At 73.0% G+C, this 115031-nt stretch carries 103 protein-coding genes (2 of these 103 cut by a window edge); 55 read left to right on the top strand and 48 right to left on the bottom strand.

Going from position 1 to position 115031, the window contains the following annotated elements:
- The 6 genes from HGA03_RS11395 to ctaE form a co-directional block, all read right to left on the bottom strand.
- Positions 1–525, bottom strand: partial view of an NUDIX hydrolase gene (locus HGA03_RS11395; RefSeq protein ID WP_239073669.1) — the 5' portion only. It extends 90 nt beyond the left edge of the window; 525 of the gene's 615 nt are visible here — the first part of the coding sequence; it begins with the start codon at positions 523–525; its stop codon lies off the left edge, out of view.
- Between the two features lie 72 nt (positions 526–597).
- The gene (locus tag HGA03_RS11400; RefSeq protein WP_168630400.1) at positions 598–1227 is read right to left on the bottom strand and encodes a superoxide dismutase; all 630 of its coding nucleotides are present in this window, start codon (positions 1225–1227) and stop codon (positions 598–600) included.
- Positions 1228–1424: 197 nt separating this feature from the next.
- The gene (gene qcrB, locus HGA03_RS11405) at positions 1425–3119 is read right to left on the bottom strand and encodes a cytochrome bc1 complex cytochrome b subunit (protein WP_168630401.1); all 1695 of its coding nucleotides are present in this window, start codon (positions 3117–3119) and stop codon (positions 1425–1427) included.
- Positions 3116–4129: a cytochrome bc1 complex Rieske iron-sulfur subunit gene (gene qcrA / locus HGA03_RS11410; RefSeq protein WP_168630402.1), complete on the bottom strand. Its 1014-nt coding sequence runs from the start codon at positions 4127–4129 to the stop codon at positions 3116–3118. The genes qcrB and qcrA overlap by 4 nt, the downstream gene beginning before the upstream one ends.
- On the bottom strand, positions 4126–4911 hold the full coding sequence (qcrC, locus tag HGA03_RS11415; RefSeq protein ID WP_168630403.1) for a cytochrome bc1 complex diheme cytochrome c subunit: 786 nt from the start codon (positions 4909–4911) through the stop codon (positions 4126–4128). The genes qcrA and qcrC overlap by 4 nt, the downstream gene beginning before the upstream one ends.
- A 53-nt stretch (positions 4912–4964) precedes the next feature.
- Positions 4965–5603, bottom strand: a complete 639-nt coding sequence (ctaE, locus tag HGA03_RS11420; RefSeq protein WP_168630404.1) for an aa3-type cytochrome oxidase subunit III — start codon at positions 5601–5603, stop codon at positions 4965–4967.
- Between the two features lie 216 nt (positions 5604–5819).
- Between ctaE and HGA03_RS11425 the strand changes: the two genes are divergently transcribed.
- The gene (locus tag HGA03_RS11425; RefSeq protein ID WP_168630405.1) at positions 5820–6245 is read left to right on the top strand and encodes a response regulator; all 426 of its coding nucleotides are present in this window, start codon (positions 5820–5822) and stop codon (positions 6243–6245) included.
- Positions 6242–7276, top strand: coding sequence for an anthranilate phosphoribosyltransferase (gene trpD, locus HGA03_RS11430; protein ID WP_168630406.1), 1035 nt, complete (start codon positions 6242–6244; stop codon positions 7274–7276). The genes HGA03_RS11425 and trpD overlap by 4 nt, the downstream gene beginning before the upstream one ends.
- Positions 7277–7288: 12 nt before the next feature.
- On the opposite strand, the gene HGA03_RS11435 is transcribed toward trpD, so the two are convergent.
- The 3 genes from HGA03_RS11435 to HGA03_RS11445 all read right to left on the bottom strand — a co-directional run bounded on the left by HGA03_RS11435 (position 7289) and on the right by HGA03_RS11445 (position 11317).
- Positions 7289–7570: an Lrp/AsnC family transcriptional regulator gene (locus HGA03_RS11435; protein WP_168630407.1), complete on the bottom strand. Its 282-nt coding sequence runs from the start codon at positions 7568–7570 to the stop codon at positions 7289–7291.
- A gap of 7 nt (positions 7571–7577) precedes the next feature.
- Positions 7578–9365 carry a DEDD exonuclease domain-containing protein gene (locus HGA03_RS11440; RefSeq protein ID WP_168630408.1) on the bottom strand — a complete coding sequence of 596 codons (1788 nt, stop codon included), beginning with the start codon at positions 9363–9365 and terminating at the stop codon, positions 7578–7580.
- A gap of 143 nt (positions 9366–9508) precedes the next feature.
- On the bottom strand, positions 9509–11317 hold the full coding sequence (locus tag HGA03_RS11445; protein WP_168630409.1) for an AMP-dependent synthetase/ligase: 1809 nt from the start codon (positions 11315–11317) through the stop codon (positions 9509–9511).
- A gap of 240 nt (positions 11318–11557) precedes the next feature.
- Here HGA03_RS11445 and HGA03_RS11450 point away from each other — a divergent pair, with 240 nt between their 5' ends.
- On the top strand, positions 11558–12502 hold the full coding sequence (locus tag HGA03_RS11450) for an ROK family glucokinase (protein WP_168630410.1): 945 nt from the start codon (positions 11558–11560) through the stop codon (positions 12500–12502).
- A gap of 4 nt (positions 12503–12506) precedes the next feature.
- Here the strand turns inward: HGA03_RS11450 and HGA03_RS11455 are convergent, their stop codons facing one another.
- Positions 12507–13364 carry a MerR family transcriptional regulator gene (locus HGA03_RS11455; protein WP_168630411.1) on the bottom strand — a complete coding sequence of 286 codons (858 nt, stop codon included), beginning with the start codon at positions 13362–13364 and terminating at the stop codon, positions 12507–12509.
- Positions 13365–13367: 3 nt separating this feature from the next.
- The gene (locus HGA03_RS11460) at positions 13368–13940 is read right to left on the bottom strand and encodes a hypothetical protein (RefSeq protein ID WP_168630412.1); all 573 of its coding nucleotides are present in this window, start codon (positions 13938–13940) and stop codon (positions 13368–13370) included.
- Between the two features lie 77 nt (positions 13941–14017).
- Here HGA03_RS11460 and HGA03_RS11465 point away from each other — a divergent pair, with 77 nt between their 5' ends.
- The 3 genes from HGA03_RS11465 to HGA03_RS11475 all read left to right on the top strand — a co-directional run bounded on the left by HGA03_RS11465 (position 14018) and on the right by HGA03_RS11475 (position 17477).
- Positions 14018–14788, top strand: a complete 771-nt coding sequence (locus HGA03_RS11465) for a lysophospholipid acyltransferase family protein (RefSeq protein WP_168630413.1) — start codon at positions 14018–14020, stop codon at positions 14786–14788.
- Between the two features lie 119 nt (positions 14789–14907).
- The gene (locus tag HGA03_RS11470; protein ID WP_168630414.1) at positions 14908–16128 is read left to right on the top strand and encodes a pyrophosphate--fructose-6-phosphate 1-phosphotransferase; all 1221 of its coding nucleotides are present in this window, start codon (positions 14908–14910) and stop codon (positions 16126–16128) included.
- Positions 16125–17477: a class II 3-deoxy-7-phosphoheptulonate synthase gene (locus HGA03_RS11475; protein ID WP_168630415.1), complete on the top strand. Its 1353-nt coding sequence runs from the start codon at positions 16125–16127 to the stop codon at positions 17475–17477. The genes HGA03_RS11470 and HGA03_RS11475 overlap by 4 nt, the downstream gene beginning before the upstream one ends.
- Before the next feature lie 51 nt (positions 17478–17528).
- On the opposite strand, the gene HGA03_RS11480 is transcribed toward HGA03_RS11475, so the two are convergent.
- The 3 genes from HGA03_RS11480 to HGA03_RS11490 all read right to left on the bottom strand — a co-directional run bounded on the left by HGA03_RS11480 (position 17529) and on the right by HGA03_RS11490 (position 20676).
- Positions 17529–17777: a PTS sugar transporter subunit IIB gene (locus HGA03_RS11480; RefSeq protein ID WP_168630416.1), complete on the bottom strand. Its 249-nt coding sequence runs from the start codon at positions 17775–17777 to the stop codon at positions 17529–17531.
- Positions 17774–18613 (bottom strand): PRD domain-containing protein, encoded by an 840-nt coding sequence (locus HGA03_RS19615; RefSeq protein ID WP_168630417.1) that lies wholly within the window; start codon positions 18611–18613, stop codon positions 17774–17776. The genes HGA03_RS11480 and HGA03_RS19615 overlap by 4 nt, the downstream gene beginning before the upstream one ends.
- 131 nt (positions 18614–18744) lie before the next feature.
- The gene (locus tag HGA03_RS11490) at positions 18745–20676 is read right to left on the bottom strand and encodes a beta-glucoside-specific PTS transporter subunit IIABC (protein WP_168630418.1); all 1932 of its coding nucleotides are present in this window, start codon (positions 20674–20676) and stop codon (positions 18745–18747) included.
- 498 nt (positions 20677–21174) lie between these two features.
- On the opposite strand from HGA03_RS11490, the gene HGA03_RS11495 reads away from it, so the two are divergent.
- The 3 genes from HGA03_RS11495 to HGA03_RS11505 are packed head-to-tail and all read left to right on the top strand — an operon-like array spanning position 21175 to position 24607.
- Complete coding sequence (locus HGA03_RS11495) at positions 21175–21450, top strand: HPr family phosphocarrier protein (protein WP_168630419.1); 276 nt, start codon at positions 21175–21177, stop codon at positions 21448–21450.
- 5 nt (positions 21451–21455) lie between these two features.
- On the top strand, positions 21456–23129 hold the full coding sequence (gene ptsP, locus HGA03_RS11500; RefSeq protein ID WP_168630420.1) for a phosphoenolpyruvate--protein phosphotransferase: 1674 nt from the start codon (positions 21456–21458) through the stop codon (positions 23127–23129).
- Positions 23130–23185: 56 nt separating this feature from the next.
- Positions 23186–24607 carry a glycoside hydrolase family 1 protein gene (locus HGA03_RS11505; RefSeq protein WP_203767581.1) on the top strand — a complete coding sequence of 474 codons (1422 nt, stop codon included), beginning with the start codon at positions 23186–23188 and terminating at the stop codon, positions 24605–24607.
- A 68-nt stretch (positions 24608–24675) separates the two neighbouring features.
- On the opposite strand, the gene pknB is transcribed toward HGA03_RS11505, so the two are convergent.
- Together pknB and HGA03_RS11515 are read right to left on the bottom strand one after the other, a co-directional pair.
- Positions 24676–26655 (bottom strand): Stk1 family PASTA domain-containing Ser/Thr kinase, encoded by a 1980-nt coding sequence (gene pknB / locus HGA03_RS11510; RefSeq protein ID WP_168630422.1) that lies wholly within the window; start codon positions 26653–26655, stop codon positions 24676–24678.
- A gap of 48 nt (positions 26656–26703) precedes the next feature.
- The gene (locus HGA03_RS11515; protein WP_168630423.1) at positions 26704–27903 is read right to left on the bottom strand and encodes a lytic transglycosylase; all 1200 of its coding nucleotides are present in this window, start codon (positions 27901–27903) and stop codon (positions 26704–26706) included.
- Between the two features lie 141 nt (positions 27904–28044).
- Between HGA03_RS11515 and HGA03_RS11520 the strand changes: the two genes are divergently transcribed.
- The gene (locus tag HGA03_RS11520; protein WP_168630424.1) at positions 28045–28488 is read left to right on the top strand and encodes an Rv2175c family DNA-binding protein; all 444 of its coding nucleotides are present in this window, start codon (positions 28045–28047) and stop codon (positions 28486–28488) included.
- Between the two features lie 3 nt (positions 28489–28491).
- On the opposite strand, the gene HGA03_RS11525 is transcribed toward HGA03_RS11520, so the two are convergent.
- Complete coding sequence (locus tag HGA03_RS11525) at positions 28492–29610, bottom strand: polyprenyl synthetase family protein (RefSeq protein ID WP_168630425.1); 1119 nt, start codon at positions 29608–29610, stop codon at positions 28492–28494.
- 56 nt (positions 29611–29666) lie between these two features.
- Positions 29667–30161, bottom strand: coding sequence for a hypothetical protein (locus HGA03_RS11530; protein WP_168630426.1), 495 nt, complete (start codon positions 30159–30161; stop codon positions 29667–29669).
- A gap of 152 nt (positions 30162–30313) precedes the next feature.
- On the opposite strand from HGA03_RS11530, the gene HGA03_RS19620 reads away from it, so the two are divergent.
- From HGA03_RS19620 to HGA03_RS11545, 3 genes are all read left to right on the top strand, one after another.
- Positions 30314–31597: a DUF4192 family protein gene (locus HGA03_RS19620; RefSeq protein ID WP_168630427.1), complete on the top strand. Its 1284-nt coding sequence runs from the start codon at positions 30314–30316 to the stop codon at positions 31595–31597.
- Positions 31598–31713: 116 nt separating this feature from the next.
- Complete coding sequence (locus HGA03_RS11540) at positions 31714–32112, top strand: universal stress protein (RefSeq protein WP_168630428.1); 399 nt, start codon at positions 31714–31716, stop codon at positions 32110–32112.
- 224 nt (positions 32113–32336) lie between these two features.
- The gene (locus tag HGA03_RS11545) at positions 32337–33911 is read left to right on the top strand and encodes an RNA polymerase sigma factor (RefSeq protein ID WP_168630429.1); all 1575 of its coding nucleotides are present in this window, start codon (positions 32337–32339) and stop codon (positions 33909–33911) included.
- Positions 33912–33974: 63 nt separating this feature from the next.
- Here HGA03_RS11545 and HGA03_RS11550 read toward each other — a convergent pair whose 3' ends face one another.
- A complete protein-coding gene (locus HGA03_RS11550) occupies positions 33975–34724 on the bottom strand; it encodes an SDR family NAD(P)-dependent oxidoreductase (protein WP_168630430.1) in 750 nt (249 codons plus the stop codon).
- 205 nt (positions 34725–34929) lie between these two features.
- Entirely contained in the window at positions 34930–35157 is a 228-nt protein-coding gene (locus HGA03_RS11555) for a DUF7455 domain-containing protein (RefSeq protein ID WP_239073470.1), read from the bottom strand.
- Positions 35158–35296: 139 nt separating this feature from the next.
- On the opposite strand from HGA03_RS11555, the gene HGA03_RS11560 reads away from it, so the two are divergent.
- Genes HGA03_RS11560 through HGA03_RS11570 form a run of 3 tightly spaced genes read left to right on the top strand, consistent with a single transcriptional unit; the run spans position 35297 to position 39017 of the window.
- Complete coding sequence (locus HGA03_RS11560; RefSeq protein WP_168630431.1) at positions 35297–37435, top strand: DNA gyrase/topoisomerase IV subunit B; 2139 nt, start codon at positions 35297–35299, stop codon at positions 37433–37435.
- Between the two features lie 46 nt (positions 37436–37481).
- Positions 37482–38495: a GNAT family N-acetyltransferase gene (locus tag HGA03_RS11565; RefSeq protein ID WP_168630432.1), complete on the top strand. Its 1014-nt coding sequence runs from the start codon at positions 37482–37484 to the stop codon at positions 38493–38495.
- A gap of 45 nt (positions 38496–38540) precedes the next feature.
- Positions 38541–39017, top strand: coding sequence for a MarR family winged helix-turn-helix transcriptional regulator (locus tag HGA03_RS11570; protein WP_168630433.1), 477 nt, complete (start codon positions 38541–38543; stop codon positions 39015–39017).
- A 110-nt stretch (positions 39018–39127) separates the two neighbouring features.
- On the opposite strand, the gene HGA03_RS11575 is transcribed toward HGA03_RS11570, so the two are convergent.
- Together HGA03_RS11575 and HGA03_RS11580 are read right to left on the bottom strand one after the other, a co-directional pair.
- A complete protein-coding gene (locus HGA03_RS11575) occupies positions 39128–39526 on the bottom strand; it encodes a PIN domain-containing protein (RefSeq protein WP_168630434.1) in 399 nt (132 codons plus the stop codon).
- Between the two features lie 2 nt (positions 39527–39528).
- On the bottom strand, positions 39529–42012 hold the full coding sequence (locus HGA03_RS11580) for a DNA gyrase/topoisomerase IV subunit A (RefSeq protein WP_168630435.1): 2484 nt from the start codon (positions 42010–42012) through the stop codon (positions 39529–39531).
- A gap of 127 nt (positions 42013–42139) precedes the next feature.
- On the opposite strand from HGA03_RS11580, the gene HGA03_RS11585 reads away from it, so the two are divergent.
- Genes HGA03_RS11585 through HGA03_RS11600 form a run of 4 tightly spaced genes read left to right on the top strand, consistent with a single transcriptional unit; the run spans position 42140 to position 47376 of the window.
- On the top strand, positions 42140–44920 hold the full coding sequence (locus HGA03_RS11585; protein ID WP_168630436.1) for a bifunctional acetate--CoA ligase family protein/GNAT family N-acetyltransferase: 2781 nt from the start codon (positions 42140–42142) through the stop codon (positions 44918–44920).
- Between the two features lie 41 nt (positions 44921–44961).
- Positions 44962–45534, top strand: a complete 573-nt coding sequence (locus HGA03_RS11590; protein ID WP_168630437.1) for a DUF5998 family protein — start codon at positions 44962–44964, stop codon at positions 45532–45534.
- Positions 45531–46709: an alkaline phosphatase family protein gene (locus tag HGA03_RS11595; RefSeq protein ID WP_168630438.1), complete on the top strand. Its 1179-nt coding sequence runs from the start codon at positions 45531–45533 to the stop codon at positions 46707–46709. The genes HGA03_RS11590 and HGA03_RS11595 overlap by 4 nt, the downstream gene beginning before the upstream one ends.
- Position 46710: 1 nt before the next feature.
- Positions 46711–47376 (top strand): thymidine kinase, encoded by a 666-nt coding sequence (locus tag HGA03_RS11600; protein ID WP_168630439.1) that lies wholly within the window; start codon positions 46711–46713, stop codon positions 47374–47376.
- A 3-nt stretch (positions 47377–47379) separates the two neighbouring features.
- On the opposite strand, the gene sepH is transcribed toward HGA03_RS11600, so the two are convergent.
- Positions 47380–48453, bottom strand: a complete 1074-nt coding sequence (sepH, locus tag HGA03_RS11605; RefSeq protein ID WP_168630440.1) for a septation protein SepH — start codon at positions 48451–48453, stop codon at positions 47380–47382.
- A 104-nt stretch (positions 48454–48557) separates the two neighbouring features.
- Here sepH and HGA03_RS11610 point away from each other — a divergent pair, with 104 nt between their 5' ends.
- The 3 genes from HGA03_RS11610 (at position 48558) to HGA03_RS11620 (ending at position 50678) form a co-directional block, all read left to right on the top strand.
- Positions 48558–49382: a trimeric intracellular cation channel family protein gene (locus HGA03_RS11610; protein WP_239073463.1), complete on the top strand. Its 825-nt coding sequence runs from the start codon at positions 48558–48560 to the stop codon at positions 49380–49382.
- The gene (locus tag HGA03_RS11615; protein ID WP_168630441.1) at positions 49379–50224 is read left to right on the top strand and encodes an inositol monophosphatase family protein; all 846 of its coding nucleotides are present in this window, start codon (positions 49379–49381) and stop codon (positions 50222–50224) included. The genes HGA03_RS11610 and HGA03_RS11615 overlap by 4 nt, the downstream gene beginning before the upstream one ends.
- Positions 50225–50378: 154 nt before the next feature.
- Entirely contained in the window at positions 50379–50678 is a 300-nt protein-coding gene (locus HGA03_RS11620; RefSeq protein WP_168630442.1) for a DUF4193 domain-containing protein, read from the top strand.
- A gap of 10 nt (positions 50679–50688) precedes the next feature.
- Here HGA03_RS11620 and HGA03_RS11625 read toward each other — a convergent pair whose 3' ends face one another.
- Positions 50689–51192 (bottom strand): DUF3093 domain-containing protein, encoded by a 504-nt coding sequence (locus HGA03_RS11625; protein WP_168630443.1) that lies wholly within the window; start codon positions 51190–51192, stop codon positions 50689–50691.
- Between the two features lie 24 nt (positions 51193–51216).
- Between HGA03_RS11625 and dut the strand changes: the two genes are divergently transcribed.
- The 4 genes from dut (at position 51217) to HGA03_RS11645 (ending at position 53639) form a co-directional block, all read left to right on the top strand.
- Positions 51217–51699 carry a dUTP diphosphatase gene (dut, locus tag HGA03_RS11630; RefSeq protein ID WP_203767109.1) on the top strand — a complete coding sequence of 161 codons (483 nt, stop codon included), beginning with the start codon at positions 51217–51219 and terminating at the stop codon, positions 51697–51699.
- A gap of 100 nt (positions 51700–51799) precedes the next feature.
- Positions 51800–52576, top strand: a complete 777-nt coding sequence (locus HGA03_RS11635; RefSeq protein ID WP_168630444.1) for a DUF3710 domain-containing protein — start codon at positions 51800–51802, stop codon at positions 52574–52576.
- Complete coding sequence (locus HGA03_RS11640; RefSeq protein ID WP_168630445.1) at positions 52576–52944, top strand: OB-fold nucleic acid binding domain-containing protein; 369 nt, start codon at positions 52576–52578, stop codon at positions 52942–52944. The genes HGA03_RS11635 and HGA03_RS11640 overlap by 1 nt, the downstream gene beginning before the upstream one ends.
- The gene (locus HGA03_RS11645) at positions 52941–53639 is read left to right on the top strand and encodes a DUF3159 domain-containing protein (RefSeq protein ID WP_239073462.1); all 699 of its coding nucleotides are present in this window, start codon (positions 52941–52943) and stop codon (positions 53637–53639) included. Before HGA03_RS11640 ends, HGA03_RS11645 begins: the two co-directional genes overlap by 4 nt.
- Here the strand turns inward: HGA03_RS11645 and HGA03_RS11650 are convergent.
- From HGA03_RS11650 to HGA03_RS11665, 4 genes are all read right to left on the bottom strand, one after another.
- Positions 53569–54246 (bottom strand): potassium channel family protein, encoded by a 678-nt coding sequence (locus tag HGA03_RS11650; protein WP_168630446.1) that lies wholly within the window; start codon positions 54244–54246, stop codon positions 53569–53571. The genes HGA03_RS11645 and HGA03_RS11650 overlap by 71 nt on opposite strands.
- A complete protein-coding gene (locus HGA03_RS11655; RefSeq protein WP_203767142.1) occupies positions 54243–54893 on the bottom strand; it encodes a potassium channel family protein in 651 nt (216 codons plus the stop codon). The genes HGA03_RS11650 and HGA03_RS11655 overlap by 4 nt, the downstream gene beginning before the upstream one ends.
- A gap of 61 nt (positions 54894–54954) precedes the next feature.
- The gene (locus tag HGA03_RS11660; RefSeq protein ID WP_168630448.1) at positions 54955–56847 is read right to left on the bottom strand and encodes an FtsX-like permease family protein; all 1893 of its coding nucleotides are present in this window, start codon (positions 56845–56847) and stop codon (positions 54955–54957) included.
- Positions 56844–57608, bottom strand: coding sequence for an ABC transporter ATP-binding protein (locus HGA03_RS11665; RefSeq protein WP_168630449.1), 765 nt, complete (start codon positions 57606–57608; stop codon positions 56844–56846). The genes HGA03_RS11660 and HGA03_RS11665 overlap by 4 nt, the downstream gene beginning before the upstream one ends.
- A gap of 124 nt (positions 57609–57732) precedes the next feature.
- Between HGA03_RS11665 and HGA03_RS11670 the strand changes: the two genes are divergently transcribed.
- The 6 genes from HGA03_RS11670 to HGA03_RS11695 all read left to right on the top strand — a co-directional run bounded on the left by HGA03_RS11670 (position 57733) and on the right by HGA03_RS11695 (position 66280).
- Complete coding sequence (locus HGA03_RS11670) at positions 57733–59079, top strand: sensor histidine kinase (protein WP_168630450.1); 1347 nt, start codon at positions 57733–57735, stop codon at positions 59077–59079.
- A complete protein-coding gene (locus HGA03_RS11675) occupies positions 59072–59737 on the top strand; it encodes a LuxR C-terminal-related transcriptional regulator (RefSeq protein ID WP_168630451.1) in 666 nt (221 codons plus the stop codon). Before HGA03_RS11670 ends, HGA03_RS11675 begins: the two co-directional genes overlap by 8 nt.
- 49 nt (positions 59738–59786) lie before the next feature.
- A complete protein-coding gene (locus HGA03_RS11680; protein ID WP_168630452.1) occupies positions 59787–61790 on the top strand; it encodes an APC family permease in 2004 nt (667 codons plus the stop codon).
- On the top strand, positions 61759–63030 hold the full coding sequence (locus HGA03_RS11685; protein WP_168630453.1) for a class I SAM-dependent RNA methyltransferase: 1272 nt from the start codon (positions 61759–61761) through the stop codon (positions 63028–63030). Before HGA03_RS11680 ends, HGA03_RS11685 begins: the two co-directional genes overlap by 32 nt.
- A gap of 69 nt (positions 63031–63099) precedes the next feature.
- Positions 63100–63276: a translation initiation factor 2 gene (locus HGA03_RS11690; protein ID WP_168630454.1), complete on the top strand. Its 177-nt coding sequence runs from the start codon at positions 63100–63102 to the stop codon at positions 63274–63276.
- Between the two features lie 187 nt (positions 63277–63463).
- Complete coding sequence (locus HGA03_RS11695; RefSeq protein WP_168630455.1) at positions 63464–66280, top strand: aconitate hydratase; 2817 nt, start codon at positions 63464–63466, stop codon at positions 66278–66280.
- Between the two features lie 49 nt (positions 66281–66329).
- Here HGA03_RS11695 and HGA03_RS11700 read toward each other — a convergent pair whose 3' ends face one another.
- The gene (locus tag HGA03_RS11700) at positions 66330–67250 is read right to left on the bottom strand and encodes a saccharopine dehydrogenase family protein (RefSeq protein WP_239073461.1); all 921 of its coding nucleotides are present in this window, start codon (positions 67248–67250) and stop codon (positions 66330–66332) included.
- 72 nt (positions 67251–67322) lie between these two features.
- Between HGA03_RS11700 and HGA03_RS11705 the strand changes: the two genes are divergently transcribed.
- The 3 genes from HGA03_RS11705 (at position 67323) to HGA03_RS11715 (ending at position 70411) form a co-directional block, all read left to right on the top strand.
- Positions 67323–67904, top strand: coding sequence for a TetR/AcrR family transcriptional regulator (locus HGA03_RS11705; RefSeq protein WP_168630456.1), 582 nt, complete (start codon positions 67323–67325; stop codon positions 67902–67904).
- A 243-nt stretch (positions 67905–68147) separates the two neighbouring features.
- Complete coding sequence (locus HGA03_RS11710; RefSeq protein ID WP_168630457.1) at positions 68148–69857, top strand: hypothetical protein; 1710 nt, start codon at positions 68148–68150, stop codon at positions 69855–69857.
- Positions 69854–70411 (top strand): hypothetical protein, encoded by a 558-nt coding sequence (locus HGA03_RS11715; protein WP_168630458.1) that lies wholly within the window; start codon positions 69854–69856, stop codon positions 70409–70411. The genes HGA03_RS11710 and HGA03_RS11715 overlap by 4 nt, the downstream gene beginning before the upstream one ends.
- A 62-nt stretch (positions 70412–70473) precedes the next feature.
- On the opposite strand, the gene HGA03_RS11720 is transcribed toward HGA03_RS11715, so the two are convergent.
- The 9 genes from HGA03_RS11720 to HGA03_RS11760 form a co-directional block, all read right to left on the bottom strand.
- Positions 70474–71358, bottom strand: coding sequence for an aminoglycoside phosphotransferase family protein (locus tag HGA03_RS11720; protein ID WP_168630459.1), 885 nt, complete (start codon positions 71356–71358; stop codon positions 70474–70476).
- 41 nt (positions 71359–71399) lie between these two features.
- On the bottom strand, positions 71400–72125 hold the full coding sequence (locus HGA03_RS11725; RefSeq protein ID WP_168630460.1) for an NUDIX hydrolase: 726 nt from the start codon (positions 72123–72125) through the stop codon (positions 71400–71402).
- Between the two features lie 210 nt (positions 72126–72335).
- On the bottom strand, positions 72336–73781 hold the full coding sequence (locus tag HGA03_RS11730) for an MATE family efflux transporter (protein WP_168630461.1): 1446 nt from the start codon (positions 73779–73781) through the stop codon (positions 72336–72338).
- 126 nt (positions 73782–73907) lie between these two features.
- Positions 73908–74606, bottom strand: coding sequence for a type 1 glutamine amidotransferase (locus HGA03_RS11735; protein ID WP_239073460.1), 699 nt, complete (start codon positions 74604–74606; stop codon positions 73908–73910).
- A gap of 5 nt (positions 74607–74611) precedes the next feature.
- Entirely contained in the window at positions 74612–76066 is a 1455-nt protein-coding gene (locus HGA03_RS11740; protein ID WP_168630462.1) for a GuaB1 family IMP dehydrogenase-related protein, read from the bottom strand.
- A gap of 32 nt (positions 76067–76098) precedes the next feature.
- Complete coding sequence (locus HGA03_RS11745) at positions 76099–76965, bottom strand: carbohydrate ABC transporter permease (protein ID WP_168630463.1); 867 nt, start codon at positions 76963–76965, stop codon at positions 76099–76101.
- A complete protein-coding gene (locus HGA03_RS11750; protein WP_168630464.1) occupies positions 76962–78062 on the bottom strand; it encodes a carbohydrate ABC transporter permease in 1101 nt (366 codons plus the stop codon). Before HGA03_RS11750 ends, HGA03_RS11745 begins: the two co-directional genes overlap by 4 nt.
- Positions 78062–79318, bottom strand: a complete 1257-nt coding sequence (locus HGA03_RS11755) for a sugar ABC transporter substrate-binding protein (protein ID WP_168630465.1) — start codon at positions 79316–79318, stop codon at positions 78062–78064. The genes HGA03_RS11750 and HGA03_RS11755 overlap by 1 nt, the downstream gene beginning before the upstream one ends.
- A 69-nt stretch (positions 79319–79387) precedes the next feature.
- Positions 79388–80413: a LacI family DNA-binding transcriptional regulator gene (locus tag HGA03_RS11760; protein WP_168630466.1), complete on the bottom strand. Its 1026-nt coding sequence runs from the start codon at positions 80411–80413 to the stop codon at positions 79388–79390.
- Between the two features lie 147 nt (positions 80414–80560).
- Here HGA03_RS11760 and HGA03_RS11765 point away from each other — a divergent pair, with 147 nt between their 5' ends.
- From HGA03_RS11765 to pflA, 4 genes are all read left to right on the top strand, one after another.
- Positions 80561–82606, top strand: a complete 2046-nt coding sequence (locus HGA03_RS11765; RefSeq protein ID WP_168630467.1) for a glycogen debranching N-terminal domain-containing protein — start codon at positions 80561–80563, stop codon at positions 82604–82606.
- Between the two features lie 26 nt (positions 82607–82632).
- Entirely contained in the window at positions 82633–84330 is a 1698-nt protein-coding gene (locus tag HGA03_RS11770) for a 1-deoxy-D-xylulose-5-phosphate synthase (protein ID WP_168630468.1), read from the top strand.
- A gap of 236 nt (positions 84331–84566) precedes the next feature.
- Positions 84567–86834, top strand: a complete 2268-nt coding sequence (gene pflB, locus HGA03_RS11775; RefSeq protein ID WP_168630469.1) for a formate C-acetyltransferase — start codon at positions 84567–84569, stop codon at positions 86832–86834.
- 107 nt (positions 86835–86941) lie between these two features.
- Complete coding sequence (gene pflA / locus HGA03_RS11780; protein WP_168630470.1) at positions 86942–87826, top strand: pyruvate formate-lyase-activating protein; 885 nt, start codon at positions 86942–86944, stop codon at positions 87824–87826.
- 55 nt (positions 87827–87881) lie between these two features.
- Here pflA and HGA03_RS11785 read toward each other — a convergent pair whose 3' ends face one another.
- The 5 genes from HGA03_RS11785 to HGA03_RS11805 form a co-directional block, all read right to left on the bottom strand.
- On the bottom strand, positions 87882–90014 hold the full coding sequence (locus HGA03_RS11785) for a 3-hydroxyacyl-CoA dehydrogenase NAD-binding domain-containing protein (protein WP_168630471.1): 2133 nt from the start codon (positions 90012–90014) through the stop codon (positions 87882–87884).
- A gap of 78 nt (positions 90015–90092) precedes the next feature.
- On the bottom strand, positions 90093–91370 hold the full coding sequence (locus HGA03_RS11790; protein WP_168630472.1) for an HRDC domain-containing protein: 1278 nt from the start codon (positions 91368–91370) through the stop codon (positions 90093–90095).
- Positions 91371–91424: 54 nt separating this feature from the next.
- Positions 91425–91955, bottom strand: coding sequence for a response regulator transcription factor (locus tag HGA03_RS11795; protein ID WP_275407569.1), 531 nt, complete (start codon positions 91953–91955; stop codon positions 91425–91427).
- Between the two features lie 91 nt (positions 91956–92046).
- A complete protein-coding gene (locus HGA03_RS11800) occupies positions 92047–92436 on the bottom strand; it encodes a hypothetical protein (protein WP_168630473.1) in 390 nt (129 codons plus the stop codon).
- A complete protein-coding gene (locus HGA03_RS11805; RefSeq protein WP_168630474.1) occupies positions 92405–92818 on the bottom strand; it encodes a hypothetical protein in 414 nt (137 codons plus the stop codon). Before HGA03_RS11805 ends, HGA03_RS11800 begins: the two co-directional genes overlap by 32 nt.
- A 190-nt stretch (positions 92819–93008) precedes the next feature.
- On the opposite strand from HGA03_RS11805, the gene HGA03_RS11810 reads away from it, so the two are divergent.
- Positions 93009–93407 (top strand): four-helix bundle copper-binding protein, encoded by a 399-nt coding sequence (locus HGA03_RS11810; protein WP_239073459.1) that lies wholly within the window; start codon positions 93009–93011, stop codon positions 93405–93407.
- A gap of 172 nt (positions 93408–93579) precedes the next feature.
- Here HGA03_RS11810 and HGA03_RS11815 read toward each other — a convergent pair whose 3' ends face one another.
- Positions 93580–94161: a DUF3000 domain-containing protein gene (locus HGA03_RS11815; RefSeq protein ID WP_168630475.1), complete on the bottom strand. Its 582-nt coding sequence runs from the start codon at positions 94159–94161 to the stop codon at positions 93580–93582.
- A gap of 126 nt (positions 94162–94287) precedes the next feature.
- Between HGA03_RS11815 and gndA the strand changes: the two genes are divergently transcribed.
- The 13 genes from gndA (at position 94288) to HGA03_RS11880 (ending at position 108777) form a co-directional block, all read left to right on the top strand.
- On the top strand, positions 94288–95721 hold the full coding sequence (gndA, locus tag HGA03_RS11820) for an NADP-dependent phosphogluconate dehydrogenase (RefSeq protein WP_168630476.1): 1434 nt from the start codon (positions 94288–94290) through the stop codon (positions 95719–95721).
- The gene (locus HGA03_RS11825; protein ID WP_239073458.1) at positions 95718–96968 is read left to right on the top strand and encodes a carboxylate--amine ligase; all 1251 of its coding nucleotides are present in this window, start codon (positions 95718–95720) and stop codon (positions 96966–96968) included. The genes gndA and HGA03_RS11825 overlap by 4 nt, the downstream gene beginning before the upstream one ends.
- A 252-nt stretch (positions 96969–97220) precedes the next feature.
- Positions 97221–98531: an MFS transporter gene (locus HGA03_RS11830; protein WP_168630478.1), complete on the top strand. Its 1311-nt coding sequence runs from the start codon at positions 97221–97223 to the stop codon at positions 98529–98531.
- Entirely contained in the window at positions 98531–99469 is a 939-nt protein-coding gene (locus tag HGA03_RS11835; RefSeq protein ID WP_168630479.1) for an alpha/beta hydrolase fold domain-containing protein, read from the top strand. Before HGA03_RS11830 ends, HGA03_RS11835 begins: the two co-directional genes overlap by 1 nt.
- Positions 99469–100602, top strand: coding sequence for a crotonobetainyl-CoA dehydrogenase (caiA, locus tag HGA03_RS11840; RefSeq protein ID WP_168630480.1), 1134 nt, complete (start codon positions 99469–99471; stop codon positions 100600–100602). The genes HGA03_RS11835 and caiA overlap by 1 nt, the downstream gene beginning before the upstream one ends.
- Complete coding sequence (gene caiB, locus HGA03_RS11845) at positions 100602–101807, top strand: L-carnitine CoA-transferase (protein ID WP_168630481.1); 1206 nt, start codon at positions 100602–100604, stop codon at positions 101805–101807. The genes caiA and caiB overlap by 1 nt, the downstream gene beginning before the upstream one ends.
- Complete coding sequence (locus tag HGA03_RS11850; protein ID WP_168630482.1) at positions 101804–103282, top strand: AMP-binding protein; 1479 nt, start codon at positions 101804–101806, stop codon at positions 103280–103282. Before caiB ends, HGA03_RS11850 begins: the two co-directional genes overlap by 4 nt.
- A gap of 22 nt (positions 103283–103304) precedes the next feature.
- Positions 103305–104159, top strand: a complete 855-nt coding sequence (locus tag HGA03_RS11855; protein ID WP_168630483.1) for a MaoC/PaaZ C-terminal domain-containing protein — start codon at positions 103305–103307, stop codon at positions 104157–104159.
- Positions 104156–105520, top strand: a complete 1365-nt coding sequence (locus tag HGA03_RS11860; protein ID WP_203767106.1) for an MFS transporter — start codon at positions 104156–104158, stop codon at positions 105518–105520. The genes HGA03_RS11855 and HGA03_RS11860 overlap by 4 nt, the downstream gene beginning before the upstream one ends.
- Positions 105517–106287 carry an electron transfer flavoprotein subunit beta/FixA family protein gene (locus tag HGA03_RS11865; protein ID WP_168630484.1) on the top strand — a complete coding sequence of 257 codons (771 nt, stop codon included), beginning with the start codon at positions 105517–105519 and terminating at the stop codon, positions 106285–106287. The genes HGA03_RS11860 and HGA03_RS11865 overlap by 4 nt, the downstream gene beginning before the upstream one ends.
- Positions 106288–106301: 14 nt before the next feature.
- Positions 106302–107198, top strand: coding sequence for an electron transfer flavoprotein subunit alpha/FixB family protein (locus tag HGA03_RS11870; RefSeq protein WP_168630485.1), 897 nt, complete (start codon positions 106302–106304; stop codon positions 107196–107198).
- A complete protein-coding gene (locus tag HGA03_RS11875) occupies positions 107195–108493 on the top strand; it encodes an FAD-dependent oxidoreductase (protein ID WP_168630486.1) in 1299 nt (432 codons plus the stop codon). Before HGA03_RS11870 ends, HGA03_RS11875 begins: the two co-directional genes overlap by 4 nt.
- Positions 108490–108777 (top strand): ferredoxin family protein, encoded by a 288-nt coding sequence (locus HGA03_RS11880; RefSeq protein ID WP_168630487.1) that lies wholly within the window; start codon positions 108490–108492, stop codon positions 108775–108777. Before HGA03_RS11875 ends, HGA03_RS11880 begins: the two co-directional genes overlap by 4 nt.
- A gap of 59 nt (positions 108778–108836) precedes the next feature.
- On the opposite strand, the gene HGA03_RS18975 is transcribed toward HGA03_RS11880, so the two are convergent.
- From HGA03_RS18975 to HGA03_RS11895, 3 genes are all read right to left on the bottom strand, one after another.
- Positions 108837–111185, bottom strand: coding sequence for a helix-turn-helix transcriptional regulator (locus HGA03_RS18975; RefSeq protein ID WP_168630488.1), 2349 nt, complete (start codon positions 111183–111185; stop codon positions 108837–108839).
- 77 nt (positions 111186–111262) lie between these two features.
- Positions 111263–111748: a hypothetical protein gene (locus HGA03_RS11890; protein WP_168630489.1), complete on the bottom strand. Its 486-nt coding sequence runs from the start codon at positions 111746–111748 to the stop codon at positions 111263–111265.
- Complete coding sequence (locus HGA03_RS11895) at positions 111745–112548, bottom strand: dihydrofolate reductase family protein (protein ID WP_168630490.1); 804 nt, start codon at positions 112546–112548, stop codon at positions 111745–111747. The genes HGA03_RS11890 and HGA03_RS11895 overlap by 4 nt, the downstream gene beginning before the upstream one ends.
- Positions 112549–112660: 112 nt before the next feature.
- On the opposite strand from HGA03_RS11895, the gene zapE reads away from it, so the two are divergent.
- Entirely contained in the window at positions 112661–113695 is a 1035-nt protein-coding gene (gene zapE, locus HGA03_RS11900; RefSeq protein ID WP_239073457.1) for a cell division protein ZapE, read from the top strand.
- Positions 113696–114351: 656 nt separating this feature from the next.
- Here the strand turns inward: zapE and treZ are convergent.
- Positions 114352–115031, bottom strand: the 3' portion of a protein-coding gene (gene treZ, locus HGA03_RS11905) for a malto-oligosyltrehalose trehalohydrolase (protein ID WP_168630492.1). It continues 1153 nt past the right edge of the window; 680 of the gene's 1833 nt are visible here — the last part of the coding sequence; its start codon lies off the right edge, out of view; its stop codon occupies positions 114352–114354.

Consider the following 115031-nt stretch of genomic DNA (forward strand, 5'->3'; position numbering starts at 1 on the left):
CGTCGCTGCCCAGAGCGTGAAGTGGGCCAGCGGGACGGGCCAGGGGTAGCCGGCGTCCGGGTCGGGGACCACGTTGCGGACGAAGCCGATCGGGCCGGTGAGCGCACCCGGCTCGCCGAGGATGTCCCGGGCGAGTGCACGGGCGGCGCCGTGGCCGTCGGGGTCGTCCGGGGCCACCGCCCGGGTGGGGAGGTCGAGCCGGCCGTCCTCGCGGGGCGCGCAGAACACCGCATCGTCGCGGCGCAGCGCCAGGCGGACCAGTCCGGTCGGCCTCGGGGCAGCGCTGGAGGCCCAGATCTCGGCGCGCGAACCGGGTGGCAGCCAGGGCGGGTCGTCCCGGGCGTCGATCAGGCGTGGCCCGTCGGCGTCTTGGCGATGATCGCCGGGCACGCCCTCGCGCTGGGCGGCCAGCTCGGCCACCGTGACGGCACGGGTGGGCTGCAACGCGTCGATGAGCTCGCCCAGGGCCCCGCCGGCACCTCCGCCGCGCGGCCGCCCCCAGAACCAGCTGCGCCACCGTGTCATGGGATCAGCCTGACACGGCGCGGGCCGGGCACCCGGGAGGGGTGCCCGGCCCGCGGCCGAGGGGTCATGCGGTCAGAGCGACGGCACGATCAGGCCGGCGGTCTGGCTGCGGGCGCGGTCGAAGCGCGCACCCGCGTCCGCCCAGTTCACGATGTTCCACCAGGCCTTGACGTAGTCGGCCTTCACGTTGACGTAGTCCAGGTAGAAGGCGTGCTCCCACATGTCCAGCATCACGATCGGGACCAGGCCGAGGGCGAGGTTGCCCTGCTGGTCGTACAGCTGCACGATGACCAGCTTCTGGCCGATGGAGTCCCAGGCCAGGATCGACCAGCCGGAGCCCATGATCGTGGTGGCGGTGGCGGTGAAGTGCGCCTGGAACTTGTCGAAGGAGCCGAAGTGCTCGTCGATGGCCGCGGCCAGCTCGCCGGTGGGCTTGTCGCCGCCGTCCGGGGACAGGTTCTCCCAGAACACCGAGTGGTTCACGTGACCGCCGAGGTTGAACGCCAGGGCCTTCTCCAGCCCGGCCACGGCGGCGAAGTCACCGGACTCGCGGGCGGCCGCCAGCTTCTCCAGCGCGGTGTTCGCGCCGGCGACGTAGGTGGCGTGGTGCTTGTCGTGGTGCAGCTCCATGATGCGGCCGGAGATGTGCGGCTCCAGCGCCGCGTAGTCGTAGGGCAGGTCCGGCAGGGTGTACTCAGCCATCAGTACCTCTCGGTGCATCGGGGTGGGCCCCAATCGGGGATCCCATCTGTCGTATCACGACCGCCGGTCGCCCGCCGGTCGAACGGGGGAACGAGCGACGCCCGGTCGGTCCCGGCGGCTGACCGGGGCCGACACGGGCGTCGTGTCGTTCGCGCCCACTGGGTCCAACGTCCCGGGTGGGCGAATGATTCCGCACGTCAGGGGCGGGTGGACACCTCGTCACCGTCCGATGCGGCACCGACCTGGGCCGGCTCGTCCGCCGCCGGGAGCGCGTCGTGCGCCCCGTGCGACTGGGCGGCCACCAGCTCGGCCGGGGTGACCGGCTCGACCCGGTCCTCGTAGAACAGCCGGGACAGCCGCTGGCGCAGCCGGTCCTTGCGGTACCCGGGGCGGCGGACGCCACGGGAGTCCTCGGCGGGCTCGATCTCGATCGGGCGCCGGGGCTCCTGCTGCACGCGCAGCCACCGCTCGTGCGGGTCGAGCGGCTTGTGCACCTCGATGTACTCGCCGGAGGCGAACCGGACGATCCGGCCGGTCTCGTGGCCGTGCAGCACCAACTCGCGGTCCTTGCGCTGCAGCGCAAGGCAGATCCGCTTGGTGATCCAGAACGCGAACGCCGGTGCGACGAAGATCAGCACCCGGAAGGTCCAGGTGATGTCGTTGATCGACAGGTGGAAGTGCGTCGCGATCAGGTCGTTGGACCCGGCCAGGATCAGGATGAAGAACGCGGTCAGCAGCGAGACGCCGAAGGCGGTGCGGAACGGCGCGTTGCGCGGGCGGTCCAGCACGTGGTGCTCGCGGGTGTCGCCGGTGGCCAGCGCCTCGATGAACGGCCAGAGCGCCAGCGCGGTGAACAGCAGCCCGGGCACCACCACGGCGGGGATCAGGATGTTCAGCGACAGGGTGTACTGCCCGATCACGAACTCGGTCTGGCCCGGCATCAGGCGCAGGCCGCCCTCCAGGAACAGCATGTACCAGTCCGGTTGGGCACCCGCGGACACGATCGACGGGTCGAAGGGCCCGTAGTTCCACACCGGGTTGATCGTCATCGTGCCGGCGAGCAGCGCGATCACGGCGAACACCACGAAGAAGAACCCGCCGGCCTTGGCCACGTACACCGGGAACAGCGGGTAGCCGACCACGTTCTTGTCCGACCGGCCCGACCCCGGGTACTGGGTGTGCTTGTGCAGCACCACGAACAGCAGGTGCAGCCCGATCATCGCCAGGATCAGGCCCGGGATCAGCAGGATGTGCAGCGTGAACAGCCGGGGGATCAGGTCGGTGCCCGGGAACTCGCCGCCGAACAGGAAGAACGAGATGTACGAGCCCAGGATCGGGATCGAGCGGGCCACGCCGTCGGCGATCCGCAGGCCGTTGCCGGACAGCACGTCGTCGGGCAGCGAGTAGCCGGAGAAGCCGGCCAGCAGGCCCAGGATCATCAGCGTGAAGCCGACCACCCAGTTGATCTCACGCGGCTTGCGGAACGCACCGGTGAAGAACACCCGCATCATGTGCGTGACGATCGACGCCATGAAGATCAGCGCGGCCCAGTGGTGGATCTGCCGCATCAGCAGACCACCGCGGACCTCGAAGGACAGCCGCAGCGTGGAGGCGAAGGCCTCCGACATCTGGACGCCCTGCATTGCCTCCCACGGGCCCTCGTAGTGGACCTCGTTCATGCTCGGGACGAAGAACATCGTCAGGAACGTGCCCGAGATCAGCAGCACCACGAAGGAGTACAGCGCGATCTCGCCGAGCAGGAAGGACCAGTGGTCCGGGAAGATCTTGCGGGCGAACTCCTTGACCGCGCCGCCGATGCCGGTGCGCTGGTCGAGGTAGTCCGCCGCCTTGCCCGCCGTGGTGGACGGCGCGGTCGATGCAGAGGCGCTCATGTCAGCCGCTCCCAGAAGCTCGGGCCGATCGGTTCGTTGAAGCCGTCCTGCGCGACGAGGTAGCCCTCGTCGTCGACGGTGATCGGCAGCTGCGGCAGCGGTCGCTTGGCGGGCCCGAAGACCACCTTGGCGCTGTCGGCCGCGTCGAAGGTCGACTGGTGGCACGGGCAGAGGATGTGGTGCGTCTGCTGCTCGTACAGGGCGACCGGGCAGCCGACGTGGGTGCAGATCTTGGAGAACGCGACGATGCCGTCGTAGCTCCAGCCGTCACCCTGCTCCGAGCGGATGTCCCGGGGGTCCATCCGGATCATCAGCACGACGGCCTTGGCCTTCTCGTTCAGCGGGTCCTCGGTCTCCTCGATGCCCTCGGGCATGACGTGGAAGACCGAGCCGATGGTGACGTCGGCGGCCTTGATCGCCCGGCCGGTGGGGTCGAGCACCAGCCGGGTTCCGCGCTTCCACATCGTGTGCTTGGAGCGCGAGACGTCCCAGTCGCCACCGATGTTTCCCACCAGCGGCACGGCGATGGCCAGCGGGAACAGCGCGAGCGAGGACACCATGGCGCCCTTGAGCACGCCGCGGCGGCCGATCGCCGAGTCCTTGATGCCCTCGTTCAGCTTGGCGACGGCCACCTCGCGGGTGGCGTCGTCGGAGCGGATCGGGTGCCGGTCCTCGGCGACCTCGCGGTCGTTCATCAGCGACTTGGCCCAGTGCACGGCGGCCAGGCCGATGCCGGCCAGCGCGACGAACAGCGCCAGGCCGAGCAGCAGGTTGGACAGCCGGATGCCGGCGACCGTGCCGTCCGGCGGGACCAGCGCGTAGGCGACCAGGAAGCCGATGGTGCCCAGGATCGACAGCGTGAACAGGACGACGACCTGGCGCTCGGCCCGCTTGTTGGCCTTCGGGTCGGTGTCACCGAGGCGCTCGTGGTGCTCGTGCAGCCCCGGGTCCTCGAACCGGTCGGGGACCTGGTCGCCCGCGGGCGTCAGATCCGTGTGGTGGGTGCTCACGACGACTTCGCTCCGATCCAGACTGCGGCGGCGATCAGCAGGCCCATCCCGGCGACCCAGGCCCACAGGCCCTCGGACACCGGGCCGAGCGAGCCGAGGCTCAGGCCACCGGCCGAGCCCTCGCGCTGCTGCTCGAGGTAGGCGATCACGTCGCGCTTCTCGTCCGGGGTGATGTTGGCGTCGTTGAACACCGGCATCGACTGCGGGCCGGTCAGCATGGCCTCGTAGATGTGCTCCGGGGAGGTCTCCATCAGCGACGGGGCGTACTTGCCCTGGGACAGCGCACCGCCGGCGCCGACCGCGTTGTGGCACATCGCGCAGTTGGTGCGGAAGATCGCGCCACCGTTGGCGGCATCACCCTTGGTGTAGTCGACCTGGTCGGGCGTGGGGATCGCCGGGCCGGCACCCAGGGACGCGACGTAGGCCGCGAGCTGCGAGATCTGCTCGGCGTCGAACTGCGGCGGGGCGGACGGGATCTGCGCGCCGTTCATCTTGGCGGGCATCCGGCCGGTGCCGACCTGGAAGTCGACCGCCGCGGCGCCGACCCCGATCAGCGACGGACCGCTGGCGGTGCCGTCGGCGGAGGCGCCGTGGCAGGTGGCGCAGTTGGCCTGGAACAGCTTCTCCCCGGCGTCGATGTCGCTCTGGCTGGTCGTCGCGGACGCCGCATCGGCGCTGGACGGGACAGCGATCGCGTACACCGCACCGGTGAGCAGCAGCGCCAGCAGGAGCAGCACGACCGGCGCGATGCGGTGGTGCCTGCGGGCGGCGAGTGCCTTCACGGTTGGTCCTTGGATCTCGGTAGGGCGGGGGGCTCAGGGGTAGTCGGCGCTGACTACTGGATGAGGTAGATGGTCGCGAACAGGGCGACCCAGACGATGTCGACGAAGTGCCAGTAGTACGACACGACGATCGCGGTGGTCGCCTCGTGGTGACCGAAGCGCTTGGCCGAGAACGAGCGGCCGAGCAGGAACAGGAAGGCGATCAGGCCACCGATCACGTGCAGGCCGTGGAAGCCGGTGGTCAGGAAGAACACCGAGCCGTACGGGCTGGAGGAGATGGTCAGGCCCTCGTGCACCAGCTCGGCGTACTCGAAGATCTGACCGCCGATGAACACCGATCCCATGATGTAGGTCAGTGTCATCCACTCGTTCATGCCCCAGCCCTTGAGGTTCCACAGGCTGCCGGAGCGGCGGGGCTGGAAGCGCTCGGCGGCCCAGACACCCATCTGGCAGGTGACCGAGCTGAGCAGCAGCACCGTCGTGTTCGCCACGGCGAACGGGATGTTGAGCAGGGGGGTCTGCGCCTCCCACTCCTCGGGGACCGTGGAGCGGAGCGTGAAGTACATCGCGAACAGGCCGGCGAAGAACATCAGCTCCGACGCCAGCCACACGATGGTCCCCACCGACACGGGGTTGGGTCGGTTGACGCTCACATGGGGAGCGGACTGAGGCGCGGCCGTTGCGGTTGTCACGGGGGCCAGTATGCCGAAAATCGTCGGCGGATGGGCCACAAGTCCCAGGCGGAGGCGGAGTTTTCTGTCACATCGTCAGTTCCTGCGGCGTGTCGCGGGGCTGATCGGAGCGTCGCGCCGGGTGTCCGGGGCGCCGCCCGGGGTCCCGGGACCCTCGACGTGCCAAGATGCGTGGTGCGCATCTCCTTCGCCGTGTTTTCTGAGTGAGGATCCATCATGGCTGCTTCGCACCCGACCGACGCCGCGACCACCGCTGGTCCGCGGATCCTGCTGTACAGCGACGACCTGGACACCCGTGCCCAGGTGCGGCTCGGGGTCGGCAAGCGGCTGGGGCGCGGTGCGCCGGACATCCGATGGACCGAGACCGCCACCCCGGCGGCCGCGCTGACCGAGGCCGAGGCCGGCGGCTACGACCTGTTCATCTTCGACGGGGAGGCCGCCAAGGTCGGTGGCATGTCCCTGGCCCGCCAGGTCAAGGACGAGATCTACGGCTGCCCGCCGGTGCTGGTGCTGACCGGTCGGCCGCAGGACGCCTGGCTGGCCGCCTGGTCGGATGCCGACGCCGTGGTCTCCCAGCCGCTCGACCCGATCGAGCTGCAGAGCACCGTCGCCGGGCTGCTGGCCCGCACCCCGGCACGATGAACTGGTCCGACCTCCTCACCACCCTGATCGGTGGCGGCGACCTCAGCGCGGAGCAGACCGCCTGGGCGATGGACCAGATCATGTCCGGCGAGGCCTCGCCGGTCCGGGTGGCCGGCTTCCTGGTCGCGCTGCGGGCCAAGGGGGAGACGGTCGAGGAGCTGACCGCGCTGGCGGACACCATGCTGGCGCACGCGGTGCGGTTCACCGTGCCCGGCCGGTCGGTGGACATCGTCGGCACCGGCGGCGACCGGGCGCACACGGTGAACGTGTCCACGATGGCCTCGCTGGTGATCGCCGGCACCGGGGTCCGGGTGGTCAAGCACGGCAACCGGGCGGCGTCCTCGTCCTCCGGGTCGGCCGATGTCCTGGAGGCGCTCGGACTGCGGCTGGACCACACCCCGGAGCGGGTGGCCGCGATCGTGGAGCAGGCCGGGATCACGTTCTGCTTCGCCGGGACCTTCCACTCCTCGATGCGGCATGCCGGGGTGGCCCGGCGCGAACTGGGGGTGGCGACCGCATTCAACTTCCTCGGGCCGCTGACCAACCCGGCGCAGCCCGCGGCGGCGGCGATCGGCTGCGCGGACCCGCGGATGGCCGGCCTGATGGCCGGGGTGCTGGCGAGCCGGGGCACCGACGCGCTGGTGTTCCGCAACGACGACGGGCTGGACGAGCTGTCGCCGACCTCGACCGCGCGGATCTGGCTGGTGGCCGGGGGAGCGGTGACCGAGCACGCGCTGGACCCGGTCGCCGAACTCGGCCTGACCCCGGTCACGATCGCCGACCTGCGCGGTGCCGATGCCGAGTTCAACGCCGGGGTGGCCCGCCGGATCCTGGCCGGCGACCCGCACCCGGCGCGGGAGACCGTGCTGCTGAACGCGGCGGCGGCACTGGCCGCGGAGGGGTCGCTGCCCGGCACCGGCACCGGCACGCTGACCGACCGGCTGCGGGCAGGCCTCGGTCACGCCCGGCAGTCGGTGGACTCCGGGGCCGCCCACGAGGTGCTGGAGCGCTGGCGGGCGGCCTCGGCCTGAGTCCGGCGGGGGTCAGTCCTCGATGCCGAGGGCGAAGGCCGACTCCAGGTCGTGCTGGGAGTAGGTCCGGAAGGCGATGTACGTCTGGGTTCGGCGCACGCCCTCGACCTTGCTGAGCCGGTCGGCGATCACGTCGGCCAGCTCCTCGTGCTCGCGGACCCGGACCATGGCGATCAGGTCGACCCCGCCGGTGACCGAGTAGACCTCGCTCACCCCCGGCTGGTCGGCGATGGTCTGGGCCACCTCGGGGATGCGGGACGGGTCGGTGTCAATCAGCACGATGGCGGTGAGCATGGCGCCATCATGCCGCGCCGGACAGGCCGCTGCCGGGGACCGCGGCGTTCCGGGTGTCGGCGATAGGTTCGGGGCGGGCCGGGATCGGGGCGAGTGCGGCGATCGCGGCCACCGGGTCGGCCCAGGCGGCGGCCGACCGCACCGGCGCGGACCACGGCTCGGACAACGACACCAGCCGCACCCCGGGTGAACCCAGCCAGCCGAGGATGATCTCCGCCTCCTCCGGGTGCCCGGCCGGTGCCGGGGCGATCGGGGCGGGCACGTGTTCGGCGGTGGCGCGCAGCGATTCGATCGCCGGCGTGGGGTCGGTGCGGGGCGGCACCATCGCGGTGGCGGCCAACCGGCCGTGCCGGACCAGCACCAGCTCCCAGCCACCGTCGTCGGTCCGGCGGGCGGCGCACAGTTCGGCCGTCCGGGCCAGCGGGGCGAGCCGTTGCGCCCGGCCCGCGCCGCGCAGGAAGGCCGACAGCCGGTCCCGGACCCCGGCAGCCTCCTCGTAGCGCTCCCGGGCGACCAGGGCGGCGATCCGCTGGGCGTGCTCGGTCACCACCGGTGCCGGGTCGCCGGTCATCGCCGACCGGACCGCCTCGACCTCGGCGGCGTAACCCTCGGCGGCCTCCGGGCGGGTGCAGGGCGCCGAGCAGCGGCCGATCTCCGCCAGGTGGCAGGCGGTCGCCCCGGCCCGGGGCAGCGCGGGCAGCTTCCCGGCACAACGACGCAGCGCGAAGGTGTCCTGCAGGGCCTCCGCCGCGGACTGGGCCGCCGCGCGGGAGGCGAACGGCCCCAGGTGGGTGGCGCCCTCGACCACCTCGCGCACCACCGACAGCCGGGGGAAGGGCTCGACGGTCAGCCGCACCCACGGCATCCGCTCCGGGCTGCGCGAGCGGCGGTTGTAGCGCGGGTTGTGCTCGGCGATCAGCCGCAGCTCCCGGACCTGTGCCTCCAACCGGGTGGCGCAGACCACCGGGGTGACCGCCTCGGCGATCCGGACCATCTCCCGCATCCGGCCGCGCTTCTCCGCGGCGGTGAAGTAGCTGCGCACCCGCTTGCGCAGGCTGGTGGAGGTGCCGACGTAGAGCACCTCGTCCTTCGGGCCGCGGAACAGGTACACCCCGGGGGCGTCCGGCAGTCCGTCGGCCAGGGTGCGCTTGCGGCGGACCGCGGCCGGCACCGGGTCGGCGGCGGTGGCCAGGTCCTCCAGGTGGGTGATCCCCAGTGGCCCGAGCCGGCCGAGCAGGGCGTGCAGCACGTCCACGGTGGCCCGGGCGTCGGCCAGGGCGCGGTGCTCCGGGGTGGTGGTGGCGTGGAACAGCGCGGCCAGGGTGGACAGCTTGTGGTTCGGCGCCTCGTCCCGGGTGACCACCCGGCGGGCCAGCTTGACCGTGTCCACCACCGGGAAGCCGGGCCAGGCGTGGCCGGTGCTCGCCGCGGCGGCCTTGAGGAAGCCCACGTCGAAGGGTGCGTTGTGTGCGACCAGCACCGAGCCGCGGGCGAACTCCAGGAAGGTGGGCAGCACCTCCTCGATCTTCGGTGCGCCGATCACCATGGCGGTGGTGATGCCGGTCAGCACCTGGATCTGGGCCGGCACCGGGCCACCGGGATCGACCAGGGTCTGGAACTCGCCCAGCACCTGCCCGCCGCGCACCTTCACCGCGCCGAACTCGGTGATCGCCGCCCCGGCGGACAGCCCGCCGGTGGTCTCCAGGTCGACCACCACGAAGGTCACCTGGTGCAGCGGGGTCCCGATGTCCTCCAGGGTCACCTGGACCGGTCGCGGGCTGGGGTCGTGCGGCATGCGGCGACGGTAACGGCGGGGTCCGACACCTCCATGCCGGACCCCGCCGAGTCGGTGCCGCGCCCGGCCCCGTCCTCGGGCCTGACGCGGGTGCGCCGGGCCTCGGTGAGGGCTAGGGCGAGGGCGTGGGCAGAGCGCGGGGATCAGTGCGCGGGGGGTGTCCCGGCGTAGAGGGCTTCGACGTCGGTGGCGAAGTCCTTGAGCACGTGAGTGCGGCGGACCGACAGCTTCGGGGTGAGGTAGCCGTCCTGGATGGTCAGATCGCGCTCCAGGATCCGGTACGTGCGGATCGACTCCGCCCGGGAGACCGCCCGGTTGGCCCGCTCGACCGCCTTGTCCAGCGACTCGATCACCTGCGGGTCGGTCCGGGCCTCCGCCACGGTCAGCGCCGCACGGCCCTGGGCGGCGCACCAGCCGGGCAGGCCCTCGGCGTCCAGGGTGACCAGCGCCGCGATGAACGGCCGCCCGTCGCCGACCACCACCACCTGCGAGACCAGGGGATGGGCGCGCAGCCGGTCCTCCAGCACCGCCGGGGCGACGTTCTTGCCGCCCGCGGTCACGATGATCTCCTTCTTCCGGCCGGTGATCCGCAGGTAGCCGTCCTGGTCCAGCGACCCCAGGTCACCGGTGCGGAACCAGCCGTCGGACAGCGACTCGGCGGTCGCGGTGGGGTTGCGGTGGTAGCGGCGGAACACCTGCGGGCCGCGGATCTCCACCTCCCCGTCGGCGGCGATCCGGACCGAGGTGCCGGGCAGCGGCGGGCCGACGGTGCCGATCCGGGTGGCGTCCGGCAGGTTCACCACGGCCGGTGCGGTGGTCTCGGTCAGGCCGTAGCCCTCCAGGATCCGGACACCGATGCCGCGGAAGAAGTGGCCCAGGCGTTCGCCGAGCGGTGCCCCGCCGGAGATCGCCCACTCGATCCGGCCGCCCATCGCCTCGCGCAGCTTGTGGAAGACGAGCCGGTCGGCCACCGCGTGCTGCAGCCGCAGGCCCAGCGACGGCCGGCCCTCGTCCAGCGCGCGGGAGTAGGCGATCGCGGTCCGGGCCGCCCACTGGAAGATCCGCAGCTTGCCGCCCGCCGCGGCCTTCTGCTCGGCGGAGTTGTACACCTTCTCGAACACCCGCGGCACGGACAGGATGAAGGTCGGCTTGAAGGTGGCCAGATCCGCCAGCAGCGTCTTGGTGTCCGGGGTGTGCCCGAGCACCGCGCCGGCCGGCATGCACAACACCTCGACGAACCGGGCGAACACATGCGCCAGCGGCATGAACAGCAGCGTCCGGGCGCCCGGGGTGGAGACCACCACCTTCAGCCCCTCCACCGCGTTGCGGGTCAGCACCGAGAAGTTGCCGTGGGTCAGCTCCACGCCCTTCGGCCGGCCGGTGGTGCCGGAGGTGTAGATGATCGTCGCCAGGTCGTCCCGGCCGGCGTACCGGCGCCGGGCGGCCAGCTCGGCGGCGTCCACCCGATCGGCATCCGCCGCCAGCGCGTCGACGGCGCCGTCGTCCAGCACCAGCACCTCGCGCAGGTGCGGCGCCTCCGGCCGGACCTCCTCGACCAGCGCGGCGTGCTCGGCGGTCTCGACCACCAGCAGCGTCACGTCGGCGTCGGTCAGGATCCAGTGCACCTGCTCGGCCGAGGACGTCTCGTAGACCGGCACCGGCACCGCGCCGGCGGTCCACAGTGCCCAGTCCAGCAGGGTCCATTCGTAGCGGGTGCGGGACATGATCCCGACCCGGTCGCCGGGGGCCACGCCGCGGGCGATGAAGCCGCGGGCGACCCGGGCGACCTGGTCGGCGAAGCTCCGGGCGCTGACCGTGGTCCAGTCCCCGCCGGCGCCGCGGCGTTCGATCAGGGGACCGTCACCGGTGGCGGCGACCCGGGTGTCGAGCAGGTCGAGCAGGTTCTCCTCCGGTGCCGCATCGAGCAGCAGCGGGGTGCTGAATTCCTCCATGGGTTCTCACTCCGTTGTCAGAAGCCGAGGGGTGCGACGCAGCATATGGGACTTTGGTCCTGATTGCTGACATGTCGCCGGAGTGGTTCAACGGCCGGGCCGGTGGGAGCGTGTGCAGAGTCCCGGCTCGGGCACGCTAGCGTGGTCCCTGCGCACGCGCGGAGCCGCCGACCGGCCTCCGCGAGGTCCACCGGAGGGCCGGGCGTGCGAACGAGTCTCCAGGCGCGGAAGCGGGGAAGTATGCACGCCATCGGTGTGGACATCGGCGGGACCAAGATCGCCGCCGGTGTGGTGGACGAGGACGGCCGGATCATCGCGAAGGTCCGCCGCGACACCGACCCCCGGGACTCGGACAGCGTCGACCACGGGGTGATCGAGGCCTGCCGCGAGTTGATCGCCTCCTACGAGGTGGGCGCGATCGGGCTGGCCGCCCCCGGCTTCATCGGCGCCGACCAGGCCACCGTCCGTTTCACCCCGAACCTGCCCTGGCGCGACCACGCGCTGCGCGACATCGTGGCCGCCGAGCTCGGCTCCGAGATCGCGATCGTGGTGGAGAACGACGCCAATGCCGCCGGTTGGGCGGAGTTCCGGTTCGGCGCCGGGCGCGACGTGGACGACATGCTCATGCTGACCATCGGCACCGGCCTCGGCGGCGCGGTGGTGGTCGGCGGGAACCTGGTGCGCGGTGCCTTCGGCGGGGCGGCCGAGGTCGGCCACATGCGGGTGGTTCCCGGCGGGCACTACTGCGGCTGCGGGCACGAGGGCTGCTGGGAGCAGTACGCCTCCGGCTCGGCGCTGGTCCGGGACGCGCAGGCCGCGCTGATCACCGAGCCGGCCCGCGGCACCCGGCTGCTGGAGCTGGCCGGTGGTGACGTGGAGGAGCTGACCGGGCCGCAGGTGACCCGGGCAGCGCAGGAGGGCGACCCGCTGGCCGTGGAACTGCTGGCCGAGCTCGGCCGGTGGATCGGCGAGGGTTCGGCCTCGGTCGGTGCCCTGCTGGACCCGGCGGTGGTGGTGATCGGCGGTGGCGTGAGCGCGGCCGGCGACCTGCTGCTGGACCCGGCGCGCCGTGGCTACCTGGAGCAGCTGTTCGCCCGGGGGCACCGCCCGGAGGCCCAGTTCGCGCTGGCGGCGATGGGCAACGACGCGGGCATTGTCGGCGCGGCCGACCTGGCCCGGCTCTGATCGCTCACGACGGCCCGGATCCCGCGCGGATCCGGGCCGTCGTCGTGTCCGGGGACGGGTCCGGCACCGTGAAGCACACCTCGGTCACCCAGTTCTCGGGGTCGGGGTCCTGGGCCGGGCCGACCCGGTAGACGGTGAACATCGGCCCGGCGTCCAGCCCGCGCTCGCCGAGGTACGCGCCGATCGCGGAGGTCACCTCGCCCATCCGGTCGAACGGGCCGTGCAGGGTGGCGGTGACCACCCGGCGCGCCGGCACCCGCTCGCAGCGGACCGGTGCGGTCACCGGGACCGGCCCCGGCACCTCGGCCCACACCTCGACGTCCGGGTCCTCGGCGGTGAACTGCTCGTCGTGGAAGGTGGCGCCGCACCGGGCCTCGGGCCGCAGGTGCGGGGCGGCCAGCGGCATCAGGTGCTCCCACAGCAGGCCCTCGTCGGCATGGCGGGCGATCACCCGGCGCAGGGCCAGCACGGTCATCGCGGGCAGGACGGCCTCGGTGACCACGGGTGCCTGCGCCTCGATCCGCAACCGGTCCAGCGCCGCCAGCCGGTGCTCCAGCGCATCCCGCTCGGCCAGCAGGCGCTGCCGTTGCCGGGCCACCAGCGTGGACACGCTCGCCGGGTCGTCCCGGACCGCCAGCACTGCGGCGATGTCCTCGATGCCGAAGCCGGCGTCGCGCAGGGCGGTCACCTGCCGGGCCTCGGCCAGCTGCCCGGGCCGGTAGAACCGGTAGCCGGTGGCGTCGTCCACCTCGGCCGGGACCAGCAGGCCACGGGCGGCGTAGTGCCGCAGCATCCGCACGCTGATGAAGCTCAGCCGGGAGAACAGCCCGATCCGGAGCAGGCCGGGGCGCTCGGTGCCCACCGGTCAGACCACGGCGCCGTCATCGTCGTCGTCGCCCTCGCCGTCCGGGCCGCCGCGCCGGTGCGGCATCCGCCAGAACAGCACCGCCAATCCGGCCAGGAACACGATCCCGGAGGCCTGCATCACCGTCGCCGGGGCGTCCTTCCAGGCGATCACGACCACCAGCCAGAACAGCGGCATCCCGGCGACCGCCAGCCAGGCCACGGTCAGCAGCGGGTCGCCGCCGAACACCGGGGGTGCGGGCGGCGGGACGAAGTGCTCGGCCCGGTCGACCTCCTGCTCGGCCCGTTCGATCTGCGAGGTGGCGTCCCAGCCGCGCGGATCGGCGCCCCCGGGATCGGCGCCCGGACCCTCGTCGCGGGCCGGCCGGACCACCCGCCGGTCGGAGACCCACGGCGCGACGGGGTAGGTTACGGCGGGACCGGGTGCGGCGTCGTCGTCCCCGGTCGTGGTTCCGGACGCGGCGGTGTCCCGCAGGTCGGCGACGATCGCGGCCCACTGCTCGTCCGTGACCGATGCGTCGGAGCGGCCCTCGTCATCACGGGGGGCGTCGTCGGCGGAACGGTCGGGTGCCATGGACCCACTCTAGGTGGGGCCTTCCACCCGGTGTCCCGCAGTCCAGGTGGAGAGGTATCAGGTTGTTCTACTGGTTGATGAAGCGGGTGCTCATCGGCCCGCTGCTGCACCTGCTGTTCCGGCCCTGGGTGCGCGGAGCGGAGAACGTGCCCAGCAGCGGCGGCGCGATCCTGGCCAGCAATCACCTGGCGGTGGTCGACTCGTTCTTCCTGCCGCTGGTGCTGGACCGGGAGATCGTCTTCATCGGCAAGAACGAGTACTTCACCGGCCGCGGGCTCAAGGGCCGGCTGACCGCGGGCTTCATGCGCGGGGTCGGCACCATCCCGGTGGACCGCTCCGGCGGCAAGGCCTCCGAGGCCGCGCTGCGCACCGGCCTGAAGCGGCTGGAGAACGGCGACCTGTTCGGGATCTACCCCGAGGGCACCCGCAGCCCGGACGGCCGGCTGTACCGCGGCAAGACCGGGGTGGCCCGGCTGGCGCTGGAGTCCGGCGCTCCGGTGATCCCGGTGGCGATGATCGACACCGACAAGGCCCAGCCGCTCGGCCAGCGACTGCCGCACCCGCGCCGGATCGGGGTGGTGATCGGCGAGCCGCTCGACTTCAGCCGGTACAAGGGCATGGAGAACGACCGGTTCATCCTGCGCTCGGTCACCGACGAGATCATGTACGCGCTGATGAGCATCTCCGGCCAGGAGTACGTGGACATCTACGCCGCGACCCAGAAGGCCCGGATCGCCACCGGTCACCCGCAGGCGGAGACCCCCGGCGCCTCCGCCGCACCCGGTGGCCGCGAGGTGCCCGATGTCCAGGTTCCGGTCCCGCCGGAGGAGGACGCGCCCGCTCAGTAGGATGAGCGGGGTTGCGCCGTTCCCGAGGACCTCGGTCCCGGCTCCGACCCTGCCCGATGGCCTTGGGTGGCCACCGGGCACAACGCCCAGCTGTGCAGTTCCAACGAGAGGTGTGTCTCATGTCGGTTCGTCGCGTCGCGCTCCTGACCGCGGGTGGCTTCGCTCCGTGCCTGTCCTCGGCCGTCGGTGGTCTGATCGAGCGCTACACCGAGATCGCGCCGGAGATCGAGATCATCGCCTACGAGCACGGCTACTACGGGCTGCTCAAGGGCCAGAAGATCGTCGTGACCGACGAGGTCCGCAAGAAGGCCGGCCTGCTGCACCGCTTCGGCGGCTCCCCGATCGGCAACTCCCGGGTCAAGCTCACCAACCGGGCGGACTGCGTCAAGCGCGGCCTGGTGCGTGAGGGCGAGGACCCGCTGCAGGTCGCGGCCGAGCAGCTCAAGGCGGACGGCGTCGACGTCCTGCACACCATCGGTGGCGACGACACCAACACCACCGCCGCCGACCTGGCCGCCTACCTGGCCGAGAACGACTACGACCTGACCGTGGTCGGCCTGCCCAAGACCATCGACAACGACGTGGTCCCGATCCGGCAGTCGCTGGGTGCCTGGACCGCCGCCGAGGAGGCCGCCGGCTTCGCCGCGCACGTCATCGGCGAGCACCGCTCCGGCCCGCGGATGCTGATCGTGCACGAGGTGATGGGCCGGCACTGCGGCTGGCTGACCGCCGCCGCCGCCGTCGAGTACCGCAAGTGGCTGGACACCCAGGAGTGGCTGCCGGAGATCGGCCTGTCCCGTGAGCGCTGGGACATCCACGCGGTGTTCGTGCCCGAGGCCCAGATCGACATCGACGCCGAGGCCGCCCGCCTGCGCACGATCATGGACGAGCAGGGCAACGTCAACATCTTCCTGTCCGAGGGCGCCGGCATGCACGAGATCGTCGAGCAGCTGGAGGCCTCCGGCCAGGAGGTCACCCGGGACGCCTTCGGCCACGTCGCGCTGGACACCATCAACCCCGGCCAGTGGTTCGCCAAGCAGTTCGCCGAGAAGCTCGGCGCCGAGAAGGTCATGGTGCAGAAGTCCGGCTACTACTCCCGGGCCGCCGCGGCGAACGCCGAGGACCTGCGCCTGATCAAGTCCATGACCGACCTGGCCGTGGAGTGCGCCCTCAAGGGCGAGCCCGGCGTGATCGGCCACGACGAGGAGGACGGCGACCGGCTCAAGGCGATCGCCTTCCCGCGGATCGCCGGTGGCAAGCCCTTCGACATCACGCAGCCCTGGTTCGGGGCGATGCTGTCGGAGATCGGCCAGCCGCTGGTGCCCGCGAGCCACTCGTGAGCGTGGAGCCGGACCCGTCAGTCGTGACGGGTCTGGATCACTGGCGCACGCTGGACGCCGCTCAGCAGCCCGCCTGGCCGGACGCGGAGGCCCTGGAACGGGTCAGTGCGCGGCTGGCGGCGCTGCCGCCCCTGGTGTTCGCCGGGGAGGCCGACGCGCTGCGGGCCCAGCTCGCCGCCGCCGGCCGCGGTGAGGCGTTCCTGCTCCAGGGTGGGGACTGCGCGGAGACCTTCGCCGAGGCCACTGCGGACAACATCCGCGGCAAGATCATGACCATCCTGCAGATGGCCGTGGTGCTGACCTACGGCGCGAGCCTGCCGGTGATCAAGATGGGCCGGATGGCCGGGCAGTACGCCAAGCCGCGCTCATCGGACTCCGAGACCCGCGACGGTGTCACCCTCCCGGCGTTCCGGGGCGACATCATCAACGGCTTCCCGTTCACCGAGCAGGACCGGACCCCGGACCCGCAGCGGCTGCTGGAGGCGTACCACACGTCCTCCTCGACGCTGAACCTGATCCGCGCGTTCACCACCGGCGGCTTCGCGTCGCTGCTGCGGGTGCACGAGTGGAACCGGGGCTTCACCGCCAACCCGGCGTACGCCCGCTACGAGGAGATCGCGGCCGAGATCGACCGCGCGATCCGGTTCATGGCCGCCTGCGGTGCCGACTTCGACGCACTGCGGACGGTGGACTTCTACTCCTCGCACGAGGGGCTGCTGCTGGACTACGAGCGGCCGCTGACCCGGATCGACTCGCGCACCGGGCTGCCCTACGACTGCTCGGCGCACTTCCTGTGGATCGGGGAGCGCACCCGGCAGCTGTCCGGTGCGCACGTCGACTACTTCGCCCGGGTGCAGAACCCGCTGGGGGTCAAGCTCGGTCCCAGCACCACCGCCGACGAGGCGCTGGGGCTGATCGACCGGCTCAACCCGAGCGGCGAACCGGGGCGGATCACCTTCATCACCCGGATGGGAGCCGCGCGGATCCGCGACGTGCTGCCCGGCCTGGTGGAGAAGGTCACCGCCGACGGCCGTCCGGTCACCTGGGTCTGCGACCCGATGCACGGCAACACCATCACCGCGACCAACGGGTACAAGACCCGGCGGTTCACCGACGTGATGGACGAGGTCACCGGCTTCTTCGACGTGCACCACGGCCTGGGCACCGTCCCCGGCGGTCTGCACATGGAGCTGACCGGCGACGACGTGACCGAGGTGCTCGGTGGCGCGGAGGAGATCGACGACGAGGGACTGGCCCGCCGGTACGAGACCCTGGTCGACCCGCGGCTGAACCACCAGCAGTCCCTGGAGCTCGCATTCCAGGTCGCGGAGCTGCTCCGCCGGCACTGACCGACCGCAGCCGAGGGCCGGGTCGCCACGCGACCCGGCCCTCGGTCTGTGTCAGGTCAGCAGGGCGCGGACCTGCTTGCTGACCGGGATCGCGCGGGCGCCCAGCACGACCTGGAACTGCCCGCCCTGGGTCAGCACCATCGCGACCTCGTCCAGGGCGGTCAGCGCCGGGTCGTCGTGCAGGGTGTCGTCGCGCAGGACCAGCCGCAGCCGGCTCCAGCACGCGGTGACGTCGCTGACGTTCTCCGGGCCGCCGACCAGGGCGAGCACGGTCTCGGCCAACTGCCGGTCGTCCGTCATGACACCGCTCCGGTCAGCCGGGCGATGTGCAGGGTCAGGTAGAGCATCTCGTCCCCACTGATGTGCCAGCCGAAGCGTTCGGTGAGCAGGTCCCGGACCGCCTCGGCGCTGGCGTAGGCCCGGGGGTGCTGGCGGCGCACGGTGTCGGTGAGCACGTCCTGCTGGTCGGCGAGCATCACGCCCCGCTGCTGGCGTACCACCAGATACCGCAGATGGGTGATGAACCGCGCGACGTCGAGCGACTCCTCGTCCAGCGCCAGGCCGAGCTGTTCGCGCAGGATGCCGAGCACCGCGGCGAAGACCTCGGTCATCTCCATCGTGCGGCTCAGGTCGTCCGCGCCGAACTGGGCGTTGACGAAGTGCAGCGCCAGCGGCACGGCCTCCAGCGAGGGCAGCTCGACCCCGGTGCGGTCCCGGATCAGCGCCAGTGCCTCCTTGGCGAAGGCGACCTCGCGTGGGTAGAGGTGGGTGACCTCCCACTGCAGCGGGTAGGTGATGGTCAGGCCCTCGTCCGCCCGCTGCAGGGCGAAGACGATGTGGTCGGCCAGCGGGATGATCACGTGCGAGTCGATCTGGGCGCCCAGCCGCTCCCGGGCCAGGTCCACGATCTCCTGGGTGAGGTCGATCCGGTCGGCGGGGATCTCCTCCACCAGTGCGGCGATCCGTTCCGGGGTGGTCGACCCGCCGGGCACGAAGGTGCGCTCCACCACGTCAGCGCGCACGTCGTCGCCGGGTTTCGCCTGGAAGCCGAGCCCCTTGCCCATCAGCACGAACTCCTGGCCCCGGTCGTCGGTGGCCAGCAGCACGTTGTTGTTGAAGACCTTGGTGACCTGCACCTGCGCTCCGATTCACTGGACGGACGCCGGTGTCCCGGGCGGCGGGCCCGGGACACCGGCGTTCGGTGTGCGGAGTCCGGATGCTATCCGGCCCCGCTGATCGTCCTACCAGATGGCAGGACCGGAGGGAATCAGCCCACCACCGTGAGCAGCGGAGCGCCGCTGGTGGTGGCACCGGCCGGAGCGGGCACCACGTCCGCGTAGGCGTCGGCGTTGGTCACCAGCACGATCGTGGTGGTGTCCAGGCCGGCGGCCCGGACGGTGTCCAGGTCCACGGTCGCCAGCAACGTGCCGGGCAGCACCTGCGACCCCTGCTGGACGGCGGGGGTGAAGCCCTTGCCCTCCAGTCCGACCGTGTTGATGCCGATGTGCACCAGCACCTCGACGCCGTCGTCGGACAGCAGGCCGTAGGCGTGCGGCAGGACGCTGACCACGGTGCCGGACACCGGGGAGACCACCGTGCCACCGGCCGGGACGATGCCCACGCCCTTGCCCAGCGCGCCGGAGGCGAACACCTGGTCACTGACCTCGGCCAGCGGCACCACGGTGCCGTTCACCGGGGCGGTGACCTCGACGACCTGGGTCTCGGTCAGGGTCGCGGTGCCGCCACCGGTGGCGGGGGTGTACGGGGACTTGGCCGCCGGGGCCGCCGGGGTGGTCTCGGCGGTCTCCGGGATGTCCTTGAAGCCGAGCACCAGGGTCAGCACGAAGGCGATGCCGATCGCGACCAGGGTGCCGATCACCGCGGACAGGAAGCCGTGGTTCAGTGTGGCGGTGATGGTGATCGCACCGGGCATGGCGAACACGTCGGTCGCCGCCTTGCCGCCCGCGGCGATCGCACCACCGACGGCGCCACCGATGCAGGCGTAGATGAACGGCTTCTTCAGGCGCAGCGTGACACCGTAGATCGCGGGCTCGGTGATGCCGGCCAGGAAGCCGGAGATCGCGGCCGGGCCGGCCACCTGGCGCAGCGCCTTGTTGCGAGTCCGGATCATCACGGCGACCACGGCACCGACCTGGGCCAGCACGGCCGGGAACAGCGCGGCGGTCAGGTACGAGTAGCCCGGGTCCACCAGCTCCTGGGTCATGATTGGCACGAAGCCCCAGTGCACGCCGAAGATCACGAACACCTGCCAGAACGCACCGAGCAGGGCGCCGCCCAGCCACGGCACGGTGTCCCAGAGCCAGCCGATGCCGTCGGCGATCGCGGTGGACACCAGGTCGGAGACCGGGCCGATGGCCAGGAAGGTGACCGGCACGATGACCGCGAGCACGATCATCGGCATCAGGAAGTTCTTCAGCGAGTCCGGGATGATCCGGCCCAGCAGCCTCTCCAGCTTGCACTGGGCATAGACCGCCAGGATGGTCGGGATCACCGCGGACAGGTAGGAGACCATCACCACCGGGATGCCGAAGAAGTCCAGGCCCTCCGCGGCGTCGTAGGCCTGCAGGGTCAGGCCGCCGAGGTCACCGAGCCCGATGGTGGCGGTGTAGACCAGCGCACCGGCGATCGCCACGGCGGTGTAGATGTTGCCCTTGAACTTCCGGGCAGTGGTGATCGCGATGAAGATCGGCAGGAACTGGAAGCAGGCATCCGCCGCGGCGTACCAGATGTTGTACGTGCCGGAGGTGGCGAACTCGGGCGAGATCTTGGCCGCGAGGCTGAGCAGCGCCTTGAGCAGACCGGTGCCGGCCAACACCCACAGGAACGGGGTGAAGATGCTGGTGATCAGGTCGATCGCCCGGGCCATGAAGTTGCCGGAGGACGCGGCGTCACCGTCGTCCCCGCCGCCGCCGTCGCCGATATTGACGCCCAGCTCGCCGAGCGCCTCGTGCACCCGGCCGACCGTGTTGCCGATCACGACCTGGAACTGGCCGCCGGACTCCATCACGGTGATGACGCCGGGGGTCGCCTCGACGGTCTCCTTGTTGGCCTTGTCCCGGTCCCTGAGCTTGAACCGCAGCCGGGTCGCGCAGTGGACCACCGACGCGACGTTCTCCTTGCCGCCGACGCCACGAAGGACGTCCTCGGCGATGGTCTGGTACTTGCTGGCGGAAGCCACGATTCCTCCTCGAATCCGTGTCGCGATGCCCCCGGGGCTCGTTTCCGGGCAACAAAAAACCCGAGTCGTCGCAAACCGGACAGCACTCGTGCTTCACAGTTCGCTCGACTCGGGTTTTGCCTGCTGCCAGCAGTAACAATCCCAGTTCTGCGCGGTCGCCGATGGGGCGATGGGCGCATAGCTTGCCCCACGGATTCGTGACCTGTCAACGGCGCTGGTCGGCGCGTTGCGACGGGCCGCTGACCTGGGACGAAAGTCCTGGATCGGGCGGTCCCGCCGTGGCCTGCGGGTTCACGCAGTGCGCCGCGGCCGCCTTGACCTGGCCCACGCGGGCCAGGTATAACGAACGAGCCATCGCGAGGATTGTTACTGACTCGATCAGGCAAGACCTGTCGCGGCCCGCACCAGCGGTCCGTGCGGGTCTTTTTTTGTTTGCCCGGCCGGCAACCGACGCCGGCGGGTGTACCGCACGTTTGACTGCAATGGGGAGTCCGACCAGTGCCGCAGCGCAATGTCACCATCGCCTCGTCCGTGGGCCTGCACGCCCGTCCCGCCGGGATCTTCACCAAGGCGGCCACCGCCTCCGGCGCCCAGGTCACCATCGGCCGCCCGGGCGACGCGGGGGTGAACGCCGCCAGCCTGCTCATGGTGATGGGCCTGGGCCTCAAGCACGGCGAGACCGCCGAGCTGGTCGTCGAGGGTGCGGACGCCGACACCGTCCTGAACCAGCTCGCCGGCCTGCTGGCCACCGACCTCGACGCCGCGGGGGAGTGACCACCATGGCTCCGCGCACCCTCACCGGCGTCGGTGTCGGCCGGGGACTCGTCCTCGGCCCGGTGGCCGTCGCCCGGCCCGCGATCGCGCTGCCCCCGCAGGAGAGCGCCACCCCCGGCGACCTGGAGCGGGTCACCGCCGCCTTCCACGCCGTCGCCGCCGACCTGCAGGCGCGCGCCGACGCCGCCGAGGGCACCCTGGCCGAGGTGCTGGGCGCCACCGCCCAGATGGCCGAGGACCCCGCGCTGCTCGGCGACGTCGAGCAGCGGATCGGCTCCGGCACCGGCCCGGCGCATGCCGTGCACGAGGCCGTCGAGCAGGTCTGCGAGATGTTCACCGCGGTCGGCGGGTACATGGCCGAGCGGGTCACCGACCTGCGCAGCGTCAAGGACCGGGTGATCGCCCGGGTGCTGGACGCCCCCGAGCCCGGGCTGGGCGCGCTGGAGGTGCCCTCGGTCGTGGTGGCCGAGGACCTGTCCCCGGCGGACACCTCCGCGCTCGACCTGGACAAGGTGCTCGGCATCGTGACCGAGCAGGGTGGCCCCACCGGGCACACCGCGATCATCGCCGGCCAGCTCGGCCTGCCCTGCCTGGTGCGGGTCGCCGGCGTGACCGAGCTGACCGACGGCACCGTGGTCGTGGTGGACGCCGCGGCCGGCACCGTCACCGTCGACCCGGACGAGGCGCTGGCCCAGCAGGTCACCGAACGGCGTGCCGCCGCCGAGCGCCTGGCCACCGACACCGCCCCGGGTGCGACCTCCGACGGTCACCGGGTGCAGCTGCTGGCCAACATCGGCACCGCCGCGGACGCCGAGCGCGCCGCGCTGACCGCCGTCGAGGGCGTCGGGCTGTTCCGGACCGAGGTGCTGTTCCTGGAGCAGCAGACCGCCCCCACCGTCGAGGACCAGCTCGCCACCTACACCGCCGTCCTGCGGTCCTTCGCCGGGCGCAAGGTGGTCGTGCGCACCATCGACGCGGGTGCGGACAAGCCGCTGGCCTTCGCCCAGCAGTCGGTGGAGGAGAACCCGGCGCTGGGGGTGCGCGGCTACCGCCTGGTCCGCACCCTGCCGCAGCTGCTGGCCGACCAGCTGACCGCCCTCGGCCGGGCGCAGGAGGAGACCGGCGCCGAGCTGTGGGTGATGGCGCCGATGATCGCCACGCCCACCGAGGCCGCCGACTTCGCCGCCGCCGCCCGGGCCGCCGGCCTGAAGACGGTCGGGGTGATGGTCGAGGTCCCGGCGGTCGCGCTGCGCTGCGCCGACGTGCTGGCCGAGGTCGACTTCGTCTCGCTGGGCACCAACGATCTGGCGCAGTACACGATGGCCACCGACCGGCTGCGCGGCGAGCTCTCCGACCTGCTGGACATGTGGCAGCCCGCCGTGATCGACCTGGTCGCCGCCACCGCCGACGGTGGGAAGTCCGAGGGCAAGCCGGTCGGGGTGTGCGGCGAGTCCGCCTCCGACCCGCTGATGGCCCTGGTGCTCACCGGCCTGGGCGTGACCAGCCTGTCGATGTCCCCGGCCGCGGTGCCGGCGGTGCGTGCCGCCCTGCGCGGGCACACCCTGGCCCGCTGCCAGGAGATCGCCGCCGCCGCCCGTGCGGCGCGGACCGCCCCCGAGGCCCGGGCCGCCGCGCTGGCGCTCACCTCGGCCGAGGTGCGGGACCTGCTCGGCCTGTGAACCCGGCGCGGCGCCCGCCGCGCACATGAAGTCGACGACGACGAGAGGTGCAATCTGTGACGACCACGACCCCGTTCCCCCAGGGCTTCCTGTGGGGTGGCGCCACCGCCGCCAACCAGTTGGAGGGCGCCTACGACGAGGGCGGCAAGGGCCTGTCCATCCAGGACATCATGCCGCAGGGGATCTCCGGCCCGCCGAGCGCCGAGCCCACCCCGGACAACCTCAAGCTGGTGGGCATCGACCACTACCACCGGTACGCCGAGGACATCGCGCTGTTCGCCGAGATGGGCTTCAAGGTCTACCGGTTCTCGATCGCCTGGTCCCGGATCTTCCCGAACGGGGACGACGCGGAGCCGAACGAGGAGGGCCTGGCCTTCTACGACCGGCTGCTGGACGAGCTGGAGAAGCACGGCATCGAGCCGCTGGTCACCATCTCCCACTACGAGACGCCGCTGGCCCTGGCGAAGAAGTACGACGGCTGGGTGTCCCGGGACCTGATCGGGTTCTTCGAGCGCTACGTGCGGACCATCTTCACCCGCTACGGCAGCCGGGTGAAGTACTGGCTGACCTTCAACGAGATCAACTCCGTGCTGCACGCCCCGCTGATGAGCGGCGGCATCCTCACGCCCAAGGAGCAGCTGACCAAGCAGGACCTCTACCAGGCGGTGCACCACGAGCTGGTCGCCTCCGCGTCGGCCACCAAGATCGCCCGGGAGCTGATGCCCGGCGCGATGATCGGCTGCATGGTGATCGCGGTGCCGTTCTACCCGCTCACCCCGGACCCGCAGGACGCGCTGGCGGCGCAGAAGGCCGACCACGACAACCTGGCCTTCGGCGACGTGCACGTGCGCGGCGAGTACCCCGGCTACCTGCTGCGGCAGCTCCGGGAGCTCGGCGTCGAACTGCAGATCACCGACGAGGATCGGGCGCTGCTCAAGGAGCACACGGTCGACTTCGTGTCGTTCAGCTACTACATGAGCTCCACCCAGACCGCGGACGCCTCGAAGATCCCGTCGGACGGCAACCTGATCATGGGCGCGCCGAACCCGACGCTGAAGGCCTCCGAGTGGGGCTGGCAGATCGACCCGGTCGGCCTGCGGATCGTGATGAACCAGTTCTGGGAGCGGTGGGGCAAGCCGCTGTTCATCGTCGAGAACGGCCTGGGCGCCAAGGACCAGCTGGTCGAGGTGGACGGGGTCAAGACCGTGGTCGACGACTACCGGATCGCCTACCTCAACGACCACCTCTACCAGGTGGGCGAGGCGATCCAGGACGGCGTGCAGGTGCTCGGGTACACCACCTGGGGCTGCATCGACCTGGTGTCGGCCTCCACCGCCCAGCTGTCCAAGCGGTACGGGTTCATCTACGTCGACCGCAACGACGACGGCTCCGGCACGCTGGACCGCTACAAGAAGAAGTCCTTCGACTGGTACGCGGAGGTCATCCGCACCAACGGGGGCAGCCTCACCGCCGGCTGACGGCGCGGGGATGACGGCTCGGCCGGGGCTCGTGAGGGGCCCCGGCCGGGCCGTTGCGCTGTCCGGGGTCAGACGACGGTCAGGGTGATGGTCGAGCCCTTGGGCGCAGTCTGACCGGCGTCGACGCTCTGATCGACGACCTGGCCGATGAAGCCGCCCCACGACGTCTCTCGCTTCACCACGAACCCGAGGTCGGTGAGCGTCTTCTCCGCGTCGGCGAAGGACATGCGCTCGACGTTCGGCACTTCGATCAGCTCCGGCCCCTTGGACACCTGCACCGTCACCGTGTCCGTGCGGTGCGCGTCGGTGCCGGCCTCCGGGCTCTGGCTGACCACGCTGCCCGCCGGGACCGTGTCGGAGAAGACCTCCTCGGTCGCGATCTTCAGGCCGGCCGCGTTCAGCTGCTGGGTGGCGGTCTCCAGCGTCGCACCGACCACCTGGATCACCTTCACCGGGGCCGGGCCGTCGCTGATCGTCAGCAGGACGGTGGTGCCGCGCTTCAGGCTGGTGCCCGGGGCCAGGTCGGCGCCGTCGAGGCCGGTGACCTTGAGCACCAGGCCCTGTGCCACCTCGTCGGAGAACGCTTGGTCCTCGTAGTCGACGGTCAGCCCGGCCGCGGTGAGATCGGCAGCGGCGTCGGCCTGCAGGGCGCCCAGCAGGTTGTCCGGGACGCTGACCACATCCGGGCCGCGGGAGACGATCAGGGTGACCGCGCCGTCCTTGCGGACCCGCTCGCCGGAGGCCGGTTCGGAGTCGAAGACGGTGCCGGCGGCCGCGGTGTCGTCGAAGGCCTGCTCGACCTCGACGCCCAGCCCGGCGTCGTCCAGCACGCTGCGGGCCTCCTGCTCGGTGAGCGAGTCAACCTCGGGCACGGTGGTGTACGCGCCGGGACCGACGTTCTGGAACCACCAGGTCCCGCCACCGGCCAGGGCGGCGATCAGCAGCACGGCGGCGCCGAGCAGGACCCAGCGGCGGCGACGGCGGCGCGCCGGGGCGGGGGAGTCCGGCTCCTCGACGCCGAGGCCGATCGGCAGCGCGACGGTGCCGCCGCGGGAGAGCGCCTCGATCCGGGAGGTCGGCGCGTCACCGGCGGCTGCGGCGAGTTCCGCGGCGCCGGTGTCCAGGTCGCCGGTGTCCTCCGGCTCCACCGGGGCGGCGGGTGGCAGGTCCGCGCGGCGGGCCAGGGTGGCGGGGTCCAGCTCGTCCCGGGTGCGCCGGAGCAGGCTGAGCGCGGCGGCCGCGTCGCCCGGCCGGTCGTCCGGGTCCCGGGCGGTCAGGGCGGCGACCAGGGCGTCGACCTCGGTGGGCAGCCAGTCGACCAGCTCGGACGGCGCCGGGACGTCGTCGTTGACGTGCTGGAAGGCGATCTGGATCGGGGTCTCGCCGGTGAACGGCTGGCGGCCGGTCAGTGCCTCGTACAGCAGCACACCGGTGGCGTAGACGTCGGTGCGGGCGTCGCTGGCGCCGCGGGTGACCAGCTCCGGGGCCAGGTAGGCGACGGTGCCGAGCACGGTGCCGGTGCTGGCGGAGGTGACCTCGGTGACCGCCCGGGCCAGGCCGAAGTCGCCCACCTTGACCCGGCCGTCCGCGGTGAGCAGCACGTTCTCCGGCTTGATGTCGCGGTGCACCAGGCCGGCCCGGTGGGCGGCGGCCAGCGCGTCCAGCACCTGGTCGGCCAGGTCGAGCGACTCCTCGACGGTCAGCGCGCCCTCGGCGGCCAGCCGGGTGCGCAGGTTCCCGCCCGGGACGTACTCCATCGTCAGGTAGGACGTCTCGCCGTCCAGGCCCTGGTCGAAGACCGAGACCAGCCCGGGGTGGGTGAGCCGCGCGGCGGCCCGTGCCTCCCGGCGGAACCGCGCGACGAAGTCGGCACCCCCGGAGGCCTCCGCCAGGTGCGGGTGCATCACCTTGAGCGCGACCTCGCGGTCGAGCCGGCGATCCACCGCCAGGTACACGGTGGCCATGCCGCCGCGGGCGATCCGCGACATGACCTGGTACCGGCCGTCGACCAGGCGGCCGACGAGCGGATCGGTGATAGTCGTTCCCACGGGCGGAAGTCTACGGGCGAGGCCCCGTGATCCCCGGGAGGCCGGGCGTCAGAATCGCGCCATCAGGGTGTGGACGTTCGCCACATAGCGCCGGGTGTCGGAGAACATCCCGTTGCTGCGCACCGAACCGAGGCCCTGGTAGTACGCGGCGATCGCGGTGGAGGTGTCGCCGGTGGACCTCAGCAGCTGGCGCAGGATCGCCACGCCGGCCACCACGTTGTCGTCCGGGTCGAGCAGGTTGAGCTCGCGGCCGACCAGGGTGGAGGCCCAGTCGCCGGAGGTCGGGATGACCTGCATGGTGCCGATCGCGTTCGCGGGGGAGACCGAGGCGTGGTTGAAGCCGGACTCCTGGAAGGCGACCGCCTGGGCCAGCGCCGGGTCCACGCCCATCTGGCGGGCGGTGCTGGCGACCTTGGCCTGCATCTCGGTGGTGGACGGCACGCCGATCGCGAGCAGGGTGGCCTTGTTCTCGTTCGCCGAGGCGACGGTCGCCGCCGGGTAGGTGCGGCCGAGGAAGGTGTTGCCGACCAGCTGCTGGCCGCCCGAGGTCGAGGTGGTCGCCGAGGTGGTGGTCGCCGTGCCCGAGCCGCCCGGGATGGTGAGGGTCTGGCCCTCGCGGATGAACGCCTGGGCGTTCAGGCCGTTGGCGGAGACGACGGCGGCGACGGTGGTGCCGTAGCGGGCGGCGATGCCGGAGACGGTCTCGCCGCGGGCGACGGTGTGGCTGCCGCCGGTGGCCGCCGGGGCCGCGGTGGTAGTCGAGGTGGCCGCGCCGGCGCCCGGGATGGTGAGGGTCTGGCCTTCGCGGATGAACGCTTGGGCGTTCAGGCCGTTGGCGGAGACGACGGCGGCGACGGTGGTGCCGTAGCGGGCGGCGATGCCGGAGACGGTCTCGCCGCGGGCGACGGTGTGGCTGCCGCCGGTGGCTGCCGGGGCCGCGGTGGTAGTCGTGGTGGCCGTGGTGCCGGTGGGGATGGTCAGGGTCTGGCCCTCGCGGATGAACGCCTGGGCGTTCAGGCCGTTGGCGCTGCGCACGGCCGAGACCGTGGTGCCGAACTGCTTCGCGATGTGGCTGACCGTGTCGCCCTTGCGAACGGTGTACTCCTCGTTCGCCTGGGCGATCCCGGCGGAGCTGCCCACGGCGAGTGCGGCGAGGGCCAGGGTGGCGCCGGTGTTCGTCGCGAGACGACGGCCGCGCGGGCGTGCGTTGCCTGCGTCGTCGGAGAGCGCGAGTGCGGACTGCGTCATGAGTGATCCCTGGGGGCTGTGGAACGGCGGTCGACGTCTGTGGTGCTCCTGTGACAGGAGGCACGTATGAGGCGTGTGTGACTGATGTGACTCGTGTGACGGTAATGCACACCGCCGGGTGTGGGAAGTCGAGTGGGAGGAATGTCCGGATCACGCCGCCCGGTAGGCTCTCGGGCCGTGACCGCTCTGAACTCGCCGGACGACCTGGTCGACACCTGGCTCACCCTTCCCGACGTCGCCGAGGCCCTCGGGGTCGACGTCGGCCGGGTCCGCCGCCTGCTGAAGGAGAGCCGCCTGGCCGGGATCCGCCGCGGCGACCCGCCGGTGCTGAGCATCCCGGCCGGCTTCCTGGTCGCGATCGACGCCGCGAACCCCAGCGCGGACGAGCGGGACGCCGGGGGCAGCGCGACCGTGCTGGCCTCGCTGCAGGGCACCCTGACTGTGCTCGGCGACGCCGGGTTCAGCCACGGCGAGGCGATCGCCTGGCTCTACACCCCGGACGACTCGCTGCCCGGCCGGCCGATCGACCTGCTGCGCGCCGGGAACAAGACCGAGGTGCGCCGCCGGGCCCAGGCGGAGCTGTAATCCTCAGGCCTGGCGCTGCACCGCGGCGCGACCCAGCCGGGCCAGCATCTCCCGGCCCGGATCGACCAGCGGCGCCTGCGCCCAGGCCTGCTCGGCCTCGGTGACCAGCAGGTCGATCACCTGCTCCACCTCGTCCACCGCCCCCGAGGCCCGGATCGCCTCGGCCAGGTCCAGGCAGGCCGCCTCGTCCATCCCGCGGTCGCCGAGCTCGGCCCGCAGCCGCTCCATCAGCGCCAGGTCCCCGGCCCGGCCCGCCGCGGCCATCGCCCGCGCGACCAGCACGGTGCGCTTGCCCTCGCGCAGATCGTCCCCGGCCGGCTTGCCGGTGGTGGCCGGGTCGCCGAACACGCCCAGCAGGTCGTCCCGCAGCTGGAACGCCTCCCCGAGCGGCAGCCCGAAGGCGCTGGCCCGGTCGAGCGCGTCGTCGTCCGCCCCGGCCAGGGCGGCGCCCATCAGCACCGGGTGCTCCACGCTGTAGCGGGCGGACTTGGCCCGGATCACCTCCCGGGCGCGCTGCTCATCGCCGGCCGGGTCGGTGCCCCAGGGCAGCACCTGTGCCTGCAGATCCAAGTACTGGCCGACCGTGACCTCGGTGCGCATCCGGTCGAAGACCGCCCGGGTCCGGGTCGCGCGCTCCGGGTCGATGCCGGCCACCGCGGCGGAGAACTCCCGCTCGGCGGCGATCAGCGCCAGGTCGCCGAGCAGGATCGCCGCGGACTCGCCGTAGCGGCGGTCGTCGCCGGACCACGCGGCGGTGCGGTGGGTGTGCGCGAAGCTGCGGTGGGCGGCGGGCAGGCCGCGCCGGGTGTCGGAATCGTCCATCACGTCGTCGTGGAACAGTGCCGCCGCCTGGAACAGCTCCAGCGCCGCGCCGACCCGCAGTGCGGCGGTCGCACCCGGTCCGGAGCGGTCGCCGCCGTGTGCCCGCCACGACCAGTAGCAGAACGCCGCCCGCAGCCGCTTGCCCCCGGAGAGCATCCGCCGCATCGCCTCGATCAGCGGCCCGGTGCCCGCGCCGATGCCGGACAGTTCGGTCTCCAGCGCGTCGAGATGGGCGGTGAGCAGGGCGTCCACCTGGGCGCGTACGCCCTCGAGGTCGACCAGGGGGGTGGCGTCGTTCACGCTGCGAGCCTAGGGCCTGGGCGTCGGCGCCGCCCCTGGCCGGCGTGCCCGGCGGGTCAGATCCGGACGGTGCCGCCGATGGTCACGGTGCGGACGCCGTCGCGGTCCAGCACGCCCAGGGTGAGCACCTCGCTGCCGCCCCCGCGGACGAACGTCGAACTGGCGGCGAGCCCCGCACCGGGGTCGGTCGGGGTCTCGGCGAAGCCGGCGGCGGTCAGGGCCGCCCGGTAGGTGGCGACCAGCTCCTCGGTGCCGAGCACGCTGCGCAGGTTCAGGCTGACCGTGGTCAGGCCGGTCACGTCGTCGAGCTCTGCGGCGGACATCAGGATCTCGCTGCCGTCGGGCACCGGGAGCAGGTCGGCCGGGAAGCCCTCGGCCAGTCCGCCGACCGTCGACACGCTGGCGGTGGGCGAGGGCAGCAGGGACTCGGTGGGACTCGGCTCGGCCACCGCACCGCCGGAGACCGACGGGGTGGGCACGGGCTCGCTGCCGGTGCAGGCCGTCAGGGCACCGAGCAGCAGCAGGGAGAGGAGAACCGGTCCGGCGCGCACCGGCACAGGGTAGCCAGCCGTGCCGTGACGACGGGTCGGTCGTCTGTCCACAACGGTCCGGCCGGCCCGGTTGTCCACAGGTGAGCGGGTGGGGCGTGGTGGCGGGCGGCGGAATCGGGTGGGCTGGGCGCAGTCCACACAGGAGGTGCGCAGTGACCGTCGAGGCAGTCGGGACAGCGGTGTGCGAGGTGCTGGCCGGGGTGCCGGTCCGGCTGGGGTACGAACTCGCCACCGGGGACGTGGTCGCAGTCGGGGTGTGCGGCCCCGGCGACCGGGAACCCCGCCTGGTCGCCCGCACCGACCTGGACGTGCTGTGCGGGGACTCCGGGGCCGCCGTCGCCCGGTCGATCACCGCACACCTGGGCGCCCTGGGCTGTGACCGGGTACTGGCGGTGTGCGCGCTGCCCGGCGACCGGGGCGAGGTGCCCGCACTGCCGGTGCTCCGGGACGCCTGCACCGCTGCGGGGCTGTGCTGGGACGGGGTGTGGGCGCAGGGTCCGGACTGGCTGCGGCACCGGCCACGGGGCTGGCGGCTGCCCCGTTCCGTGCTGGCCGGGACCCAGGCCGCCGACCGGGCCCGGGCACTCGGGCTCGCACCGCTGGCCCGCCGGTCCGACCTCGGCGTCATCCCGGTGGCCGGCAGTGCCGACCGGCGCGCGGCGGCGGAGGGGCGGCTGCGCTGGGTCCAGCGCCGGCCGTGCCCGGACCCCTGCGACCCCGGGCCGGTGTGGGGCGAGTGGCAGCGCGCCAGCCTGCGCCGGTGGTGCGCGGCACTCGACCGGCCCGCCGAGGTCCGGCGGGCGGGGCTGGGGCGGATCGAGGCCGGGTTCGGCGACTCGGTGGTGGTGGAGGCCGGTGCGCTGGCGGTGCTCGGGGGCGGGCCGGGTGCGGGTGGTCCGGTCGGTGGGGGCCTGAGTAGGGGTGATGCCGCCGACGAGCACGAGGAAGGGGAGCGGGTGATGCTGGCTCGGCTGGGCGCGCCCTGGCTGGCGGTGCCGTTGGGCGCACCGGTCATGACGGGCGCCGGTGCGGACCCGGGTCCGGTGACCGTCGGCCTGCGGCCGTGGCTCGCGCTGCTGCTGGCCCCGGCCACGGTGGGCCCCGACCCCGAGCGGACCCGGGCGGCGATCCGGTTGCTGGTGCGGGTGCTCGGGCACGGGCGCCGCACCGGGCAGTCGGGCGCGCTGGCACTGCTCGCGCTGTTCTGCTGGTGGCAGGGCGAGGGGGTGCGCGCCGCGGTGCTGGTGGAGCGGGCGCTCGCGGACCGGCCGGTGGACCCCTTGGCGGCCCAACTGGACTGGCTGCTGTCGGCGGGGGCGCTGCCGGGCTGGGCGCGCTCGGCGGTGGCGCTGCCGAGGCCGTCGTCTCCGGCCGGGAGTGCCGGAACCGGGGAGAGGGTGGGTGGTGGCGCGCAGTCGGCGACGGCGTGGTCCTGAGCGTTCGTCCTGGCCGCGGGCTTCCGGTACGGTCGGGGCACGGTTCGGCGGTGCGGCGCGAGGGCGCCCGCCCGTATCCGGACGGGACGCAGCGGCAACTCGTGCGAGGAGCACCGATGAGCATCGTGGTCGGCTATCTGGCGACGGTCGAGGGGCGCGCCGCCCTGGACACCGCGGCTCTCGAGGCGGAGCGGCGCGGCGAACTCCTGGTGGTGGTCGTCAACGAGCGGATGGACGAGACCCCGCAGCAGCGCGAGGAGATCGAGCAGGCGCTGGAGCAGGTCCGCGCCGGGCTCGCCGAGCGTGGGATCGAGTACGAGGTCCGGGTGATCGCCGCCGGGCGGGACGTCGCCGAGGAACTGATCGGGGCCGCCGAGGACACCAGCGCCTCGCTGATCGTGATCGGGCTGCGGCGGCGCAGCCCGGTGGGCAAGCTGATCCTGGGCGCGAACGCGCAGCGGATCCTGCTGGACGCGCCGTGCCCGGTTCTGGCGGTCAAGCCCGACCTCAGCTGAGTCCCGGGAGGCCGGTGATCGCACCCCGTCGGGTCGGATTCGGGGGATTCGTCCGGATCGGGAATCCTGCGGGGCCTCCGGTCGTTGTGCACCTCGACAGATTCGCCAGATCGGCCCGGTCCTGCGTGACGCTCTAGGTAGGCGCGCTCGGGTGTGGATGTGGCCGGTACAATATCGGGGTCCCGTCTCGCCGAACCGGGTCCCTCGCTGCCGAAAGGTCATTCGTGACGTCCCAGAATTCCCCCACGCTGCCGCGCGAGTTCGAGCACCCGGCCCTGCAGGACCTGGTCCGCCGTGGTGCCACCACCGGGAGCGTCGACGCCGCCGCTCTCCGGGCCGCCTGCGAGGCCGCCCAGGTGGAGGACGCCCGCCGGCTGAAGGCCGTCGTGCGCGGGCTGGCGAACGCGGGCATCGTCGTGGCCGAGCCCACCCCGGCCGCCGCGCCGAAGAAGCGTGCCGCCGCGCCGAAGAAGGTCGCCGCCGCGACCACCACCAAGACGCGGACCTCCACCAAGGCCGTCATCGCCGAGGAGGAGGGCGAGACCTCCACGGCCGGCACCGCCAAGAAGGCCGTGAAGCCGGCCGCCAAGAAGACCACCGCCACCAAGGCCGCCGCGAAGCCGGCCAAGGGCAAGGCGGCCAAGGCGACCGCGAAGTCGGACGACGACGCCCCCGAGGACGATGAGGACATCGAGCTCGACGAGGCGGAGCTGACCGAGGAGGCCGACCTGGAGGTCACCGAGGACGTCGAGGTGACCGAGGGCGACGACGCCGCGGAGGCCAAGCCGGCCACCAAGTCCGGCTCGGAGGAGACCGAGGACACCGGTTTCGTGGTCTCGGACGCCGACGACGACGACCAGCCGGCCCAGCAGGTCGTGACCGCCGGTGCCACCGCCGACCCGGTCAAGGACTACCTGAAGCAGATCGGCAAGGTCGCGCTGCTGAACGCCGAGCAGGAGGTCGAGCTCGCCAAGCGGATCGAGGCCGGCCTGTTCGCCGAGGAGCGGCTGAGCCAGCTCGGTGACGACATCGAGCCCAAGGCCCGCCGCGAGCTGCAGTGGATCGCCCAGGACGGCCGCCGCGCCAAGAACCACCTGCTGGAGGCCAACCTCCGCCTGGTGGTCTCGCTGGCCAAGCGCTACACCGGCCGCGGGATGCTGTTCCTGGACCTGATCCAGGAGGGCAACCTCGGCCTGATCCGTGCGGTCGAGAAGTTCGACTACACCAAGGGCTACAAGTTCTCCACCTACGCCACCTGGTGGATCCGGCAGGCGATCACCCGCGCCATGGCCGACCAGGCCCGCACCATCCGGATCCCGGTGCACATGGTCGAGGTCATCAACAAGCTGGCCCGCGTCCAGCGCCAGATGCTCCAGGACCTGGGCCGCGAGCCCACCCCGGAGGAGCTGGCCAAGGAGCTGGACATGACCCCGGAGAAGGTGGTCGAGGTCCAGAAGTACGGCCGGGAGCCGATCTCGCTGCACACCCCGCTGGGTGAGGACGGCGACTCGGAGTTCGGCGACCTGATCGAGGACTCCGAGGCGGTCGTGCCGGCCGACGCGGTGAGCTTCACGCTGCTGCAGGAGCAGCTGCACCAGGTGCTGGACACCCTGTCCGAGCGGGAGGCCGGCGTGGTCTCGATGCGCTTCGGCCTGACCGACGGCCAGCCGAAGACGCTGGACGAGATCGGCAAGGTCTACGGCGTGACCCGCGAGCGGATCCGCCAGATCGAGTCCAAGACCATGTCGAAGCTGCGCCACCCCTCGCGGTCGCAGGTGCTGCGCGACTACCTGGACTGAGCACGACACGCGCACGGCCCCGTTCTCCACGCCGGAGAGCGGGGCCGTTCGTCGTCCGCGGCCTCAGACCGCCGACCAGCCGCCGTCGCACACCAGCGTGGTGCCGTTGACGTTGGAGGCATCGTCGGAGGCCAGCCAGACGATGGCGTGCGCCAGTTCGGCCGGCTCCGCGGCGCCGGTGAGGATCGCGCCCATGATCGGGCCGATCCGGGCCGCCATGTGCGCCGACTTCATCGAGCCCTCGATCGAGGTCTTCACCGGCCCGGGGGCGACCGCGTTCACCCGGATGCCCTGGGGCCCGTAGGCGAAGGCGGTCTGCTTGGTCATCCCCGCCACGGCGTGCTTGGAGGCGGTGTAGGCCAGCCCGGCGGCCGCGCCGCGCAGGGCGGCCTCGGAGGACACGTTGACGATCGCGCCGTGGCCGGCCTCGATCATCCCGGGCAGCACGGCGCGCATCAGCCGCATCACCGAGGTCACGTTCACGGCGAGCACCCGGTCCCAGGTGGCGTCGTCGATCTCCACGGCGGGCAGGAAGCCGTCCATGATCCCGGCGACGTTGCACAGCACGTCGACCCGGCCACCGGCGGCGGCGAGCAGGGCATCCGCCCCCTCCTGGGTGGCGACGTCGGCGAGCACCGGGACCAGCGCGGCACCGGGGTGGGCGGCGACCAGGTCGTCCAGGCGGTCGGGGACGATCTCACCGGCGATCACCCGGGCGCCCTCGTCGAGCAACTGCTCGACGGTGGCCCGGCCGATCCCGGCTCCGGCGGCGGTGACGACGGCGGTGCGGCCGTCGAATCGGGTGCGCGACATGATGTGCCTCCCTCGGGTGGCGGGGCCTCGTCGCCCCGGTGTCCCGACGATAGGCACGCCGACGGGGACCGACGGGAAGATCACCGGTTTGGCGGGTGCCCCGGGCACAATTGCGGGACCTAGGTCCCGGGAGCGCGGAGCTGCCCGGATACACGAACGGCCCGCCCGGGCGGTGGGCCGGGCGGGCCGTTCGGTCGTCGGGTCGTCAGCGGGCGGCGCCGGCCCCCGCGCCGTGTTCGGCGAGGAGCTTGTCCGTCTCGTCCTGCACGTGGGTCGCGATCGCCTCGTACTTGGGCGCGTGCTCACGCGCGTGGTGCGCGCAGAACAGCAGCTCGCCGACCGGGAGCAGCACGCGGACGTAGGCCTGGGCGCCGCAGCGGTCGCAACGGTCTGCCGCGGTCAGCGGGGCCGGTGCGTTCTCGGTTTCCATCATCTCCGTCACGCTGACATACAACCATCCGCGGCCGTGGTTCTTCCCGCCGGGGGCGGGTGGTTCGCCGTGGGCGTACCCGGGTTCACCCACCGGCGGGGCGGGGCCGGGATTGTCGCCTGCGGCAGTTACCCTCTGCTGCGTGTCCACCGACTCGGCCTACAACGCACGCCACCTCTCGGTCCTCGAGGGCCTGGAGGCGGTCCGCAAGCGCCCCGGCATGTACATCGGCACCACCGACAGCCGCGGCCTCATGCACTGCCTCTGGGAGATCATCGACAACTCCGTCGACGAGGCGCTGGGCGGGCACGGCGACCGGATCGAGGTGATCCTGCACGCCGACTCCTCGGTGGAGGTCCGCGACCAGGGCCGTGGCATCCCGGTGGACGTCGAGCCGCGCACCGGGCTGACCGGGGTCGAGGTGGTGCTGACCAAGCTGCACGCCGGTGGCAAGTTCGGCGGCGGCTCGTACGCGGCCTCCGGTGGTCTGCACGGTGTGGGCGCCTCGGTGGTGAACGCGCTGTCCGCCCGGCTGGACGTGGAGGTCGACCGCGGGGGCAAGACGCACCGGATGACCTTCCGCCGCGGTGAGCCCGGGGTGTTCGACGACCGCGGCGGGGTGAGCCCGGAGTCCCCCTTCGAGCCGTTCACCTCCGGCTCGGAGCTGGCGGTGGTCGGCAAGGTCGCCAAGGCCCGCACCGGCACCCGGACCCGCTACTGGGCCGACCGCAGCATCTTCCCGAGCACCGCCGTGTTCAGCTACGACGAGCTGGTCACCCGCGCCCGGCAGACCAGCTTCCTGGTGCCCGGCCTGACCATCGTGGTGCGCGACGAGCGCGGGCTGCCCGGCACCCCCGGCGCCGACGGCCCGCACGAGGAGGTGTTCCGGCACGACGGCGGCACGGTCGACTTCGCCGACTTCCTCGCCCCGGACGCGCCGGTGACCGACACCTGGCAGCTGACCGGCTCCGGCAGCTTCACCGAGACCGTCCCGGTGCTGGACAACCGCGGACACATGACCTCCCAGGAGGTGCAGCGCGAGTGCGAGGTGGACATCGCGCTGCGCTGGGGCACCGGGTACGAGACCGAGGTCCGCAGCTTCGTCAACATCATCGCCACCCCCAAGGGCGGCACCCACCTGGCCGGCTTCGAGGCCGCGCTGCTGAAGACCCTGCGCAAGCAGATCGAGCTGAACGCCCGCAAGCTGAAGATCTCGGCCAAGGACGGCGGCGACAAGATCGAGAAGGACGACGTGATGGCCGGGCTGACCGCCGTGGTCACCGTCCGGCTGGCCGAGCCGCAGTTCGAGGGCCAGACCAAGGAGGTGCTGGGCACCGGGCCGGTGCGCGGCATCGTGTCCAAGGTGGTCGACTCCGAGCTGACCGGCCTGCTGACCTCCACCAAGCGCGAGCACAAGGCGCAGGCCGCCGCGCTGCTGGAGAAGGTCGTGGGGGAGATGCGGGCCCGGGTGTCCGCCCGCAAGCAGAAGGAGATCTCCCGGCGCAAGAACGCGCTGGAGAGCTCCTCGCTGCCGGCCAAGCTGGCGGACTGCCGCAGCAGCGACGTCGAGCGCTCCGAGCTGTTCATCGTGGAGGGCGACTCCGCGCTCGGCACCGCCAAGCTGGCCCGGTCCAGCGACTTCCAGGCGCTGCTGCCGATCCGGGGCAAGATCCTCAACGTCCAGAAGGCGTCGATCGCGGACATGCTGCGCAACGCCGAGTGCGCCGCGATCATCCAGGTGATCGGCGCCGGCTCCGGGCGGACCTTCGACCTGGACGCGGCCCGGTACGGGAAGATCGTGCTGATGACCGACGCCGACGTCGATGGCGCGCACATCCGCACCCTGCTGCTCACGCTGTTCTTCCGGTACATGCGGCCGATGGTCGAGGCCGGGCGGGTCTACGCCGCCGTGCCGCCGCTGCACCGGATCGAGGTGATCGGCGCCGGGTCGAGGAAGAACGAGTACGTCTACACCTACTCCGAGGCCGAGCTCGCCAGCACGCTGAAGAAGCTGGACCGGGCGGGCAAGCGCTACAAGGAGGACATCCAGCGCTACAAGGGCCTCGGGGAGATGGACGCCGACCAGCTGTCCGAGACCACGATGGACCCGCGGTACCGCACGCTGCGCCGGGTGACCCTGCCCGCTGCGGCCGCCGCCGACGAGCAGATGCGCCGGGTGGAGGAGGTCTTCGAGCTGCTGATGGGCTCCGAGGTCGCACCGCGCAAGGACTTCATCATCGACAACGCCGCCTCGCTGGACGCCTCCAAGATCGACGCCTGAGCAAAACCGGGTGACAGCGGGCGCGCCGACCCCGCACGGTGGGGCCATGAGCTCGCTCGCCGACCGCGCCGCTGCGCCCGCCGACCTGCCCGACCCCGACCTGCCCGGGCTGGTGTTCCGGCCCTACCGGCCGGCCGATCTGGACCCGGTGGTCGCGCTGGTGGTCCGGGCGGAGCAGGCCGACGCGGCGCCGTACCGGACCTCGCCGGTCGAGTTAGCGGAGCAGATGGACGCCGGACACCTGGACCCGGTCCGGGACACCCGGGTCGGCTGGGACGGCGACGGAATGCCGCGCGCCTGGGTCTGGGCCGAAGCCCGGCCGGCGGATCAGCGGGTGGCGCGGGCGTTCCTGTTCGGCGGGGTGGATCCGGCCTGGCGCGGCCGTGGTGTCGGCCGGGCTCTCGTGGCGTGGGGCACCGGACGGGCCCGTCAGCAGTTGGCCGCGGACGGCCGGGACCTGCCGGGCCGGATCGGCATCTACCTGGATGACAACCAGGTGCAGGCCGCGCGGCTGGTCGCCGCCGCCGGCTACCGGCCGCTGCGCTACTTCCGGGACATGCGCCGCTCGCTGGCCGAGCCGCTGCCGCAGGTCCGGCTCGCCGAGGGGCTGCGGGTGGTGCCGTGGTCGGTGGAGCTGGACGAGCCGGTGCGGCTGGCGCACAACGAGGCGTTCGCCGACCACTGGGGCAGTGAGCCGCGCAGCGCCCAGGCCTGGCAGGAGCGCCGGGCGATGTTCGCCCCGCAGTGGAGCCACGTCGCGCTGGACGAGGCGACCGGGGAGGTGGCCGGGTACACCATCTCGGGGCGTTACGAGCACGACTGGCCGGTGAAGGGGTACAGCAGCGGCTACAGCGAACTGCTGGGCGTGCGCCGGGCCTGGCGGGGCCGCGGGCTGGGGGTGGCGCTGCTGACCGCGGCGATGACGTCGTTCCGGGCGGACGGGATGGAGTACGCGGAGCTGGATGTCGACTCGGAGAATCCCTCCGGCGCGCACGGGCTGTACGCCTCGCTCGGCTACCAGGTCACGCACGGGTCGACGATCTACGGCATCGAGCTCTGAGCGCGTCCGCGCGCGCGGGGGTCCACCGGCCGTACCCTGTGCCCCATGACGGCGGTGCAGGGGCGGGCGGTGGCCGACGAGGATGCCACGTGGCGGGTGTTCCTCGGAATGTCCCGGGACTGGTTCATCGTGATGGAGCGGGCGCTGGGCCAGGCGGCGGATGCCTCCGTGGCCGACCTGGAGCTGCTCGAACCGCTGCTGGACGCCGGTGAGGCCGGGCTACGGGCCAAGGACCTGGCGGCGGCCGCCGAGTGGCAGGACAGCCGGGTCTCGCACCAGCTGCGGCGGATGGAGCAGCGCGGGCTGGTCGCCCGGGCCCGGGACCGGGAGGACGCCCGCGGCACCATGGTCCGGCTGACCGAGGCCGGGGTGCGCAGCGCGCAGGTGGCGCGGGACACCCGGCGCAGGGTGGTGCGGCAGATCATCTTGGACGTGCTGTCCCCGGCGGAGCTGGCCGGGCTGGTCGGCTCGGCGGCCCGGATCCGGGCCGCGGTCGAGGACCTCGCGGGGGCGCAGGGCTGAACGCCCCTGCTTCCTCCTCGAGAGTGCACGAATGCACGCTTCCGGGGCCGGGAGGCGTGCATTCGTGCACTCTCGGCGAGACGGGGACGGGTGGGGCGCGACCTTCGCGGTCAGGGCGCGGTCAGCGCGGTCACGGGGGCGGTCGGGATGCCGGCGTGTGCGGCCCCGGACTGCAGCACCGGGTCGGCCGTGACCAGCAGGTCGGCCTGCAACCGGGCCACCGCCAGGTACTCCGCCGGCCGGGGGTCGTCCCAGCCCAGGTCGCGGGCCAGCCGCCAGGCCACCGCCCGGGACACCCGGTCGCCCAGCAGCCGGATCCGCAGCGCCGCCAGCCGGTCCAGCAGGACACGTCCCTCGGCCTCCGGCAGTTCCCGGTAGAGCAGCGCCAGCGCGTCCGAGCGCAGCACCGCGGGCCCGACCAGGGTGTGCCCGGTGACGCCGGCCCGGATCAGGGCGACGGCGACCGGCGCGTCGATCGCGTAGCGCGTGCCGCCGGTCGCCGTGGCCATGGTCAGCCGATCGCGGTGGGCGGTGCGCTCAGCGGCGCGCCCGACCCGTCCCGCCGCTCGTCGACCTCGGGCAGCTCCACCGGCTGGCCGGCCGAGCCGGTGGCCCGTGCGGGCGCCCGGCCGACCCAGGCCAGGAACAGCGCGTCCTCACCCTTGAGGAACCGGTGCGACCGGACCCCACCGGTGGCGCGGCCCTTGCCCGGGTACCGGCTGAACGGGGTGACCTTCGCCGATCCGGCCTGGGTGCCGGGCAGTGCGGTGGACGAGCCGGAGACCGTGACCACCACGGTGTCCTCGGCCGCCGGGGGCACCGCGCCGAAGAACACCACGCTGGCGCCGGGGGCCAGCTTGATCCCGGCCATGCCACCGGCGGGACGGCCCTGGGGTCGCACCGCGGCGGCCGGGTAGTGCAGCAGGCTGGAGTCGGAGGAGACGAAGACCAGCTCGTCCTCGTCGGTGACCGCCGCGGCGCCGACCACCTGGTCGCCGTCCCGCAGCCCGATCACCTCCCAGGCGTCCCGGTTGGCCGGCGGCTCACCGGAGACCACCCGCTTGACCACGCCCTGGGCGGTGCCGATCGCCAGGGTGGGCGCGTCCGGGGCGATCGAGCACAGGCCGATCACCCTCTCGCCCTTGTCCAGCTCGATCAGCTCGCCGAGCGGCAGCCCGCCGCCGAGGGAGGGCACCCCGTCGGTCGGCGGCAGCCCGGGCAGGTCCAGCACGGAGATCTTGCGCACCAGGCCGGAGCTGGTCAGCACGCCGATGTCGCCCCGCGCGGTGGTGGTGACCGCGCCGGCCAGCACGTCGTGCTTGGACCGGGGGGTGTCGTCGCCGGGGTGCAGCACCACGTCGACCCCGGCGGTGCGGGCGACCAGGCCGGTGGCGGACAGCAGCGCCACGCAGGGGGTGTCCTCGATCTCCAGCGACAGGGTCGCCACGGTGCGCTTGGCCACCGGAGCGCCCTCCGCGGCGGTGGCCACCCCACCGGCGGACTCCAGCAGGATGGTGCGGCGCGGGGTGCCGTAGGTCGCGGCGACCTCGGCCATCTCGTCCGAGACCGCACCGCGCAGCAGCGCGTCGTCGGCGAGCAGTGCGCGCAGTGCCCCGATGTCGGTGGTGAGCTCGTCGCGCTCCTTCTCCAGCTCGATCCGGCTGAACTTGGTCAGGCGGCGCAGCCGGAGTTCGAGGATGTACTCGGCCTGCGGCTCGGACAGGTCGAAGACGGTGCGCAGCCGGGTGCGGGCGGCGTCGGCGTCGTCGGAGGACCGGATGACCTGGATGACCTCGTCGATGTCCAGGATCGCGATCAGCAGGCCCTCGACCAGGTGCAGGCGTTCCAGCTTGCGGTCCAGCCGGTACTGGCTGCGCCGGCGCACCACGTCCAGCCGGTGCTGCACCCACACCTGCAGCAGCTCGCGCAGGCCCAGGGTGCGCGGCTGGCCCTCAACCAGGGCGACGTTGTTGATCGAGAACGAGTCCTCGAGCGGGGTGTAGCGGAACAGCTGCTCCAGCACCGCATCGGGGTTGAAGCCGGTCTTGACCTCGATCACCAGGCGCAGGCCGTGCTCGCGGTCGGTGAGGTCCAGCACGTCGGAGATGCCGGAGAGCTTCTTGTTCTGCACGCCCTCCTTGATCTTCTCGATCACCTTCTCCGGGCCGACGCCGTAGGGCAGCTCGGTGACGATGATGCCCTTGCGGCGGGGGGTGACGTTCTCGATCCGGGTGGTGGCCCGGGTCCGGAACGCGCCGCGGCCGGTCCGGTAGGCGTCCCGCACGCCCTCCAGGCCGACGATCTTGCCGCCGGAGGGCAGGTCCGGGCCGGGGACGAACCGCATCAGCTCGTCCAGGTCGGCCTCGGGGTGCTGCACCAGGTGCCGGGCGGCGGCGATCACCTCGACCAGGTTGTGCGGCGCCATGTTGGTCGCCATGCCGACCGCGATGCCGGCCGCGCCGTTCACCAGCAGGTTCGGGATCGCCGCGGGCAGCACCGAGGGCTGGGTGAGCTTGTTGTCGTAGTTCGGCACGAAGTCCACGACGTCCTCGTCCAGCCCGGCGTTCATCGCCAGGGCCGAGGGCGCCATCCGGACCTCGGTGTACCGCGGGGCGGCCGGGCCGTCGTCCAGCGAGCCGAAGTTGCCGTGTCCGTCGACCAGCGGCAGCCGGAGCGAGAACGGCTGCGCGAGGCGGACCATCGCGTCGTAGATCGCGGTGTCGCCGTGCGGGTGCAGCTTGCCCATCACCTCGCCGACCACCCGGGCCGACTTCACATAGGCCCGGTCCGGTCGCAGCCCCATCTGGGACATCTGGAACAGGATCCGGCGCTGCACCGGCTTGAGCCCGTCCCGGGCGTCCGGCAGCGCGCGGGAGTAGATGACCGAGTAGGCGTACTCGAGGAACGAGCCCTCCATCTCGGCGGCGACGTCGATGTCGACGATCCGCTCGACGACGTCCTCGGGCGGCGTGCTGGGTGCGGTGCGGCGCGCCATGTGCGGTGCGGACTCCTGTGACTGGTGGGGACTGCGGGCGGCTCATTGTCCTCCGCCGGGGCCGGTGATCGGCACCACGACGCGCCAGGACCCGGTCAGCGTGCCACGCCCCAGTACGCTCGTGGCCATGGGTGCGAGCGACGACGGCGTGCGACCCGACCCCCGCGGTGCGGCGTACCCGGAGGCGTGGGAGGCGGACGTCGTGCTGCGGGACGGCAGCACCACCCACATCCGGCCGATCCGCCCGGAGGACGCCGACGCGCTGCAGGCCTTCCACGTGGCGCAGTCCGAGCAATCGATCTTCCTGCGGTTCTTCGCCCCGCTGGAGCGGTTGCCGGAGCGCGACCTGGCCCGGTTCACCCGGGTGGACCACCGGGACCGGGTGGCGCTGGTCGCGGTCACCCAGGATGACGCGATCATCGGGGTGGCCCGCTACGACCGGGTCGGCCCGGACGAGGCCGAGGTCGCGTTCAACATCGCCGACGCCCACCACGGCCGCGGGCTGGGGTCCGTGCTGCTGGAACACCTGGCCGCGGCCGCCCGGGAGCGGGGGATCCGGCGCTTCGTCGCCGAGGTGCTGCCGCAGAACGGCCGGATGATCGCCGTGTTCCGCGAGGCCGGGTACACCCTGCGCCAGCAGCTGGAGGACGGCGTGGTGCAGGTGGCCTTCGACATCGACCCCACCGAGCGGTCGATGGCCGTGATGCTCGGCCGGGAGCGGTCCGCCGAGGCACGCTCCGTGCAGGGTCTGCTCACCGCCCGCCGGCTGCTGCTGGTCGCCGCCCCGGATGCCGACCCGCAGTCGCTGGACGCCCGCCGGGCCGGCCGGGTGCTGTCCGCATTGCTGGCGGGGGAGCGGCGGCCACCGATCGGGGCGCGGACCGGGGCGGTGCAGGCTCCGATCCTGGGCGAGCCGGTCGACCTGCACGTGGTGGGCGCAGTGCCCGGCGGCGACGACCCGGCGGTGCGGCGCTGGGCCCGGCTGGAGGACGTGCCGAGCGAGGTCGACCTGGCGGTGCTGGCGCTGCCGGCCGCCCAGACCGTGCTGGCGGTGCGGGCGCTGGGCCGGATCGGGGTCCGGGCGGTGGTGGTGCTCTCCGGTGGCTACGCCGAGGAGGGCGAGGCCGGGCTGGCCCTGCACCGGGCGCTGCTGCGGACCGCGCACGCCGCCGGGATGCGGGTGATCGGCCCGGTGTCCTACGGCCTGATCAGCCACACCCCGGCCGGGCTGGTGAATGCCTCCCTGGCCGAGGAACCGCCGCCGCCGGGCCGGATCGGGCTGTTCTGCCAGTCCGCGGCCAATGCGGTGTCGATCCTGGCCTCGGTGCGCCGCCGCGGGCTCGGCCTGGCGCACCTGGTGTCCGCGGGTAACCGCGCCGACGTCTCCGGCAACGACCTGATGCAGTTCTGGCAGGAGGACGAGTCCACCGACGTGGTCGGGCTCTACCTGGAGTCGATCGGCAACCCGCGCAAGTTCGCCCGGGTCGCCCGGCGGCTGGCCCGGCGCAAGCCGGTGGTCGTGGTCACCGCGGGGAGCACCGGGCACGTGGTGCCGCCCGGGCACGCGGTGCGCACCACGATGGCCTCCCGGCGCACGCTGGAGGAAGTGGTGCAGCGCTCCGGGGTGACCCTGGTGGAGAACACCCACCAGATGCTGGAGGCCGCGCAGTTGTTCGCGTTGCAGCCGCTGCCCGCCGGGCGCCGGGCCGCGGTGCTGGCCTCGTCCGGGTCGCTGGCCGCGCTGGTCGCCGAGGCGGCGGTCTCGCACGGGCTGACCGCCGATGCCGCGCCGGTGATCGTGCCGGAGGAGGCCGAGCAGGAGCTGATCGACCGGGCGGTGGCCACGGTCTACGACGACCCGGCGGTGGACGTGGTGATCGCGGTGCACGTGCCGACGGTCGGGCCCCGGGACGACCGGGTGGCCGCCGCGATGGCCCGGGCGGCAGCGCACAGCGGGAAGACGTCGGTCGCCTGCCTGCCGGGCCTGCACGGCGCCACCGAGGCGCTGACCGCCCCGGGTCCGGACCAGGTGCTGCGCACCATCCCCGCCTACACCACCCCGGAGGACGCGGTGCTGGCGCTCGGCCAGGCCGCCCGGTACGCCGCCTGGCGCTCCGCCGAGCGCGGCACCGTGGTGCATCCGGAGCCGATGCACACCCGGACCGCCCGCCGCCTGGTGCAGCAGTGGATCGCCGAGGCCGGCCGGCCGGACCGGCTGGACCTGGACCGGGACCAGATCGGCGAGCTGCTGGCCTGCGCCGGGGTGTCGCTGGTCCCCTCGGTGCCGGTGTGCACCGCGGACGAGGCGGTGGCCGCGGCGGAGCGGATGGGCTGGCCGGTCGCGCTGAAGACCACCGTGCCCACCCTGCGGCACCGGGCGGACCTGGGCGGGGTGCGGCTGGACGTGCACGACGCGGCCGAACTGCGCGCCGACGTCCGCCAGGTGCTGGAGCTGGCCGCCGGGCACGAGGGTGCGCCCGGCCGGGCGCCGCTGGAGGTGCAGCCGATGGCCCCGCACGGGGTGGCCTGCGTGATCCGCACCGCCGAGGACCCGCTGTACGGGCCGGTGATCGGCTTCGGACTGGCCGGGGACACCACCGACCTGCTGGGCGACTACGCCTTCGCCGTGCCGCCGCTGACCGACGTGGACGTGGCCGACGTGGTCCGGGCGCCGCGCTCGGCGCCCCGGCTGTTCGGCTACCGCGGACTGCCGTTGCTGGACGTCGCCGCGGTCGAGGACGTGCTGGCCCGGGTCGGGGTGCTGGCCGACGACCTGCCCGAGCTGCTGTCGGTAGAGCTGAACCCGGTGGTGGTCGCCGAGCACGGGGCGTACGTGCTCGGCGCCGCCGTCACGGTGGGCCCCGCCGCCGCGCGGACGGACGGGGTGCGGCGGGCGCTGACGACCTGACCGGTGTGACTCCGGTGACCATCCAGTGGGAGGATGCGCGGGTGCCTGCCCTCTCCACCGATCTCCGCCGGGACCTGGACCGTGCGGGGTACTACCCGGATCTGGTCGCCGACGTCCTGGACGTCGCGCTCGCCGACGAGCCCGTCGTCGCCCACCTGGTGCACCCCGAAACCACCTTCGACGCCGCGGAGGTGCGCCGGCACGTCACGGTGCTGGTGCTGACCGGCACCCGGCTGATCGTGGCGCACGTCGACGACCACCCGGCCGACTCCGAGCACCCGTCGGCCAGCGCCGCGGCCACCACCGAGTCGGTGGCGCTGAGCGAGCTGCGGTCGGTGGCGCTGACCCACCTGATCGGGTCGCCGGAGCAGCACCGCAGCGGTGACGGCCCGGCGGAGCTGACCCTGGCGATCGGCTGGGGTGCGGTCTCCCGGGTCGACCTGGAACCGGCCCAGTGCGCGGACCCGAACTGCGAGGCCGACCACGGCATGACCGGCTCGATCACCCCCGACGACGTGGTGGTGCGGGTCAGCGCGGTCGCCGAGGGCGCCGAGCGGGTACGCGAGGCGGTGGCCTTCGCCCGGCGGCTGTCCGCCGCCGGCACCGGCCGATGAGCCAGGCCCTGCGCGAGCAGGTGCGGGGGCGGCTGGAACGCTCCGGCCTGATGCTGCCGGACTACCGTGGGCGCTCGCTGTCCGGGGTGCTGCCCGCCGCCGCCTCCGCCCTGGGCGTGCCGGTGCCGGACGGCGACCGGCGCCGGGACCAGCTCGGCCTGCCCCGCACCGACCGGGTCTGCGTGGTGCTGGTGGACGGCCTGGGCCAGGAGAACCTGGCCGAGCGCTCCGGGCACGCGCCGTTCCTGCGGTCCCTGCTGACCGGCAGCAAGCCGCTGCAGTCCGGCTACCCGTCCACCACGGCCGCCTCGATGGGCACCTTCGGCACCGGCAGCAACCCGGGCCGGACCGCGATGCTCGGCTACACCGTGCGCAACCCGGAGTCCGGTGCGCTGGCCAACCTGGTGTCCTGGACCAACCTGCCCTCGGCGGAGCGCTGGCAGCGCGAGCCCACCGTGCTGGAGGCGCTGACCGACGCCGGGGTGGCCGTGACCTCGGTGGGGCCGCGCAAGTTCCACGGCTCCGGGCTGACCGAGGCCGCGCTGCGCGGTGGGGCGCACGAGTCCGCCGAGCCGCTGGCCGACCGGGTGGACGCCGCGGCCCGGCTGCTGCGGGCGCCCGGGCTGGTGTACCTGTACTGGGGCGACGTGGACAAGACCGGCCACCACCACGGCTGGGGCTCCTGGCAGTGGGGGGACGCGCTGTCCACGCTGGACGGCGAGCTGGCCCGGCTGGCCCGGATCCTGCCGGCCGGCACCACGATGCTGGTCACCGCGGACCACGGCATGGTGGACGTCGACCGGGACCTGCGCTGGGACGTCGCCGACCAGCCCGCGCTGTCCGAGGGGGTCCCGCTGACCTCCGGCGAACCGCGCGCCCTGCACCTGCACCTGGACCCGGATGCCGATCCGGTCGCGGTGCGGGACCGCTGGCAGGACACCCTGGGCCGGCACGGCGTGGTGCTCACCCGGGAGGAGGCGGTCGGGGCCGGGCTGTTCGGTCCGGTCGCCCCGCATGTGCTGCCGGTGATCGGCGACCTGGTGGTGGCGACCGCGGGCCGGGCCACCGTCACCGACTCCCGCACCCAGACCCCGGCTTCCCTGGAGTTGATCGGGGTGCACGGTTCCCTGACCCCCACCGAGCTGCGCGTGCCGCTGCTGATCTGGCAGGACTGACATGGCCGAACTCGTCTTCTTCTGCGGCACGATGGACTGCGGCAAGTCCACCCTGGCGTTGCAGATGCACCACAACCACGAGGCCCGGGGCCGCGACGGCGTGCTCTGGGTGCGCCAGGACCGGGCGGGGGAGGCGCGGCTGTCCTCCCGGCTCGGGTTGTCGGTGCCCGCGAACGAGGTGCGCGACGACACCGACTTCTGGGCCGAGGTGGTCGACCGCCGGACCCGTGGTCGCGCGGTGGACTTCCTGATCTGCGACGAGGCCCAGTTCTACTCCCCGGCCCAGGTCGACCAGCTCGCGGATGTGGTGGACGAGCTGAAGGCCGATGTCTACGCCTTCGGGATCACCACCGACTTCCGCGCCCAGCTGTTCCCCGGCTCGGCCCGGATGCTGGAGCTGGCGGACCGGGTGGAGTCGCTGCAGGTCCAGGCACTGTGCTGGTGCGGCGCCCGGGCCACCCACAACGCCCGCACCGTGCACGGGGTGATGGTGGTGGAGGGCGAGCAGGTGGTGATCGGCGACATCACCGCCGCCGGGGCGCCCGACCCGGAGACGGTCAGCTACGAGGTGCTGTGCCGCCGCCACCACCGGCAGCGGATCACCGCCAGCGTCTCCGGCGCGGCGGCGCTCTCACCCCAGACGCTCGGGCTGCTCAACGAGGACTGAGGCTCACTCCGGCTTCGCGCCGAAGACGATCTCGTCCCAGCTCGGCACCTTCGCCCGGCCACGGCGCGGCTTGGGCTTGGACTCGTCCTTGGCGGGGGTCTGCTCCGGCTGTGGCGCCGGGGCGGCCGGCTCCGGGCGCGAACGGCCGGCGGGGACCGGGTAGACCCGGGCCTGGGCGGCGGGGTCGGCGTCGGCCGGGTGGGCACCCGGGGCGTCGTCACCCGGATCGGCGGCGGGTTCCAGCAGCCCGAAGTCGAAGGCGCTCTGCGGCCCGAAGCCGTCGAAGCCGTCCTCGTCCTCCTCCTCGACGTCCAGGGCCTGGCGCTGGCCACGACGGGCCCGCAGGTCGTCCAGCAGGTCCTGGGTCGGGTCGGCGGGCTCCGGGTCGACCGGGGTGTCGGCCGGCCCGTCCACCGCGGCGAGCACCGGGCGCACCGAGTCCCCGGCGTCCACCTCGAAGGCCACGTCCCGGACCGCGGACAGGTGCCGGCGACGGCTCAGTGGCCCGTCGGCGATCTCGGTCTCGGACAGCCAGCGGGCCTCGTCCTCCTCGGCGTGCACCGAGCGCGCCGCCGGGTCGAAGCTCCACCGGGCCTCACGCTGGTCGTCGTCCAGGGCGAAGCGCACCAGCACGGTCCACTCCTGCCCGGGCAGCCGGTACGCGTCCCACACGATGGTGTCCGCGTCCACGCCCCGCGCGGCCAGCCGGTCCACCACCAGGTCGCCCAGCTCCGGTGCCCCGGCATCACGGCCGACCCGGGTGCCCCGGGCCTGCTGCGCCAGGTACTCGCGCTCGGCCACCACCGGGCCCTCGAACCGGCGGACGTGCTCGACCGCCAGCCCCGACTCCTCCGCGATCTGCTCCGCCGACTGCCCGGCGCGCACCCGCGACTGGATCTCCCGCGGGCTCGGCGCCCCGGACCGCTCCGCCCGGATCTGCTCCAGCTGCGGCCGGTCACGACGGACCGCCGCGCGCAGCGGATCGTCGATGGGCAGGAGGTAGCGCTGTCCGTCGGCGGCCGCCAGGACCAGGTGCTCCCCGTCCTCGTGCAGCCCGACCAGCTCCAGCTCAGCCATCACATCTCCCATCCTCGCCGACGAGGGTGCCACCCGAACTCCAGGATCGGGTGGAGGCGCGCCCGGATCGCCCCGACACGCCCGGTCCTGGGAAGATGAGCGGCGTGGACCTCGTGCTGCCCGGACAGATGGTGATGGAGCTGCTCGGGGTCTTCCTGTGTGCGCTCTCCGGTGGGCTGGCCGCGGTGCGCAAGAGCTTCGACATCTTCGGCATCGTGGTGCTGGCCTGGCTGTCCGGGCTGGGCGGCGGCCTGATCCGCGACGTGCTGATCGGTGCGGTGCCGCCGGTCGGGATCTCCTCCTGGCCGTATGTCGCCACCGCGGTGTTCGGCGGGATCGTCACCTGGGCGCTGCACTTCGGCCTGGGCCGGGTGCGCCGGCTGGTGCTGGTGCTGGACGCCGGCGCGCTCGGCCTGTTCACCGCGGTCGGCACGGTCAAGGCGCTGCAGTACGGCGCCGGGCCGCTGGCGGCGGTGTTCTGCGGGGCGATCACCGCGATCGGCGGCGGGGTGCTGCGCGACCTGTTCACCGGGGAGGTGCCGATCGTGTTCAACCACCGCGAGCTGTATGCGGTGCCCAGCGTGCTCGGCGCCGCGGCGCTCACCGTCGCCTCGATGACCGGGGTGCTGGACGTGGCGGTGGAGATCCTGGTGGTACTGGCGATCATCGTGATCCGGCTGGTGACCCTCCGGCTCCGCTGGGAGGCCCCGACCGCCCTCACTCCGCCGGTGCGCGGCCCGCGGCCCAGCCGGGCGCCCTCGTTGTCCGCCTCCCGGCTGCTGCGCGGCGGCCGTTCCGGCTCCCGCCCGCGGGTGGCGGGGGAGCGGCGCACGGAGCCGGCGCCGCAGGACCCGCCACCCACGGCGGGCCATGCGTGGCGGGACTGGCTGCGTGCGGTCCGGGGCGGCTCGGGCAAGATGGACGGGTGACCGAGAACCGCACCGACCTGCCCACCGCCGACGACATCCGCGCGCTCCGCGAGCTCGCCGACCACCTGGCCCGCTCCGCCGGCGACCTGGTCCGCCGCGGACGGCCCGACCGGGTCGACGTGGCCGCCACCAAGTCCAGCGAGGTGGACCCGGTCACCGCCATGGACCTCGCCTCGGAGGCCCACCTGCGCTCGCTGATCGCCGAGCACCGCCCCGGCGACGCGATCCTGGGCGAGGAGGACGGCCTGCTGCCGGGCAGCACCGGGATCACCTGGGTGCTGGACCCGATCGACGGCACGGTGAACTACCTGTACGGCGTGCCGGCCTACGCGGTGTCGGTCGGCGTGGTGGTCGGTGAGCCCGACCCGGCGCACTGGACCCCGGTGGCCGGCGCCGTGCACTCGATCCCGATGAACGTGACCTACACCGCGGGGCGGGGCCTGGGTGCGACCCGGGACGGCGAGCCGCTGCGGGTCAACCCGGCCCGCACGCTGGCCACCAGCCTGGTCGGCACCGGCTTCGGCTACACCGTCGAGCGCCGCACCCGGCAGGCCCAGGTGCTGACCGAGGTGCTGCCCCGGGTCCGGGACATCCGGCGGATCGGATCGGCGGCGCTCGACCTGTGCCGGGTCGCCGAGGGCACCCTGGACGCGTACTACGAGCGCGGGCTCAACCCCTGGGACCTGGCAGCGGGCCAACTGATGATCCAGGAGGCCGGTGGCACGGTCACCGGTCTGCGCGGCGCCGCGGCCGGTCTGGCCATGACGGTGGCCGGTCCGCAGGCCACGGTGAACGAGCTGGCAGCGATGCTCGCGGAACTCGACGCCGACCAGGACCTGTGACCCGGATCAGCCCACAGCGGACACCGGTGCGCTGAGCGTGCACGGCCTCGCGAAATGAGGCACAATCCGGGGCCGTCGGGAACAAACGGAACCCTCGGTTGCTTGATCCCGCATCACCCCAGACACCTCGACCCATCGGAGCGTGACTCACCCCATGGCAACCGACTACGACGCCCCGCGCAAGACCGAGGAGGACCTGAGCGAGGACTCGCTGCAGGAGCTCCAGGCCCGGCGCACCGACAAGAACTCGGGCGTGGTGGACGAGGACGAGACCGAAGCCGCCGAGGGATTCGAACTCCCCGGCGCGGACCTGTCCGGCGAGGAGCTCTCCGTCCGGGTGCTCCCGCGCCAGGCCGACGAGTTCACCTGCTCGAAGTGCTTCCTGGTCCACCACCGCAGCCAGCTCGCCTACGAGAAGGACGGCCAGCCGGTCTGCACCGAGTGCGCCGCCTGACACCGACGACTCAGGACGCCGGTCGTTCCCCCCGGGGAGCGGCCGGCGTCGTCGTGTCCGGGGCGCTCAGTGCGGCCACCAGTCGCTCCGGGTGCCGGGTGGAGATCACCCAGTAGGGCGTCGGGTCCGCCGGGTCGTCCACCCGGACCCGCACCGCGGTGCGCACCCAGCCGCGCAGGCACAGGTGCGCCCGGGCGTCCAGCTCCGGCCCGAGCGCCGCACGGGTGGCCACCGGGTCCAGGGCCTGCGGGTCGGCCAGCAGCTCCAGCGGGATGTGCGCGGATCCGGCGTGTAGCTCCCCGCCGGTCACCGTGACCCGGGTCGCGGCGATCAGCAGCATCGCCACCGCCGCGACCAGCGCCACGGCCAGGGCGATCCCGCCGACCACCGGGGACACCGGCAGGAAGGCGATGCCGAACATCGCGGCCAGGCCGAGGGCGACCAGCCAGCCCACCGGGCCGGGCCACAGGCGCTCGGAGTAGGCGGGGGACGCGGAGGCGGGAGTCGGCTGCACGGCACCAGGGTAGGGTCGTCCGCCGTGAGTGAAGCCACCGTGGACATCCTGCTGCGCCGCCTGGACGAGGAGGTGCCGCTGCCCGCGTATGCCAAGCCGGGGGACGCGGGCGCCGACCTGGTCACCCGGGTCGACCTGATCCTGGAGCCGGGGGAGCGGGCGACGGTGCCGACCGGGATCGCGATCGCGCTGCCCGAGGGCTACGCCGCCTTCGTGCACCCGCGCTCGGGGATGGCGGCCAAGCACGGCCTGACCATCGTCAACGCGCCCGGCACGGTGGACGCCGGGTACCGGGGCGAGATCCAGGTGACGCTGCTCAACACCGACCCGCGAACCTCGATCGTGCTGCACCGCGGCGACCGGATCGCCCAGCTGGTGATCCAGAAGGTCGAGCTGGCGGCGTTCCGTGAGGTGGACGAGCTGCCGGAGTCGGTCCGCGGCACCGGTGGCTTCGGGTCCTCGGGGGGTCACCGGGCGACCGAGCAGGCCACCCCGGTGGCGGACTAGGCCGGGCGATCCCACCGGACTACTGTGGGCCGTGACCGTGCCGTGATCTACGGCCGGTCGAGACAGAGGGCGGGCGACCGCCGGGGAAAGGTACGCACAGGTGGCGCTATTCCGGCGCGGGGCGAAGGATCGCACCGCCGAGCAGGAGTCCGAGCCGACCGAGGTGGCCGAGGTGACCGAGGAGGTCACCGACGAGCCCCAGGCCGACGACGAGGCAGTCGTCCCGGACCGCACCGACGGCCCGTGGGATGTGGCGGAGGACGTGCCGGCCGGTCCGCGGATCGACCTGGGCGCGCTGCGGCTGCCCGGCATCCCGGGGATGGCCCTGCGGATGGAGATCGACAAGAAGTCCGGCACGGTCACCGGCGTGGCCGTGACCCTGGGCGAGTCGACCCTGCAGATGCAGGCCTTCGCCGCCCCGCGCAGCGAGGGGATCTGGGACGAGATCCGCGAGGAGATCGCCGCCTCGGTCACCAAGCAGGGCGGTTCGGTCGATGATCTGCCCGGCCCGTTCGGCCGCGAGCTGCTCGCCCGGCTGCCGGTGCGCACCCCCGAGGGCCGTACCGGTCACCGCCCGGCCCGGTTCGTCGGGGTGGACGGCCCGCGCTGGTTCCTGCGCGGAGTGATCACCGGCCGCGCCGCCGTGGACCCCGAGGCCGCCACCGCGATCGAGGACCTGTACCGCCGCACCGTGGTGGTGCGCGACGGCCAGGCCCGGCCGCCCCGCGACCTGCTGGCGCTCACGCTGCCGAACCAGGCCGACGGGGTGAAGCCGGGCGCCCCGGCGCCGAACACCGCCGCCGGCCAGCCGACCAGCGAGGACGAGCCGACGTTCGACCCGCTGACCCGCGGCCCGGAGATCACGGAGATCCGCTGATGACACTGCGGGACACCTTGCGCAAGGCGGTCGCCTCGCAGGACGAGATCGAGGCCGACGAGGAACGCGCCGACGCGGTGCGCACCAGCGGCTGCACCCCGGTGGGCACCGCCCCGGAACGCACCCGGGTCAAGCTCGCCGGCGTGCTGCGCTCGGTGGTGCTGCGCCCCCGGGAGGGCGTGCCCGCGCTGGAGGCCGAGCTCTACGACGGCTCCGGCACGGTGGAACTGGTCTGGCTCGGCCGCCGGGAGATCGCCGGGGTCGAGCCCGGTCGCCGGCTGAAGGTCGAGGGCATGGTCTGCACCCGGGAGGGCCGGCGGTCGATGTTCAACCCGCGGTACGAGCTGCGACCCCGGCCGGGCGAGTGAGCGAGGCGGGCGCGGGCGGCATCCGGTCGATCTCCGGGGAGACGTTCTCCCTGCAGGAGGCGGTCGGCGGTTGGCGGGGCGCGATCGAGTCCGTGCTGCCCGGGCTGCTGTTCGTGGTGGTCTTCGTCGCCGCCGGGCAACGGCTCACCCCGGCGCTGATCGCCGCAGGGGCCAGTGCGCTGATCGCGGTGCTGCTGCGGTTGATCCAGCGCAGCCCGCTCACCCAGGCGTTCTCCGGCGTGCTCGGGGTCGGGATCGGGGTGTTCTGGGCCTGGCGCACCGGCGAGGCCAGCGACTACTTCGCCTGGGGCCTGCTGGTGAACGCCGGCTACCTGGCCGCATTCGTGGTGTCGATCCTGGTGGGCTGGCCGCTGGTCGGGCTGGTGCTCGGCCTGTTCCGCCCGGAGGGCCCGCTGAGCGAGGGCGGGTCCTGGGCCGGTGCGGTCGCCTGGCGCCGGGACCGGGTGCTGCGCCGCCGGTTCGCCGTGGTGAGCTGGGTGTGGGCCGGGATGTTCGCGCTGCGGCTGATCGTGCAGGGCCCGCTCTACCTGGCGGACAGCGTCGGCTGGCTGGGCACCGCGAAGCTGGTGATGGGCCTGCCGCTGACCGCGCTGGTGCTCTGGCTCAGTTGGATCCTGGTGCGCGGGACGACAGCAGCGCGGCCAGCTCCTGCTCCGACCCGTCAGGACCCGTGACGAACAACAGCTCGTCCCGCCCCTCCAGGGTGTCGTCGGCGCTGGGCGTGAACGGCCGCGCGTCCCGGACGATGCAGGACAGCACGGTGTCCGCCGGCCAGTCGATCTGACCCACCAGGGAACCGGCCAGCGGGGAGTCCTCCGGCAGGGTCAGCTCCAGGATGTCCGCGCCGGACTGGTGGAAGGTGAAGATCCGCACCAGATCGCCGACCGAGACGGCCTCCTCGATCATCGCGGTCATGATCCGCGGGGTGGACACCGCGACGTCGACCCCCCAGGCCTCGTCGAACATCCACTCGTTCTTCGGATTGTTCACCCGGGCGACCGTGCGCGGTACGCCGTACTCGGTCTTGGCCAGCAGGGAGATCACCAGGTTGGCCTTGTCGTCGCCGGTGGCGGCCACCACCACGTCGCACTCGTCCACCCGCGCCTCGGTCAGGGTCGGCAGCTCACAGGCGTCCGCCAGGATCCAGTCGGCGTCGGCGACCTGGGCCACCCGCATCGCGGCGGGCTGCCGGTCGATCAGCGTCACCTCGTTGTCGCCGGCCAGCAGTTCCTTGGCGATCGAGCGGCCCACCGAGCCGGCTCCCGCGATCACGACCCTCATGCGGTCACCTCCGGCGCCGCGGTGATCGCGCGCTCGACGGCGGCCTGGTCGTCGGTCCGCATCAGCAGATGCACGATGTCGTTCTCCTGGAGCACGGTCTGGGCGTCCGGCAGCAGGCCGTCGCCGTAGCGGGTCAGGTAGGCCACCCGGGCGCCGGTGGCGTCCTCCAGCGCGCGCAGCGGCTTGCCCCGCCAGCCCGGGTGCACGTCGACCTCGGCCAGCAGGATCCGCCCGGAGGCGTCGCTGAACTGGCTGGTGGCACCCATCGGCAGCAGGCGGCGCAGCACCTGGTCGGCGGTCCAGCGCACGGTGGCCACGGTCGGGATGCCGAGCCGCTGGTAGATCTCCGCGCGGTGCGGGTCGTAGATCCGGGCGACCACGTTGTCCACCCCGAACGTCTCCCGGGCCACCCGGGCCGCGAGGATGTTGGAGTTGTCGCCGTCCGCGACCGCGGCGAAGCCGAAGGCGTCGTCGATCCCGGCCTGGCGCAGCACGTCCCGGTCGAAGCCGAGCCCGGTGACCTTGGAGCCGCCGAACCCGGCGTCCAGGCGGCGGAACGAGTCCGGGTTCTGGTCGATCACCGCGACGGAGTGCCCGTGGCTCTCCAGCGACTGCGCGAGGGTGGCGCCGGCGCGGCCACAGCCCATGATGACGAAGTGCACGAGGCTGCACGCTATACCCATGCGGGCGGCCGCGGGCGCCGGGCGATCACTGCCGGGACAGCCGGCGCAGCTGCCACACCGTGCCACCCGCGGTGGCCGCCACGGCGAGCACCGCCGCGGCCCCCAGCGCCATGGCCATCGTGCCGACGGCGACCCGTGGCGCCTCGGCCCAGGAGAGCAGCACGTCCAGCCGCCAGGTGACCCAGGCGACGTCGGCGACCGCCAGCAGCGCGGCCACCACCAGCACCAGCACGGTCTCGACCACGGCCGAGCCGACGATTTGCCGGTCGGTCGCGCCGGAGCGGATCAGCCCGCCGAACTCACGGCGGCGGTCCGCGGCGCCGGACAGCCCGCCGAGCACGATCGAGCACGCCGCCATCGCGATGCCGCCCCCGAGGATGGCGATCACCGCATTGCGGCTCTGCCGGTCGGCGGCCGCGGCCTGCCGTTCGGCCAGTGCGGTGCCGGTGAGCACCTCCGCCGGGGCGGTCGCGGCGGCCAGCCGGTCGCGCACGGCGTCGCCGTCCGCCGTCCCGGTCAGGGTGATCACGGAGGCGGTGTCCACCTGGGTGGCCCAGGCGCCGACCAGGTCCGGGTCGATCAGGAGCTCGGCGGGCAGCACAGGGTCCGCGTCGACCACGGAGGTCACGGTCAGCACCACCGGGGTGTCCTGCGGCGTGACGACGGCCAGGGTGGCGCCCAGCGGCAGCACGCCCGGGTCGGTGGAGGCGACCGGGTACGCGGCCGCGTCGCCGTCCCCGGCGCGCTGGGTGGTGGTGACCAGATCCTGATCGGCCGCGGCGGCGACGTCGATGGCGCCGAGGTACCAGGTCTCCTCCTCCGGCGCGTCGTCCGGGTCGGTCTGGTCCAGGACGGCGGTGACCGCCAGGACGGACAGTTCGGTGACCGCGGCGATCCCCTCGCCGGCCGCGATGTCGGCCGGCAGCGGTGCGCCGGCGCTGAGCACCACCAGGTCGGCACGGCTGTCGGTGCCGGGGGTGCCGTTCGCGGTGCCGACGATGGTGAGCAGACCGCCGGACAGCGCGGTGATCAACAGCACCGGCAGGGCCAGGGCCGCGGTGCGGCGCACGGCGTACCGGGTGTGTTCGACCGCGAGCAGCCCCGGCCCCGGCCACCAGCGGGCCAGCGGTGCGCCGAGCAGCCGGGTGACGGTGGGCACCAGCACCGGCGCCAGGCAGGCCAGGGTGGTCACCGAGACCAGGCTGGTCAGCAGGCTGAAGCCGAAGACGTCATCGGTGGAGGTGACCCGGACCGTGGACAGCGCCGCCAGCCCGCCGGCGCCGAGGACGGCGACCACCCAGCGGGTGGCGGTCATCGCGCGCCGGGCCGGGACCACGTCGGTCACGGCGACCAGCGGATCGGTCCGGCCGGCGCGGCGGGCGGCGGGGCGGGCACCGAAGAACGTGATCACCAGCCCGAGGCCCAGCACCACCGCCGGACTCCACGGCAGCGGGGTCACGTCCAGCCCGGCGGGCGCGAACTCGGTCCGGACCAGCAGCGCGTTGATCACGGCACCGGCCGGCCAACCCAGCAGGCAGCCGGCCAGCGAACCGAGCAGGCCGATCCCCATCACCTCGGTGACGATGCTGCGGGACACCTGGCGGCCGGTGGCCCCGGTCAGCCGCAGCCGGGCGATCTCCGGCAACCGGGCGTCGATGGTGAACGCGGTCATCGAGGACACCAGGGACGTCGCGGTGAACAGCGTCAGGGCCAGGGTCCAGCCCAGCACGGACATCGCGCCCTCGCTCAGCATGTCGTCCGCCGGGACCGGGACGCCCGGCAGGTACCGGTCGGTGCCGGCGGCGATCAGCACCGTGAACGAGCCCGCCATCAGCGCGGTGGCCACCGCGATCAGGACGGCGAGCACCAGGTTCGCCCGGGCGTGTGCCCGGAACAGCGGCCGGCCCAGTCCGGTCACGCGGCGGCCCTCGTCTCCAGGTCGGTGAGCACCGCGGACACTGCGCCGGGGTCCATCGGCCCGGCGTCGGCGGTGACCTGGCCGTCGTGCAGGAAGACCACCCGGTCCGCCCGGGCGGCCACCGTCGGGTCGTGGGTGACCATCACCAGGCAGGTCCCGGCCGCGACCAGCTCGCCGAACAGGTCCAGCGCACGGGCGGAGGCCCGGGAGTCCAGGGCGCCGGTGGGCTCGTCGGCGAACACCACCTCGGGCCGGCCGACCAATGCCCGGGCGATCGCCACCCGCTGCTGCTGGCCGCCGGACAGCTGGTCCGGGCGGTGCCCGGCACGATCGGCCAGGCCGACCTTGGCCAGTGCGTCCCGGGCCACGCCGCGCGGGGGCCGCACCCCGGCCAGTCGCAACGGCAGTTCCACGTTGTGCGCGGCATCCAGGGACGGCACCAGGTTGAAGGACTGGAAGACGAAGCCGACGTGCCGGCGGCGCAGCACGGTCAGCTCGCTCTGCCGCAGCTCCGCCAGGTCGTGGCCGACCAGCCGGACCCGGCCGGTGTCCGGGCGCAACAGCCCGGCCGCGGTCAGGAGCAGGGTGGACTTGCCCGAGCCGGAGGCACCCATCACCGCGGTCCACCGGCCGGGTGCGAAGGCCAGGGACACCTCGCGCAGCGCGGGCACCGCCTCACCACCGAGGTGGTACGACTTGGACACGGACTCGACGACGCACGGCACGGACGGGTCGGCACCGGCAGGGGTTCGCTTGCTCACGGCAGCCAGCCTTCCCGGCCGGGACGGCGTTGTCGGTGGGGTTGGCCACCCGGTGGGGTAGACCCAGGTCTACTTCTCACCGCACTCCGGTCACCGAGGGCCGCGGCGGTGGCAGGGTGTGGCCATGGACGACGGACTCGGGGCGGCGCTGCGCGGTGGTCCCCGCGACTACCTGCGCTCGTCCTGGCCGTGGCGGGCCTGGGGCTGGTGCGCGCAGGCCGGGGTCGCCGGCGGCATCGTCTACGGGCTGGGCGCCGCGGTGGTGGTGCCGGTCGCCTCCGGGACCTGGCGGCTGACCACCATCGGCGGGGTGCTGCTGGAGGCGCTGATGCTCCTGCTGTTCACCGTCACCGCGATGCTGATCGGCGCCTGGCAGCGGCAACTGGCCCGGGTGGGACGGTCGACGGTGCTCAGCCGCTACCCCCTGCCGCCCGGCCCGGCCGCCGCGACCGGGCGGCGGCTGAGCCGTGCCCTGCGCGCCCCGTTCCGGCGCGGCGCACTGGTGCGTGACCTGATCTATGCGGTCGCCTTCCTGCCGCTGGCCGCCGCCGCCGCCCTGGCCGCGCTGATCCCGCCGTTCTCGGTGCTGGCCGGGCTGGCCGGGATCGGGCAACTGCTCGCCTCCGGGCGGATCGAGAGCGGGCCCGACCTCGCGGACGTGGCGGGCGTCGCCGGAGCGGCGGTGGTCACGCTCGGCGCGCCCTGGATCTGGGGCTGGCTGGCGCTCGCGGGCTACCGGCTGGCCGAGGGCGTGATGGGCGTGGGGGCGACCCGGGCCGCCGAGCGGGAACAGGCCTGGCGGGCCTCGCGCCGGCGGCTGTCCAGCGCGTTCGAGGCCGAGCGGCGCCGGATCGAGCGGGACCTGCACGACGGGCCGCAGCAGCGGATCCTGGCCCAGATGCTCACCCTGGGCCTGGCCGCCGACGAGCTGCGCGCCCTGGGCGAGCCCGCCGCCGGTGCCCTGGACCTGGTGGAACGGGCCCGGCGGGAGAACGGCGCCGTGCTGGCCGAGCTGCGGGACCTGGTCCGGGCGATCCACCCGCAGGTGCTCACCGATCGGGGCCTGGCCGCCGCGCTGGCCGAGGTGCTGTCCCGGTTCCCGCTGCGGGTCGAATCGCGGCTGGAGTACCCGCAGCAGAACCGGCCGGACCCACTGGTGGAGTCCACCGCGTACTTCGTGGTGCTGGAGGCGCTGTCCAACGCGGTCAAACACGCCCGGTGCCGGTCGGTGGAACTGGATGTGCGACTGACCGATGACGTGCTGCACCTGCTGGTGGTCGACGACGGGATCGGTGGGGCCACGGTGCGACCGGAGGGCGGGCTGGCCGGGCTGGCCGACCGGGTGGCCGCGGTGGCCGGACGGTTGCGGATCGACTCACCGCCCGGCGGCCCAACCGTGCTGCGGGCGGACATCCCGTGCCAGCCCCGGCTGATCCCGCCGGGACGACAACTGGAGGACATCGATGGCTGACCGCCTGCGGATCGTGCTCGCGGAGGACGCCGCACTGATCGGCGAGGGACTGGTGGCGGTGCTGGACCGGGCCGGGCACCGGGTGACCAGCTGGGTGCGGGACGCCACGTCGATCCCGGCGGCGGTCGACCGTGACGACCCGGACCTGCTGCTGACCGACGTGCGGATGCCGCCGGGCAACGCCACCGACGGGCTGGAGGCCGCCCTGGCCCTGCGCGCGCGCCGGCCGGGCTTCCCGGTGCTGGTGCTCTCGCAGTACATCGCCCGCGAGTACGCCCGCGAACTGCTCGCAGACGGCGGCGGGGCGGTCGGATACCTGCTCAAGGAGCGGATCAGTGCGATGGCGGAGTTCCGGTCCGCGTTGACCACGGTGGCCTCCGGCGGGACCTGCATCGACCCGGAGGTGGTCGCCACCATGCTGCGTGCCCGGCGCTCCGGCCCGCTGGACCGGTTGACCGAGCGGGAGCGCGAGGTGCTGGCCCGGATGGCGGAGGGCCGGTCGAACGCGGAGATCGCGGCGGCGATGTTCGTGTCGGAGGCGGCGGTGGTCAAACACGTCGGCTCGTTGCTGAACAAGCTCGGCCTGCCCGCCGACGCGCCCGGCAACCGGCGGGTGCGGGCGGTGCTGGCCTGGTTGGACGCCGCCCAGAGCCCCTGACCGGACGTACCCACGCGGCGGTGCCGGATCGGGCCTAGCATGATCCCTCGTGCCGGACCTCGCGGATGCCGCCAAACGATTGTTGCTGGGCCGACCGGTCCGCAGCGAGAACTTGGGGCACACCCTTCTGCCCAAGCGGATCGCTCTGCCGATCTTCGCCTCGGATGCCCTGTCGTCGGTGGCCTACGCCCCGGACGAGGTGCTGCTGACCCTCGCCCTCGCCGGCGTCGGGGCCACCGTGATCTCGCCGTGGGTCGGCCTGGCGGTGGTGGTGGTCATGGTGACCGTGATCGCCTCCTACCGGCAGAACGTGCACGCGTACCCCAGCGGCGGCGGCGACTACGAGGTCGCCACGGTCAACCTCGGACCCAAGGCCGGTGTGACGGTCGCCTCCGCGCTGCTGGTCGACTACGTGCTGACCGTGGCGGTGTCGGTGTCCTCCGGCACCCAGTACGCCGCGGCGGCGATCCCGGCACTACGCGGGCACGAGGCGCTGTTCGCGGTCGGGATCGTGGTGCTGCTGACCATCGCGAACCTGCGCGGGGTGCGCGAGTCCGGGCGGGCGTTCGCGGTGCCGGTGTACCTGTACATGATCGCGGTGGGCGGTACGGCGGTCTTCGGTTTCGTGCAGTACCTGACCGGCAACCTGCAGATGGCCGAGAGCGCGGATCTGACGATCGTGCCGCAGGACGGCATGGAGCAGGGGCTGGTCGGCATCGCCGGGGCGTTCCTGGTGCTGCGGGCGTTCGCCTCCGGGTCGGCGGCGCTGACCGGCGTCGAGGCGATCAGCAACGGCGTGCCGTCGTTCCGCAAGCCGAAGTCCAAGAACGCGGCGACCACCCTGCTGCTGCTGGGCTGCCTGTCGGTGTTCCTGATGATGTCGATCCTGATGCTGGCCCGGGTGACCGGGGTGCACTACGTCGAGGACCCGCAGAGCCAGCTGATGGGCCCGAACGGCCAGCTGGTCGGCGACGACTACGTGCAGGACCCGGTGATCGGGCAGCTGGCGCAGACGATCTTCCACAGCTTCCCGCCGGCGTTCTACCTGGTGGCGGTCGTCACCGGCCTGATCCTGGTGCTGGCCGCGAACACCGCCTTCAACGGTTTCCCGGTGCTCGGCTCGATCCTGGCGAAGGACGGCTTCCTGCCCCGCCAGCTGCACACCCGTGGCGACCGGCTGGCGTTCAGCAACGGCATCATCACCCTGTCCGCCGGGGCGATCGCGCTGATCGTGGCCTTCGACGCGCAGGTCACCCGGCTGATCCAGCTCTACATCGTCGGGGTGTTCGTCTCCTTCACCCTGTCCCAGCTCGGCATGGTCAAGCACTGGACCCGGGAGCTGCGCACCGAGCCGGACCCGAAGAAGCGACAGCGGATGGGCCGCTCGCGGGTGATCAACGCGATCGGCTTCGGGATGACCGCCACCGTGCTGCTGATCGTGCTGCTGACCAAGTTCACCCACGGTGCCTGGATCGCGATCCTGGCGATGGTGATCGTGTTCATCGTGATGCGGGCGATCCGCAAGCACTATGACACCGTGCGCGACGAGCTGGCACTGGACGACGAGGCCGCCGCGAAGGCGCTGCCCAGCCGGGTGCACGCGATCGTGCTGGTCTCGCACCTGCACCGGCCGACCATGCGCGCGATCGCCTACGCCCGGGCCTCCCGGCCGCAGGTGCTGGAGGCGCTGACGGTCGCGGTGGACGGCGAGGACGCGACCGCCCTGCGCGAGCAGTGGGAGAAGATGGATCTGCCGGTGCCGCTACGGGTGCTGGACTCGCCGTTCCGGGAGATCACCCGGCCGGTGATCACCTATGTGCGATCGATCCGCCGGGAGAGCCCGCGCGATCTGGTCGTCGTGTACATCCCCGAGTACGTGGTCGGGCACTGGTGGGAGCAGTTGCTGCACAACCAGAGCGCGCTGCGGCTGAAGGGGCGCCTGCTGTTCACCCCCGGTGTGGTGGTGGCCTCGGTGCCCTGGCAGCTGTCGTCCACGCAGGGGCAGACCGGGATGGAGGAGCATGTCCGCAGGACGACGAGCCGGGGTCTCTGACCGCCGCCGGAGGGTGGCGACCGAGCCGCTGCCCACCGAGCTGATCGAGGTCGAGGTCGGTCCGGTCGCCCACGGCGGGCACTGCGTCGCCCGGATGGACGACGGCCGGGTGGTCTTCGTGCGGCACACGCTGCCCGGCGAGCGGGTCCGGGCGCGGGTGACCGAGACCGGGCCGAAGTTCTGGCGCGCGGATGCGGTCGAGGTGCTGGACGCCTCCCCGGACCGGGTGCCCTCGGTGTGGCCGGAGGCCGGGCCCGGCGGGGTCGGCGGCGGCGAGCTGGCGCACGTCCGGCTGGACGCGCAGCGGGCCTGGAAGTCCGCGGTACTGACCGAGCAACTGGCCCGGCTGGCCCGGATCGACCGCGAGGTGCCGGTGGACGGGGTGCCCGGCGGTGACGACGACGACGGTTTGGGCTGGCGGACCCGGGTGTCCTTCGTGGCGGATGCCGAGGGGCGGCTCGGGATGCGGAAGTTCCGCTCGCACGACGTGCTGGCGCTCGAGTCGATGCCGCTGATGAGCGAGGAACTGGCCGCACTCGGCCTGCTGGACCGGCGCTGGCCGGCCGGTGTGGTGGTGGACGCGGTCGCGCCGGCCGGCGGCGACACCCCGGTGGTGCTGGTCGACGGGCAGCCGTTCGACCTGCGGCGTGGCCGGGTCGATCCGCGGCCGAATGCCCGCACCGCAGTGCGCGAGGTGGTCGGCGACTGGCAGTACCGGGTGGCCGCCGCCGGGTTCTGGCAGGTGCACCGGCAGTCGGCCGGCACGCTGGTCGACGCGGTGCTGTCCGGCGTCGGCGAGGCGGGCACCGTGCTGGACCTGTTCTCCGGTGCCGGGCTGTTCAGCCTGCCGCTGGCCGACCGGGTGGGGGAGTCCGGCCGGGTGATCGCCGTCGAGGGTGAGGCCCGCGCGGTCAAGGACGCCCGGCGCAACGCGCACGACCGGCCGCAGATCGAGCTGCACCAGGGCGATGTCGGGCAGGTGCTCCGGTCGCTGGGCTCGGTGGGTGCGGTCGACGCCGTGGTGCTCGACCCGCCGCGGGTGGGCGCCGGCCGCGAGGTGGTCCGGTCGGTGGCCGCACTGGCCCCGGCCCGGATCGTCTACGTCGCCTGCGACCCCGCCGCGCTGGCCCGGGACGTGGCCTACCTGGTCGACGAGGGCTACACGCTCGGCGACGTCCGCGGCTACGACCTGTTCCCGATGACCCATCACGTGGAGGCGGTCGCGGTTCTCGCGCGATGAGCACGGCGGCGCACTAGCGTGGACGGACCGGCCGGGGTGGGCCCTGGCCACGAGTCCGAGGAGCGCGCCATGACCGATCAGCACGAGTCCGCCGCCGAGGCCACCCGTCGCGTGGCGGAGGCCAGTCGTCGGGCCACGGAGGAGCTGCACAAGCAGGGCACCCCCGACTACGACCCGCGTCAGCACCAGAAGGCCGTCGAGCGCGAGCGCCGCGCCGCCGAGACCCGCGAGGGCTCCGCGGAGTAGCAGCCAGAGGGATCTCGTGCGCCGGGGGCGGGACGTGCGCGCGCGGTAGGCCCGCACGCCCCGCGCCCGGACGGGTGCGCGCGGGTGCGGCCGTTCGGGGTAGGATGTATCTTGACGTCAAGATACTTTGCTGCAACAGCGCAGCGGGTCGCCCCCCACGGCCACACTCGCCAGTAAGGAGTCACCAGTGACCAGCGTCGACAGCTTCGGGTCGAAGGCCCCGCTCCAGGTCGCGGACACCGAGTACGAGATCTTCCGGCTGGACGCCGTCGAGGGTGTCGACCGGTTGCCGTACAGCCTGAAGATCCTCGCCGAGAACCTGCTGCGCACCGAGGACGGTGCCAACATCACGGCCGACCACATCCGGGCGCTGGCCGCCTGGGACCCGCAGGCCGAGCCGGACACCGAGATCCAGTTCACCCCGGCCCGGGTGATCATGCAGGACTTCACCGGCGTGCCCTGCGTGGTCGATCTGGCGACCATGCGCGAGGCGATGGCGGACCTGGGCGGCGACCCGACCCGGATCAACCCGCTGGCGCCCGCCGAACTGGTGATCGACCACTCGGTGCAGATCGACGTCTTCGGCCGCGAGGACGCGTTCCGCCGCAACGTCGAGATCGAGTACCAGCGCAACCACGAGCGCTACCAGTTCCTGCGCTGGGGCCAGACCGCCTTCGACGACTTCAAGGTCGTCCCGCCGGGCACCGGCATCGTGCACCAGGTCAACATCGAGTACCTGGCCCGCGGCATCATGACCCGCGAGGTGGACGGCACGCTGCGCGCCTACCCGGACACCTGTGTCGGCACCGACTCGCACACCACCATGGTCAACGGCCTGGGCGTGCTGGGCTGGGGCGTCGGCGGGATCGAGGCCGAGGCGGCGATGCTCGGCCAGCCGGTGTCGATGCTGATCCCGCGGGTGGTCGGCTTCAAGCTGACCGGCCAGATCCCCTCCGGCGTGACCGCCACCGACGTGGTGCTCACCATCACCGAGCAGCTGCGCCGGCACGGCGTGGTCGGCAAGTTCGTCGAGTTCTACGGCGAGGGCGTGGCGGCGGTCCCGCTGGCCAACCGGGCGACCATCGGCAACATGTCCCCGGAGTTCGGCTCCACCTGCGCGATCTTCCCGATCGACGACGTGACCATCGACTACCTGCGGCTGACCGGTCGCAGCGCGCAGCAGCTCGCGCTGGTCGAGGCCTACGCCAAGGAGCAGGGGCTGTGGCACGACCCGTCCCGCGAGCCGGTGTACTCCGAGTACCTGGAGCTGGACCTGTCCACCGTGGTGCCCTCGATCGCCGGTCCGAAGCGCCCGCAGGACCGGATCGAGCTCTCCGACGCCAAGGACTCCTTCGCCGGGTCGATCCTGGACTACGTCTCGGACTCCGAGGCCGCACCGTTCAAGGCGCTGTCCGGGCTGGACGAATCGGTGGACGAGACCTTCCCGGCCTCCGACCCGATCGCCGCCGGTGAGCACACCGACGCGTCCGATGCCCCGACCCACGCCCACGGCGATGCCTCCCGCCGCCCGCACAAGCGGGTGCCGGTGACCCTGGCCGACGGCACCGCGACCGAGCTGGACCACGGCGCGGTCGTGATCGCCTCGATCACCTCCTGCACCAACACCTCCAACCCGTCGGTGATGCTGGCCGCCGCCCTGCTGGCCAAGAAGGCGGTCGAGCGCGGGCTGTCCTCCCGGCCGTGGGTGAAGACCTCGATGGCCCCCGGGTCCCAGGTCGTCACCAACTACTACGAGAAGGCCGGGCTCTGGCCGTACCTGGAGAAGCTCGGCTTCCACCTGGTCGGCTACGGCTGTGCCACCTGCATCGGCAACTCCGGCCCGCTGCCGCAGGAGGTGTCCGACGTGGTCAACGAGCACGACCTGTCGGTGGTCTCCGTGCTGTCCGGCAACCGGAACTTCGAGGGCCGGATCAACCCGGACGTCAAGATGAACTACCTCGCCTCGCCGCCGCTGGTGATCGCCTACGCGCTGGCCGGGACGATGGACTTCGACTTCGACACCCAGCCGCTGGGCACCGACGAGGCCGGCAACGAGGTGTTCCTGAAGGACATCTGGCCCAGCCCGGAGGAGGTGCAGGCCACCATCGACGCCAGCATCGACCGGTCGATGTTCGAGGCCGACTACGCCGATGTCTTCGCCGGGGACGACCGGTGGCGCGCGCTGGAGACCCCGGAGGGCGACACCTTCGAGTGGGACGAGCAGTCGACCTACGTCCGCAAGCCGCCGTACTTCGACCAGATGGCCGCCGAGCCGACGCCGGTGTCCGACGTGACCGGTGCCCGGGTGCTGGCCAAGCTGGGTGACTCGGTCACCACCGACCACATCAGCCCGGCCGGGTCGATCAAGGCGGACAGCCCCGCCGGCCAGTACCTCGCCGAGCACGGGGTGGAGCGCCGGGACTTCAACTCCTACGGCTCCCGCCGCGGCAACCACGAGGTGATGATCCGCGGCACCTTCGCCAACATCCGGCTGCGCAACCAGCTGGTGCCGGGGGTCGAGGGCGGCTACACGGTCAATCACCTGACCGGCGAGCAGACCTCGATCTACGACGCCGCGCAGGCCTACGCCGAGGCCGCCGTGCCGCTGGTGATCCTGGGCGGCAAGGAGTACGGCTCCGGTTCGTCCCGCGACTGGGCGGCCAAGGGCACCGCGCTGCTCGGGGTCAAGGCCGTGATCACCGAGTCCTTCGAGCGGATCCACCGGTCCAACCTGATCGGCATGGGCGTGCTGCCGCTGCAGTTCCCGGCCGGTGAGTCCGCGGACTCCCTGGGCCTGGACGGCACCGAGACCTTCGACCTCACCGGGATCGAGGAGCTGAACACCGGCACCACCCCCCGGACCGTCGCGGTCACGGCGACCAAGGCGGACGGCAGCACGGTCGAGTTCGACGCGGTGGTCCGGATCGACACCCCGGGTGAGGCGGACTACTACCGCAACGGCGGGATCCTGCAGTACGTGCTGCGGTCGCTGGTCGCGGCCTGATCCGACGACGACGCCCCGGTTCCCCGCCTGGGGGACCGGGGCGTCGTCGTCAGTGCCAGCGGGTGCGGTGCGGCACCGCGAACTCGTCCAGGGTGGTCACCTCGGGCAGGTGGTGCACCCCGGCGGACAGGCGGGGGGCCAACTCGATCGCCCGGGCGGCGGCGTCCGCGGTGGCGTCGGACTGGCCGTGCCCGGTCATCGTGACGCGTGGGCCGTCCGCGTCCCGGACCTGCAACAGCCAGCGGTCCGAGCCCGGGAACCGTGGGTGGGCCGGCATCAGCCGGACCAGAGCCGGCACCCGGGCGAGCAGGGCGAGTGACGTGGTGGCCCAACCGGTGTCCATCCCGAACCAGGTCCGCACCGGGCGCCCGAGCAGCCGGGTCTCGGTGTGCTGGTCACAGAAGTCGGCGCGGTACAGGCGCCGGGTGCGACCGTCGAGGTCGAAGCGTCCCGCGACGGTGAGGTTCCGCACCGGCGTGCCGTCCGGGTCGGTGAAGTCGCGGCCCAGCAGGCGGTAGGTCCAGGCGGAGGCGGCCGCGCCGTGCTCCTCCCCGGTGCCGAAGACGATGGCGATGTCCAACGCGCCGGTGCCCGGGTACCGCGCGGCGACCGCATGGGTCATCAGGTTGGTCAGACCGGGGGCGATGCCGACGCTGAGGAGCACCGGGGCGGCCGGTTCCAGGCCTGCCAGCGCGGCGAGGTAGCCGGTGTCCGCGCTCAGCTCCACCACGGGCGTGTGCTCGGCGATGGCGGCGATCAGGGCCGGGTCCTCCAGTCCGGTGGCGTTGACCACGACGTCGGCGTCCCGGGCCGCGGCGCGCAACGCGGCCGGATTGGTGACGTCCAGCGGCAGGTCGGCGCGTGCGGCGTCCCGCCCGGCGGTGCGGATCAGGTGGCCGCGGGTGCGCAGGACGGTGCCGAGCCGACGGCCAACCGCTCCGTATCCGCCCAGGATCAGGATCGTGCTCACGGGTTCCTCCGAGAAGCTGAACAGTGGTGTTCGAGATAAACCGTACACCTATGTTCGAGTTACCATCGGCGGGTGCCCGCAACCCCACGAGCGGATGCCCGCCGCAACCGGCAAGCCGTGCTCGATGCCGCCCTGGACCTGTTCCGTACCGATCCGGCCGCGACGATGACCCGGATCGCCGCCGCCGCCGGGGTGGGGCGAGTGACCCTGCACGGTCACTTCCCGACCCGGCTGGACCTGGTGTTGGCGGTGGCCGACCAGGTCCGGGCCCGGGCCACCCAGGCGCTGGACGAGGTCGACCCGGACGGGCCGGCGATGCAGGTCCTGGACCGGCTGGTCGCCGCGACCTGGTCCGTGCTGGCGGACGCCCACGCAGCGATCGAGGCGGCCTGCCGGGTGCTGCCCGCCGACCAGGTCGATGCCCTCTACCAGCCGGTGACCGAGCGACTTGCCACCGCGGTCCGGCGCTGCGCGGCGGGGCGGGTGCCGGCGGAGGACGCACAGTGGCTGACGGTGGCGGTCTCGGCGTTGATGTACGCCGCGGCGGGCGAGGTCAACGCCGGCCGCGCCGAGCCGGAGGAGGCGGCACGCCGGCTGCGGGGAAGCGTGGCGGCCGTGCTGGGTGGGACACGGGGGGAAGCCGACCGGAACTGAGCACGAGACCAGTACGTGGTGAGCGTCGACGACCAGACCGCGGTGCTCAGCGCCGGCCCGGGGATGAGTCCGAACCCCTCGGTGAGGACGACCTCCACGGTCCGCTGTGCGCGGGCCCGGTCGGTTCCACGACCACGGTGTCGTCGGTGTGCGTAGGCTGCTGCCAGCCGCTCTGACCTGCCGACCTGTGCAGGCAGGTTCTTGGGCGAGAGGACCCACGGAGTGGCTACGACTGGTTTCTGCGTGAACACGACCCAGGTCGTCTCGATCGGGCACCGTGTGCGGTCGCTGGCTGAGAACGCGGACATTGACCTGCCTCGGGGGCTGGTCGGCTGTGGGTCGGTCGGTGTGGCTGGTGCGTGGGACCAGGTGCTGGTGACCGCGACCCGGGTGTACCACCGCGAGCTGCTGCCCAATCTGGGCATGTGGGGCGCCGTTGTCGTTGCGGCCGGGCAGTGGGCCGAGGCCAGGGACGCCGCTCTGGCTTCGGCGACCGGGACCGGGCACGCACCAGCGGTCCCCGATCTGGCAACCGATGGCCCGTGGCTGTCCCATCCGGTCTTTGCCGGGGGGACGGGTGCCGGGCTGTGCTGGGTGCCGGGCAGCCCTGGGCTCGGGACGTTCGGCGACACCTGCAGCACCGCGGCGTGGTTCCACCGCCTGGCGGACCTCGCCGGTGACGTGGCCTGGCGGTTCGAGGAGCAGATAGCCGCATTCGGGGAAGCGTGGACCGGTGACCTGGGTGCGGGTCTGTGCCAGATGGGGCGGCGTCTTTGTCAGCCGTTGCGCCGGTTCGCCGAGTTGATGGCACTCGCCCAGCCGGCCGCGGACCTGCACCGGTATGCGCAGACGGTCGAGGACATCGCTCAGAGCGCCGCGCAGGTGCGCGAGGGGCAGGCTGAGGCGCTGGCGATCATGGGCGCTGCGAGGAGTTCCCTGGACGACTTCGCCCGGATCGAGCGCTCGACGTCACTGACGACCAGCCAACTCGAGGAACAACGCCGCCTGCTGGTGCGCCACGGGCGCGCCGAGGACGAACTGTCTTCCCTCGCCCGGACGATGGACCGGTTGGACGAGGAACGCCGCCAGGCCGACACCGCGATCACGCAGATCGCCTGGCGACTGGCGGACGAGATCGCGAGCCTCGGCGTGGTTCCGGCGGCTGCTCCGAGCGCCGGCGGCACCACCACCGGTGTGAAAGGCACCGTCGTCCCGGCCGCGTACTCGACGGCCGCACCGGTCGCGGCGTCCGGCACGGTGGAGCCCTACCCGGACGGGCTCGGTCCGATGGGTCCGGCGCGCTGCCCCGAGTGGATCGAGTCCACCCCGCTGCCGCATGACGCGGGCGCCGGGGAGTTCGATTCGCGGCCGTGGACGCCCGCCGACTGGGCCAACTGGTGGGCGGCCTTCCTCGCGGCCACCGGTGCCGCGTTCACGGGGTTGCCGCGCGCCGGGAACCACCTGCTGCACTACCTGGAGGGCAGCGGGGAGGACGTCATCCTGCCCGTGGAGACGATGCTGGCGGAGTCCGCGAGCTTCCTCAATGACGTCGTCGAGTACCGGAAGGCCCTGGTAGCGCAGGCGATCCGGCTCGCCGGCCAAAGCGGTGCCACAAGCGCCGTCACGTTCCCCGTGCGTTCCGAATGGCGTGGGTTCACCTTCGACTCGACTGACGACCGCGACTGGTACCTGGCCGTGGGTTCTCTGAACTACGCGATCACCGGCGACATCACCGTGTATCCACCCTCACCCGGATCCTCGGAATGGATCTACACGATCAACTACCAGGTTTCGGTGGACGACCGCTACAACTGGGACGCGGGCAAGGCAACGCCCGTCGCCGGGACCACCATCAAGGACAGCGACCTGGCCGCGTTACACCTGGCCGGGTTCGCTCAGGAGTTCGACATGCACGGCACGTCGGAGATGATGACGAAGACCGGTGTCCGATGAAGCAGCTCGCCTTTCATGCCCTGTTTGCAGCCTGCGTCACCGTGCTCGCCGCCTGCACCCCGGTGGAGCCCTGGCAGTCCAACGGCACCGGGATCGTCTCGGGCGACCCGATCCTGCGCGAGGCCACGACGCTGCGCGGCCAGGCCGCGACCGACGCGCAGGACACGCTGACCGGCGTGATGGGCCTGGTGATCCCGGATGACGCCGTGATCGAGACCGTCGAGACCGTCGACATGCAGTGGGCCGAGGGCGGCTACGAGGTCAAGGACGCCACCGTCATCCGGATGAGCTTCCCGCGAGCGGAGGCCGAGGCGTTCGGCCGCACCACCCCCTGCCGGATCCTGGCGTATGACGAATGGTCAACCGGGTTCACGCCCTCCACCCAGCCGTGGGTGTTCGATCTCATCGACGAGAAGCCAGGCAGCGACGCCTACGTCTGTAGGGAGCCCGTCTCCGGCCAACCACCCGGCCCCACCCGCAACATGGTCGCCGTCATCAGCAACAGCGACCCCGTCGACGTGGTCGTGGCGATCTACCAGACCCCGAGTGACTGAGCGGCGCAAGCCGTGTCGGTTGCGAGGAGCCACGCTCATGACGCCGGCCAATGGCGGAGCGCTCAGGCCGTGAGCTGCCTCATCGCGTGCCGCCCGATCGCGCCGATCACCGGGTCGTCCTCGGAGTGCACGCACATCGCCGAGGCCATCGACACCGCCCACCCGGCCGCGCGGTCCCACAGCCCGGGGTCGTCCAGGGTGATCGCGGCCCGGAACACGGCCCGGCCCTCGGCGTCGAAGGTCAGCCACGCGGTCGCCAGGTCGCAGGCGGGGTCGCCCGAGGTCATGTCGCCGAAGTCCAGCACCGCGGCCAGCGTGCCGTCCCGGACCAGGAGGTTCGCCGGGTGCGGGTCGCCGTGCAGCCAGCGCGGGCTACCGGTCCAGCCGGGTGCGTCCACGGCCCGCCGCCAGATCGTGCGCAGGGCGTTCCGGTCGGCGAACTCGTCCAGCTGGCCGCCGTCGATCCGCTCCTGCACCAGGGTCCCGCGGTCACGCAGCGCGCCGGTGCGGTAGGGGTTGACCGGTGCGTCGGCCGGAGTGGTGAGTGCGTGCAGGCCGGACAGCGCGGCGGCGAGGTCGGCGGCCCAGGTGGTGCGGTCGGCGACCGGCTGGTCGGCGGCGATGGTGCCGTGGAACCAGGGCACGATGCTCCACGGCCAGGGGTATCCGGCGGCGGGGTGGCCGGTGCGCAGGGGGGCGGGCACCGGGACCGGGCAGTGCGCGGCGAGCACCGGCAGCCAGCGCTGTTCGTTCCGCAGCAGGTCGACGCCCTGGACCCGGCGGGGCAGCCGGATCGCCAGGTCGGTGCCCAGCGGCATGGTGAGGTTGTCCCAGCCGTCCATCGGTGCGCCGAGCGGGAGCTCGGCCAGGTCGGGGTGCTGGTCGGCGAGCAGCGCGCGCACCAGATCCGGGGTGATGTCGACCTCGGCGGCGGGGCGGGTGGGCACGACGGAACCTCCGAGAGCAGTGGGTGGGGTCGCTCAGGGTCTCACACCGGTGCGGGCACCGTGCGGCCGGTGTCCCAGGGCACGGCCCAGCCGGTGGCATCCAGGAGCCGGTCCAGCACGAAGGCGGTGAAGCCCCAGACCAGGATGCCGCGTTCGACCTCGAAGGCCGGGCCGCGGTACTCGTGGCCCCGGTGTTCCAGCACGGCGGTGACCCGGTGGGCGGGATCGACCAGGTCGGCCACCGGGGCGCGGAACACGTCGACGGTCTCGGCCGGGTCGGCGGCGGCCACCCGGTGCGGGCGGTCCCACCAGCCGAGCACGGGGGTGACCAGGTTCGACGAGGCGGTCACCGGCAGGTCGGGCAGCGTGCCGAGCACCCGGACGCCGGTGGGGTCGACCCCGGCCTCCTCGGCGCTCTCCCGCAGGGCGGCCGCCTCCGGGCCGGCATCCTCGGGGTCGATGCCGCCGCCGGGGAAGGCGACCTGGCCGGGATGGTGGCTGAGGGTGGGGGAGCGGCGGGTGAGCAGCACGTCCAGGTCGGTCGCCACCGCGGGTGCGTCGGCCTGCGCGGGGTGGGAGTCCAGGACGCCGAACAGGACCAGCACCGCAGAGCGGCGGACCGGCGTGCCGGTGGCGAAGGCGGCCAGAGGGTCGGGCGACCACACCGGCCGCCGGGTACACAGGGCGAGCAGGTCGTCCAGGGCGGCGGCCGACGGGGTGCCGGAGTGGCCGGCGCCCGCGTTCCAGATCGGTCCGGGGGCCGTCATGCGCGCGCCCACGGGGCGGTGCCATCGCCGGGCCGGACCGGCGGGTGCGGCGCCGCCGACAGGGGATGGTGCGCGAGGCCGACGGTCAGGTCGGCCCCGGCGGGCGGCTTCGTGCGCACGGTGCGGCTCCTCGGGCGTGGACGCGCCACGTTACCGGAGCGGCGCGCTCCGGGTCCGGTGGGGCGACGGCCGGGGCCGGGGATGACCGGGTCAGCGGTGCGCGAGGCCGAACTCCGGGTGCTGGTCCACCACCGCCGAACCGTCGCTGGGCCCCTCGACGGCGACCGGCTGCGGCACCACCGGGTCCACGGTCCGCGGCGCGACCGGCAGGCGCGCGAGATGCCGGTGTGCCCGCAGGTAGGCCGGCACCAGTAGCACCACGGCTCCGGCCCAGGCGAGCGGGTTGCCCCAGACCACGCCGATGAAGCCGAACGCCCCGCCGAGCACGATCGCCGCGCCGACCCGCATCACCAGCTCGATCGCGCCGGTCAGCGTCGGCACTCCGGTGTGGCCGAGGCCCTGGAGCGCACCGCGCAGCACGAACAGCACGCCGAGCACCGCGTACAGCGCCGCGTTCAGGTGCAGGAACTGGGTCGCGAGCTCGACCACGGGGGCGGCCTGGTCGCCCACGAACAGCCGTACCAGCGCGCTGCCCGAGGTGAACAGGATCACGCCCAGCGCCGCGGAGCCGCCGACCGCGATCCAGCACGCCTGGACGACCCCCTGCCGGATCCGGTCCGGCCGCCCACCGCCCAGGTTCTGTGCGACGAACATCGAGACCGCCAGCCCGAGCGACTGCAACAGCGCCACCGCGAGCCCGTCCACGCGCGACGCGGTGGTGTACGCGGCCACGGCGTCGGCGCCGAGGCTGTTCAGCCGCACCTGCACGGCCAGGGTCCCGATCGCGATGATCGACGCCTGGAACCCCATCGGCAGGCCGAGCCGCAGGTGCCCGACCAGGTCGGCGCGGGTGACGCGCCAGTCGTCCCGGTGCAGGTGCAGCACCGGGACCCGGCGCCGGACGAACTCGAGGCAGAGCAGCACGGACACCGCCTGGGACAGCAGCGTCGCGAGCGCGGCCCCGCCGACGCCCAGGTCCAGCGGCCCCACCAGCAGGATGACCAGCGCGACGTTGAGGCCGCAGGAGAGGGCGAGGAACAGCAGCGGCGTCCGGGAGTCGCCGATCGCCCGGATGATCGCGGACAGGAAGTTGAAGAACATCAGCGCACCCGCACCCAGGAAGCTCACCTGTGCGAAGGTGGTGGCCTCGGCCATCAGCGCGTCCGGCGTGCGCAGCAGCGCCAGCGCCGGCCCGGCGAGCAGCGGGGCGACCACGGTCAGCACCACGCTCGCGGCACCGGTCAGCACGGTCCCGGCGGCGACCGAGCGGCGCACCGCGGCGTGGTCGTGGGCGCCGAACGCCTGCGCGGTCGGGATCGCGAAGCCGGAGGTCATGCCCCAGGCGAATCCGAGCAGCAGGAACAGCAGGCTGCCGGTGGCGCCGACCGCGGCGAGGGAGTCGACGCCGAGGTGACGGCCGACGACGACCGCGTCGGCGAACTGGTAGAGCTGCTGGACGACGTTGCCGACGAGCAGGGGGACGGCGAACGCGAGGATGACGCGCCAGGGGCTACCGGCGGTCAGGACCTTGGCCATGACGAGGGGACTCCGGGGAGGGACGAAAGAGGCGGGAGGGGCGGGGCCACCGCCCATCGTATCGTTTCGATCGGCGGATACCAGTCCCCTGAACTGGTGGATTGTGCCGCCGTCATGCGGCGGTCGTCACACCCGTTCGCGGACGGATCGGGCGAACGCGGCCAGCCCCAGCTCGGCGCCCGGTCGCAGGGCGGTGAGGTACTGCCGCGAGCCCAGCCGGACGGCATCGACGTCCGCGGGTTCCAGGTCAGCGGTCATCTGCGGGGTGGCCAGCCAGAGGTCGAGCATCGTGGTGTCGGCCTCGAGGTGGAACTGCACCCCCACCGCGCTGCCCGCCCGGAACGCCTGGACCGGAGTCGTCTCGGTGCGGGCCAGCAGCGTCGCGCCGTCCGGCAGGTCGACGGCATCCGTGTGCCAGTGCAGCACCGTCGGCTCCGGGCCCAGGGGGTCCAGCAGCGGGTCGTGCGCGAGGGCCTCGACCGGGGCGAAGCCGATCTCGGTGCCGTGCCGGCGGTGCAGCCGAGCGCCCAGGGCCAGTGCCAGCAGCTGCATGCCCAGGCAGACGCCGAGCGTCGGCAGGCCGGCGTCGACGGCCTCGGCGAGCAGCCGGCGCTCGGCGGCCAGCCCGGGATGGCCGGCGTCGTCGTCCGCGTCCTGCGGGCCGCCCATCACGACCAGGCCGGACAGCTCGCCGACCGCGGGCAGCCGGGGGTGCGGGTCGTCGACCACGGTGCGGGTGGTGATCGGCAGCCCGTCCAGCGCCCGCGCGATCAGGCCCGGACCCTCGTGCGCGACATGGGTGAGCACCAGGACCGGCCGCGGCACCCCGGTCACCAGCCGTCGGGCAGCGGGCGCCCCTCGTCGTAGCCCGCCGCGGACTGGATGCCGACCACGGCGCGCTGGTGGAACTCCTCCAGCGAGGTGGCGCCGACGTAGGTGCAGGACGACCGCACGCCGGAGGTGATCCGGTCCAGCAGGTCCTCCACGCCGGGCAGCTTCGGGTCCAGGTACATCCGCGAGGAGCTGATCCCCTCCTCGTACAGCGCCTTGCGGGCGCGGTCGAAGGCGGAACCGCCGCGGGTCCGGGCGGCGACCGCACGGGCCGAGGCCATCCCGAAGGACTCCTTGTACAGGTTGCCGTCGCCGTCCTCGTGCAGATCGCCGGGGGACTCGTGCGTCCCGGCGAACCAGGAGCCGACCATCACCTGCGACGCACCGGCGGCCAGCGCGAGCGCGACGTCCCGGGGGTGGCGCACCCCGCCGTCCGCCCAGACGTGCTTGCCCAGGCGGCGGGCCTCGGCGGCGCACTCCAGCACCGCGGAGAACTGCGGGCGGCCGACCGCGGTCATCATCCGGGTGGTGCACATCGCGCCGGGTCCGACGCCGACCTTGACGATGTCCGCACCGGCCTCGATCAGGTCCCGGGTGCCCTCGGCGGTGACCACGTTCCCGGCCACCACCGGCACCTGCGGGTCCAGCGACCGGACGGCGGCCAGGGCGTCCAGCATCTTGCGCTGGTGGCCGTGGGCGGTGTCCACCACCAGCACGTCCACCCCGGCATCCAGCAGCGCGGCGGCCTTGGCCTTCACATCGCCGTTGATGCCGACTGCCGCCGCCACCCGGAGCCGGCCGGCCGCGTCCAGGGCGGGACGGTAGATCGACGATCGCAGCGCGCCGACCTGGGTCAGGACGCCGACCAGCTCGCCGTCGCGCACCACCGGGGAGAACTTGCGCCGGGCTGCGTGCAACCGCTCGAAGGCCGCGGAGAGGCCGGCGCTGCCGCCGGACTCCACGATGTCGAGTTCGACGGTGGTCGGGTCCGGGGTCATCACCTCGGAGACCTGGGTGAACCGGTCGACGCCCTGGCAGTCGGCGGGGGTGACCACGCCGACCGGGCGGCTGCCGTCCACCACCACCGCGGCACCGTGCGACCGCTTGCCGATCAGGGTCAGCGCGGTGTGCACGGTGTCCTGCGGGGTGACGGTGACCGGCGACTCGACCACGGTGTGCTTGGCCTTGACCGACGCGATCACGTCGGCGACCACCTCCACCGGTACGTCCTGCGGGATCACCGCGATGCCGCCGCGGCGGGCGACGGTCTCGGCCATCCGGCGGCCGGCGACGGCGGTCATGTTGGCGACCACGATCGGGATCGTGGTGCCGGTGCCGTCCGCACTGGACAGGTCGACGTCGAACCGGGAGGCGATCTCGGACCGGGACGGGACCAGGAAGACGTCGCCGTAGGTCAGGTCGGAGCTGGGCTGATGCCCGGGCAGGAAGCGCATAGGAGTTCCCCTTTCCGCCCGAGTCTACCGAATCACTCCTTCACCGCCCCGGCGCTCTGGTTCATGATCCGGCGCTGGAAGACGAAGAACAGCACGGCCACCGGGATGGTCATGATCGCCGCGGCCGCCAGCTTCAGCGGGTACTGGGTGCCCTGGGACAGCTGCCCGGAGGCGAGCTGGGCGACGCCCTTGGTCAGGGTGACCAGCTCCGGGCTCTGCGAGGCGACGATGAAGTGGCTCAGCTCGTTCCACGACCCCTGGAAGGACAGGATCACGATGGTGATCACCGCGGGGGTGGCCATCGGCAGCACGATCGACCGGAACACCCGGAACGTGCTCGCCCCGTCCAGCCGGGCGGCCTCCTCCACCGAGACCGGAATCGACTCGAAGAAGTTCTTCATGATGAAGATGCCCGCGGCGTCGGCCAGCAGCGGGATGATCAGGCCGGCGAAGGAGTTGTAGATGCCGACCTGCTTGATCACCAGGAACTTCGGGATCAGCAGCACCACGTTCGGCACCGCCATCACCCCGACCAGCCCGGCGAAGACCAGCCCGCGGCCACGGAACCGCAGCCGGGCCAACGCGTAGCCGGCCAGCGAGTCGATCGCCACCCTGCCCACGGTGACCACCAGGGTGACGATCACCGAGTTGCGGAACCAGAGCGGGAAGTCCGAGCGCAGGAACAGCCGTTCGTAGGCGGCCGTCGACCAGGTCTGCGGGATCAGGCCGATCGCGTTCTGGGCGGCCTCGGCGTCGGTCTTGAAGCTGGTCGCGATCTGGATCAGGAACGGGAAGACGTAGATCAGCGCGATGACGACCAGCACCGCGTAGGTCAGTGAGGTGGTGACCATCCGCCGGGTGCTGGGCCGTCGGCGCGGGGTGAGGGTGGTGGCGCTCATCGGACGTTCCCCTCGGTGCGGACCCGGGTGGCGGCGGTGGTGGTGACCGGGGGGCCGTCCCGGTAGAACCGCTTGCGCCGGGGGACGCCACGCTCACGCAGCACGATCCGCTGCACGATGGTGAACAGCACGATGATCGCGAACAGCACGAAGGCGATCGCCGCGCCGCGGCCCCAGTCGTTGTTGGTGAAGGCGGCGTTGTACGACAGGTACGCCGGGGTCAGGGTGGTCTTGGCCGGACCGCCCTGGGTGCCGGTGTAGATCTGGTCGAAGACCTGCCAGGTGCCGATCAGGCCCAGGGTGATCACGGTGAACAGGGTGGGCTTGAGCATCGGCAGGGTGACCAGCCGGAACCGCTGCCAGGCGGTGGCGCCGTCCATGGTGGCCGCCTCCTCGACCTCACCGGAGATCGACTGCAGTGCGGCCAGGAACAGCAGCATGAAGGTGCCGGAGGTGGTGAAGATCGCCAGCAGGATGAAGGCGGTCATCGCCACACTCGGCCCGGCCAGCCACTGCCAGAACGGGATTCCGATGAATCCGTGGTCCGCCAGTGCGGCCGGGGCCGAGTCGACGCCGAACACCCCCAGGATCAGGTGGATCACGCCGCTGGGGTCGTTGAACCAGTTCGGCCCGGTGATCGAGAACTTGGCCAGGATGGCGTTCACGGTGCCCGAGGCGGAGAACAGGAACAGCCAGAGCACCGTGATCGCCACCGAGCTGGTGACCGACGGGAAGTAGAACGCGGTGCGGAAGAACCCGCGCCCGCGCAGTGCACGCCGGTTGACCATGACCGCCAGGAACAGTGCCAGTGCGGTCTGCAGCGGCACCACCAGCAGCACGTAGTAGACGTTGTTGCGCAGCGCGGTGCCGAAGTCCTGGGTGGCCAGCCCTCCGCCGAGCAGCAGGTCCCGGTAGTTGTCCAGCCCGACGAAGCCGACATCGGAGGACAGCGGGCTGCCCCGGCCGTTCCAGTCCGACAGGCTCACCCAGAGCGCCATCAGGACCGGAACGACCAGGAACAGCCCCAGCACGACCAGCATCGGGGTGAGGAACGCCCACCCCGCTGCGGTCTGGTGACGCCGCGTGCGCGTGGACATCAGTTGTTCTGGTCCAGCACGGCCTGCAGGTTGGTCTGCACCGAGGACAGGATCGACTGCGGGTCACCGGTCGCCAGGCCCTCGAGCTGGGCGTTGAAGTCGGTGATCACGTCGGAGGCGCCCTGGGCGTTCACCACGTTCTGCGCGAAGGCGGCGGAGTCGATGAACGCCGCCTGGTCCGGGTACAGCTCACGCCAGCCGTCGGCGGCGGACTGCACGGACGGCATCACGCCGAAGGCCTCCGCGAAGCCGAGCTGCTGATCGGTGGCGGTCAGGTAGTTCACCAGGTCGACCGCGTCGGACTGCTGGGAGGAGTCGGCGGCCACGCCCCAGCAGTTGGTGAACTGCAGGGTGCCCTGACCGGCGGGGCCGGCCGGCAGCTCGACCACCCGGTAGTCGATGTCCGGGTAGTCGTTGGTCATCGCACCGGTGATCCAGTTGCCCTCGATGGTCATCGCGGCCTTGCCGGTGCCGAAGGCCTCGCCACCCCAGCCGGTGCCCAGCCCGGCGGCATAGGCCGCGTTGCCGGAGTTCAGCAGCTCCTGGACGTAGGTGAGGCCCTCGACGTTCTCCGCGGAGTCCACGGTGGCCTCGGTGCCGTCGGCGTTGGTCATGGTGCCCCCGGCCTGGGCCAGGAAGGCGCCGACCCGGGCGTACTCGCCGGAGAACGCCAGGCCGGTCTGCTCACCGGTGGTCAGCTTGGCCGCCACGTCCGACAGCTGCTCCCAGGTGGTCGGGATGTCCGCGTCCGTCAGGCCGGCGGCGGTCCAAGCGTCGTTGTTGATCAGCAGCGCCAGGGTGGAGAAGTCCTTGGGCGCGCAGACCAGGTCGCCGTCGTAGCTGAACTGCTCGACCAGGCTGGGGTAGAAGTCGTCCGCGGCGTCGAGCTGGTCGCCGTAGGGGTAGAGCGAGCCGTTGGCGGCGTAGGACTGGAAGGAGTCCGCCGAGGTGTAGAACACGTCGGCCGGGTCGCCGGAGGCGAAGCCCTGGGACAGCTCCTGGTTGAGGTCGGAGGCCACCCGGACGGTGGCGTCGATGCCGGACTCCTCGGACCAGGCGGCGACCGCGGCCGTGACCGCGTCGGTCTCCGCGTCGCCGGAGGAACCGATCAGGATGTCCAGGCCACCGGAGCCGCCGGAGTCGCCGGTCGAGCCCCCGTCGCTGTCATCGAACCCGGAGCCGCCGCCGCAGGCGGTCAGGGCGAGCAGGCCGGCGGCGCCGATGGCCGTCGTCGCTGCGAGGCGGGTCTTTCGCATGGGAGTGCTCCTTCTGGCGGGGTTGGACCCAGCAGCTGTGCTGGGCTGGGGGAGGGGGATCGTGGGGATCTAGGGGGTCGGTGGCGGGGTGGAGGTGGCGCGCCGGACCAGGTGCGGGGTGAGCAGCACCTGGCGGTCGGCGGCGGGCTCGCCCTCACCGAGTTGGGCGAGCAGCAGGTCGACCGAGGCCCGGGCGGTGTCGACCAGCGGCTGGGCGACCGAGCTGAGGCCGACCGCCGCCGCGACCGGGGTGTCGTCGAAGCCGACCACGGCGACCCGGTTCCGGCGGGCGACCGTGAGCGCGCCGAGGGCCAGGGAGTCGGAGGCGGCGACGATGGCGGTGGGGTTGCCGTCGGCGAGCAGCCGTTCGGTGCCCTGGGCGCCGGAGGCCACCCCGTCCGGGACCCGGGCGCGCAGCCGGGACAGCTCGGCGGCGGACAGTCCGGTGTCCGCCATCGCGGACAGCCAGCCGCCGGCCCGGTCCTCGCCGACGTCGGAGCCCTCCGGCCAGCCGAGGAACGCGATCCGGCGGTGGCCGAGTTCGCGCAGGTGCCGCACGGCCTCCCGGGTGCCGGCCCGGCCGTCGACGTCCACCCACGGGTGGCTGTCCTGCTCCAGCGCGGACCACGGCCGGCCGAAGGTGACGAACGGGATGCCGTGCTCGGTCAGCCAGGCCGCGCGCCGGTCGTCCCGGTGGGTGCTGGTCAGCACGAAGGCGTCCAGGTCGTCGGAGTCCAGCAGTTCGCCGTAGCGGGCGATCTCCTGCCGGTCGTCCGCGGCGGTGAACAGCATCACCCGGTAGCCGCGGTCCTGGGCGGAGTCGGTCAGCGCGTGCACGAACCGGTCCAGCACGGCGCCGTTGATCCCGTCGCGCACCGGCTCCAGCCGCAGGCCGAGCACCCGGGACCGCCGGGTGCGCAGTTGGCGCGCGGCCGAGGACGGGCGGTACCCGAGCTCGTCGATGGAGGCGCGGACCCGCTGCAGGGTGCTGGCCCGGACCACGTGCGGGGCGTTCAGCACGTTCGACACCGTCTGGCGCGAGACGCCGGCGTGGCGCGCCACGATCTCCAGCGTGGGCCGGGTGGTGGTGCTCATGCGGGTCGCCTCCTCGCAGACCGGTGGGACGTGCAGAGCGTGCCCCCTCGGACTTGATCGTTCCAACTCCGGAATTGGAACGCTCAAACCGCGCTCCTACAGTCGAGCACGCCCACCCATCCCCTTCCACCCGAACGAGGACTCGCGATGGAGCTCCAGCCGCTGCTGCACGACCTGCTGGCTGCCGTGCACGCACCCACCCAGGCCTGGTCCGCGCAGGACGGTCAGATCCGCACCGGCGTCGAGGGGGTGCTGCACGGGGACGTCCGCGTGCTGTCCGCCGCGGTGCTCACCGTGGACGGCGCCGAACCCGAACCGATCGGCGGCGCCCCCGACGGCACCGGCCGGGTCCGGGTCACCACGCTGACCCGCGGCATCGACGCCCCCGGCGCGGACCCCACCGCCCGGCTGGACCGGCTGCGCACCGTGCTGCCCGGCACCGTCACCGAGGAGCTGACCCTGAGCTGCTCCACCCCGGCGCCGGTCACCGGCACCCTGACCCTGCGGCTGCGGCCGGACGGGTCGTCGATGGACCGGATCAAGGCCGGGCTGCCGCCGGTGGACGCCCCCGCGGTGCACCTGGACGCCGAGGGTGCGAGCTGGAGCTCCGACGCGGACATCAGCACGGTGCTGACCGCGCCGGGCGCCGACCTGAGCCTGGACGGCGAGGACCTGCTGCTGCGCTGGACCCTGACCGCGACCACCGGCGCGCCGGTCACGGTGAGCTGGAGCCTGGCGATCACCGATGCGAACCCGGTGGTGCAGGCCCCGGCGGATCTCGCCCCCGAGTGGTCGGTGCCGCAGGTCACCGCCGCGGACCGCCGGCTGCCCGCACTGCTGGATCAGTCGCTGACCGACCTGGCCTCGCTGCGGATGACCGCCTCCTTCGCGCCGCAGGACGTGTTCCTGGCCGCCGGTGCGCCCTGGTTCTTCACCCTGTTCGGCCGGGACTCGATCTGGGCCGCCCGGATGCTGCTGCCGCTGGGCACCGAGCTGGCCGCCGGCACGCTGCGCACCCTGGCCGTGCTGCAGGGCGAGAAGACCGACCCGGCCACCGCCGAACAGCCCGGCAAGATCCTGCACGAGGTGCGGCGGGCCACCCTGCACATCCCGGGCGAGGGCACCGTGCTGCCGCCGGTGTACTACGGCACGGTGGACGCCACCGCGCTGTGGATCTGCCTGCTGCACGACGCCTGGCGCTGGGGGATGCCGGCCGACCAGGTCGAGGCGCTGCTGCCGCACCTGGAGCGCGCGCTGGCCTGGATGTCCGACCACGGCGCGGTCGACGGCTTCCTGGCCTACCGGGACGAGACCGGCACCGGCCTGGCCAACCAGGGCTGGAAGGACTCCGGCGACTCGGTGCAGTGGCGGACCGGCGAGCTGGCCGAGGGGCCGATCGCGCTGGCCGAGGTGCAGGGCTACGCCCACGAGGCCGCGATCGGCGGCGCCACCCTGCTGGACGCCTTCGGCCGGGACGGCGGCGACCACTGGCGCGGCTGGGCCGCCGACCTGGCCGAGCGGTTCCGGGCGGCGTTCTGGGTCGAGGACGACCGGGGCCGGTACCCCGGGATCGCGCTGGACGCCCATCGCCGGGTGGTGGACACCGTGACCAGCAACATCGGCCACCTGCTCGGCACCGGCATCCTGACCGCCGAGGAGGAGGCCACCGTCGCTGCGCGGCTGCTGGACCCGGCGATGGACTCCGGCTACGGGCTGCGCACCATGGCCGAGGGCTCGGCCGGCTTCTGGCCGCTGCGCTACCACGGTGGCGCGGTCTGGCCGCACGACACCGCGATCGTGATCCAGGGCCTGGCCCGCGCCGGGCACGCCACCGAGGCCGCCACCCTGGCCGAGGGACTGTTGGCCGCGGCCGGTGGCTTCGACCAGCGGCTGCCCGAGCTGTACTCCGGCGACCGCAGGGGCACGGTGCCCGCGGTGCTGCCCTACCCGGCCGCCTGCCGGCCGCAGGCGTGGTCGGCGGCCTCGTCGGTGGCGGTGCTGACCTCGGTGCTCGGCCTGCGCCCGGACGCCCCGGCCGGGACGCTGGAGGTGGCCGGATCGGCCGCACTCGGTGCGCTGGAGGTGCGCGGGCTGCGGTTCGCCGGTGCCGGGGTGGACGTGCAGGTCGACGCGGACGGCCGGACCACGGCCCGGACCGACGGCCGGGTGCGGGTACGCGTCGGCGGGCGCTGAGCGGGGGCGCCGCCTACCGTTCAGCCATGACCCTGCTGGACGGCATCCACGGCCCCGGTGACCTGCGCGGACTGAGCGCGCCGGAACTGGACCGGCTGGCGGCCGAGATCCGGGAGTTCCTGGTCGAGCGGGTGTCCCGCACCGGCGGCCACCTGGGCCCGAATCTCGGCGTGGTGGAGCTGACCCTGGCGCTGCACCGGGTGTTCGACTCGCCCCGGGACACCCTGGTCTTCGACACCGGTCACCAGGCCTACGTGCACAAGCTGCTCACCGGCCGGCAGGACTTCGACCGGCTGCGGCACCGCGGTGGGCTGTCCGGCTACCCCTCCCGCGCTGAGTCCGGGCACGACGTGGTGGAGAACTCGCACGCCTCCACCTCGTTGTCCTGGGCGGACGGCATCGCCCACGCCCGGGCGCTGGCGGGGGAGGGTGACCGCACGGTGGTCGCGGTGATCGGCGACGGCGCGCTGACCGGCGGGATGGCCTGGGAGGCGCTGAACAACATCGCCGACGGCAGCCCACGCCGGCTGGTGGTGGTGGTCAACGACAACGGCCGCTCCTACGCGCCCACCGTCGGCGGCATGATGCGCCGGGGCGTGGAGGGCATCGTCAAGGAGCTCGGGCTGAGCTACATCGGCCCGGTGGACGGCCACGACGTCACCGGGCTGGAGATCGCGCTGCGCGGTGCCCGGGCGGCCGGCGGGCCGGTGGTGGTGCACGCCCTGACCGAGAAGGGCCGCGGCTATGCCCCCGCCGAGCAGGACGCCACCGACCGGTTCCATGCCGTCGGCCGGATCCACCCGGAGACCGGCCTGCCGGTGGTGCCGTCCCGCTTCGGCTGGACCGGGGTGTTCGCCGAGGAGATCGTGGCGCTCGGCCGCCGGCGCCCGGACTTGGTGGCGATCACCGCCGCGATGCGCGAACCGGTCGGCCTGGCCCCGTTCGCCGCGGCCTTCCCGGACCGGATCCTGGATGTCGGGATCGCCGAGCAGCACGCGCTGACCACCGCCGCCGGGATGGCCTACGCCGGGCTGCACCCGGTGGTCGCGCTGTACGCCACCTTCCTGAACCGGGCCTTCGACCAGGTGCTGCTGGACGCCGCCCTGCATCGTGCCGGAGTGACGATCGTGCTGGACCGGGCCGGGATCACCGGCGACGACGGGCCCAGTCACCACGGCATGTGGGACCTGGCGCTGCTGTCCCTGGTGCCCGGCCTCCGGCTGGCCGCCCCCCGGGACGGCCGGACCCTGCGCCGGGCACTGCGCGAGGCGGTGGACGTCGCCGACGCCCCGACGGTGCTCCGCTACCCCAAGGGTGCCCTGCCGGCCGACGTGCCCGCGGTGGCGGTCCGGGACGGCCTGGACGTGCTGGCCCACCGCGACGGGCCGGACCCGGTGCTGATCGTGGCGGTGGGCGCCATGGTGCCGACCGCGCTGGCGGTGGCGGATGCCCTGGACCGCGGGGTGACCGTGGTGGACCCGCGCTGGGTGCTGCCGGTGTCGCCGGCGCTGGTGTCCCTGGCGGCCGAGCACGCCGAGGTCGCGGTGATCGAGGACGGGCTGCGCCAGGGCGGGGTCGGATCGGCGGTGGCGCTCGCGGTCCGGGACGTGCCGGTGCGGGCGTTCGGGCTGCCGGCGGAGTTCCTGGCCCACGGCTCCCGGGACGAGGTGCTGGCCGCCGCCGGGCTGACCGCGGAGCGGGTGGCGGCCGAGCTGCGCCGCTGAGTTTCCGGGGGGTTCCTGGGGCCGCGACGCCACGCGGAGGCGCGCCACGCCGGGGGAGGACCGGCACCGTGGCCCGGGCCACATCCGGGCGAACCCCCAGGTCAGCACCCGGATGTGACCCGCAGGCGTGAGCGCCCTCACACCCGGTTTCCGACGAATCGGGACCCAGGTCCCAAGACATCCCATGACCTCGTGAATAGCGTCACTAATACCGAACCAAGCGAGGGAGCTCTCAGATGGCCACCACCGCAGTACCCCAGACCGGCGCCGACGCCACCGCGGGCGCCTGGAACGGGTTCGTCACCGGGCCCTGGTGCGACGGCATCGACGTCCGTGACTTCATCCAGCGCAACTACACGCCGTACACCGGCGACTCGTCGTTCCTGGCCGGACCGACCGAGCGCACCACCGGCATCTGGTCCACGCTGTCGGCGATGTTCCCCGAGGAGCGCGCCAAGGGTGTCTACGACATCGACAACCACGTTCCCGGCACCATCACCTCGCACGGGCCCGGCTACATCAGCGAGGGCAACGAGCTGATCGTCGGACTGCAGACCGACGCCCCGCTCAAGCGCGCGATGATCCCCAACGGCGGCTGGCGGATGGTCGTCAAGTCCCTGCAGACCTACGGCTACGACGTGGACCCGCAGGTCGACAAGATCTTCTCCGAGTACCGCAAGACGCACAACGACGGCGTCTTCGACGTGTACCCCCCGAACGTCCGCGCCGCGCGGTCCTCGCACATCATCACCGGCCTGCCGGACGCCTACGGCCGTGGCCGGATCATCGGTGACTACCGCCGCGTCGCCCTCTACGGCGTCGACGCCCTGATCGAGGGCAAGCGGATGGAGCGCCACGAGCTGGACATGGAGCGCTCGGTCGAGGACGTCATCCGCGACCGCGAGGAGAACTCCGAGCAGATCCGCGCGCTGAACGAGCTGAAGCAGATGGCGGCCTCCTACGGCTACGACATCTCCGGCCCGGCCACCACCGCCCGCGAGGCGATTCAGTGGCTGTACTTCGGCTACCTGGCCGCGGTGAAGGAGCAGAACGGCGCCGCGATGTCGCTGGGCCGCACCTCGACCTTCCTGGACATCTACCTGCAGCGGGACCTGGACAACGGGACCATCACCGAGGAGTTCGCGCAGGAGCTGATCGACGACTTCGTGATCAAGCTGCGGATCGTCCGGTTCCTGCGGACCCCGGAGTACGACGAGCTGTTCTCCGGCGACCCGACCTGGGTGACCGAGTCGATCGGCGGCATCGGCGAGGACGGGCGGCCGCTGGTCACCAAGTCGTCCTTCCGATTCCTGCAGACCCTGTACAACGTGGGCCCGGCCCCGGAGCCGAACCTGACCGTGCTGTGGAGCAACCGCCTGCCCGAGGGCTTCAAGCGGTTCTGCGCGCAGGTCTCGATCGACACCTCCGCGATCCAGTACGAGTCCGACGAGCTGATCCGCACCTCCTGGGGCGACGACGCGGCGATCGCCTGCTGCGTGTCCCCGATGCGGGTCGGCAAGCAGATGCAGTTCTTCGGTGCCCGGGTGAACATCGCCAAGGCCCTGCTGTACGCGATCAACGGTGGCCGCGACGAGGTCTCCGGCAAGCAGGTCGCCCCGGTGTCCGCGCCGGTCGAGGGTGACGTGCTCGACTACGACGACGTCTACGCCAAGTACGACAAGCTGCTCGACTGGCTGGCCGAGACCTACGTCGACGCGCTGAACTGCGTGCACTACATGCACGACAAGTACGCGTACGAGCGGATCGAGATGGCGCTGCACGACAAGGAGATCCTGCGCACCATGGCCTGCGGCATCGCCGGCCTGTCGGTGGTCGCGGACTCGCTGTCGGCGATCAAGTACGCCAAGGTCACCCCGGTCCGCGACGAGGACGGCCTGGTCACGGACTACGTGGTCGAGGGCGACTTCCCCAAGTACGGCAACGACGACGACCGCGCGGACGACATCGCGGTGGAGATCGTCAAGTCCTTCATGGAGAAGATCCGCCGGCAGAAGACCTACCGGAACGCGCTGCACACCCAGTCGGTGCTGACCATCACCTCGAACGTCGTCTACGGCAAGGCCACCGGGAACACCCCCGACGGCCGCCGGGCCGGCGAGCCGTTCGCCCCGGGCGCCAACCCGATGAACGGCCGGGACTCGCACGGCATGCTCGCCTCCGCGATGTCGGTGGCCAAGCTGCCGTACTCCGAGGCGATGGACGGCATCTCGCTGACCAGCACCGTGGTTCCCTCGGGTCTGGGCCGCGACCGCGAGGAGCAGATCACGAACCTGGTCGGCCTGATGGACGCCTACAACGTCCAGTCCGGGTACCACCTGAACGTGAACGTGCTCAACCGGGACACCCTCGAGGACGCCATGGAGCACCCCGAGAACTACCCGCAGCTCACCATCCGGGTCTCCGGCTACGCGGTGAACTTCGTCCGGCTGACCCGCGAGCAGCAGCTCGACGTGCTCTCCCGGACGTTCCACGGCGGGCTCTGACCCCGTACGGATGACCGGGCCGGGCCCGCTGGGAACGACCTTCCCGGCGGGCCCGTCCCGCATCCACCCCGATCAGCCGCAGCAGTGAGCCCGACAGGAGGGCCGAGATGAACTCCCAGACCATGGACCGCCCCAGCGGCGCCCCGGTGATCGACCTGGGCGTGCCGGTGATCGGCGGTTCGCACACCCGGTCCAGCGCCGGGACCGCGGGGATGTCCAGCACCGACGCCGAGCGCTCGGAGAAGCTGGCGGCGATGCGGGCCGGGGAACTGGGCTCGCTGCACTCCTGGGAGCTGGTGACCGCGGTCGACGGGCCCGGCACCCGGCTGACCACCTTCCTGTCCGGCTGCCCGCTGCGCTGCCTGTACTGCCACAACCCCGACACGATGGAGATGCGCCGGGGCGAGCCGATCAGCGCCGACGAGCTGCTCAAGCGGATCGCGCGCTACACCAAGGTCTTCGAGGTGACCGGCGGCGGGCTGACCATCTCCGGCGGCGAGCCGCTGATGCAGCCGGCCTTCGTCGCCCGGATCCTGCGCGGCGCCAAGGAACTCGGCATCCACACCGCGATCGACACCTCCGGCTACCTGGGCGCGCACTGCTCGGACCAGATGCTGGCAGACATCGACCTGGTACTGCTGGACGTGAAGTCCGGCATCCCGGAGACCTACAAGAAGACCACCGGCCGCGAGCTGCAGCCGACCCTGGACTTCGGACGGCGGGTGGCCGACAGCGGCACCGAGATCTGGATCCGGTTCGTGCTGGTGCCGGGCCTGACCGACGCGGAGGAGAACGTCGAGGCGGTGGCCGAGTACGTGTCCACCCTCTCGACGGTCAGCCGGGTCGAGGTGCTGCCCTTCCACCAGATGGGCCAGGACAAGTGGACGGCGCTGGGCATGGACTACCAGCTCGCCGACACCCGTGCCCCGTCGCCCGAGCTGGTGGAGCGGGTGCGGGACCAGTTCCGGTCCCACGGGTTGACCGTGTTCTGATCCGGCACGACCGAGGCCCCGGCAGGCGCGTCCTGCCGGGGCCTCGTCGTGTGTCTCAGAGCTGCAGGTGCCCGGTGCGGACCAGGTACGGGGTGATGCCGCCCAGGTGGGCCGGCCAGCCGGCGCCCAGGATCATCGCCAGATCCACCTGCTCCGGGCCGTCCACCACCCGGTCGTCCAGCAGCAGCCGGATCTCCTCGCCCAGGGCGTGCAGCACCCGCCCCCGGACCGCCGCCTGGTCCAGGTCGCCGGGGTCACCGAACGCCTCCTGGATCCCCGGATCCACCACCCGGGTACCCGCCGGCCCGGGGCGGGAGACCGACCGGCCCTCCTCGGTGAGCCGGTCCAGGCCGGGGGACAGCCGGTACCGCGGGCCCAGGTCCCGGTGCAGGCTGCCCAGCACGTGACCGGCCACCCCGAGCCCGACCAGGTCGAGCAGGGCGAACGGGCTCATCGGCAGGCCCAGCGGGTCCAGCGCCCGATCGGCCACCTGCACCGGGGCGCCGTCCTGCACCGCCGCCAGCACCTCGGACAGCAGCCGCAGCAGCACCCGGTTCACCACGAAGCCGGGGGCATCCGCGGTGCGTACCACCGTCTTGCCGCACCGGCGGGCCAGGTCTGCGGCGGTGGTGACCGCCACCGGGTCCGCGCCCGCGGTGGCCACCACCTCCACCAGCGGCATCCGGTCCACCGGGTTGAAGAAGTGCAGCCCGACCACCCGCTGCGGATGGTCCAGGCCGCTGGCCATCGCGGTCACCGACAGGGCGGAGGTGTTGGTCGCCAGGATCGTGGTCGGCGCGACCACCCGCTCCAGCTCGGCGAAGACCTGTCGCTTGACCTCCAGCACCTCGGTGACCGCCTCGATCACCAGCTCGGCGTCGGCCAGGTCGGCCAGATCGGTGCCGACGGTCAGCCGGTCGGCCACCGCCGGGTCGATCCGGCCCTTGGCGGCCAGCGCGCCGACCAGCTCGGTGATCCGGTCCCGGCCGGCCGCGGCGCGTTCCTCGTCGATCTCCCGCAGGGCGACCGGCACACCCAGCCGCCCGCCGATCAGCACCGCGAGCTGGGCCGCCATCAGCCCGGCACCGACGATGCCGACCCGGCGGATCTCCCGCGGCAGGGCGTCCGGGGTCCCGGCCGCCCGGGTGGCGCGGCCGATCAGGTCGGAGGCGTAGAGCGCGGCGCGGGCCTGGTCGGAGACCAGCAGCTCGGCCAGCGCGTCGTCCTCGGCGGCGAAAGCGGTGTCCCGGTCGGTGCTGGAGATCAGCAGGTCCAGCACCCGGGGGTAGGCCGGTGCGGCGCCGTGCAGCCGGGCGTCCAGCGACTCGGCGGTGGCGGCGATCGTGGCGGGCTCGTCCTCGCCCGGGATGCGCGGGCCGTGATCCCGCTCCGGGGTGCCGGTGTGGCCCAGCGTCCACTCCATCGCCCGCATGGCGAAGTCCTCGGCCGGCAGCACCGCGTCCACCAGACCGATCGAGGCGGCGGTCTGGGCGTCGGTCAGGCGGCTGAGCGCCGGGCGGGCGATGGCCAGGTCGACGGCGGCGGCCAGCCCGGTCAGCCGGGGCAGCAGCCACGATCCGCCCCAGCCCGGCACGATGCCGAGCGATGCCTCCGGCAGCCCCAGCGAGCGCACCCCCTCGGCGACCACCCGGTGATCGCAGTGCAGGGCCAGTTCCAGGCCGCCGCCGATCGCGTGGCCGGTGATCCAGGCCACCGTCGGCACCGGCAGCTCGCCGAACGGCCGCAGCGCCGCGTGACCGAGTTCGGCCAGGGCGCGGGCGTCGGCGGTGTCCCGCAACCGGCGGGCCACGGTCAGGTCCGCCCCGGCGACGAAGCAGCCCGGCCGCCCGGTCACCGCCACGGCCACCAGGTGCCCGGCGCGGTCGGCCAGACCGGTCACCGCGTCGTGCAGTGCCAGCAGGCCGCGCGGGCCCAGGGTGGTCGGCCGGCGGCCGTCGGGGGAGTCCAGCGTCACCACCGCCACCCGGCTGCCCGGCGTGCTGACCTCCTCGACCGACACCTGGGCCACCTGGTGGTCCGGCTCGGCCGGCAGGTCCTCCGGGCAGCCGTGCGGCAGCAGCTGCGCCAACCGGGCGGTGTCGGCGGCGTCCAGCACCGGCGGCGGTCCGGGTTCCGGGTGCGGGGTGGCGGAGGTGGCCGGGTCGATGGACGTGCGGATGTGGCGCATGCGGCTCTCAGCCTCCGGGGACGACGGTGTCCGGTCGTCGCAGACCCTAACCCGCTGGTGAGAGGCTGTCGCGGGGAGTCAGTCGATCGCCGCGAACGCGGTGGCCAACGGCGGCGCGATCAGGCCGATCTGCCACTCCCGTGCCCCACCGGCGCGCAGTCGCTCGGCGAGCGCGTCGGCATCCGCCGGGGCGGGCGGCGACCAGCACACCCGCCGGAGCAGATCCGGTTGCAGCAGGTTCTCCACCGGCACGTGGTGGGTGGCGGACAGGTCGGCGACCAGCTCCTTGGCGGCGGCCAGCCGGGCGGCGGCGGCCGGGTCGCGGTCCGGCCAGCTGCGCGGCGGCGGCGGACCGTCCGAGCGCGGCCCGCGGGACGGCGGCAACTGATCCTCGGGCAGCGCCAGCGCCTCGTCGATCGCCCGCTGCCACAGGGCGGCCCGGCGCCGGGTGCCCTTGCCGGAGAACTGCGGCAGCCCGGTCAGCTGCGGCACGCTGCGCGGCAGGGCCTGCGCGGCGGCCAGGATCGCGGCGTCCGGCAGCACCCGGCCGGGGGAGATGTCCCGCTGCCGGGCGTTGTCGTCCCGGGCCTGCCACAGCGAGCGCACCACGGCCAGCCGGCGCGGGTCGCGGATCGCGTGCACGCCGGACACCCGGCGCCAGGGGTCGACCCGGGGCGGCGGCACCGGGGCCAGCCGCACCGCCTCGAACTCCTCGGCCGCCCACTGGGCCTTGCCCGCCACCGCCAGCCGCTCGGCCAGCACCTCGCGCAGGTCGACCAGCACCTCCACGTCCAGCGCGGCATAGCGCAGCCACTGCTCGGGCAGCGGCCGGGTGGACCAGTCCACCGCCGAGTGCTCCTTGGCCAGGCCGAGCCCGAGCAGTTCGGCCACCACGGCGGCCAGGCCGACCCGGTCCAGGCCGAGCAGCCGAGCGCCGAGCTCGGTGTCGAAGATCCGGCTGGGCCGCATGCCCTGCTCGGCCAGCGGGTGCAGGTCCTGGGAGGCGGCGTGGAACACCCACTCCACCCCGACCAGGGCGTCCGACAGTGCGGACAGGTCGGGCAGCGCCACCGGGTCGATCAGGGCGGTGCCCGCACCCTCACGCCGCAGCTGCACCAGGTAGTTGTGCTGGCCGTAGCGGTAGCCGGAGGCGCGCTCGGCGTCCACCGCCACCGGCCCGGTGCCGGCGCCGAAGGCGCGAACCACCTCGGCGTAGGCCTCGGGGGTGTCGATCACCGGTGGCACGCCGTCGGCCGGCTCGGTGAGGGGGACGACCGTGGGGGTCTCGTCGGTCGTGTCGCCCTCCCGGGCGACCGGTGTGTCGTCGGCCGGGGTGCCGGCCGGAGTCGTCTGCATGGGACAACCGTAGGGTGTCTCCCGCGACGGGCCGGTCCGGCGCGCGGTGGGCCGCTAGTGGAACAGGCCGGTCCGGATCGAGATCGCCACCAGCGCGGCACGGTCGCCGGTGCCGAGTTTGCGCGAGATCCGGGCCAGGTGGCTCTTCACGGTCAGGGCGGACAGCCCTAACTCCTCACCGATCGACCGGTTGGAGAAGCCGTCGGCGACCAGGCGCAGCACGCTCAGCTCGCGGGAGGTCAACTCCGGTCGGGTGTGCGGGCTGCGGGCTCCACCGGCCGCGGCGAAGGCAGCACCGGCGGCCGCCGGGTCGGGGGCGTTCGGGTCGGTGGCCACCGCGCCGCGCAGACCACCGCTGAGCAGGGTGACCAGCTCCTGGCGCCCGGCCCGGCGCGCCAGCAGGATCACCCGGCCGGAGCCGCGACGGCGCAGGTTGCGCACCAGGATCGAGGAGTCGCCCGGCTTGAGCTCGGTGACCACCACGCACATCTGGCCCAGACCGCGGCGCTGCGGCGCACCCGTCGGGCGCCTGGTCTGCACGGCTGCCGCGGAACGGCCGCCGGGGTGCATCGGGTCGTAGCTCACTGGACTTCCCCCTGATGATCGGTTGCCGGTCCTATCGGCGGATTTCACCCGGGACTTGAGGTGTTCGACCCGGTCCGGGTGAAATCCCAGGTCATCGGTCCAGGGATCGGCCGGGAGGGAACAGCCCCGCGAGGGCGTCCGGATCGGCGCCGGCGGGCAGCGGGACCACCCCCGGGCCCCCGGAGCCGAAGGCGACGATCTGCGCGGCGGCCGGCATCAGCGCGCGGAGCCAGCACGCGGTGGCCAGGTTCTGCGCCCGGGTGCCGTCCAGGGTGAGGAAGTCGAAACCGCCCATCACCACGATCTGGAACCAGGGCTCCGCGCAGTCGACGGACAACCGGAGGTCCACGTCGGTCATCCGGGCCCGCGCGACACTGACCCCCGTGCCCCACCGGCGGTCCGCCGCGTCGAGCAACGTGGCCCGGTCCAGCGGCAGCGGCGACCGGAAGTCAGCGCAGCCGAGGTTCCACTCCTTGAACATAGGACTCCCTTTCCGCCCGCACGCACACCCGCAGGTCGGCCGCAGGCCCCGCGATCGCCCGGGCCCGGGCCAGCAGCACCGCACCGGCCTCGGCGCTCGGGGCCGGGATGGTCAGCCGGCGGATCGGGTTGCCCGGGTCCTCGATCACCGCCAGGTAGCGCCGCAGCTTCTCGTCGAAGGCGCGCAGTTGGCGCTCGACCAGTTCGGGGGCGGCGCCGGCCCGCGGGACGACCTGCTCGGGCACCGCACCGGCGGTGACCTCCATCGTGCCGACCCCGTCCGGGTCGAGCCGCACGTGATCCGCCCAGACCCGGTACTCACCGGCCCGGAGCAGGAACTCGTTGGCGGGTGGGCCGGACGGCTCCGGTGCGGGGGCGCTCACCGGCCCAGGGTCCACCCCGGCCGCGGCCGCCAGGTGTCCCCGGGGGCGTTCCGGGCGGAGATTGAGTGGCGCGGACCGGTGGCCTGGTGGTCGGCGGGTGTGCGGATGCGCCGGGGCGCGGTGGCTCCTACGGTGGCGATACCGCTCCAGTCCCGGGCGAGGACCAGCACGACCCGACTGGAGAAGAACCGTGCGTACCACCGACATGCTCCGCGCCCACCCGATCACCGACCCGGACGCCGACCGGCTGGCCGCCGCGATCGACGCCCTGGCCGCCTGCGTCCAGGCGTGTACCAGCTGCGCCGACGCCTGCCTGTCCGAGGAGTCGGTGGCCGAGCTGCGGACCTGCATCCGGACCGACCTGGACTGTGCAGACATCTGTGCCGCCACCGCCCGGATCCTGTCCCGGTCCACCGGCGGCAGCGCCGTGCCGTCCCGGGATCAGATCGCGGCCTGTGTCGCGGCCTGCCGCGCCTGCGCCGAGGAGTGCGAGCGGCACGCGCAGATGCACGAGCACTGCCGGGTCTGCGCCGAGGCGTGCCGGGCGTGCGAGCAGGCCTGCGAGCAGCTGCTGACCGCGATCAGCTGAGGACGGTCCGGCCGCGTCGTCGCGTCGCTGCGTCAGTGCGGTGCTCCCGCGGTGAGTGCGGGAGCGCGGCTGCCGAACTCACCGCGGGAGTGACGAAGTCGGGCTCGGCGCGGGCTCGGGGTCGGAGCGGACTCGCGCTGGGGGCGGACTCGGGTTCGGGCCGGACTCAGGCTCAGTGCCGGGGGCCGAGCGCGACCACGCCCTCCGGCAGCGGGGGGAGGCCGGCCACGGTGCACAGCAGGTCGCCCCAGGCGCGCAGGTGCGGGGCCAGGTCGTCGTCGGCGGCGGTCCAGGAGGCCCGCATCTCCAGCTCGCACAGCTCGGGGCGCTCGTCCAGGGCGCCGAAGCTCTGGGACAGCACCCGGGTGACCGTGCCACCGGCGGCGCGGATGTCGACGTCGGCCTCCGCCAGCGCCTCGGACAGCCAGCTCCAGGCCACCTCGGCCAGCAGCGGGTCCTGGCCGACCTCGGGTTCGAGCACCGCGCGGACCAGGGTGACCAGCCGGAACGAGCCGTCCCAGGCGTCCTGCCCGGCCGGGTCGTGCAGGATGACGAACCGGCCGGAGGCGAGTTCCTCGGCGTCCGGGTCACGGCGGGCGGTGCGGACCTCGGCGTTCAGCGCGGCGGTGTAGGGGGCGATCCGGGCCGGGCCGGGCACCTCCTCCAGGCTCACCTCGGGCCGCAGCGTGACCCCGCGCAGCGAGCGCAGCGCACGGATGAACTCCGGCGGGGCGGTGCGGGGACCGGTGGACATGGCAGGAGGCTAGGGGCGGGCCCACCCGGGGCGGGGCAGGCGCGCCGGGGACCGAGCAGGGGGCGCGGCCGGGCGACTAGGGTGATCTGGCACGACAGCCGCCCGTTTCCCGAAGGAGCATCCCCGATGTCCGCTGCACAGATCGGCGTCACCGGCCTGGCCGTGATGGGCCGCAACCTGGCCCGCAACCTGGCGCGTCACGGCTACACCGTCGCGGTGCACAACCGTTCGTACGCCAAGACCGAGTCGCTGATCGCCGACCACGGCGACGAGGGCACCTTTGTGCCGTCGGAGTCGGTCGAGGACTTCGTGGCGAGCCTGGAGCGGCCGCGCAAGGTGATCGTGATGGTCAAGGCCGGGGCGGCCACCGATGCGGTGATCGACGAGCTGGTGCCGCTGCTGGACGCCGGCGACATCGTGATCGACGCGGGCAACGCGCACTTCCCGGACACCATCCGGCGCGAGGCCGCGCTGAAGGAGCACGGGCTGCACTTTGTCGGCTCGGGGGTGTCCGGCGGCGAGGAGGGGGCGCTGCTCGGCCCGTCGATCATGCCCGGCGGTTCCCGGGAGTCCTACGCCGTGCTCGGCCCGATCCTGGAGGACATCGCGGCGAAGGTCGACGGCGTGCCCTGCTGCACCTACGTGGGTCCGGACGGGGCCGGGCACTTCGTCAAGATGGTGCACAACGGCATCGAGTACGCGGACATGCAGCTGATCGCCGAGGCCTACGACCTGCTCAAGCAGGGGCTGGGCGCCTCCGCGGCCGAGATCGCCGAGATCTTCAAGTCCTGGAACGAGGGGGACCTGGAGTCCTTCCTGATCGAGATCACCGCCGAGGTGCTGGCGCACGTGGACGCCGAGACCGGCGCGGCGTTCGTCGACATCGTGCTGGACCAGGCCGAGCAGAAGGGCACCGGCCGCTGGACGGTGCAGAACGGGCTGGACCTGGGGGTGCCGATCACCGGCATCGCGGAGGCCACCTTCGCCCGGGCGCTGTCCGGCTCGGTGCCGCAGCGCACCGCCGCGGTCTCCACCCTGCCCGCGCTGGCCGAGGACTTCCGGATCACCGACCGGGACACCTTCATCGAGGACGTCCGCCTGGCGCTGTACGCCTCCAAGGTGGTCGCCTACTCGCAGGGCTTCGACCAGATCGCCGCGGCCTCCGCCGAGCACGGCTGGGACATCGACCGGGGCGCGATGGCCCGGATCTGGCGCGGCGGCTGCATCATCCGCGCCCGGTTCCTGAACCGGATCACCGAGGCCTACCAGCGCGACGCCGACCTGCCGCTGCTGCTGGCGGACGAGTACTTCACCGGCGCCGTGGCGAACGGTGTCCCGGCCTGGCGCCGGGTGGTGGCCCAGGCCGCGCTGGCCGGGGTGCCGACCCCGGCGTTCAGCTCCTCGCTGGCCTACTACGACGGCGTGCGGGCCGAGCGGCTGCCGGCGGCGCTGATCCAGGCGCAGCGGGACTTCTTCGGCGCGCACACCTACCGGCGCACCGACAAGCAGGGCACCTTCCACACCGAGTGGTCCGGCGACCGCAGCGAGCAGCCGGCGTGAGCGCGAGCACGACCCCGGTCCGTCCGGTCATCCTCGGCGCCGACATCGGCGTCTACGCGCTGGCCCGGGCGTTCCACGAGGAGTACGGCGTCCGCAGCACCGTGATCGCGGGCGCCGCCCTGGGCCCGATCGCGGACTCGGCGATCCTGGACGTGCGGCTGGTCGCCGACGGGCACGACCCGCGCCAGCTGGTCGACGAGCTGCTGACCGTCGCCCGGGAGCACACCGGCGGCGAGCGGCTGGTGCTGCTGGCCAACTCGGACTGGCTGGTCCGGGTGGTGGTGCAGCACCGCGCCGAGCTGGAGCCGTTCTACGTGGTGCCGTTCCTGTCCGCGGAGCTGCTGGAGCGGCTGAGCGACAAGGCGTCCTTCGCCGAGGCGGCGGTGGCGGCCGGACTGTCCGTGCCGCGCACCATCGTGCAGGACTTCGCCCGGGCCGGCGACGACGACTGGGCGCCGGTGCCGGTGGACGTCGGCTACCCGCTGATCGCCAAGGCGGCCAGCAGCGCCGACTACCAGGAGGTCGAGTTCCCGGGGAAGGCGAAGGTCTTCGAGATCGCCGACGCCGACGAGCTGGCCGCACTGTGGGTCTCGCTGCGTGACGCCGGGTTCCGGGGCCGGTTCGTGGTGCAGGAGCTGATCGGCGGGGACGACACCCGGATGCGGTCGATCACCGCCTACGTCGACTCCCGCGGCTCGATCACCCTGCTCTGCTCGGCGCACGTCCTGCTGGAGGAGCACACGCCCTCCGGGCTGGGCAACCCGGCGGCGATGGTGGTCACCCGGGAACAGGAGATGCTGGACCAGGCGGCCCGGTTCCTGCGCGAGGTCGGCTACGTGGGCTTCGCGAACTTCGACGTGAAGGTCGACCCGCGGGACGGCAGCTTCCGGTTCTTCGAGGTGAACCCCCGGATCGGGCGGAACAACTACTACGTCACCGCGGCCGGGGCGAATGTCGCCCGGTTCCTGGTCGAGGACCGGGTGCTCGGCCACGCGGTGGACCCGGTGGTGGTCGACGGCGAGGTGCTGTACTCGATCCTTCCGCACCGGCTGCTGCTGAAGTACGTGCTCGACCCGGCACTGGCCGGCCGGGTGCGCGGGCTGATCCGGTCCGGGCGGGTGGCGCACCCGCTGCGCTACCGGGCCGATGCCGGCCTCAAGCGGCGCTGGTACGCCTTCGTCGCCGGCATCAATCAGGTGCGCAAGTTCCGCCGCTACTACCCGGAGGTCACCGGCACCGGGTTCTGACCGCACGACCCCCGACGGCCCGGGCATCGGCACCACGATGCCCGGGCCGTCGTCATCCCAGGTTTGTGACCCGATTCGCAAAGTGGCCCGATGCGGTACGGAGCCACGGGGGAGCGGGTACCGAGGATGCGCCGCCGGGTACCCAACCCCCGCGTGAATCCCGAGTGGTGGTCCGGATCACCTCCCCGCCACGGCCACAGTGACTGCTGGTCGCCCGGACGCGGGAGTCGGGGCCCTCGGAGAGGACATCGGATGGCGAAGGCGGCGGAACTCAGCCGGGTGCGCAAGTGGATCGTGCTGATCCTGGTCAGCATGGGTAGCTCCACGATCTATGCCCCGGCCTACCTCAAGAACACCTTCTACGACGCACAGCTCGAGTCGTTGCAGATCACCAACACCCAGGTCGGGCAGCTGATGAGCGCCTACGCCTGGACCGCGGTGGTGGTCTACCTGTTCTCCGGCCTGATCGCCGACCGGGTACGGATGCGCACCCTGTCCGCGGTGGGCTTCTTCACCACCGCCGCCCTGACCTTCGCCTACGCGATGCTGCCGTCCTTCGGCATCCTGATCGCGATCTTCATCGGGATGGGCATCTCCTCGATCCTGCTGTGGTGGGGCTGCCGGTACAAGCTGGTCCGGCTGGTCTCCACCGAGGAGGACTACTCCCGGCAGATCGGGATCAGCTACGGCTTCTACGGCGTGGCGGGCCTGCTGATCGGCGTGATCGGCACCTGGATCCTGGGCGCGTTCGGCGACGACTCGCAGGCCGCGTTCCAGACCTTCCTGTTCGTGATCGGCGGGATGATCGCCCTGCTGGGTGTGCTGTCCCTGGTGTTCATCCCGAAGTTCGACGGTGAGATCAAGACCGGCGGCTCGGTGAAGGCGGTGCTGGTCGACGCCGGCCGGGCGCTGGTCAACCCGGTGGTGCTGCTGACCGCGGTGGCGCTGTTCTTCGTGTACTTCTTCTACACCTGCACCTCCTACACCGCGCCGTACATGACCGCCCTGGGTGCGGACAGCACGGTGACCAACATGGTGTCGGTGGTCCGGACCTACGGCATCACCCTGCTGGCCGGCCCGATCTTCGGGATGCTGGCGCACAAGGCGAAGAAGTCCTCGCTGGTGATCTGGATCGGCGCGGTGCTCGCCGCGGTCGCCTTCGCGGTGGTGGCGTTGCTGCCGGGCACCGCGGGCTCGATCACCGCGATCGCGGTGCTGGCGATCGCCCTGGGCTTCATCTCCAACGGTGTGTTCGGGATCTGCTCCGGGATGCTCACCGAGGGCAAGGTGCCGCTGTCCTCCTTCGGTGCGGCCACCGGGGTGCTGTCGGTGATCGGCTTCCTGCCCGACACCTTCTCCTCGATCTGGCTCGGGTCGATCCTGGACCGGGCGGAGGAGGCCGGCGACGTGACCACCGCCTACCCGACGGTGTTCTGGATCCTGGCCGCCATCGCCGCGATCGCCGCGATCGCCGCCCTGGCCCTGTCGATGTACGTCCGCAGCCACAAGGCCACCCTGGAGCAGAACTACGAGCGTGAGCTCGCCGAGGCGGTCATGGCCTGATGCGCACCATCGTGGACGTCCTCGGGTCGATCACCCCCGGCATGCGGGCGGTGCTGGACACCCAGGCCCGGCTCACCGCGGAACTGGCCCGGCCGGGCACCGACCTGGCCACCCTCCGGGCCAACTACTCCGCCGAGCACCGGTACTGGAACGAGGGCGGTCCCACGATGGCCCGCACCGTGGACCGGCGGATCGCCGGGGTGGCGGTGCGCGAGCATCACCCGGTGCCGGGGGCGAGCGACCGGATCGTGTACCTGCACGGCGGTGGCTTCGTCCTCGGCGACCTGGACAGCCACGACCGGATCATGCGGGTGCTGGCCGACCGGACCGGTGCCGTGGTGGTCGGCGTCGACTACACCCTGTCCCCGGAGGCGAAGTTCCCCCGGGCGATCGAGGAGGCCGCCGCGGTGGTCCGGGTGGTCGCCGCCGAGTCCGGGGCGCCGGTCGGCCTGGCCGGCGACTCCGGCGGCGCGATGCTCTCCCTGGCCACCGCGGTGTACCTGCGCGACCACGAGGGCGTCGACGGCACAGAGCTCGGCCCGCTGCTGCTCTGGTACGGGATGTACGGCCTGCGCGACTCGGCCTCCCGCCGGCTGCTCGGCGGCCCGTGGGACGGCCTGGCGCCGGACGACCTGACCGCCTACCTGGACTGGTACACCACCGGCCCGGCCGACCTGGACAGCCCGTACCTCGACCTGCTGTCCGCCGACCTGTCCGGCCTGCCGCCGATGTACGTCGCGGCCACCGACCTGGACCCGCTGATCGACGACAGCGCCGCGCTGGTCCGGCTGCTGGAGCTGCACGGGGTGCCGCACCGGTACCAGGTCTTCACCGGCGTGCTGCACGCCTTCCTGCACTGCTCGCGCGACCTGCCGGAGGCGCAGACCGCCCTCGACCAGGGCGCCGGGTTCTACACCGACCACAGAAAGGCCCACTGATGGACTTCCGCCTGACCGAGGACCAGGACCTGATGGTCCAGGCCGTCCGCGAGCTGATGGCCCAGGAGAACTGGGAGCCGTACTTCGCCGAGTGCGACGCGAAGCACGAGTACCCGCAGCGCTTCGTGCAGGCGCTGTGCGAGCTCGGGATCGACACCCTGCTGCTGCCGGAGTCGGCCGGCGGGCTGGACGCCGGCTGGACCACGGTCGCCGCGGTCTGGGAGGAGCTGGGCCGCCAGGGCGTACCGACCTACGTGCTCTACCAGCTGCCCACCCTGGGCACGGTGGTCGAGGTCGGCACCCCGGCCCAGCAGGAGAAGATCCTGAGCTACCTGGGCACCGGCAAGCAGATCTGGAACTTCGCGATGACCGAGCCGGGTGCCGGGTCGAGCTTCGCCGCGATGTCCACCACCTACACCCGGCGCGACGGCAAGGTGTACCTGACCGGGCACAAGACCTTCATCACCTCCTCGGCCGGGGTCGACCAACTGGTCGTGATGGCCCGCAACGCCGAGGACATGGACCAGTACACCGAGTGGTTCGTGGACATGTCCCTGCCGGGGATCACCAAGGAGCCGCTGGAGAAGCTCGGCCTGCGGATGGACTCCTGCTGCGAGATCTACTTCGACCAGGTGGAGCTGCGCGAAGAGGACATGTTCGGCCAGGAGGGCCAGGGCTTCGCCCGGACCGTGGCCGACTTCGACCTGGAGCGGTTCCTGGTCGCCGCCTGCGACTACGGCTGGGCGCTGTGTGCCTACGAGGACGCGCTGCGCTACGCCAACCAGCGCGAGCAGGGCGGGCAGGCGATCGGCCGCTACCAGCTGATCCAGGACAAGATCGCCCGGATGCGGATCGCGCTGACCAACATGCGCAACATGGTCTTCGAGACCGCTTGGAAGGCCGACAACGACCTGCTGGGCAAGGGCGACTGCTCGATGCTCAAGCTGTACTGCACCCAGGCCGCCGCCGCCGTGGTGGACGACGCGATCCAGATCCTCGGCGGCATCGCGGTCACCGGGGCACACCGGGTGGCCCGGTTCTACCGCGACCTGCGGGTGGAGCGGATCAGCGGTGGCACCGACGAGATGATGGTGCTCACCACCGCCCGCGCCGCGCTGAAGGAGTACCGCTGATGGCCGGGGCGGTGCCCGAGTTCGGGGTGCTGTCCGGGGTCAAGGTGGTCTACTCCGCGGTGGAGATCGCCGCCCCCACCGCCGCCGCGCTGATGGCCGAGTGGGGCGCGGACGTGGTCTGGATCGAGAACACCCGCACCGGTGACTCGATGCGGGACACCACCTGGGTCAAGGAGATGGAGCGCCGCAACCAGCGCTCGATCTCGATGAACCCGTTCACCGAGGAGGGCCGCGCGGTCCTGCTCGACCTGATCGCCGACGCCGACATCTTCATCGAGTCCTCCAAGGGCCCGACCTACGCCCGGCGCGGCATCACCGACGAGCTGCTCTGGGAGCGCAACCCGAAGCTGGTGATCGTGCACGTGTCCGGCTTCGGCCAGTACGGCGTGCCCGAGCGGGTGAACCGCGCCGCCTACGACCTGACCGTGCAGGCCTACTCCGGCTACCTCGCCCAGAACGGCACCGAGGACCAGCCGATGGCCCCGCTGCCCTACGTCGGGGACTACTTCACGTCGGAGATGGTCACCGCCTCCGCGCTGGCCGCCCTGCACAAGGCCCGGGCCACCGGCGAGGGCGAGAGCATCGACGTGGCGATGTACGAGGTGATGCTGCGGGTCGGCGCCTACTACCTGATGGACTACCTGAACGCCGGCGTCCGCTACCCCCGGCCCGGCGCGCGGCACCCCAACCTGTGCGGCATCGGCGAGTACAAGTGCGCCGACGGCTTCATCGGGCTGTGCGTCTACGGCGTCCCGCAGAACAAGTACCTGCTGGAGCGGATCGGGCTCGGTCACCTGTGGGGCACCGAGGAGTACCCCGAGGACACCGCGGCACTCTGGCTGGACGGCCCGAAGGCGGAGCTGATCGAGCAGAAGCTGGACGAGTTCTGCCTGACCCAGAACGCCCGGGAGCTGGAGGACGAGTTCTCCGCGGTCGGGATCGCCGCCAACGCGGTACTGGAGTTCGACCAGCTGCTGGCCGAACCGCACCTGGCCGAGCGGGACGCCATCGTCAGCTGGGAGAACCAGCAGGGCGACCCGGTGCGCGGGGTCGGGATCTTCCCGAAGTTCACCCGGCACCCGGGGCGGATCTGGCGCCCGATGCCCGACCTGGGGATGGACACCGACACCGTCCTGACCGAGGCCGGCTACACCCCCGAGCAGATCGCCGCCCTCGCCGAGAACGGCACGATCCGGAGGGGATGAGAGCACTGCCCGACCAGACACTGCCGGAGCTGTGGCGCTCGCGGGTCGACCGGCGCGGAGACCATCCCGCGCTGGTCACCCTCGGCTGCGACGGGGAGACCCGCACCCACAGCTACGACGACCTCGACCGGCTCGCCGGGGGTGCCGCCGCCATGCTCGGCGCCCTCGGCGTGCGGTCCGGCTCCACCGTGGTGCTGCACCTGGCACCCGGGCCGGAGCTGCTGGCCGGCTTCCTCGCGGTCGCCGGACTGGGCGCGGTCGCCGTGGTCCTGCACCCGGACACCCCGGTCGAGGAGTGCGCACAGGTGGTGGCCCGCACCGGCGCCCGGGTGGCGGTCTGCCCGCCGGGCGTGGCCGGCCGGTACACCACCCAGCACGTGGTGGACCCCGCGGACTGGACGCCCGGGCAGCGACTGCCGGTGCACCCGATCGACGGCAGCACGCCGGTCAGCATCGTGTTCACCTCGGGCTCGACCGCCACGCCCAAGGGCGTGCTGCTCACCCACACCAACCTGGTGTTCTCCGGCCGGTTCGTGCAGTGGCAGGCCGCGCTCACCGAGGACGACCGGCTGCTGACCACCATGCCGGCCTGCCACGTGAACTTCCAGCTCAACGCGATGCTGCCGATCCTGACCGCCGGCGGCACCCTGATCGTGGTGGACCGGTACTCGGCCCGGCGGTTCTGGCGGCAGGTCCGCGAGCAGCGCGCCACCGTGGTGCAGTCGATCGCGATGATGGTGCGCACCCAGCTCTGCCAGCCGGTGGAGCCGGGGGAGCGGGACCACCAGGTGCGCGAGGTGCTCTACTACCTGCCGATCACCGACGCGGAGAAGGACGAGTACACCGAGCGGTTCGGCGTCCGGCTGCTCAACTCCTACGGCAACAGCGAGTGCCTGGTCGGGGCGATCACCGACCCGCCCACCGGCGAGCGGCGCTGGCCGTCGATCGGCCGGGTCGGACCGGGGTACCAGGCCCGGATCGCCGACGAGCAGGGCCACGCGCTCCCGGACGGCGAGACCGGCGAGATCCAGCTGCGCGGCGAACCCGGGGTCACGTTCATGGCCGGCTACCTGGACGACCCGGCCGCCACCGCCGCGCTCTACGACGCCGACGGCTGGATGCACACCGGGGACCTCGGCCACCGGGACGCCGACGGCTGGTTCTACTTCGCCGACCGGCGCTCGCGGGTGATCAAGCGCGGCGCGGAGAACATCTCCCCGGCCCGGGTGGAGGCCGTGCTGGCCGAACACCCCGCGATCGCGGAGGCCTCGGTGATCGGGGTGCCGGACCCGATCTACGACCAGGCGGTCAAGGCGGTCGTCGCCCCGAAGCCCGGTCACGCGCTCACCGCCGACGCGGTGATCGCGCACTGTGCGGCCCGGCTGCCGCGCTTCATGGTCCCCACCGTGGTCGAGCTGGTCGACCACTTGCCCCAGACCCGCAGCTTCAAGGTCGCGACCAGCGCCCTGGACTGACCCGTACGAAAGGACGACAGAGATGGCGATCAAGACCGAGATGGTCGGACAGTGGTTCGGCCCGTTCGAGCGCGAGTACACCACCCGCGACCTGAGCCTGTTCGCCCTCGGCTCGGGCTGCGCGATCGACGGCCGGACCGACCTGGAGTACGTGTACGAGAAGGACATGAAGGTGCTGCCCACCTTCGGCGCGATGCCGATCGTGGACTCCGAGGTCACCCGGACCATCGACTACGGCTACAACTACGCCGGGTCGCTGCACTGGAGCTTCGACCTGACCTTCCACCGGCCGATCACCCAGCTCGCCGGGACGCTGTCCACCAAGGTGCTGCTCAAGGGCCTCTACGACCGGGGCGAGGGCAAGGGCCTGCTCGCCCAGCACGTCGGGGACACCTACGACGGCGACGGCAACCTGATCTTCACCAACGAGTCCTGGGACTGCCTGATCTACGACGGCGGCTGGGGCGGGCCGGCGGCGCCCAAGGACCTGGTCGAGATGCCCGACCGCCCGGCCGACATCGCGATCGAGGAGCGGATCCCGGAGAACCAGGCGCTGATCTACCGGCTGTCCGGCGACTACCACCCCCAGCACGTGGACTGGGAGTACGCCGCCGCCAACGGCCAGCCGCGCCCGATCCTGCACGCGGTCAGCTTCGCCGGGGTGGTCTGCCGGCACGCGATCGGCGCGCTGTTCCCCGGTGAGCCGGAGCGGCTGACCCGGTTCAAGACCCGGATCACCAGCCCGGTGCTGCCCGGCACCACGGTGCGCACCGAACTGTGGCGGATGGACGAGGGCCGGGTGCACTTCCGCCTGGTGAACGCCGACGACCCGACCGCCAAGCCCTTCCTGAACTGGGGGGTCATCGAGTGGAAGTGAGTCCTGCCGCCGGCCCGGGGCGGCCGGTCCCGGGCCGGGTGATGCTGGACGACGTCCCGATGACGCCGTTCCTGAAGCGGGTGACGGCCTTCTCCGCCGGTGGCCCGTTCCTGGACGGGTACGTGCTGTCGATCATCGGGGTGGCGCTGATCCAGCTCACCCCGGCCCTGGACCTGGACGCCGGGTGGACCGCGCTGGTCGGCGCGGCCGCCCTGGTCGGGCTGTTCCTGGGCACCTCGGTCGGCGGGTACCTGACCGACCGGATCGGCCGCAAGCGGATGTTCGTGATCGACATCGTCGGGATCGGCGCGATCTCGATCGCCACGGCCTTCGTCGGGGCGCCCTGGCAGCTGGTGCTGGCCCGGTTCGCGATCGGGATCGTGATCGGCGCCGACTACCCGATCGCCACCTCGCTGGTCGCGGAGTTCACCCCGCGGCGCCACCGGGCGGTGTCGATGGGGCTGATCGCGGCCGCCTGGTACCTGGGCGCGAATGTCGCGTACCTGGTCGGCTACCTGCTGCTGGACGTCGAGGGCGGCTGGCGCTGGATGCTGGCCTCGGCGGTGGTGCCCTGCCTGGTGATCCTGATCGGCCGGTGGGACATCCCGGAGTCGCCGCGCTGGCTGTCCCGGCGCGGCCGGGTGACCGAGGCCCGGGAGATCGTGCACCGGGTGCTCGGCGCGGATGTCGAACTGGAGCCCGAGGCGACCGACACGGTGTCCTACGCGACGCTGTTCCGCCGCGGCTACCTGGGCAAGGTGGTGTTCGTCGGGACGATCTGGTTGTGCCAGGCGGTGCCGATGTTCGCCATCTACACCTATGGGCCGCAGATCATGACCGAGCTCGGCTTCGGCGAGCGGCAGATCGCCACTCTGGGCGAGATCGTGATCGGCACGTTCTTCCTGATCGGCTGCATCCCGGCGATGTACTGGGCGAACTCCTGGGGCCGCCGGCGGCTGCTGATCGTGAGCTTCGCGATCATGACCGCCGCCCTGGGCCTGCTCGGGCTGATCGGCGCCCCGGCGATGCTGGTCGTGATCGGCTGCCTGGGGCTGTACGCCTTCTTCTCCGGCGGCCCGGGCAACCTGCAGTGGCTGTACCCGAACGAGCTGTTCCCGACCGAGATCCGCGCCTCGGCGGTGGGGGCCGCGATGGCCTTCAGCCGGATCGGGACCGTCATCTCCACCTACGTGCTGCCGGGCTTCCTGCTGGCCCGTGGCACCCAGGCCACCATGCTGGCCGGCGCCGCGATCTCCGGCCTCGGCCTGCTGGTGTCCGTGTTGTTCGCCCCGGAGACCCGGGGCCTGACGCTGACCGAATCGGCCGCCTTGCCGCTCGGTCGAAGGAAGAGGACCACGTGAAGATCGTCGTTGCCTACAAGTGGGCCCCGAACCCGCAGGACGCGAGTGTCGGCGCCGACGGCGTCGTGGACTGGGGCCGGGCCAAGCCCGCGGTCTCCGAGTACGACCCGGTCGCGGTCGAGCTCGGCCGGGTGCTGGCCGACGCCACCGGGGCCGAACTGATCGGGATCAGCGTGGGCGGTGCGGACGCCGGGTCGCCGATGGCCCGCAAGGCCGCGCTCTCCCGCGGCCTGGACCGCGCGGTGATCCTCGCCGACGACGCGCTCGCCGGCGCCGACACCACCCGGACCGGGCTGGCGCTGGCGGCGCTGGTGCAGCGGATCGGCGACGTCGACCTGGTGCTGACCGGGGACTCCTCGGTGGACGTCGGGGCGCAGCTGGTGCCGGCCGTGCTGGCCGGGGCGCTCGGCTGGCCGGCCCTGACCGGGGTGACCGCGGTGTCCGGCGCTGCCGGGTCGCTGACCGTGGAGCGCGGTCACGACGGCGGCAGCCAGACCCTGGCCCTGACCGGTCCGGCGGTGCTGGCGGTCGCCGCCGACGCCGTCCAGCCCCGGGTACCGGGAATGAAGGACATCCTGGCCGCCGGCAAGCGGCCCGCCGAGGTGCTGGACACCGCCGCGGTGCCGGTGCCGCCCGGTGCGGTGCAGGTGATCGCCACCGCGCCGCCGGAGCTGAAGGCCCGCCGCGGGCAGGTCATCGACGCCGCCGATCCCGCCGCCGCTGCGGCCGAGCTGGTGGCGGCCCTGCGCGCCGACGCCGTCATCTGAGGGAGACGAAGGACATGAGCACGATCATCCTGACCGCGGGCGACGCCCGGATCTCCGCGCTGGTCGAGCGCGCCGACGCACCGGTGACCGCCCTGGTGGTGGGCGACCGCGCCGCCGCCGACGCGGTGGCCGCCGTGCCCGGACTGGACGCGGTGCACTGGCTGCCGCTGCCCGAGGGCGTGCCCGCCGAGGCCGCCGCCCCGGCCGTGGCCGCTGCGGTGGCCGCCACCCCGCCTGCCCTGGTGCTCGCCGCCGGCCGGCCCGCCGAGCGGGTGCTCGCCGGTGCGGTCGCCGCTCGGCTGGGCGCCCCGGCCTTCACCGAGGTGGCCGAGCTGCGGGTGGAGGGCGACACGGTGCAGCTGACCCGGTCGGTGGCCGGCGGGATCGCCCGCAGCACCGAGCAGGTCACCGGCACCGCCGTGGTGATCGGCGACGGCGGACCGGCGGCCACCGGCGGCAGTGCCCCGGTGACCGAGATCGAGGGCGCCCCGGCGACCGGTGTGACCATCACCGCCACCAGCCCGGCCGAGCGGGCCGCGGTGGACCTGGGCAAGGCCGGCCGGATCGTGTCGGCCGGCCGCGGGGTCAAGGCCCGCGAGGACCTGGCCCTGGTCGAGGCACTGGCCACCGCGCTGGACGCCGAGCTCGCCTGTTCCCGGCCGCTGGCCGAGGGCGTGGGCTGGTTCAGCCACGACCGGTACGTCGGCGTCACCGGCCAGCGGGTCGCCCCGGCGCTGTACCTGGCGGTCGGCATCTCCGGCCAGTTGCAGCACACCGTCGGCGCCCGCGGGGCCGGCACCGTGGTCGCGATCAACTCCGACCCGGCCTGCCCGTACTTCGCCGAGGCGGACTACTGCCTGGTCGGTGACCTGTACCAGATCGTCCCGGCGCTCACCGAGGCACTGTCGTGACCGACGTCGAGTCGGACTTCGACGTCATCGTGGTCGGCGCGGGCATCGCCGGCTGCGTCACCGCCTACCGGCTGGCCCAGCAGGGCCGGTCGGTGGCGCTGATCGAACGTGGCGTCGCCCCGGGGTCGAAGAACCTCTCCGGCGGGGTGTTCTACTGCCGGGTGATGGAGCAGGTGTTCCCGGACTTCCTGGACCGGGCGCCGGTGGAGCGCCGGATCACCCGGAACGTGATCCAGTTCCTGAACGCCGACTCCGCGGTGGCGGTCGACTACCGGGACCCGCGGCTGGCCGAGCCGGTCAACGGGGTCACCGTGCTGCGGGCCAAGCTGGATGCCTGGCTCGGCGAACAGTGCGAGGAGGCCGGGGTCGACCTGCTGGCCGGGGTCAAGGTCGACGAGGTGCTCCGCGAGGACGACCGGATCGTCGGCATCCGGGCGGGGGAGGAGGAGCTGCGCGCCCGGGTGGTGGTCGCCGCCGACGGGGTCAACTCCTTCCTGTCCCGGGCCGCCGGCCTGCGGAAGAAGGAGCCCACCCACCACCTCGCGCTCGGGGTGAAGGCGGTGGTCTCGCTGCCCGCCGCCACCATCCAGGAACGGTTCGGCGTCGGACCCGACGAGGGCGCCGCCTATGCGGTGGTCGGCGACTGCACCCGCGGGATCGGCGGGGGCGGCTTCCTCTACACCAACCGGGACTCGCTCTCGATCGGGGTGGTGCTCCGGCTGGACGACCTGGTCGCGAAGGGTGCCGACTCGGCCGAGATCTTCGACCACTTCCTGACCCACCCGGCGATCGCCCCGCTGCTGGAGGGTGGCGAGATCGCCGAGTACGGCAGCCACCTGGTCGCCGAGGGCGGCCTGGCCATGCTGGGCCAGATCGTCACCCACGGGATGGTGGTGGTCGGGGACGCCGCCGGGCTCACCCTGAACACCGGGCTGACCGTGCGCGGGATGGACCTGGCCGCGGCCTCCGGGATCGCCGCCTCGGACGCGATCGGCGCGGCGCTGGACGCCGGCGACGTCAGTGCCACCGGGCTCGCGGCCTACCGGGAGGCGCTGATGGCGTCCTTCGCCGGGCAGGACCTGCAGACCTACGCCAAGGCGCCCGCCTTCCTGGAGAGGGAACGGATGTACCACGACTACGGCACGCTGCTCGGCGACATCCTGCACCGGGTGTTCGACCACGACCTCAGCCCGCGCCGGCCCCTGCTGAAGACGGCCCGGGCGGAGCTGAAGAAGTCGCCGGTCACCCTGCGCGACCTGGTCTCCGACGGACTGGCGGGGGTGCGGGCACTGTGAAGCTGCACCAGATCCCCGACCGGCTCGCCGCGAACTCCTACCTGACCGACGAGGAGGAGTCGCACATCCGGATCGACCAGGAGCTCGCGCGCTCCACCGGCACCGGCGACCGGATCATCGCGGTCTGCCCGGCCAAGGTCTACACCCGGGAGGCGGACGGCACGATCAGCGCCGAGTACGCCGCCTGCTTCGAGTGCGGCGCCTGCCTGGCGGTCGCCGACCCGGGGGCACTGAGCTGGCGATACCCGCGCGGCGGCATGGGTATCGCCTTCCGGGAGGGCTGAGGTCGTTCCGGACGCAGCGGGTGGGGTCTCGTGATGGTGACCCCACCCGCTGTCGCGTGTCAGCGGATGGTGCAGGTCAGCCAGGTCCGGGCGGCCTTGGCCAGGCCCTCGCGACTGTTCACCCCGACCTTCCGGCAGGCGGACAGGATGTGGTGCTCGACGGTCCGGGCGGACAGCACCATCCGGGTCGCGATCTCCGGCGAGGACAGGCCTCGGGCGACCAGCACCGCCACCTCGCGCTCGCGGGAGGTCAGCCGCACCGCCCGGTCGAAGGGCAGGAACAGCCCGCACAGGTCCCGGCCGCGCAAGCCGCCCTGGCTCCAGGCGGTGTCCGCCCGCTCGGTCGCCGCGGCCGGCTGGCCCTCGGCGATCAACCGGACCGCCCGCGCCACCGCGGCCCGCACGGCGAACTGGCGCAGCCCGGCCCGGCGCAGCACCGGCTCCAGCTCGGCCAGCCGCTCCGGGCAGCCCGCGGCCACGGCGGTCGCGTACTCGGCCAGGTGCCGCAGCAGTGGGGCGTCGGGGCAGCGCTCGGCGGCCTCGACCAGCACGGCGGCGCGCTCGGTGTCGGGGAACCGGTCCACCGCCAGCACCCCGGCCAGGATGCCGGCGGGCAGGTAGCCGCGGTCCAGGCGCTCCCGGGCCACCTGCCAGATCTCCTCGGCGGTCTCGGCCGCCACCGCCGGGTCGTCGTCGTCCCGGATCAGGGCGCCGATCAGCTGGGTCGCCTGGTACGGGTGCGGGCCGGGACGCGGGTCCATCGACCGGGCCTGGATGCCCAGCGAGGCGGCGAAGTCGGCCCGGCCCTGCCAGGTGGTCGCCTCCGCGGCCAGTGCCACCAGGCCGACCACCAGCTCCGGCTCCTGCGGGCAGGCGGTGGGCAGGCTGAGCGCGTCGCAGACCAGCCGGTCCAGTTCCATCGCCCGGCCGAGCACCGCCAGCGCCAGCCCGGCCACGGTCGAATGCGCCATCAGGGCCACCGGGTCCAGCTCCTGCCGGGCCCGTTCGACCTCGGCCAGCGCCAGCCGCGCGGAGCGTTCCACCTCGCAGGAGTAGAGCAGGGCGAGGCCGTGCGCGGTCCCGGCCACCCGGCGGGCGCGGGCCCGGGCGGGGTGGAAGCCGGCCAGCAGCTCCAGTGCGGCGCCCACCCGGCCGGTGGCGACCAGGTGCTCGGCCTCCCGGGCGCGGGCCAGTTCGGCATCCGGGGCGTCCACCTGGTCCTCGGTCAGCCCCGCAGCCTCCAGCACGGTGGACACCTCGTGCGGCCGGGCATGGGTCAGCCGCATCGCCTCGACCAGCTCGGTCGCCGGCACCGGGTCGGTGCGGTCGGCCTGCCACTCGCGCATCAGCTCGGTCCGGCGCTCGGACCAGTGCGCGGCGAACAGCCGGCTGACCACCGGGGCGACCACCCGGCTCTCCACCGGCATCCGCGCGCTGCCCTGTCCGGCCCGGATCCCGGCCACCCGCCCGGTGGCGCGCAGCGAGCGGGTCACCGAGGTCTCGTGCACCAGGTAGTCGCCGACCACCGGCGGGAACACGCCCACCAGGGTGCGGTCGCCGTCGGAGACCACCTGGACCAGTCCGGCGTCGTCCAGCGCGGTCAGCCGGTCCACGCCGACCAGTTCCCCGGCGGTCTCCAGCGAGACGGTCCCGGCGAAGGCCAGCAGAGTGAGCGCTTCCCGGGCGTCGTCGTCCAGATCGGTCAGGAAGGGTTCCACGGTCTGGGACAGCGGGCTGGTCCACAGGTCGCCCCGGGCCACCCACAGTCCGTCCCGCAACACCAGGCGGTTCTCCCGCCGCGCGGTGTCCACCAGCGCCTCCACCAGCCCGGGCAGGCCGCCGGAGGCCGAGGCGATCCGGGCGACCGCGCTCGGCTCCACCCCGCGCCCGAGCATGGAGTGCAGCAGGCGGTGCACCCCGTCGAAGGGCAGCGGGCCCAGGTCCACCCGGGCGGCCGGGCGCAGCTCGTCGGTGAGCGTGGCCGGGGCGTGGTCGGGCCGGCCCGCGGTGACCACCCGGGTGCGCAACCGGGCCTGTACCGCCAGGATCGCCGCCATCGAGGTGGCGTCCAGCTCGTCGGCGTCGTCCACCAGCAGGGCGGAGGCCGGCGAGGCCAGCAGCCCGGCCAGCCCGTCCACCGCCGAGGTGAGCATGGTCAGGGGCTGCGGGGTGCTCGCCACCGGGACACCGGCCACCGCCAGCGCGCCGAGCGGCCGGTCCCGCAGCGCCCGCATCCCGCGGACCGCCACCACCGAGATGCCCAGCCCGGCCAGCCGGTCGGTGACCTGGCCGAGCACCGCGCTGCGGCCCGAGCCGCGCAACCCGGTGATGTGGACGTGGGTGCCGTCCTGCAGATAACCGACGATCCGCGCGACATGGTCGGGGTGCAGCACGACGTCGTCTCTCACCCGGCCAACCTAACGGCGCGCCGGGCCCGGGAAACGAGGCCTAAGTCCCCATCCGGTACAGACCTGGGGCTGCGGGCTCAGCCGAGTTCGGAGGTGCCCAGGTACAGGTGCAGCACCGGCACGTGCAGCTCCTCGCGCGCCCGGGAGGCCCAGTCCTGATGGAAGGTGTCCTCCAGCGCGTGCGGGTAGGTCGCCACCACGACCTCGCGGGCCCCGGTCTCGGTCAGGGCGGCGCGCAGGGCGGGCAGCGGGTCGTCGTCGACCACGGTGCCGGTCGCCGATGCCCCGGCGGCGTCGAGCGCCTCCAGCGACGCGGAGAGCTGCTCGGCGGCGGTCGCGGTGGCCCGCTCCGGTGCGGGCTCGCGGCCCAGCACGGTGTCCAGTGCCTCGCGCAGCTCGCCCAGGCTCAGCTGGTCGACCAGCGACACCAGCACGTTGCGCTCGGTGTCCGCGGGCACCAGCACCCGGTAGGCCAGCTGCTCGTCGCCGTGCAGGGAGAGGATGTGCGCCACATCCGCCGAGGTCAGGGTGTCCTCTGTCAGGACCAGGATCGTGTCGGTCACGAGTCCGAGCCTAGCCGTCCGGGCCGCAGCAGCCACCGGCCGAGCAGCATCCCGTCGCTGTGCAGCAGGTGCGCCGGGCTGGCGGCGATGGTGGGGGCCAGCCAGTCCAGGGTGTGCACCGGGCGGACCCCCGGCCCGCCGGTCAGCACCGGGCTGGTGCTCAGGCACAGCTCGTCGACCAGTCCGGCGGCGGTCAGGTCGCCCAGCAGCCGGGGACCGCCCTCGGCCAGCACCCGGGTCAGGCCCCGCGCCGCCAGCGCGTCCAGGGCGGCGGCCAGGTCCACGGTGGTGTCCCCGGCGACGATCAGCCGCTCCGGGTCCAGATCGCCCAGCCGGGGGTTGCTCGCCACGGTCACCACGTAGGGGCGGTCCTCGGCGGGCACGTCCCGCAGCTTCTCCGGCAGCTCGCCGGTGCGGGTGACCAGCGCGATCGGCAGCCGCTCGTCCTGGCCGCGCTCGGCCCGCGCCGCCCGCAGGTCCGCCGGCACCCGCAGCGGGCCGTAGCCCTCGTCCCGGGCGGTCCCGGCGCCGACCAGCACCACGTCCGCCACCGAGCGCTGCACCCGGAACGCCCGCCAGTCCGCCGGGCCGTTGATGCTCCGGGACCGGCCGTCCGGCCCCTGCGCCGAGCCGTCCAGGGTGGCGATCATGTTCGCCCGCACCGCGGTGCTCCGGCCCGGCCGGGGTGCCGGGTGGGCGTAGAACGCGCGCAGCACCGGCTCACCGGGTGTGGGCTCCAGGCGCTCCCCGGCGCGCTCGGCGGGCAGCAGGATGTCGAGGGTCGGCAGCTCGGGGGGCATGGGCCGAGGGTACGGCGGATCGCAGGAGGTCCGCAGGCCGGGGCGCCGACCGGGTTCCGGTGGTCGGCCGTGCTGTCGCCCGCAGGGCCGTCGGCGCTTAGGCTGTCCGCCCGTGACCAGCCGGACCTCGCCGACGACGGCGTCCCTCACCGACCGCAGCCCGCAGGTGGCCCCCGAGCGGCTGCTGGCCGAGCGCGTGCCGCCGCCGCACTTCGCCGCCGAGTCCTTCGACAGCTACCGGCCGGATCCGGCCCATCCCTCCCAGTCCGCCGCGCTGGCCCGGCTCCGGGAGGTCGCGGCCACGCTCACCGCCCGGCGCTCCGGCGGTGGCCTGTTCCGGCGCAAGCCCGGCCCGGTGCCCGCGGTCTACCTGGACGGCGGCTTCGGGGTGGGCAAGACCCACCTGCTGACCTCGCTGGCCTCGGCGGTCGGGGAAGGCGCCGCCTACGGCACCTTCGTGGAGTGGACCAACCTGGTCGGCGCGCTCGGCTTCCGGCCGACCGTTGACGCGCTGGCCGGTCGCCGCCTGGTCTGCATCGACGAGTTCGAGCTCGACGACCCCGGCGACACCGTCCTGATGTCCCGGCTGCTGCGCGAGCTCACCGACCGCGGGGTGGCGCTGGCCGCGACGTCCAACACGCTGCCCGAGTCGCTGGGCGAGGGCCGGTTCGCCGCCGACGACTTCCTGCGGGAGATCCAGGACCTGTCCGGCCGGTTCGAGGTGCTGCGGATCGACGGGCCGGACTACCGGCAGCGCGCCGTGGTCACCGACACGATCCCGCTCACCGACGACCAGGTCATCGCCGCCACCGGCGCGGTTCCCGGCGCCACCTGCGACGACTGGACCACCCTGCTGGCCCACCTGTCCCGGGTACACCCCAGCCGGTACGGCGCACTGGTCGAGGGCACCAGCCTGGTCGGCCTCACCGCCGCCGGCCCCGTGCCCGACCAGGACGTCGCCCTGCGCCTGGTGGTCCTGGTCGACCGGCTGTACGACCGCGACGTCCCGGTGCTGCTCGGCTCCGCCGGTGCCGGGTCGCTGTTCAGTCCCGAGATGCTGGCGGGCGGCTACCGGAAGAAGTACTACCGCGCGCTGTCCCGCCTGGGCGCCCTGGTCGACCGCGGCCGCGCGGAGTTCCTGGCCTGACGCCGGCCGGCGCGCGCGTGCTGCCCCGCCCGGGCACCCTGCGCGTCGCCCGCATCGCCCGGGATGTCCGGGCCGCTGCAGGACAGCCCGGCCGCGCCGCCCGGGCCGCCCGCGACGCTGCAGGACGGCCCACCCGCTGCGCCGAGAGTGCACATCTGCAGCCTTCCTGGCTCGGGAGGCGTGCATTCGTGCACTCTCGCCGCGCGCTGACCCGGGCGGGCGGCCCGCGGGGCCGGCGCAGCACGCTACGCGGGCACCCCGGGTGCCGCGCCGCCCGGCCATCCCGCGCGTCGCCCGAGATGCCCGCGGCGTCGCCGGGACAGCTAGCCCTCGTCGCCGAGAGTGCACGTTTGCAGGCCTTCAGGCTCGGGAGGCGTGCATTCGTGCACTCTCGCTGCGCTGTGACGCAGGCGGGTGCGCTCAAGGGGTCCGAGCAGTACTCCACCCGGCAACCCGCGTGCCGCCCATCCCGCGCGTCGCCCGGGATGCTTGCGGCGCCGCAGGACAGCTAGCCCGCGGCGCCGAGAGTGCACGTTTGCAGGCCTCCAGGCTCGGGAGGCGTGCATTCGTGCACTCTCGTTGCAGCTGACCCGGGCGGGCAGGCCCGCGGGGTCCGAGCAGCACGCCCGCGGCTCAGCGCAGCACGCCACTCGGGCTCAGCGCAGGACGACCACCGTGTGCCCGGGCACCACGACCCGGGCGCCGTCCTCGTCGGTGAGCACCCGCGCGCCGCCCGCCGCCCAGGCCGCCAGTACCTGCGGGGAGCCGGTGCGGCTCAGCGGGACGGTCTGCTCGTCGCCGGACAGGTTGATCACGACTCGGGCGTCGCCGCGGTGCAGGACCAGCCAGCTGCGCCAGGCCCGGTCGCGGGCCGCCTCCGGGGAGTGGTCCTCGGCCGTGCCCCCGGACCCCTCGGCGGCGGGGTCCCAGGTCAGCGCCGTGCGGGATCGGTCGCCGGAGCCCAGGTCGTCGACCTCCCGGCGCAGGGCGATCAGTCGCCGGTACCAGTCGTACAGCCGGCGGTGTCCGGGCAGTGCGGGCTCGGCCCAGTCCAGCCGGCTGCGTTCCAGGGACTCGGCGGCCTGCGGGTCGGGCACGGTGAACTCGTCGTCGGTGCGGCCGTACATGGTGGCCCAGCCGTGCGAGCCGAACTCGGCGGACCGGCCCTGGCGTACCGCCTCGGCCAGTTCCGGTTCGGGGTGGTCGGTGACGAACAGCCAGGGGGTGCGTGCGCCCCACTCCTCGCCCATGAACAGCATCGGGGTGAACGGCGACAGCACGATCAGTGCGGCCTCCGCGGCCAGGGCGTCGTCATCCAGCCGGTCCGAGGGCCGGT

Origin of the sequence: Cellulomonas denverensis, assembly GCF_012396125.1 — a bacterium.
Classification (GTDB): Bacteria; Actinomycetota; Actinomycetes; order Actinomycetales; family Cellulomonadaceae; genus Cellulomonas; species Cellulomonas denverensis.

Excerpts from the sequence above, each read along its gene's own strand:
- HGA03_RS11400 (WP_168630400.1), bottom strand. The coding sequence starts at position 1,227 with ATGGCTGAGTACACCCTGCCGGACCTGCCCTACGACTACGCGGCGCTG.
- qcrB (WP_168630401.1), bottom strand. The coding sequence starts at position 3,119 with ATGAGCGCCTCTGCATCGACCGCGCCGTCCACCACGGCGGGCAAGGCG.
- HGA03_RS11425 (WP_168630405.1), top strand. The coding sequence starts at position 5,820 with ATGGCTGCTTCGCACCCGACCGACGCCGCGACCACCGCTGGTCCGCGG.
- trpD (WP_168630406.1), top strand. The coding sequence starts at position 6,242 with ATGAACTGGTCCGACCTCCTCACCACCCTGATCGGTGGCGGCGACCTC.
- HGA03_RS11435 (WP_168630407.1), bottom strand. The coding sequence starts at position 7,570 with ATGCTCACCGCCATCGTGCTGATTGACACCGACCCGTCCCGCATCCCC.
- HGA03_RS11440 (WP_168630408.1), bottom strand. The coding sequence starts at position 9,365 with ATGCCGCACGACCCCAGCCCGCGACCGGTCCAGGTGACCCTGGAGGAC.
- HGA03_RS11445 (WP_168630409.1), bottom strand. The coding sequence starts at position 11,317 with ATGGAGGAATTCAGCACCCCGCTGCTGCTCGATGCGGCACCGGAGGAG.
- HGA03_RS11450 (WP_168630410.1), top strand. The coding sequence starts at position 11,558 with ATGCACGCCATCGGTGTGGACATCGGCGGGACCAAGATCGCCGCCGGT.
- HGA03_RS11460 (WP_168630412.1), bottom strand. The coding sequence starts at position 13,940 with ATGGCACCCGACCGTTCCGCCGACGACGCCCCCCGTGATGACGAGGGC.
- HGA03_RS11465 (WP_168630413.1), top strand. The coding sequence starts at position 14,018 with ATGAAGCGGGTGCTCATCGGCCCGCTGCTGCACCTGCTGTTCCGGCCC.
- HGA03_RS11470 (WP_168630414.1), top strand. The coding sequence starts at position 14,908 with ATGTCGGTTCGTCGCGTCGCGCTCCTGACCGCGGGTGGCTTCGCTCCG.
- HGA03_RS11480 (WP_168630416.1), bottom strand. The coding sequence starts at position 17,777 with ATGACGGACGACCGGCAGTTGGCCGAGACCGTGCTCGCCCTGGTCGGC.
- ptsP (WP_168630420.1), top strand. The coding sequence starts at position 21,456 with ATGGCTCCGCGCACCCTCACCGGCGTCGGTGTCGGCCGGGGACTCGTC.
- HGA03_RS11515 (WP_168630423.1), bottom strand. The coding sequence starts at position 27,903 with ATGACGCAGTCCGCACTCGCGCTCTCCGACGACGCAGGCAACGCACGC.
- HGA03_RS11520 (WP_168630424.1), top strand. The coding sequence starts at position 28,045 with ATGTCCGGATCACGCCGCCCGGTAGGCTCTCGGGCCGTGACCGCTCTG.
- HGA03_RS11540 (WP_168630428.1), top strand. The coding sequence starts at position 31,714 with ATGAGCATCGTGGTCGGCTATCTGGCGACGGTCGAGGGGCGCGCCGCC.
- HGA03_RS11550 (WP_168630430.1), bottom strand. The coding sequence starts at position 34,724 with ATGTCGCGCACCCGATTCGACGGCCGCACCGCCGTCGTCACCGCCGCC.
- HGA03_RS11555 (WP_239073470.1), bottom strand. The coding sequence starts at position 35,157 with ATGATGGAAACCGAGAACGCACCGGCCCCGCTGACCGCGGCAGACCGT.
- HGA03_RS11565 (WP_168630432.1), top strand. The coding sequence starts at position 37,482 with ATGAGCTCGCTCGCCGACCGCGCCGCTGCGCCCGCCGACCTGCCCGAC.
- HGA03_RS11570 (WP_168630433.1), top strand. The coding sequence starts at position 38,541 with ATGACGGCGGTGCAGGGGCGGGCGGTGGCCGACGAGGATGCCACGTGG.
- HGA03_RS11575 (WP_168630434.1), bottom strand. The coding sequence starts at position 39,526 with ATGGCCACGGCGACCGGCGGCACGCGCTACGCGATCGACGCGCCGGTC.
- HGA03_RS11580 (WP_168630435.1), bottom strand. The coding sequence starts at position 42,012 with ATGGCGCGCCGCACCGCACCCAGCACGCCGCCCGAGGACGTCGTCGAG.
- HGA03_RS11585 (WP_168630436.1), top strand. The coding sequence starts at position 42,140 with ATGGGTGCGAGCGACGACGGCGTGCGACCCGACCCCCGCGGTGCGGCG.
- HGA03_RS11595 (WP_168630438.1), top strand. The coding sequence starts at position 45,531 with ATGAGCCAGGCCCTGCGCGAGCAGGTGCGGGGGCGGCTGGAACGCTCC.
- HGA03_RS11600 (WP_168630439.1), top strand. The coding sequence starts at position 46,711 with ATGGCCGAACTCGTCTTCTTCTGCGGCACGATGGACTGCGGCAAGTCC.
- sepH (WP_168630440.1), bottom strand. The coding sequence starts at position 48,453 with ATGGCTGAGCTGGAGCTGGTCGGGCTGCACGAGGACGGGGAGCACCTG.
- HGA03_RS11620 (WP_168630442.1), top strand. The coding sequence starts at position 50,379 with ATGGCAACCGACTACGACGCCCCGCGCAAGACCGAGGAGGACCTGAGC.
- HGA03_RS11640 (WP_168630445.1), top strand. The coding sequence starts at position 52,576 with ATGACACTGCGGGACACCTTGCGCAAGGCGGTCGCCTCGCAGGACGAG.
- HGA03_RS11650 (WP_168630446.1), bottom strand. The coding sequence starts at position 54,246 with ATGAGGGTCGTGATCGCGGGAGCCGGCTCGGTGGGCCGCTCGATCGCC.
- HGA03_RS11655 (WP_203767142.1), bottom strand. The coding sequence starts at position 54,893 with ATGGGCTGTGGCCGCGCCGGCGCCACCCTCGCGCAGTCGCTGGAGAGC.
- HGA03_RS11670 (WP_168630450.1), top strand. The coding sequence starts at position 57,733 with ATGGACGACGGACTCGGGGCGGCGCTGCGCGGTGGTCCCCGCGACTAC.
- HGA03_RS11675 (WP_168630451.1), top strand. The coding sequence starts at position 59,072 with ATGGCTGACCGCCTGCGGATCGTGCTCGCGGAGGACGCCGCACTGATC.
- HGA03_RS11685 (WP_168630453.1), top strand. The coding sequence starts at position 61,759 with ATGTCCGCAGGACGACGAGCCGGGGTCTCTGACCGCCGCCGGAGGGTG.
- HGA03_RS11690 (WP_168630454.1), top strand. The coding sequence starts at position 63,100 with ATGACCGATCAGCACGAGTCCGCCGCCGAGGCCACCCGTCGCGTGGCG.
- HGA03_RS11715 (WP_168630458.1), top strand. The coding sequence starts at position 69,854 with ATGAAGCAGCTCGCCTTTCATGCCCTGTTTGCAGCCTGCGTCACCGTG.
- HGA03_RS11725 (WP_168630460.1), bottom strand. The coding sequence starts at position 72,125 with ATGACGGCCCCCGGACCGATCTGGAACGCGGGCGCCGGCCACTCCGGC.
- HGA03_RS11730 (WP_168630461.1), bottom strand. The coding sequence starts at position 73,781 with ATGGCCAAGGTCCTGACCGCCGGTAGCCCCTGGCGCGTCATCCTCGCG.
- HGA03_RS11740 (WP_168630462.1), bottom strand. The coding sequence starts at position 76,066 with ATGCGCTTCCTGCCCGGGCATCAGCCCAGCTCCGACCTGACCTACGGC.
- HGA03_RS11745 (WP_168630463.1), bottom strand. The coding sequence starts at position 76,965 with ATGAGCGCCACCACCCTCACCCCGCGCCGACGGCCCAGCACCCGGCGG.
- HGA03_RS11750 (WP_168630464.1), bottom strand. The coding sequence starts at position 78,062 with ATGTCCACGCGCACGCGGCGTCACCAGACCGCAGCGGGGTGGGCGTTC.
- HGA03_RS11755 (WP_168630465.1), bottom strand. The coding sequence starts at position 79,318 with ATGCGAAAGACCCGCCTCGCAGCGACGACGGCCATCGGCGCCGCCGGC.
- HGA03_RS11760 (WP_168630466.1), bottom strand. The coding sequence starts at position 80,413 with ATGAGCACCACCACCCGGCCCACGCTGGAGATCGTGGCGCGCCACGCC.
- HGA03_RS11765 (WP_168630467.1), top strand. The coding sequence starts at position 80,561 with ATGGAGCTCCAGCCGCTGCTGCACGACCTGCTGGCTGCCGTGCACGCA.
- HGA03_RS11770 (WP_168630468.1), top strand. The coding sequence starts at position 82,633 with ATGACCCTGCTGGACGGCATCCACGGCCCCGGTGACCTGCGCGGACTG.
- pflB (WP_168630469.1), top strand. The coding sequence starts at position 84,567 with ATGGCCACCACCGCAGTACCCCAGACCGGCGCCGACGCCACCGCGGGC.
- pflA (WP_168630470.1), top strand. The coding sequence starts at position 86,942 with ATGAACTCCCAGACCATGGACCGCCCCAGCGGCGCCCCGGTGATCGAC.
- HGA03_RS11785 (WP_168630471.1), bottom strand. The coding sequence starts at position 90,014 with ATGCGCCACATCCGCACGTCCATCGACCCGGCCACCTCCGCCACCCCG.
- HGA03_RS11790 (WP_168630472.1), bottom strand. The coding sequence starts at position 91,370 with ATGCAGACGACTCCGGCCGGCACCCCGGCCGACGACACACCGGTCGCC.
- HGA03_RS11800 (WP_168630473.1), bottom strand. The coding sequence starts at position 92,436 with ATGTTCAAGGAGTGGAACCTCGGCTGCGCTGACTTCCGGTCGCCGCTG.
- HGA03_RS11815 (WP_168630475.1), bottom strand. The coding sequence starts at position 94,161 with ATGTCCACCGGTCCCCGCACCGCCCCGCCGGAGTTCATCCGTGCGCTG.
- gndA (WP_168630476.1), top strand. The coding sequence starts at position 94,288 with ATGTCCGCTGCACAGATCGGCGTCACCGGCCTGGCCGTGATGGGCCGC.
- HGA03_RS11830 (WP_168630478.1), top strand. The coding sequence starts at position 97,221 with ATGGCGAAGGCGGCGGAACTCAGCCGGGTGCGCAAGTGGATCGTGCTG.
- HGA03_RS11835 (WP_168630479.1), top strand. The coding sequence starts at position 98,531 with ATGCGCACCATCGTGGACGTCCTCGGGTCGATCACCCCCGGCATGCGG.
- caiA (WP_168630480.1), top strand. The coding sequence starts at position 99,469 with ATGGACTTCCGCCTGACCGAGGACCAGGACCTGATGGTCCAGGCCGTC.
- caiB (WP_168630481.1), top strand. The coding sequence starts at position 100,602 with ATGGCCGGGGCGGTGCCCGAGTTCGGGGTGCTGTCCGGGGTCAAGGTG.
- HGA03_RS11850 (WP_168630482.1), top strand. The coding sequence starts at position 101,804 with ATGAGAGCACTGCCCGACCAGACACTGCCGGAGCTGTGGCGCTCGCGG.
- HGA03_RS11855 (WP_168630483.1), top strand. The coding sequence starts at position 103,305 with ATGGCGATCAAGACCGAGATGGTCGGACAGTGGTTCGGCCCGTTCGAG.
- HGA03_RS11870 (WP_168630485.1), top strand. The coding sequence starts at position 106,302 with ATGAGCACGATCATCCTGACCGCGGGCGACGCCCGGATCTCCGCGCTG.
- HGA03_RS11895 (WP_168630490.1), bottom strand. The coding sequence starts at position 112,548 with ATGCCCCCCGAGCTGCCGACCCTCGACATCCTGCTGCCCGCCGAGCGC.